Source organism: Imperialibacter sp. EC-SDR9 (assembly GCF_902498805.1).
Lineage (GTDB): Bacteria > Bacteroidota > Bacteroidia > Cytophagales > Cyclobacteriaceae > Imperialibacter.
Genome location: NZ_LR701599.1, coordinates 1 through 85,432 on the forward strand (window position 1 = coordinate 1; position 85,432 = coordinate 85,432).

The 85,432-nt window shown below is 47.9% G+C and carries 73 protein-coding genes; 33 read left to right on the top strand and 40 right to left on the bottom strand.

Annotation, left to right across the window (positions count from 1 at the left end; all coding sequences use genetic code 11):
- The first annotated feature begins 178 nt into the window (after positions 1-178).
- Both GC130_RS20550 and GC130_RS29110 read left to right on the top strand, forming a co-directional pair.
- Complete coding sequence (locus GC130_RS20550; protein ID WP_152000235.1) at positions 179-472, top strand: GIY-YIG nuclease family protein; 294 nt, start codon at positions 179-181, stop codon at positions 470-472.
- A 242-nt stretch (positions 473-714) separates the two neighbouring features.
- Positions 715-846 carry a hypothetical protein gene (locus GC130_RS29110; protein WP_255471535.1) on the top strand — a complete coding sequence of 44 codons (132 nt, stop codon included), beginning with the start codon at positions 715-717 and terminating at the stop codon, positions 844-846.
- Positions 847-1,428: 582 nt separating this feature from the next.
- On the opposite strand, the gene GC130_RS20555 is transcribed toward GC130_RS29110, so the two are convergent.
- From GC130_RS20555 to GC130_RS28940, 4 genes are all read right to left on the bottom strand, one after another.
- Positions 1,429-1,905: a hypothetical protein gene (locus GC130_RS20555; RefSeq protein ID WP_152000236.1), complete on the bottom strand. Its 477-nt coding sequence runs from the start codon at positions 1,903-1,905 to the stop codon at positions 1,429-1,431.
- Positions 1,902-2,381, bottom strand: coding sequence for a hypothetical protein (locus GC130_RS20560; RefSeq protein WP_152000237.1), 480 nt, complete (start codon positions 2,379-2,381; stop codon positions 1,902-1,904). Before GC130_RS20560 ends, GC130_RS20555 begins: the two co-directional genes overlap by 4 nt.
- A 219-nt stretch (positions 2,382-2,600) precedes the next feature.
- Complete coding sequence (locus GC130_RS20565; RefSeq protein ID WP_152000238.1) at positions 2,601-3,554, bottom strand: hypothetical protein; 954 nt, start codon at positions 3,552-3,554, stop codon at positions 2,601-2,603.
- Positions 3,555-3,636: 82 nt separating this feature from the next.
- Entirely contained in the window at positions 3,637-3,783 is a 147-nt protein-coding gene (locus tag GC130_RS28940) for a hypothetical protein (RefSeq protein ID WP_226940563.1), read from the bottom strand.
- A gap of 286 nt (positions 3,784-4,069) precedes the next feature.
- On the opposite strand from GC130_RS28940, the gene GC130_RS20570 reads away from it, so the two are divergent.
- Entirely contained in the window at positions 4,070-7,348 is a 3,279-nt protein-coding gene (locus tag GC130_RS20570; RefSeq protein ID WP_152000239.1) for a glycosyl hydrolase, read from the top strand.
- Positions 7,349-7,454: 106 nt separating this feature from the next.
- Here GC130_RS20570 and GC130_RS20575 read toward each other — a convergent pair whose 3' ends face one another.
- Entirely contained in the window at positions 7,455-7,664 is a 210-nt protein-coding gene (locus tag GC130_RS20575; RefSeq protein ID WP_152000240.1) for a hypothetical protein, read from the bottom strand.
- A 402-nt stretch (positions 7,665-8,066) separates the two neighbouring features.
- Here GC130_RS20575 and GC130_RS20580 point away from each other — a divergent pair, with 402 nt between their 5' ends.
- Both GC130_RS20580 and GC130_RS20585 read left to right on the top strand, forming a co-directional pair.
- A complete protein-coding gene (locus GC130_RS20580) occupies positions 8,067-9,410 on the top strand; it encodes a Gfo/Idh/MocA family protein (RefSeq protein WP_152000241.1) in 1,344 nt (447 codons plus the stop codon).
- 31 nt (positions 9,411-9,441) lie between these two features.
- The gene (locus GC130_RS20585) at positions 9,442-10,317 is read left to right on the top strand and encodes a sugar phosphate isomerase/epimerase (RefSeq protein WP_226940564.1); all 876 of its coding nucleotides are present in this window, start codon (positions 9,442-9,444) and stop codon (positions 10,315-10,317) included.
- 251 nt (positions 10,318-10,568) lie between these two features.
- On the opposite strand, the gene GC130_RS20590 is transcribed toward GC130_RS20585, so the two are convergent.
- The gene (locus GC130_RS20590) at positions 10,569-12,182 is read right to left on the bottom strand and encodes a lipopolysaccharide assembly protein LapB (protein ID WP_152000243.1); all 1,614 of its coding nucleotides are present in this window, start codon (positions 12,180-12,182) and stop codon (positions 10,569-10,571) included.
- A gap of 113 nt (positions 12,183-12,295) precedes the next feature.
- Complete coding sequence (locus GC130_RS20595; RefSeq protein WP_152000244.1) at positions 12,296-12,634, bottom strand: hypothetical protein; 339 nt, start codon at positions 12,632-12,634, stop codon at positions 12,296-12,298.
- A 188-nt stretch (positions 12,635-12,822) separates the two neighbouring features.
- Here GC130_RS20595 and GC130_RS20600 point away from each other — a divergent pair, with 188 nt between their 5' ends.
- Positions 12,823-14,013, top strand: coding sequence for an exo-alpha-sialidase (locus tag GC130_RS20600; RefSeq protein WP_152000245.1), 1,191 nt, complete (start codon positions 12,823-12,825; stop codon positions 14,011-14,013).
- A 173-nt stretch (positions 14,014-14,186) separates the two neighbouring features.
- On the opposite strand, the gene GC130_RS20605 is transcribed toward GC130_RS20600, so the two are convergent.
- Positions 14,187-15,776, bottom strand: coding sequence for an L-serine ammonia-lyase, iron-sulfur-dependent, subunit alpha (locus tag GC130_RS20605; RefSeq protein WP_152000246.1), 1,590 nt, complete (start codon positions 15,774-15,776; stop codon positions 14,187-14,189).
- A 79-nt stretch (positions 15,777-15,855) separates the two neighbouring features.
- Between GC130_RS20605 and GC130_RS20610 the strand changes: the two genes are divergently transcribed.
- The gene (locus tag GC130_RS20610) at positions 15,856-16,719 is read left to right on the top strand and encodes a sulfite exporter TauE/SafE family protein (RefSeq protein WP_152000247.1); all 864 of its coding nucleotides are present in this window, start codon (positions 15,856-15,858) and stop codon (positions 16,717-16,719) included.
- Between the two features lie 11 nt (positions 16,720-16,730).
- The gene (locus GC130_RS20615; RefSeq protein ID WP_152000248.1) at positions 16,731-17,693 is read left to right on the top strand and encodes an ornithine cyclodeaminase family protein; all 963 of its coding nucleotides are present in this window, start codon (positions 16,731-16,733) and stop codon (positions 17,691-17,693) included.
- A 95-nt stretch (positions 17,694-17,788) separates the two neighbouring features.
- Here GC130_RS20615 and GC130_RS20620 read toward each other — a convergent pair whose 3' ends face one another.
- A complete protein-coding gene (locus tag GC130_RS20620; RefSeq protein ID WP_152000249.1) occupies positions 17,789-18,190 on the bottom strand; it encodes a hypothetical protein in 402 nt (133 codons plus the stop codon).
- Between the two features lie 191 nt (positions 18,191-18,381).
- Between GC130_RS20620 and GC130_RS20625 the strand changes: the two genes are divergently transcribed.
- Positions 18,382-18,999: a hypothetical protein gene (locus tag GC130_RS20625; protein ID WP_152000250.1), complete on the top strand. Its 618-nt coding sequence runs from the start codon at positions 18,382-18,384 to the stop codon at positions 18,997-18,999.
- Positions 19,000-19,009: 10 nt separating this feature from the next.
- On the opposite strand, the gene GC130_RS20630 is transcribed toward GC130_RS20625, so the two are convergent.
- From GC130_RS20630 to GC130_RS20665, 8 genes are all read right to left on the bottom strand, one after another.
- A complete protein-coding gene (locus GC130_RS20630) occupies positions 19,010-19,591 on the bottom strand; it encodes a Crp/Fnr family transcriptional regulator (RefSeq protein WP_152000251.1) in 582 nt (193 codons plus the stop codon).
- A 186-nt stretch (positions 19,592-19,777) separates the two neighbouring features.
- Positions 19,778-20,458, bottom strand: coding sequence for a hypothetical protein (locus GC130_RS20635; protein ID WP_152000252.1), 681 nt, complete (start codon positions 20,456-20,458; stop codon positions 19,778-19,780).
- A gap of 54 nt (positions 20,459-20,512) precedes the next feature.
- Positions 20,513-21,499, bottom strand: a complete 987-nt coding sequence (locus GC130_RS20640; RefSeq protein WP_152000253.1) for an alpha/beta fold hydrolase — start codon at positions 21,497-21,499, stop codon at positions 20,513-20,515.
- Between the two features lie 116 nt (positions 21,500-21,615).
- The gene (locus GC130_RS20645) at positions 21,616-22,770 is read right to left on the bottom strand and encodes a helix-turn-helix domain-containing protein (RefSeq protein ID WP_152000254.1); all 1,155 of its coding nucleotides are present in this window, start codon (positions 22,768-22,770) and stop codon (positions 21,616-21,618) included.
- Positions 22,771-22,898: 128 nt separating this feature from the next.
- On the bottom strand, positions 22,899-23,258 hold the full coding sequence (locus GC130_RS20650) for a hypothetical protein (protein WP_152000303.1): 360 nt from the start codon (positions 23,256-23,258) through the stop codon (positions 22,899-22,901).
- Between the two features lie 610 nt (positions 23,259-23,868).
- Positions 23,869-24,651 (bottom strand): hypothetical protein, encoded by a 783-nt coding sequence (locus GC130_RS20655; RefSeq protein ID WP_152000255.1) that lies wholly within the window; start codon positions 24,649-24,651, stop codon positions 23,869-23,871.
- 361 nt (positions 24,652-25,012) lie between these two features.
- Complete coding sequence (locus GC130_RS20660; RefSeq protein ID WP_152000256.1) at positions 25,013-25,567, bottom strand: hypothetical protein; 555 nt, start codon at positions 25,565-25,567, stop codon at positions 25,013-25,015.
- 37 nt (positions 25,568-25,604) lie between these two features.
- Positions 25,605-26,000 (bottom strand): hypothetical protein, encoded by a 396-nt coding sequence (locus tag GC130_RS20665; RefSeq protein ID WP_152000257.1) that lies wholly within the window; start codon positions 25,998-26,000, stop codon positions 25,605-25,607.
- Between the two features lie 457 nt (positions 26,001-26,457).
- Here GC130_RS20665 and GC130_RS20670 point away from each other — a divergent pair, with 457 nt between their 5' ends.
- Complete coding sequence (locus GC130_RS20670) at positions 26,458-27,222, top strand: cytochrome b/b6 domain-containing protein (protein ID WP_152000258.1); 765 nt, start codon at positions 26,458-26,460, stop codon at positions 27,220-27,222.
- 10 nt (positions 27,223-27,232) lie between these two features.
- Positions 27,233-27,976, top strand: coding sequence for a molybdopterin-dependent oxidoreductase (locus tag GC130_RS20675; RefSeq protein ID WP_193217931.1), 744 nt, complete (start codon positions 27,233-27,235; stop codon positions 27,974-27,976).
- 30 nt (positions 27,977-28,006) lie between these two features.
- Here the strand turns inward: GC130_RS20675 and GC130_RS20680 are convergent, their stop codons facing one another.
- From GC130_RS20680 to GC130_RS20695, 4 genes are all read right to left on the bottom strand, one after another.
- Entirely contained in the window at positions 28,007-28,378 is a 372-nt protein-coding gene (locus GC130_RS20680; RefSeq protein WP_152000260.1) for an arsenate reductase family protein, read from the bottom strand.
- A gap of 323 nt (positions 28,379-28,701) precedes the next feature.
- The gene (locus GC130_RS20685) at positions 28,702-29,931 is read right to left on the bottom strand and encodes an RNA polymerase sigma factor (RefSeq protein WP_152000261.1); all 1,230 of its coding nucleotides are present in this window, start codon (positions 29,929-29,931) and stop codon (positions 28,702-28,704) included.
- A 13-nt stretch (positions 29,932-29,944) separates the two neighbouring features.
- Positions 29,945-30,292 (bottom strand): YciI family protein, encoded by a 348-nt coding sequence (locus GC130_RS20690; protein WP_152000262.1) that lies wholly within the window; start codon positions 30,290-30,292, stop codon positions 29,945-29,947.
- Between the two features lie 95 nt (positions 30,293-30,387).
- Positions 30,388-30,762, bottom strand: a complete 375-nt coding sequence (locus GC130_RS20695; RefSeq protein ID WP_152000263.1) for a VOC family protein — start codon at positions 30,760-30,762, stop codon at positions 30,388-30,390.
- Between the two features lie 105 nt (positions 30,763-30,867).
- On the opposite strand from GC130_RS20695, the gene GC130_RS29115 reads away from it, so the two are divergent.
- From GC130_RS29115 to GC130_RS20705, 3 genes are all read left to right on the top strand, one after another.
- A complete protein-coding gene (locus GC130_RS29115; RefSeq protein WP_255471536.1) occupies positions 30,868-30,990 on the top strand; it encodes a hypothetical protein in 123 nt (40 codons plus the stop codon).
- Positions 30,991-31,109: 119 nt separating this feature from the next.
- Positions 31,110-32,111 (top strand): isoaspartyl peptidase/L-asparaginase family protein, encoded by a 1,002-nt coding sequence (locus tag GC130_RS20700; RefSeq protein ID WP_152000264.1) that lies wholly within the window; start codon positions 31,110-31,112, stop codon positions 32,109-32,111.
- A 77-nt stretch (positions 32,112-32,188) separates the two neighbouring features.
- A complete protein-coding gene (locus tag GC130_RS20705) occupies positions 32,189-34,399 on the top strand; it encodes a DUF6851 domain-containing protein (RefSeq protein ID WP_152000265.1) in 2,211 nt (736 codons plus the stop codon).
- Positions 34,400-34,418: 19 nt separating this feature from the next.
- Here GC130_RS20705 and GC130_RS20710 read toward each other — a convergent pair whose 3' ends face one another.
- Genes GC130_RS20710 through GC130_RS20745 form a run of 8 tightly spaced genes read right to left on the bottom strand, consistent with a single transcriptional unit; the run spans position 34,419 to position 41,032 of the window.
- Complete coding sequence (locus GC130_RS20710; RefSeq protein WP_152000266.1) at positions 34,419-34,952, bottom strand: 4'-phosphopantetheinyl transferase superfamily protein; 534 nt, start codon at positions 34,950-34,952, stop codon at positions 34,419-34,421.
- A complete protein-coding gene (locus tag GC130_RS20715) occupies positions 34,949-35,203 on the bottom strand; it encodes an acyl carrier protein (RefSeq protein ID WP_152000267.1) in 255 nt (84 codons plus the stop codon). The genes GC130_RS20710 and GC130_RS20715 overlap by 4 nt, the downstream gene beginning before the upstream one ends.
- Positions 35,204-35,223: 20 nt before the next feature.
- On the bottom strand, positions 35,224-36,504 hold the full coding sequence (locus tag GC130_RS20720) for a beta-ketoacyl synthase (protein ID WP_152000268.1): 1,281 nt from the start codon (positions 36,502-36,504) through the stop codon (positions 35,224-35,226).
- Positions 36,491-36,955, bottom strand: coding sequence for a 3-hydroxyacyl-ACP dehydratase FabZ family protein (locus tag GC130_RS20725; RefSeq protein ID WP_152000269.1), 465 nt, complete (start codon positions 36,953-36,955; stop codon positions 36,491-36,493). The genes GC130_RS20720 and GC130_RS20725 overlap by 14 nt, the downstream gene beginning before the upstream one ends.
- Positions 36,952-37,725: an SDR family NAD(P)-dependent oxidoreductase gene (locus GC130_RS20730; RefSeq protein WP_152000270.1), complete on the bottom strand. Its 774-nt coding sequence runs from the start codon at positions 37,723-37,725 to the stop codon at positions 36,952-36,954. The genes GC130_RS20725 and GC130_RS20730 overlap by 4 nt, the downstream gene beginning before the upstream one ends.
- Entirely contained in the window at positions 37,722-38,852 is a 1,131-nt protein-coding gene (locus GC130_RS20735) for a hypothetical protein (RefSeq protein ID WP_152000271.1), read from the bottom strand. The genes GC130_RS20730 and GC130_RS20735 overlap by 4 nt, the downstream gene beginning before the upstream one ends.
- A 3-nt stretch (positions 38,853-38,855) precedes the next feature.
- Positions 38,856-39,818: an NAD(P)-dependent oxidoreductase gene (locus GC130_RS20740; protein WP_152000272.1), complete on the bottom strand. Its 963-nt coding sequence runs from the start codon at positions 39,816-39,818 to the stop codon at positions 38,856-38,858.
- Positions 39,815-41,032: a pyridoxal phosphate-dependent aminotransferase family protein gene (locus tag GC130_RS20745; RefSeq protein WP_152000273.1), complete on the bottom strand. Its 1,218-nt coding sequence runs from the start codon at positions 41,030-41,032 to the stop codon at positions 39,815-39,817. Before GC130_RS20745 ends, GC130_RS20740 begins: the two co-directional genes overlap by 4 nt.
- A 414-nt stretch (positions 41,033-41,446) precedes the next feature.
- Here GC130_RS20745 and GC130_RS20750 point away from each other — a divergent pair, with 414 nt between their 5' ends.
- A complete protein-coding gene (locus GC130_RS20750) occupies positions 41,447-42,595 on the top strand; it encodes a hypothetical protein (protein ID WP_152000274.1) in 1,149 nt (382 codons plus the stop codon).
- A 393-nt stretch (positions 42,596-42,988) separates the two neighbouring features.
- Entirely contained in the window at positions 42,989-44,071 is a 1,083-nt protein-coding gene (locus GC130_RS20755; protein WP_193217932.1) for a VCBS repeat-containing protein, read from the top strand.
- Between the two features lie 150 nt (positions 44,072-44,221).
- Here GC130_RS20755 and GC130_RS20760 read toward each other — a convergent pair whose 3' ends face one another.
- The gene (locus GC130_RS20760) at positions 44,222-44,623 is read right to left on the bottom strand and encodes a hypothetical protein (RefSeq protein ID WP_152000276.1); all 402 of its coding nucleotides are present in this window, start codon (positions 44,621-44,623) and stop codon (positions 44,222-44,224) included.
- Between the two features lie 84 nt (positions 44,624-44,707).
- Complete coding sequence (locus tag GC130_RS20765) at positions 44,708-46,318, bottom strand: capsule assembly Wzi family protein (protein ID WP_152000277.1); 1,611 nt, start codon at positions 46,316-46,318, stop codon at positions 44,708-44,710.
- A gap of 490 nt (positions 46,319-46,808) precedes the next feature.
- Between GC130_RS20765 and GC130_RS20770 the strand changes: the two genes are divergently transcribed.
- On the top strand, positions 46,809-48,431 hold the full coding sequence (locus GC130_RS20770) for a cyclic peptide export ABC transporter (RefSeq protein WP_193217933.1): 1,623 nt from the start codon (positions 46,809-46,811) through the stop codon (positions 48,429-48,431).
- 8 nt (positions 48,432-48,439) lie between these two features.
- On the opposite strand, the gene GC130_RS20775 is transcribed toward GC130_RS20770, so the two are convergent.
- On the bottom strand, positions 48,440-50,197 hold the full coding sequence (locus tag GC130_RS20775; RefSeq protein ID WP_152000279.1) for a glycosyltransferase domain-containing protein: 1,758 nt from the start codon (positions 50,195-50,197) through the stop codon (positions 48,440-48,442).
- Positions 50,198-50,394: 197 nt separating this feature from the next.
- Here GC130_RS20775 and GC130_RS20780 point away from each other — a divergent pair, with 197 nt between their 5' ends.
- On the top strand, positions 50,395-51,273 hold the full coding sequence (locus tag GC130_RS20780) for a hypothetical protein (protein WP_152000280.1): 879 nt from the start codon (positions 50,395-50,397) through the stop codon (positions 51,271-51,273).
- On the opposite strand, the gene GC130_RS20785 is transcribed toward GC130_RS20780, so the two are convergent.
- Together GC130_RS20785 and GC130_RS20790 are read right to left on the bottom strand one after the other, a co-directional pair.
- A complete protein-coding gene (locus tag GC130_RS20785; RefSeq protein ID WP_152000281.1) occupies positions 51,270-52,121 on the bottom strand; it encodes a sulfotransferase in 852 nt (283 codons plus the stop codon). The two genes, GC130_RS20780 and GC130_RS20785, sit on opposite strands and share 4 nt — an antisense overlap.
- Entirely contained in the window at positions 52,118-53,314 is a 1,197-nt protein-coding gene (locus GC130_RS20790; RefSeq protein ID WP_152000282.1) for a glycosyltransferase family 4 protein, read from the bottom strand. The genes GC130_RS20785 and GC130_RS20790 overlap by 4 nt, the downstream gene beginning before the upstream one ends.
- Before the next feature lie 17 nt (positions 53,315-53,331).
- On the opposite strand from GC130_RS20790, the gene GC130_RS20795 reads away from it, so the two are divergent.
- The 3 genes from GC130_RS20795 (at position 53,332) to GC130_RS20805 (ending at position 56,219) form a co-directional block, all read left to right on the top strand.
- Positions 53,332-54,477, top strand: a complete 1,146-nt coding sequence (locus GC130_RS20795) for a glycosyltransferase family 1 protein (RefSeq protein ID WP_152000283.1) — start codon at positions 53,332-53,334, stop codon at positions 54,475-54,477.
- Positions 54,474-55,196, top strand: a complete 723-nt coding sequence (locus GC130_RS20800) for a hypothetical protein (RefSeq protein WP_152000284.1) — start codon at positions 54,474-54,476, stop codon at positions 55,194-55,196. Before GC130_RS20795 ends, GC130_RS20800 begins: the two co-directional genes overlap by 4 nt.
- A 69-nt stretch (positions 55,197-55,265) precedes the next feature.
- The gene (locus tag GC130_RS20805) at positions 55,266-56,219 is read left to right on the top strand and encodes a fatty acid desaturase (RefSeq protein WP_152000285.1); all 954 of its coding nucleotides are present in this window, start codon (positions 55,266-55,268) and stop codon (positions 56,217-56,219) included.
- On the opposite strand, the gene GC130_RS20810 is transcribed toward GC130_RS20805, so the two are convergent.
- The 3 genes from GC130_RS20810 to GC130_RS20820 form a co-directional block, all read right to left on the bottom strand.
- Positions 56,216-57,208 (bottom strand): alpha/beta fold hydrolase, encoded by a 993-nt coding sequence (locus GC130_RS20810; RefSeq protein WP_152000286.1) that lies wholly within the window; start codon positions 57,206-57,208, stop codon positions 56,216-56,218. The two genes, GC130_RS20805 and GC130_RS20810, sit on opposite strands and share 4 nt — an antisense overlap.
- Positions 57,209-57,210: 2 nt before the next feature.
- A complete protein-coding gene (locus GC130_RS20815; RefSeq protein WP_152000287.1) occupies positions 57,211-57,777 on the bottom strand; it encodes a hypothetical protein in 567 nt (188 codons plus the stop codon).
- A gap of 142 nt (positions 57,778-57,919) precedes the next feature.
- Positions 57,920-58,741: a LytTR family transcriptional regulator DNA-binding domain-containing protein gene (locus tag GC130_RS20820; protein ID WP_152000288.1), complete on the bottom strand. Its 822-nt coding sequence runs from the start codon at positions 58,739-58,741 to the stop codon at positions 57,920-57,922.
- A 160-nt stretch (positions 58,742-58,901) separates the two neighbouring features.
- On the opposite strand from GC130_RS20820, the gene GC130_RS20825 reads away from it, so the two are divergent.
- Together GC130_RS20825 and GC130_RS20830 are read left to right on the top strand one after the other, a co-directional pair.
- Positions 58,902-59,552 (top strand): Crp/Fnr family transcriptional regulator, encoded by a 651-nt coding sequence (locus GC130_RS20825; protein WP_152000289.1) that lies wholly within the window; start codon positions 58,902-58,904, stop codon positions 59,550-59,552.
- A gap of 81 nt (positions 59,553-59,633) precedes the next feature.
- Positions 59,634-61,046, top strand: a complete 1,413-nt coding sequence (locus tag GC130_RS20830) for a rhodanese-like domain-containing protein (RefSeq protein WP_152000290.1) — start codon at positions 59,634-59,636, stop codon at positions 61,044-61,046.
- A 182-nt stretch (positions 61,047-61,228) separates the two neighbouring features.
- Here the strand turns inward: GC130_RS20830 and GC130_RS20835 are convergent, their stop codons facing one another.
- Positions 61,229-61,981 carry a GntR family transcriptional regulator gene (locus tag GC130_RS20835; protein WP_152000291.1) on the bottom strand — a complete coding sequence of 251 codons (753 nt, stop codon included), beginning with the start codon at positions 61,979-61,981 and terminating at the stop codon, positions 61,229-61,231.
- Between the two features lie 100 nt (positions 61,982-62,081).
- On the opposite strand from GC130_RS20835, the gene GC130_RS20840 reads away from it, so the two are divergent.
- The 10 genes from GC130_RS20840 to GC130_RS20885 all read left to right on the top strand — a co-directional run bounded on the left by GC130_RS20840 (position 62,082) and on the right by GC130_RS20885 (position 84,666).
- Positions 62,082-63,308, top strand: coding sequence for an MFS transporter (locus tag GC130_RS20840; RefSeq protein WP_152000292.1), 1,227 nt, complete (start codon positions 62,082-62,084; stop codon positions 63,306-63,308).
- 70 nt (positions 63,309-63,378) lie between these two features.
- Positions 63,379-64,809 (top strand): L-fucose/L-arabinose isomerase family protein, encoded by a 1,431-nt coding sequence (locus GC130_RS20845; RefSeq protein WP_152000293.1) that lies wholly within the window; start codon positions 63,379-63,381, stop codon positions 64,807-64,809.
- A gap of 30 nt (positions 64,810-64,839) precedes the next feature.
- A complete protein-coding gene (locus GC130_RS20850) occupies positions 64,840-68,064 on the top strand; it encodes a TonB-dependent receptor (protein WP_193217934.1) in 3,225 nt (1,074 codons plus the stop codon).
- 32 nt (positions 68,065-68,096) lie between these two features.
- Positions 68,097-69,530 (top strand): RagB/SusD family nutrient uptake outer membrane protein, encoded by a 1,434-nt coding sequence (locus GC130_RS20855; RefSeq protein WP_152000295.1) that lies wholly within the window; start codon positions 68,097-68,099, stop codon positions 69,528-69,530.
- Positions 69,531-69,696: 166 nt separating this feature from the next.
- Entirely contained in the window at positions 69,697-72,237 is a 2,541-nt protein-coding gene (locus GC130_RS20860) for a hypothetical protein (protein WP_152000296.1), read from the top strand.
- Positions 72,231-73,679 carry a sulfatase gene (locus GC130_RS20865; RefSeq protein WP_152000297.1) on the top strand — a complete coding sequence of 483 codons (1,449 nt, stop codon included), beginning with the start codon at positions 72,231-72,233 and terminating at the stop codon, positions 73,677-73,679. Before GC130_RS20860 ends, GC130_RS20865 begins: the two co-directional genes overlap by 7 nt.
- A gap of 211 nt (positions 73,680-73,890) precedes the next feature.
- Complete coding sequence (locus GC130_RS20870; protein ID WP_152000298.1) at positions 73,891-76,818, top strand: glycosyl hydrolase; 2,928 nt, start codon at positions 73,891-73,893, stop codon at positions 76,816-76,818.
- 66 nt (positions 76,819-76,884) lie between these two features.
- Positions 76,885-79,812, top strand: coding sequence for a glycosyl hydrolase (locus GC130_RS20875; RefSeq protein WP_152000299.1), 2,928 nt, complete (start codon positions 76,885-76,887; stop codon positions 79,810-79,812).
- Between the two features lie 23 nt (positions 79,813-79,835).
- Positions 79,836-82,703: a glycosyl hydrolase gene (locus GC130_RS20880; protein WP_152000300.1), complete on the top strand. Its 2,868-nt coding sequence runs from the start codon at positions 79,836-79,838 to the stop codon at positions 82,701-82,703.
- Between the two features lie 4 nt (positions 82,704-82,707).
- Entirely contained in the window at positions 82,708-84,666 is a 1,959-nt protein-coding gene (locus GC130_RS20885; protein ID WP_152000301.1) for a sialate O-acetylesterase, read from the top strand.
- Positions 84,667-84,856: 190 nt separating this feature from the next.
- On the opposite strand, the gene GC130_RS20890 is transcribed toward GC130_RS20885, so the two are convergent.
- Positions 84,857-85,228 carry a VOC family protein gene (locus GC130_RS20890; protein ID WP_152000302.1) on the bottom strand — a complete coding sequence of 124 codons (372 nt, stop codon included), beginning with the start codon at positions 85,226-85,228 and terminating at the stop codon, positions 84,857-84,859.
- Positions 85,229-85,256: 28 nt separating this feature from the next.
- On the bottom strand, positions 85,257-85,432 hold a 176-nt coding region (locus tag GC130_RS20895; protein WP_304599205.1), incomplete at its 5' end, for a transposase.

Consider the following 85,432-nt stretch of genomic DNA (forward strand, 5'->3'; position numbering starts at 1 on the left):
GCTCAGACGGAGCCGCATTTTAAAAAAAAAATATAATCAAATATGAGACCTCTGCCAAGGCCGCAAGGTCTTGCTGACTCTAATATCCAACAACAACCCCAGCTTTTTTTAAATGCGTTTGCCCTGCGGAATCCCCTGACCTGGCACTGTATTTTAATTCTTTTCCTATCTTGATCTAATGGAAAAAGGAGGTGCTGTCTACATCATGACCAACGTGCATCACACAGTCTTTTACACTGGTGTCACCTCAGATTTGATTGACAGAGTCCACAAACACAAGACGAAGTTTTATCCAAAAAGCTTTACATCAAGATATAACGTTGTAAAGTTGGTCTACTTCGAGCTATTTCATTCTATTGAGGAGGCTATTGCCAGAGAAAAGGAAGTGAAAAAATTCAGAAGGGAAAAGAAGGTGGCTCTTATTGAATCGATGAACCCGGAGTGGAGGGATTTGTTTGATACACTGGAGTAGAAAGGATGGCAAACAGCTAAACTCCCCATTGCCGCCGTCATTTCGCAGCGCAGCGGAGAAATCCCCATGACCTAATGCCGAGGGTAGATACAATGCCTTTTCGGTTTTAGTTCCATCATCATGGGGATGCCGTTCCACGTCTGCTCGCTCCTTCGTCGCAATCGGCATGACGTTGGTGTGGTAACAGTCGTCATTTCGCAGCGCAGCGGAGAAATCCCCCCGATGTTTGCAGTGTTTTTAGAATGGATCATTGCCAACATCGTGATGAGACTGGCATGCGGGAGGGAAAGGTACGAGCCACAGGCGAAAAGAAGGTAGCTCTTATTGAAGCGATGAATCCGGAGTGGAGAGATTTGTTTGATACACTGGAGTAGAAAGGATGACTAACGGCTAAATTTCCCATAGCCTCCGTCACTTCGCAACGCAGTGGAGCCGATGTGGAACGGAGTCTCCCTGACCCGCAGCTGAGCTTTCCATGCTTTGGGTTACGTTACCTACGGAATTCGATACACCCAACATTGCCTTATCCAACTCATTGCCATTCTCAAGGGGATGCCTCCCTCTTTCCTCGGAATCGGCATGACGTCGGTGTGGGAATGTTAGCTGTGCTTGTACTTTGTGCGGTACTGCTACTGCTCGCACAAATCTTCCATTACAGCCGTCACTTCGCAGCGAAGCGGAGAAATCCCCCAGACTACTGCCGAGCCTGCCGTGCCTTCTGTCATTACTCACAAAATCCCCGACCTGGTATTGCTTTTACCCGACTCACGGCCATTGTCTTGAGGATCCCGNTTCCTCGGAATCGGCATGACGTCGGTGTGGGAATGTTAGCTGTGCTTGTACTTTGTGCGGTACTGCTACTGCTCGCACAAATCTTCCATTACAGCCGTCACTTCGCAGCGAAGCGGAGAAATCCCCCAGACTACTGCCGAGCCTGCCGTGCCTTCTGTCATTACTCACAAAATCCCCGACCTGGTATTGCTTTTACCCGACTCACGGCCATTGTCTTGAGGATCCCGTTCCACGTCATTTCGCTCCTTCGTCGCAATCGGGATGACGTTGGTGTGGTAAGGGTGGTGGTGCTCCCGTTTTGTGCAGTACTGCCACTGCCCGCACCAACCTACCATAGCAGCCGTCACTTCGCATCGCAGTGGATCCGAGGTGGAACGGAGTCCCCATGACCTTGGGCCATTACCCACTGGATTCGATATACCCAACACTGCCTTATCCAACTCACTGCCATTCCCAAGGGGATGCCTCCCTCGTTCCTCGGAATCGGCATGACGTCGGTGTGGGAATGTTAGCTGTGCTTGTACTTTGTGCGGTACTGCTACTGCTCGCACAAATCTTCCATTACAGCCGTCACTTCGCAGCGAAGCGGAGAAATCCCCCAGACTACTGCCGAGCCTGCCGTGCCTTCTGTCATTACTCACAAAATCCCCGACCTGGTATTGCTTTTACCCGACTCACGGCCATTGTCTTGAGGATCCCGTTCCACGTCATTTCGCTCCTTCGTCGCAATCGGGATGACGTTGGTGTGGTAAGGGTGGTGGTGCTCACGTTTTGTGCAGTACTGCCAGTGCCCGCACCAACCTACCATAGCAGCCGTCACTTCGCATCGCAGTGGATCCGAGGTGGAACGGAGTCCCCATGACCTTGGGCCATTACCCACTGGATTCGATATACCCAACACTGCCTTATCCAACTCACTGCCATTCCCAAGGGGATGCCTCCCTCGTTCCTCGGAATCGGCATGACGTCGGCGTGGAAATGTTAGCTGTGCTTGTACTTTGTGCGGTACTGCTACTGCTCGCACAAATCTTCCATTACAGCCGTCACTTCGCAACGCAGTGGAGCCGACGTGGAACGGAGTCCCCTCGATGTTTGCAGTGTTTTCAAAATGGCTCATTAACCGTCGTGATGAGACTGGAATGCGGGAGGGAAAGGTACGAGCCTCAGCTTCGCCAGTCGGCAATCGCACCAGCCTGCGTTCTGGTTAGGGACTGCTAGGACTAGCGGGGTAAACCACACCGTTGTTTAAATTCATTAATTTTGGCGGACTCCCCAACTGCCACTAAATTTTCGTGACAGAAAAATCTGGATTTATCCAAAGGTGGGGTTGGAAGGATTATTTAATCTTATATCGCTTATTCATATCGATAAACCTTGCAGTCATAAATTGCAGCAAATATTGGCCTTCCAATTCTGTCTGATACTGAGTGCGCTGATTAATTGACATTGTTTGATTCTCGTTTATCTTATGATTCATGTGATAAATTGAAAAGAGTTTTTTTCTCGCACTAACTAGCTTGACTTTGGATAGTCTCTTATTCAGTAGAATATCAAGTTCTTCAAATCCTATTGGTGAGTGATTGAATCTGAATCCCTTGGTTCCTTCTCCGACACTTACAAAATTGAAATTTAGTTTTGATTTATCGTCAAACAGCATAATCAATGAGTCTCCTTTTGCTAAGGTGATATCTTTATTTCTTGAGTTAAATGAGGCATAGATATAGCCATTATGATTCACTAAAGATAACCCTAAATACTCATGCGCAAAAGTTGTTTGATCAAGGTAAAGTTTGAAGTATTCAGATTCTTCCGAAGCTACTTTTGTGAACTGTATAGTTTTAGCATCTGTGAATTCATCTTCTAAATAGCCAACTTCAGTTTGCTCAAGCTTAGGCCTGTTTTGTTCAAGGAGCTTACAGTTTAGTACTCCGTCATCCTCAATTTTGTGCACAAAAAGAAGCTCGTCATTCAAACGAATTCTTGTCTCTTTTTTTATCAAAAATTTATCTAATCTTCCGCCGTACGGAAGATTGATGTATAAAAGCCCACTGCCATGAATTTTTGAACCTAAAATTAATAACGTTTGATTTGGTTTGAAATACTCTCCCTCATTGATCAGGATTTCCGACAGTTCAAATTGATCAGTTTCTGGGATGTTGCTACTTAATAGCTTCGAGTAATTACTTTTATTCAGGCAAATCAATTCTTGATCTTCATTTGGCCTAAGTCTTTCTATAGGCTTTTCTATATGTTTGTTGTCTTTTGATTTAAATAGCCCAAATATGTTCATTCTGAAAGTATTTTACCGCTAACAATTTGGTATGACAGATAGCCAAACTCGTTTTATATGGCTACCAATTTAATAAATACTTTCATAGAATGGGATAATCATTGGACAGGTATGCGTATTTAAAGGCTTTCAGTAAAATGATGCCTACTAACAACTTTGTAAACTGCCGCTTAACGTACAAAGCCACAATAGCAGTCGTCACTTCGCAGCGAAGCGGAGAAGTCTCCATGATGTTTGCAGTTTCTCTATCCGTCTGTCTGCCATTCCCAGGGGGATGCCTCGCTCGTTCCTCACAATCGGCATGACGTTGGCTTTGAAAGTGTAGCACTGTAGCTGTTGTAGCGCACTTTTGTAATCTCCTTCACCCCCCCCTACCACCAATCCACTTTCCCCCTTGACTCCTCAATAATTCTTGCTAAGATGCATAAGGTTACCCTTGAAGCAATATCATTTTTGCGACCTCACAGGGTCGGTATTGAAGATAAATTGAAGAACTGTCATTAACCATTGTTACCATGTTGAAAAAAGCCTTTGTCCTCGCACTTGCCCTTTTCCTCACGAGCGGGAGGTTCCTTCCCCAAGCCATTGCTCAAACCACCAATAAAGACGCCCTGGCGGAAGCCGCAGCGGGCTTAAAGCTCCGTGGCATTGGCCCGGCGCTGATGGCTGGCCGTATTGCTGATATTGCTGTGAGCACTGCCGACCGCAGTACCTGGTATGTGGCCGTGGGCTCCGGTGGCCTGTGGAAAACCACCAACCGTGGCACCTCGTGGCAGCCCGTGTTCGATGAGCAGCCTTCGTACTCCATTGGCTCGGTCACCATCGACCCCAACAACCCCGATGTGGTGTGGGTAGGCACCGGCGAAAACGTGAGTGGCCGCCACATGGGCTGGGGCAGTGGTGTGTACCGCAGCGGCGACGGCGGCAAAACCTGGAAAGCCATGGGGCTACCGGCATCAGAGCATATAGGCAAAATACTGATCGACCCCCGCAACAGCCACGTGGCTTACGTGGCAGCCGAGGGTCCCCTGTGGTCAGCTGGTGGCGACCGTGGCCTCTACAAAACTACCGACGACGGAAAGACCTGGCAGCTGGTACTGCCTATCGATGAAAACACGGGCGTGACGGATGTGGAATTTGATCCTTCCAACCCTGACGTGCTGTACGCCGCCGCCTATCAGCGCCGCCGCCATGTGTGGTCGTTGCTGGCGGGCGGGCCTAAGTCTGGCATTTACAAATCCAGCGATGGGGGTGCCTCCTGGCGCCGCATGGCCACCGGCCTTCCCAAAGGAGACATGGGCAAAATAGGCCTGGCCGTTACGCCGGCCAATCCCCAGCTGGTGTACGCCACCATTGAAGCTGCCGACAACGAAAAGGGCTTTTACCGCTCTATCGACAAAGGTGAGAGCTGGGAAAAGCGCAACAGCTATATTTCGGGAGGCACAGGCCCGCACTACTACCAGGAGATTGAGGCCTCGCCTGCGAATGCCGACCTGGTCTACCAAATGGATGTGTTCTTGCACGTGACGAGGGATGGAGGCAAAACGTTTGACTACCTGGGGACAGGCCGTGAGAAGCACAGCGACAACCATGCGCTGTGGATCGATCCTGCTGATGGAGAACACCTGCTGGCTGGCTGCGATGCGGGGTTGTACGAGTCCTACGACGAAGGCACCACCTGGCGGCATTTTCCTAACATGCCAGTGTCACAGTTCTACAAGCTCTCGCTCGACAATGCCGAGCCGTTCTATAATATCGTGGGTGGAGCGCAGGACCTGGGCTCGCTCATTGGGCCGTCCCGCACCACCAATGTGGAGGGCGTGCGCAACCAGGACTGGTATGTGCCGCTTGGCGCCGATGGCTATGACAATGCCGTGGATCCCGATGATTCGAATATTGTGTATGTGGAAATTCAGGAGGGCAGCCTGAAGCGCCTGGACCGTCGCAGCGAAGAAACACTCGACATTCAGCCCCAGCCTGCTCCAGGCGATGCCCCTGAGCGCTGGAACTGGGATGCCCCTATTCTCATCAGTCCGCACAAGGGCTCCCGCCTCTACTACGGCTCGCAGCGGGTGTGGCGCAGCGACGACCGTGGTGACTCGTGGGCGCCCATCAGTCCCGACCTGACCACCAATCGCAACCGCTACGAGCTGCAGCTCATGGGCAGGGTGTGGAGCGCCGATGCCCTTTACGACAATGGAGCCATGTCGAAATACGCCACGCTGACGTCGATAGCCGAGTCGCCCCTCAAGGAAGGTCTGCTGTACACCGGCTCCGACGACGGCCTGATACAGGTGAGCGAGGACGGCGGACAAAACTGGCGCAAGAGTGCCGCCCTGCCCAAGGTGCCTTTGCTGTCCTTTATCAACGACATAGAAGCGTCGGCTCACGAGGCCAATACCTTGTTTGCCGTGGCCGACGCCCATAAGTTTGGCGACTTCAGCCCTTACCTGTTCATCAGCACCGACCGGGGCCGCAGCTGGCGGTCTATTGCCAGCGACCTGCCCATCGGCACCATTGTGTGGGTGATCAAACAAGACCCTGTCGATCCTAATCTGCTGTTTATTGGCACAGAGTACGGCATCTATTTTTCCGTAAACAAAGGGACGAACTGGATCAGGCTGAAGAACGGCATGCCCACCATTCCGGTGCGGGACATTGAGCTGCACAAGCGTGACAATGACCTGGTGGCCGCTACTTTCGGGCGGGGCTTCTACGTGCTTGATGACTACACGCCCCTGAGAAACCTGAGCCAGGCGGTGAGCCTGAACAACGCTACCTTGTTTGCAGTGAGAGATGCCTGGTGGTATGTGCCAAGCGTGCCTATGCAGGCCAAAGGCATGCCAACGCTGGGCACTACCAGCTTCAGGGCGGCTAACCCTCCGTTTGGCGCTGTATTTACCTACTACCTGAACGATGTGCCGCAGACGATGAAAGCACAGCGCCAGGCTACTGAAAAGACCCTGAACGAAAAGAACGCCAGTGTGCCCTTCCCTGGCTGGGAAAGGCTGCTGGAGGAGTCGACCGAAAAGGCCCCTCAGGCCATGTTGCTGGTGAGCGACGAAAGCGGGCAGCCCGTCCGCTGGATCAAAGGAGCCACAGCCAAAGGCTTGCACCGGGTAAGCTGGGACCTGCGGTTTCCCGCCCCCGACCCCATCGACCTGCGACAGCCCGACTTTGTGCCACCCTGGGCAGGCGATGCACAGGGGCCTTTTGCGGCACCCGGCAAGTACAGCGTGAAGCTATATGTGTTCCACAACGGCATGATGGAAGCCAAAGGGGCGCCACAGTCTTTTACGGTGAAGCCCGTGCCTACGGCACCCAAAGGCACAGACTTTAAGATGGTGGCAGCCTTTCAGCAGAAGACCAGCGAGCTTTCCCGCCAAATATCAGGGGCTGCCAGTCAGCTGGGTGAAGCAGGGGAAAAGCTGCGCTATATGAGGGCAGCACTGATGGAAACGCCTCAGGCAAAACAGGAGCTGTTTGCCAGGCAAAATGACCTGGAGAAAGAGCTGGCTGCCCTGCGCACTCGTCTCACAGGTGACCGCATCCGAAGAGGCATGAACGAATCGACCGTGCCGTCGATCATGAGCAGAGTAGGGCAGGTGGCTTACGGTCATTGGGATACCCGGCAAACGCCCACGGTAACGCAGCAGCGAAACATCGACATTGCAGGCATTGAATTTAGCCAGTTCAAAGGAGATATGGCTGCCTACCTCAGCAAGCTATCGCAATACGAAGCAGCGCTTGAGGCGGCAGGTGCGCCCTGGACGCCGGGCAGAAAATTCGAGTAGGACAGTCGGACAGTCGGATGTTCGGATAGTCAGATGTTCGGACATTCGGACAATCGGAGTCGCAGGGCAGGCGTCGTTACGGCGAGTGGCATTTGCGGTGGAGCCGTCAGACGCCGGGGTAATGAAAGAAAGGAGACGGAAGTAACCCGCCTACGCCAATGGCTTCAAGGAGCGGCCCATCTACGCTGAAAGCTTCGGCGGGCGAGGAAGTGAGGGAGTGGAGGGCAGTGTTAGAAAGAACGCTGTTTCTCAAGCAATGCATGGATGCTCCATACCTTAAGTTTTCAAGCGCTTCAAAGCCCTGAAAGGGCGGCATAAATCAGGAGGGTGGTGAAGCCCCATCCTGAAGGTAATAGGTAATCCTGACAGGGTTAAGCCCATTTTGCAGTAGCTAAAGTTGAGTGCCAAGTACCTTTGCCCGCCAACCCAGGGTTTTGAACGGGGCTTGGTGCTGGTGTGCGCATGCACCCACCGGAACGACGGAGGGATGCTGGTAAAGCCCCCAAGCCTCTTAACAATCGCTTAAACTCGTCACCGTTTCCTCCTCTGAATTCCCAACCCGACCGCTCGTCAATTTAATCGGCTTTTTTCGTACCTTATGTAAGTGATTACCCTGGCTACTTCGTCTTACAGTAGCAGGTGAACCACATGCACAATGCAGTTTGCAAGCCTGGTTGAAACAATGAAAACTAATAGTCCTACTTAAAATAATAAATGAATGAAAATGGAACCAACTAGAAGAGAGTTTATAAAGAAAACCGCTGTGGCCGGGTCAGTGGCGTTTGCACTACCCACCATCATGCCATCAAGCGTTTTTGGTGCCAACGACCGTATCAATGCGGCTGTTTTAGGTGTGAATGGCCGTGGCAAAAGCCATATCAAAAGCTTTATGGTGCAGGACAATGTTCAGATTACGCACCTGTGTGACCCTGACATGCCCCTTCTGAAAAAGCGCCAGGCTGAGTTCAAAGAAACTTATAAGAAAGACGTACTCCTTGAGCAGGATGTTCGTAAGATCATTGACAATAAGGACATTGATGTGATTAGCATCGCCATGCCCAATCACTGGCATGCGCTGGCCACAATCTGGGCATGCCAGGCTGGCAAAGACGTGTATGTAGAAAAGCCAGGGTCCCACAATATCTGGGAAGGTCGCAAAATGGTTGAAGCAGCACACAAGTACGACAGAATTGTGCAGCACGGCGTGCAGCTGAGAAGCTCACCGGCGATTAACAAAGCCATTGACCTGATGCGCAACGGCTACCTGGGCAAGGTATATATGTCACGTGGTCTTGTGTTCCGCTGGAGACCAAGTATAGGCGATCAGGGATTCTCTCCGGTCCCCGAAGGCCTTGACTACGACCTATGGACTGGCCCGGCGGGCAAGCGTGCTTTCACCAAAAATCTTGTACACTACAACTGGCACTGGGCGTGGGACTATGGCAATGGAGACGTAGGCAACCAGGGTATTCACGAAACCGACCTTTGCATGTGGGGCTTGGACGTCGGGCTTCCTACCAAAATCACCTCTATGGGCGGTAAATTCCTTTGGGATGATGCCAAAGAGGTGCCTGAAGTACTTACATCTATCTATAATTACCCTGAAGAAGGCAAGATCATCCAGTTCGAAGTGCGCCCATGGTGTACCAACACGGAAGATGGTGCTACAGTGGGCAACATCTTCTACGGCGAAAAGGGCATCCTCGTGGTGGATGGCTACGACAAGTTCAAGACCTACATGGGTCAGGACAGAACACCGGGCGAGTCAGGCGACGATGGACAGGCTTCTGGCACAGGCATGGACCGTGGCGACGGTGGCACCGACGGACACTTCAAGAACTTTATCGAGGCTGTTCGCAAGCGTGACAGGTCTGTGCAAAACGGTCCTGTAGAAACAGCGCACCTTGCTTCAGGACTGGCGCACCTTGGTAATATTGCCTACAGACTGGACCGTGTGCTGACGTTCAATCCAAGCTCTGAAACTTTCGTTAACGACCCTGAGGCAGATAAAATGCTGAAACGTAATTACAGAAAAGGGTTCGAAGTTCCTGAGATAGTGTAAGCGAAGCATTTGAATGGAACAACCTATGAAAATGAATACGTCACGTCGTGATTTTATTCAAAAAAGTGTTATTGCCGGAGTGGGTCTGTCGTTGATAGACCCACTTATGGTAAATGCGTTCGCCAAAAAGCCGAAAATGAAGCTCGGCCTGGTTACTTACCAATGGGGGAAAGACTGGGATTTGCCCACCCTCATTGCCAACTGTGAGAAAACAGGTCTATTGGGAGTAGAGCTACGCACCGAACATGCACATGGTGTAGAAACCAGCCTTTCTGCCAGTCAGCGGGCTGAGGTGAAAAAACGCTTTGCCGATAGTTCGGTTACCTGCCTCGGTTATGGTTCAAACTTCGACTATCATCATGCGGATCAGGCAAGGGTTCGCAAGAACATCGAAGGCACCAAGGAATACCTTCAGCTATGCAAGGACATCGGATCTACCGGTATCAAGGTGAAGCCCAATGGTTTCCCTGACGGTGTGTCTAAAGAAAAGACCATTGCCCAGATAGCGGCCTCGTTCAATGAATGCGGCAAATTTGCAGCTGACCTTGGTTTGGTGGTGCGTGTGGAAGTGCATGGAGAGAAGACCCAGGAGCTGCCTAATATGAAGGCTATCTTTGAGCAGGTAACCGAAAAAAGCGTGAAGATGTGCTGGAACTGCAACGACCAGGATCTGTTGGAGCCGGGGCTGGAGGCCAACTTCAATTCTGTGAAGAAATGGTTTGGCGATACCGTGCACATCAGGGAGCTGAATGTGGGTGAATACCCCTATCAGCAGCTCATGACTATGTTCAATACCATAAAGTACGACGGCTGGCTGCTGCTTGAAGCCCGCACAGAACCTGCCGACAGGGTAGCTGCCATGAAGGAGCAGTTGCAGATATTTAATAAGATGGTCGGGAATAGCTAAGACTGATTTTTGTTCCGGCGGGTGTCTTCACACGCCGGAATAATTTGATCACCCTCCATCTGAGTTTCTCGCAGAGGACTCTGAACGAGATCAATGTTTCAAAGCGTGTGAAGACGTTCGCTATCAGTTCCCGCAGCCTACAAAAGTTTGGTTGAATAGCTTCCACTGGCTAACGAACCGAAATGCGGGGAATGGCTGCATTCCGGCGATCCTGCGAAACTTTTGTAGTCTTTTCTTTCTGCCGATACGAATTATCTAACTGCCACCTTTTGAGCCGGAGCAAACTGGGAAATAATAGCTTTCACCTCTTTGGCTTCCTCTGTTCTGCCTAATGCCTCCAGGGCAGCTACCTTCCCACGCAGGGCTTTGTTACGATTTTTTCGGTTGCTCAACGACTGGTTGAACTGCGTCAATGCCTCTTCAGGTCTGTTTTGGGCCAGTAGCCAATCGCCGTATTGCTCAAAGGAAGGGTAGGCGATAAACGGCGGACCAGAATCATAGGAGCACTCACTTTCCAGTTGGGTGGCTTGGGTGAGGTGGTCTTCTGTTAATACATTGTCACCTTTTAGCTGTGCCAGCAGCGCTTTCATTTGGTGAATCACTACCTGTGTTTTTTTCAGCCCTTCTTTGGTGGGCGCATACCTGGTGGGGCCTGCGCTGCACATGGCTATGCCTTCGTCATTTACCAATAGACTGGCTTTGCTGAGCTGGCGGTTAAGCCCGTCAATTTCCAGTTGGATCGCTGCAGCGTCTTTTTCGTCGAAGGCCAGCAAACCATTGAAAAAATGCATGGCCGACTTTTCCGAAAGCCCAAGTTGCGAGTAATCCACTTTTTGTGGCGTGAGCCCTTCCGCCCAGTACCCAGCCTCGATGCGTTGTTCGTTTTGCATGGTAATCAAATAGCTCTTCGATGCGGTGGAATCCTGGTGGTAGCCGATGATCTCAGCCAATAGATCGGCAGCTTTTTGATACTCGCCAGTCTGCAGGTAGCCGTAGTGCAGCCAGGCCATGGCATGGTAGCCTCTTTCTTTTCCGCCAAGTCCTTTTGCCTCCATACGATGCAAGCTTGCCTGATAAGAGGCGATGTTGGAGCTGACCACTTTGTTCCACATACCAAGTGCTACGTAAATGTGCGAAGGCATGTGGAGCGCATGGGAGGCATCGGGGGCAACATTTGCATATTTATCGGCCGCAGTGAGCGCAATCTGAGCGTAGGCCGGATCGTCGTTGGCGTGAATCATGTAGTGCAAAGCTCCCGGGTGGGTGGGGTTCTCAGAAATAATTCCGGCTGCCACTTCGGCGGATTTATTGAGGTTGTCCTGGTTGGTGTAGCCTGCCCACATAAGTCCGAGGGCGTAAAAAGCCGCTACTTCCTGGTTGTCGGGATTGGCTGCATACACGGTAGCCATGTGATCCGCATAGCCTTTGTTGCGCTCGTCGAGCTCACCTTCTCCGTAGAGAATTTCTACACCTTCCCAGAAATCGCTTTCCAGTTGATTTTCGGCTTTTTTTAGTCTGGCCTCTTTGGTTTCCCCAACAGCCTGAATCACCTTACGTCCTGCTTCTACGTCCTGTAAGCCCCACAGTGCCCGGTAATGCGTCATCGCCAGGCCCCAGTGGGCCATGAGCTCGTCAGGATCGGCTTCTGTAGCCTTTTGGAACGCTTCCTTGGCATCGTCATATTCGAAGCTATGCAGCAGCAAAAGCCCCTGGTCAAAAGAGTCGCTTGCCTTGTCAGATATAGAGAAACTATGCTGCAGATCGCCTAGCTGAGTGTCTTCGGATGAAGAGGATTGTTGAGTGCAGGATGCTGCGATAAGAATGAAGAGCGAGAGAGTCAGGGATGTAACGGTCGGTTTTTTCATAAGATGAAGTTAATGAAAAAACGCATGTTAAGTAAGTGGGGCGCCTGGTGCAGCTGCGGAGCGACAGGTGGCAGGCTACTTGTGCACAGAAAATACTGGCCCCAGGAAATGCGTTATTTTATTGTGCAGGCAAAATCATCTGGTTGCCAGTAGACTTTGCCATTTTTGAGTTTATCAGGCTCAATATCATCCCTAAGGGTTCCAATTGCCTTGCCTAAGCAGTTGCGGACTTCGGGTGCGACAGTGGAGCAATTGGGACAGCAGTTGTCAACATAAAAAACCGTCATTCCCTTGTATTCAGCCTGATACACGTAAAAAAACTGAACAAGCCCGTATTCCTTTATAGTTTCTATTTCTGCATCTAACCAGGCCAAATCGTCGCAGGGAATATCATCCTTACACGAAAAGGTTAAAGCAATAATAAGCATCAGGGGGAGAATATGTGATTTCATTGTTAATTTAGACGCTACATTAGCGCAAATAGTTGGGAGGGGCTCTACGACCCTCTCTAAGAGTGTCCGAAAGGTAGGAAGGGACGCTGTTCTTATTCAGCGTCTTTTTCGGGAAAGATATAGTCAAAAACGATTTACGCTCCCTTTGTAAACATTTTTTATCTTACCTCTCCCAATCACCCTATATCATGAAACACACGACCCTATACCTCCTGGCCTGCTTTTTATGGGCTCACCTGTCTCCAGCCCAAAAGCCCTCCGACTTCATCATCAGCCAGCAACTCATCTTTCCCCCGCAGTCGGAGCATACCCACGCCAGCAGCCTGGTCATTTTGCCTAATGGCGACAAGCTGGCGGTGTGGTTTCAGGGGAGCGGTGAACGCACGGCCGACGATGTTCGACTGATGGGGTCCAGGCTAAAGAAGGGCGCAAAAACCTGGATTGCACCTTTCCTCATGGCTGACACCCCCGGCTTGCCCGATTGCAATCCGGTGCTGTTTATGAACGGAAGCGGTAAGCTTTTTCTCGTATGGATAGCCGTGCAGGCCCATCGCTGGGAGAACTCCATTTTGCGGATGCGTACCTCTACCCACTACAATACCGATGGCGCCCCGGATTGGGACTGGCAGGATAATATCCTGCTCGCTCCGGGAGAAGCCTTTGCTACTGAGGTGGCCGCTAAGTTCAAAGACTTGCCGGGCAACCCGGCTGGCTGGGCGGAGTATGCGCCGTCGTATGACAAAATGATCATAGAAGCGAGCAAGGATGCGAGCAAAACGAGCGTGGGCTGGATGACCCGCATCAAGCCGCTGCAACTCGACAACGGAAAAATACTGCTACCGCTCTACTCGGACGGGTTCAATATGTCGCTGGTAGCTATTTCGGACGATGACGGTGCCTCCTGGCGGGCCAGCCTTCCGATTGTTGGTCGTGGGCCGATACAGCCTGCCCTGGCGCAGAAAGAAAACGGAGACATCGTTGCCCTGATGAGGGACAGTGGCGATGCGCCCTCAAGGGTGCACAAAAGTGTGTCAACAGATGGTGGGGAGTCGTGGAGTGCAACGGTGAAAACCGACATCCCCAACACTGCCAGCGTGGAGCTGCTCAAGCTGAAGGATGGCAAGTGGGCCTTTTTGGGCAATGACATTGACGATGGCCGTTACCGGGTGAGCCTTTACCTGTCGGACGACGAAGGCGAGACCTGGAAATGGAAGGTGCGCCTCGAAGACCATGAAAAAGGGGATGGTGGCAGTTACTCTTACCCCTGCCTGCTGCAAGACGACAAAGGGCTGCTACACATCACCTACTCCTCCCGCACCAGCGAGACGGAGAAATCGATCAAATATGTGGTGGTGGATCCTGCGAAGGTGGTGAGGTAAACTGGCATGTGTGACACATGCCAGAACGGGGTGAGCAGGCATGTGAGACACACACCAGAACGTGAGACAAACAATAGAACTGCGGTAAAGCAAGCTGCAAGGCTTGTCTGGAGTGAACACGCAAGCCTACAGCCCGACTTGCTACTCTCGCGGGAGAGCGGGAGATGATGAAATCAACAAACCTTAAAGAAAGTTTTGCTTTGAGCCTCTTCTTTCTCAGCCAGCATGGCTTCAATTTTCTTCGCAGTTTTGGTAATGGCCAGACCACCAAGGCCCGTGCACCGCAAGGTGTTGGGAATGGCATCGCCCACCTTCTTCATGGTTTCAATTACTTCATCCAATGGAATGACCTGATCATAATCGGCCAGTGCCATGTTGGCACAGGAGATAGCGGTAGAGGCAGCCATCACGTTTCGGTTCAGGCAGGGAGCTTCCACCCTGTCGGCCACCATATCGCAAATCATTCCCAGCGACGACTGCAACGTGATGGAGGCAGCCGTAAGCGATTGAGCAAGGGTGCCTTTTTTCAACACCACCAGTCCTGCGGCAGCCATGCCGGAACCAGAGCCGCATTCCGCCATACAACCACCTACCTCGGCGGCAAACGTGGCATGGGCCGAGATGAACACGCCAATGATGCCAGCGGCCAGCATTGCTTTTACCATTTCATCCTGAGACAAATTCAAGGTAGTCGCAGTGCCAATGATGGCTCCTGGCAGCGCACCGCACGAACCAGCAGTGGGCGCTGCTACGATGACACCCATTGAGCTTTTTACTTCCATCATGGCTGAGGTATAAAGCGTAACGGTATTGAGCACATCGCCTTCCACCAGGGTCTTCTTTTCCATCTGCTTTTTGAAGTTGACCGACTGCGGTCCCAGGATACGGTCTTCATAAGAGGTGCCCTTTACGCCGATTTCAATGGCATTTTGCATGATGGCAACAATGGCCCGCATTTTTTCAAACACTTCGTCATGCGAAATAGCCCCTCTGGCGCTTTCGTAGTGAACTGCCAGCTCCCATAGCGATAGGTTTTTGTCTTTGTTGTACTCCAGCATTGCTTCAGCTGTGATAAAGGGAACCTGTAGGTTCTTTCTGGCCAGCACTGGCAGTACCGGCGACAGCTGTTTTATAACGAGCGTGCTTTCAAGTTGCTGCAATTCGCCGATGATGTCCGATGAAATGAACTGATTTGACTTCACCTCTACAAAAGGCTGGTCACCGTGGTGAATATTGATCTCATCACAGTCGATTGAACCCTTCAGGAAATCAGCCACCTTATCAGGCGACTTTGTATAGACCAGGGTTTCAAAGAAATCGCCGGCCATCAACAACGGCGCACTATCAATTTCAATTACCTGAATCATGCCTCCACCGGTCGATAGTGCGGTGAGCGTATGCGTTTCTTTCGGATTTTTTAAAGTGAGCTTATAGGTGTTGGGGTGGGTGGCGCCAATTGGGTGAATGTCGATGGTGATTTTAATACCTGCTTCATCTATCGCCCGCAAGTAGTTGGGCAGTCGTTCGTCGTAGGCTTCCCATCCCAGGAAACCACCAAACAAACCCATGTCGGAGCCTTGTCCCTTGTGGGTGGTGGCCAGCGAACCGTTTGGGTCAAACTCAATATTTACCTCCGTGATGTTTTCATCCATCAAATCTCTGCACAGCCTGCCGATGCGAAGTGATGCAGCGCAGTGAGAGCTGGAAGGGCCCCGCATGACCGGGCCGATTACGTCATTGAATATGCTGGGATAACTTTCCATGGACTGTAAATTTTAAGAGATGGCTCATCAATTTAAGAAATTTGTTTCATTATTTGCAGCTCCCATCAACAGGTTATCTATGATTACAATTATCTGGACTGTTTTAGTGCTGCTGGCTATTTGGATCGCAGTTGTTCTCTTTCTCGACTATCTAAAACACCGCACACAACTGGAGGGTAACAGTTGGACAAAAACAGGATTGATAGGGTTGGTTGGTAATTTCTTTGACACACTGGGCATCGGCTCCTTTGCCATTGAAACTGCACTGCTGAAATTCACGAAGCAAACAGAGGACCGATTGTTGCCAGGAACCCTTAATGTGGGAAACGCCATTCCGACCATGGCGCAGGCAATTATCTTCATACGAATTGTGGAGGTAGAACCATGGACGCTGGTACTGATGGTGGTGGCTTCGGGTGCAGGTGCCTTGCTGGGGGCTGGAATAGTGGCGAAGTTACCTGAGAACGTTATCAGACTGACCATGGGCATTGCCCTTCTCATCACTGCGTGTTTTATGGTGGCTACTAAAATGAACTGGATAGAAGGAGGAGGAGAGGCGATTGGTCTTGCCGGGGGCAAGCTGATATTAGCGGTGGCTGCCAATTTTGTGCTGGGGGCGATTATGACAGCGGGTATCGGACTTTACGCACCGTGCATGGCCCTGGTATTTGCATTAGGCATGTCGCCCGCAGTGGCATTTCCCATCATGATGGGCTCATGTGCCTTCCTGATGCCCATGGCCTCATATCGTTTTATTAAAGCAGGTGCCTATAACAGAAAAGCTGCTTTTGCGATTGCCATGGCAGGCCTTATAGGTGTATTCATAGCGGCTTTTGTAGTGAAATCATTGGAGTTGGATACCCTGCGCTGGGTGGTGCTCGGCGTGATTCTTTATACTGCTGCGGTCATGCTTCGGGCAGGCCTTCGAAACCAGGAAAACTAAACAGTTGTCGCATGCTTGTATTGCAAAATGAGTTAATGGGCGATTTACTTTCCTTCTCGGAAGTAATAGAGGAAGTTGAGAACGCCATGATCGACTATGAAAGGCAGGAGGTGATTGTTCCTTTGCGCATGCATATCGAAAAAGGAAAGAATACAATGATCTGCATGCCGGCCTGGGGCGATCGTTATTTTGCCAACAAGCTGGTGAACGTATTCCCGGCGAATCGGGATAAAAATCTGCCCGTCAACATCGGTGCACTTGTGTTGAACGATGCTGAAACCGGGGAGGCGCTGGCGCTGATGAATGCCTCGAAGATAACCGCTCTCCGCACGGGCGCCCTGGGTGCCATTGGCATCAAGTACCTAACGCCTTCAGACACCTCAAGTTTTGGATTGATAGGATGCGGCGTGATGGGCCTTCATCTGGCGGCGATGACTTGCACGGTTAGGAAGATATCAACCGTCCATTACCTGCATCGGTCGGAGAGCGGTGCCGCCCGTTTGACCGCCTTTATGCAATCCTATTTTCCCGAAGTGGCAATTGAGGGGAGTTATTCCGCAGAAGAGTTGCTTGGCAAAACAAATGCCGTGATTGCGGCAACGCCCTCCCAGGTACCAGTATTGCCTGACGACAGCCGTCTCTTGAAAGGAAAGTGTTTTATCAGCATAGGCTCTTTTAAACCCTCCATGCAGGAGTTGCCCGATGAAGTGTTTAAGCTCGCTGGAAGGCTGTTTATGGACTCTGAAGATGCCCGGGTGGAACCGGGGGATTGTATTAATCCGGTAACGAAGGGTATCTTGAAGGAAACTGATCTGCTTACGATTGGAAAATTAATCACCAAAGAAGCAAGCGTTGATGTTCAGCAGACGACTGCTTACAAATCGGCGGGCATGGCGGTGTACGATTTGTTCGTAGCGCAGGCCATGTATGAAAGGGCAGTGCAGTCCAATAAGGGCGCCCAGGTAGCGTTTTAGTCTTTCGAGCTGGGGCAATATTCGACGCTCGCAGCCAACCTTATGGCAGCAATGGATGAAGTTGCTTGCGTGTGAGACAAACGCCAAAACTACCATTAAGCATCTTCACGAGGCCATCCGAGGTAGCAGGCCAATAAGCCCAGGGGAAGGAAAAGCACGATCAGGTACCTTCCATAGTTAGCCAGCACGTAATTGCTTGGATCCAGGGGGTCGTAGTAGATACGCACATGCTGGTCGTCGGCGCCTCTGGTGAGTGTTTCTCTTTCCTCGTCTTCGCTGATGTGATGGACCACACCTTCACCGTCGGTAAAGTCCATCAGCGTTAATAGTTCCGCCTCCGGCCCGTCGGTATTTAGCACCGTCCCCGTAATGATGGCCTCGGTGGGCGTCCAGCAGAGTTGTGCGTAGAGGTAGTTCAAAGGAACAAGAACGCTGGTTGCTACCAAAGCCACTCCCGGGATGAGAAACCAGAGTTGAAAGAGCTTAAAGTTTTTCATCGCTACAATTACTGAGGATTTTTAGCCATCAAGGGCCACTTCAGCTATCCAATATAATCCAACAAACTGTTTGGCATACTATGTCCTCTACTGCGAGGACAGAACTTTTTCTCACCACCCTCCTTCTTTCTTGACTCAAGTCAATGAACCGCACCTGCCGTTGCCAGACCTTTGAATCAAAAAAAGGAACTATGAAGAACAGAATTATTTTTTCAGTGCTATTGTGGGCTGCTTTGTCGGTCAATGCTGATGCTCAGTCGGGAGACAAAGACAGCACTTTCCGGCGACACTTTATCGGAAGTACGCTGTTTATACTGGCTACCCCAATTCTTACGCCCTCACCTGAGTACTTTCAGCTGAACTATGGCTATCGGATCACTCCAAAAGACGTGCTGTCGGTGGAGGCCATTACCTGGTTGTATGGTGGCCCTCTTGGCAGGCCCTATGGCCCCGACTACGAAAAAGAGGCGTCGGGTTTTCCTGGAAGCGTAAGGGCTTTTGGTGTAGGATTGGCCTACAAGCGGTTTCTTTGGAAACGCCTGTACGGGCAGGTGCATTCTACTGCATTCCGTCAAAACTATTTGGACGAAAACGATCAGAAAATCCAAAGCGGGTTTCAGCTTTTCAACACGCTAAGGTTTGGCTATCAGCTAAGGCTGTTTAAAAACCGTGTGTTTATTGAGCCGTCGGTGGCGGCTACCTGGTGGCCTGTGAATACTAATTTACCTGCCTCCTTTCAGGTTCAAGAAGACAAGTGGCGCAACTTCTTCCTTTTTGAACCGGGAATGCACTTTGGCATCAACTTCTAGCTGACGGACGCTATTTAATCGTGATACGTTTTCTGATTCTTGAAAGTGTTTCAGGTTTGACACCAAGGTAGCTGGCTATTTGATACTGGGGAACCCGGCTCAACAAGTCGGGTCTCTCTTCCAACAAATACATGTATCTCTCCTCAGGACTTTTTTGGGCGAAGGCTTCTACCTTGTCGGCTTTTTCGCCCATCATCCTTTCAAACTCCATACGGCACATAGTTTCAAAACGAGGAAATTTTTTGTAGAAAGCGGCCTCTTTTTCTGCGTTGTTCACTGTTACGGTAGTCTTTTCCACGCAAACGAAGAAATGCCTGGAGGGGGCTTGACTCGCAATACTGTTGAAGTCTGCCGCTGTATGCCCCTCAGTGTAAAAGTCTGTGGTAATTTCCTCCCCATCCACAATCGAAAATCTTCGGATGCACCCCTGCACAACGGAATAGCCTTCTTTTGCTATTTGTCCGGCTTTTAGCAGATAAGTGCCTTTGTCGAATGTTTTTACAGGGTACGCTTCTTCTATCGCCCGACTTTCTTCCTCTGAAAGGTTCTTTAACTTAGACACTTGAACCGTCGAAACTTTGCTATTAGTCATCTGATAAAATTAAACGTTAAACCGGAGATGCCAAGCTGTTCAATATCAAACTGCTTGCCGGACACTGCTTCGTTACTAGTGGCAAAGTTGCTGGATTTTTTTTGAAATGTTTTGTGCAGGAATTAGCACAAAAAATGGGCCAGAACACGGCTGCTAACCGGTCTGGCCCTGGAAGAATTTTAAATACTACCTATTGATTTTGATATTAGTACCGAACTCTGCATAAAACGGAATCGTGGGACTTGACTTAAAATCTTGGGTCACTACTTTCCCAATCCGAAACAAAGCATCTACACCATCAAATGATAGTCCCGTTTGCACGCCGTAGCTGAAGTTTCCGCCTGTTGCAGGTTGGTACCAGCCGTTTTTCACTTCAGGATAATTTTCTTTGAATGCATCCGAATGTTCGAAGTGGGTAACAATTGCCTTGTCGAAGCCAAATTCGGCTGCCACAAACCACTTGCTCTGATAAAAACCAAAGACGCCCTTGAACTCACTGCCGAAATTTTGCAGCACGGCCATTGGGTTTTCGTACCGACGGTAGATGCCATATACTGAAGCACTTAGGTGAAAGTTATTGAACTCACACAGGTCTGCCACGCCACCGATTTTCGTTTTGAAATCGTCGAGCACCTTGTTACCCACCGGAGTGGAGAAATCGATAGTGGCTAAAATGGGAATTGGCGATAACAATTGGCGGCTGTAGCCGACGCCATACACAAATGCATAGTCGAAACCTGCATGGGCATGCGCAATATGGCGTTGCTCTTTTCCCAAACTAGCCCAGTTAATGGTTTGGCTATGAGCGGCGTTGATGAAAAGGGCCGGAAGTATTAAAAGAAGAAATATTTTCTTGCTGAGTGTCATTCGTATGATGATTTGAAAAAAAATGAATTGAGGTTTGTTACTGTTTGAAGAGACCTACTTCAATGAATTGAGATAGTCCAGCATCGCCGGATAAGTGTTGCTCCACCCGGTGGGAAACGACAGCATATCGTGCCCGGCGCCTTCCGTTTTGAAAAGCTTCACTGAAGGGTAGGGGGCTGAGACTTTTTGTGCATGCTGGAGGCCGTATGCTTTGTTGTTGGCACTATAAATGAAAAGCACCTGCGTAGTGTACTTGTTCAAATTGGTAGTCCAGTCGGGCTTTTGTTTATCGCCAATTTCGAGATAGGCATCAAAGGTAACTGCTCCACCCCGCCATTCCTGAAGGCTGCCCTCATTCCCGATTTCGCTCGACTCTTTTGAGGTCAGCAACATGAATTTATAGTCCAGGATGGCGTGTTGGTCTGTTTTGCCTGTCACAAACTGGTCGGCATAAACGGCGTCATTGAGGCTTTCGCCTAAATATTTGAATTTGCGGGAGCGTGTGATATAGTCTTTCACGTCCTTCCAGATCAGGCCCCCGGGCTCGGCGAGTATGGCTCCGTCGATGGCTGTGGGGTACTGATTGATGTAGGCCGACGCCAGCATGGCTCCCCATGAGTGACCCAGCAGAAAAACTTTTTGATTCGGATCGGTCCGATAGTGTGAAATGATGCCGCTCAGATCGTCATACGCCACCTGCATGGTGTAGTGCGATTTAGGAAACCGCTGCGAGAGTCCTGTACCCCGCTGGTCGTAAAACACCACACGGTATCCCTGACTGGCAAACTCCCTGCAATTCAAAAGGTAGCGATAGTCACTCCCGGGGCCACCGTGCAACACTACCACCAGGGGGCCATCAGCAGGCCCAAAGGCCTCGGCATGAAATAAGGCATTATTTAAGCTAACAGAAGGCAGCGAGGGATCCAGGTCAACTGTTTTAGGGACCAAATTACCGGAGTCATTGATGTCCAGCTCATCCTGACATCCCGAAAAAATACTCACTGTGAACATGGCGCAAGCCAGAAAAAAACGATGTTTCATAAAATTGATTTTGATTTTCCCCAAAGCTGGACCTACACGCCGGTTCCATCGCCCCATCCTATAAGTTGGAACCAGAAAACTGTGTGTGTGACTATTGAGAAAAGGCTACCCTGGAGTTATGTATGGAGGTAGGTGGTTGTCCGCTTCAGGTACTCGGACGGAGCGAGACCCGTAACGCTTTTGAAATTACGGTTGAAGGAGGTTTTGGAGTTAAACCCGCAGTCGAGGGCAAGGGCAAGCAAGGTAAACTTTTTGCTTTCTGGCAGAGCAACCAGGCGTTTAAACTCCTCCACCCGCAAGGTGTTGATGTAGTCGTAAAATGTCTTCCCCTCAAAAGTATTGATGACTTGCGACAGGTAGTGAGGGTGCACGTCCAGTGCTTTGGCTAATTCTGTCAAAGTGAGTTCTGTGTTGGTGTACAGCTTTTCCTTTTCCATGATCTCGCCCAACGAGCTGTGCAACTTGGCTGCAGCCTCATCGCTCAAGCCCGATCGCTGGTATTTTGGTGCAGCTGGCTTGTTGTTTTGTCCGCTGACCGGGTTGCCCGGAGTGGCAGTGCCATGAACTGCCAATGCCGTAGCAGGGAGAAGCTTTTCGGGTGTGGGATACCCCTGTGAAAAAATGCCCACTTGCCTGATTCCGAAATAGCCAAGGAAGAAGACGAACACCACCACGGCATTAAAGATCATTACATCTTCGGCAAACAAAACAAAAAGCCAAATCAGGCCAATGCCGTATATTAAATACCGCAGCCAGGCCAGATTGATCTTTTCTGCGGAAGAGAATTGATCCTGAATCGTTTTTTTATGCTCATTCAACTTCCATAGTGAAAGGCCAACATATACCACTCCGGAAATCATTATTGAGCTGATCATCACTAACATTTCGACCTCATACCCCGATCCCTCATTTTTAAACACTTCAACCTTCTGCTCTTCTGGCAGCAAAATGAAAGGGAGAAAAAGGCCATAAAGCAGCACGAAAGGGATGAAGTGTGCTGCTTTGTATTTCGCAGGGGTATTTTGATTCGTTAATGCGCTGGTGTACAAAAACAGGAACGGGCCGTGGAGCAGCGGGAGCGGAAAGTTAAAGCCCAAAAGGAAGGGGAACGACAAAAATTGATCAGAAAAGGTCAAATAGAAAAAACACAAATGAAACCCGATGGCAGTAAGCCACGCAGCCAAAATCAAGTCTGCCTCCGATTTAGCCTTCTTTGTAATGAGTAAGACTGCCAGAAAAAAAGTCAGTATGATGCCAGCCAGGTAAAACATGTATCAGGGACGATGACGAGTCAGTTAATTCGGCAGGAAAGATAAAAGCACTTTTTTGGATAATGGACAGGACTGAGGTTTATTTTCTGCTGCGCAAACTGGGAAGGAATGGGTTTGTAGGCTGATGCTTAATCCTTCCTTGCAAACCAGGGTAAATAGATTAAAACCAATTGAATACCGATTCTCACCAGGGCCACTGTTTTAGTGCCAATGGCGGGGTTCTCCTTGAGCGCATCCCAGATGTGAATGGGTAGAAAAGCCACCATCAACAGGAAAATCCCCAATAGGGCTCTTTTTTTGAAGGTGGGAATAAATACGCCAATACCTAAGATGATTTCGACGACACCTGCCAATACGTTGACGATGGATTTGGGTAGAAAGTCAGGAATCAATGGGAGGTACATTTCAGGCGTAGTGAAATGGTTAACCCCAGAGAAAATCAGGAACAAGGCTAATACTATTCCGAGGATGGTTTTTGCTGTTTTCATTGTTGGGCGGGCGTTTATTCTGCACCTAAATTGCGAAATGATGAGTGACTTAAAAAACTGCACAGCAGAATAAATGCCTCTTGATCTGTTGCCGAACCGAAGGTTGATTTTTCCTCTACCAGGCATGCCGGACTACGGTTTTCAATCCATAAAAATTACCTATTTCCGAAAATGTGTCAGTGTTGTTAAGTGTAAGGCTTTTTACCCTTCGGCACAAGCCTTTGTGCCGGTAGCTGTTAAGCGCTTGTCTCCCTACCTCATAAGCGCTTATGAGGGGTGTGGTGAAGGCGTTAAAAGAAGTGGGACAACGCCTTGTCGGAGGTGAGTAAAGGGCTTAACAGGAGGCTGTGGTGCGCACCACTCATAGGCAGTGGTAGGCAGCATAGCTAGTGAGTGCTGGGCAGCAAAGGTAGTGAATAGTGGGCAGGCGTCGCTACGGCGAGCTTAGCCTACTGGGGAGGAGCCGTCAGACGCCGGGAAGGGAGTCCAGCCCTCTTTACTTGTAATTATCTGCTAAAACCGGGCCAGTTGGAATTCACTCAAAAGCTTGGTGCGGTAGTATTACATTAACTGTGTCAGCTTAAAAAACTGTAGTTTTTGCTTTAAATTGTTACCAGTCGTTTAGGTCAGTCTCTATCATTCTGCGTTTATTGGCCAGTTCCAATATGAACTTTACTAGATGATTAAAATTAACATGTTCATCTAGGACAATGTGTTGCATAACTAAATGATAGTTCTTCGTTGGTTGAAGCACTTCAACCGAGCACGTTGTTCCGTGAATAATACTAGGATGAAAGTTGATTGGGGCAAGTTCGTAAAAGTTTGAATCATCCAAACGTTGTAAGAGTTCTTCTATCTCTACTTTACTAAGAGTTTGAGAAAGTTTTGTGAATTTGTATCTAACAGAGTCTGAAATTGCTGCCTTTCTGTAAATGTTGTCAATTACTATGCTTGAACCCTGATAGCTGTTATTTATCGCACTGTTCAATTGTCTACGTTCCTTGTTTGTGAGACTATCTAAATAGAAATCTTCAATGGTTACTGAGTTATCGCCTTCCTTTTTAACAGTAATTTCCCAGTTAGTATATGATCCACTATATCCTGAAATTCTAATTGTTATGCTCTTTTTCCAGCTCTCATGATAGATTAATCGGATGCTTATTGAGTCATTTGCAGGCTCTCTAAACCAACTTGGTTCATCGAAATTTCGGAGATAGTTTCCGAGGCCATACAAATAGACGTTGTCCATTCGTTCGGCTGTCCAGTCAAGTTCGAGATAGTTCCTAGCGTTGGCAATAAACCTTTCAAAGTAAATCTCGTCCTTTGTTTGTCCAAAAAGAGTGCTTACGGCGAGTAATGCCAATATGGTTAACGAAGTTTTTGGAAGTATCATTTATAACTCATAATTGCTGCTCACAAAAGAATAAAGACCGGCCCGTATTCTCTTTTATGACTACCAATCTACCATATTATCTAACAATAGAAAAAGCCAGGAAACAGCTTGCTGCCATCATCAGGGGATGCCGTTCCGGCGGCGGGCTCCACATCGGCTCGCTTGTTCCTCGCTATCGACATGACGTTGATGTGGGTAGGGCGGATGTACCTATGCTTCCAGTGCGAAAGGCCGCTTAACCTCAAAGACCTCCATAGCAGCCGTCATTTCGATCCGCCAACCGGCGGAGAGAAATCCCCCTGGCCTGGCACTGGATTCAAGAGTAGCAAGTGTAACTGTGAATGGCTGTTGGTTAGCACCTTTATTTTAACAGTTGGAACGAGTCCATAAAACGACGTATAGATTCATTGTTGCTTTTGCCTGTTTCTGTAATAGTTTGCAGCATGTAGGCCCTGTTGTGTATCAGGAAAAGCCTCATCCTGATGATTGCCATCCCTTGGCCATAGTCTACTGTAATTTCTCTTCCAGGATAATCAGCCAGGTTTTTGACCTCTTCTGTTAGAAGCTTTCCTTTTACATTGTTTACAGCTCCGTCAATGGCGCCTCTGAAAAACTTATCTAAAATATCCGTTCTATCTGAATTTATCAGAGAGTCAGGGTACTCTGTAACATTCGTCATATAAAGCAGGTTGTCGTCATTTCCTTTTTTGGAAGCATCGTATATGACCATATTCATTTTCAATTGACCTATCTCTGAATCTATCATTTGTGGCGTTGCCGTTGGTTCCTCGGGGAACTCAATTTTGAATCCAAATTCTTTGTCTTCAAAAAGAAACCATTTGCCTGAGGCGAAGCTTGATAAAATAGTCAGCAATGCTACTGAGGCGATTAAATGGAGGGTATACTTCAGATTCATATTTGCTGGATAATTGCCATTGTTGTTAGTGGTTTTTTTACTCAGCTCTTTTTAACTCAAGTCTATCAATTGTCCAGAAGATATATTCACCAATCACTTTCTCATCACTTGTCCAGTCGCCTAAATTAAATTGAAAATCACCGAAGTCGCCAATTATTGGGTTAACTGATTTAATTGTTCCATAGCAATGATAAGTCCATTCTCCTTGGTTTGATTTTTCTATTCTAATTTCTCGTCCCTTGTTTCCGCCAAAAATTACGTCCCATTTCAGTGGATAGTCCAGGTGAGTCAAAGTCACATTAATTTTTTCTCTAAGTTTAAATTTATCCTCTGAATAAAAGGCGTCGTATTGTCGCCCGTTGACCTCAAATGTGACAGTTCCCTCATGGTTGTCTGTCTCATTAATTTTTGTGATTTCGACAGCTATTGTCATCGTCTTGAAGAATTTCCCACAACAAAAGAATACGAACCGACCAATATTCGTCCCTTATCGCTGCCAATCTACCATATTGTCTAACAATTGAAAAAGAAGGGAACCAGCTTACTGCCATTATCATGGGGATATCTCCCTCGTTCCTCGGTTCGATATGACGTTGGTGTGGTGAGGGCGGATGTGGCCGTTGTACAACAAAAGCACTCATAACGACGTCATTTCGCAGCGTAGCGGAGAAATCTCCCAGGATATGGCACTGCATTCAAAAGGCTTACTGCCATCACCAGGCGGCTGCCGTTCCGGTGTCCAGTGGGCTCGCTCGTCGCTTTGGCTACGCCTTCACTTTGTTGCGGCAGGCAGACAGGATCAGGATGACTCGCCATCGACATTGTCTTGCCTGCAAACATTTCCCACAAAATCGTAACTTGGTTGGCGAGTACCTTCACAACCATCAACAATGAGTGCTATTTCTGAATCAGCTTCCCGGGCAGTATCGCACCAAAGGTGGGTAAAAGCCTCGCATTGGATGGTGACATTAAGCTTTCTACTGCTGGCTTTTTCCGGCTTCGAGATACTCATGGTGCACCCTAGGCTCTATTGGGGAGAAGTAGGCAATGAGTTGACACCAGCATTGCTGGAGCTACCCATTAGCCGCAATCATCAACGGGATACCTGGGAGGAAAGCAAGGCTTTTTTTGCCACCGATGGTTCGCCTGTTAGCGCTGCCCGTACGTTCGATGAGCTCATGTTCAACCAAAATGGGTGGGGGCGAAGCCTTCATTTTCTGGCTGCCTGGCTGTTGATCGTGCCGGGAGTCATTTACCTGCTGATCGGGGTTTTTAGCGGACACTTCCGAAACCACATCTGGCCAAAAAGAAGAGAGCTGACACCTGCGTCGGTTTGGAGAGACGTGAAGGACCATCTGCGCATGCAGATGGCTCCGGCTACTGGTGGGCCTGATTATGGGCTGCTGCAGAAGCTCGCTTACATGATGGTTATATTCGTTGCACTACCGCTGGCAGTGGTCACCGGGCTCACCATGTCGCCAGCCATCACAGCGGCTTACCCTTTTCTGCTGAAAATGTTCGGCGGTTATCAGTCGGCCCGCACTATTCATTTTTTTACTTCGCTGACCCTCGAGTTGTTTCTGTTCATGCATCTGGCCATGATCATCAAAACTGGCTTCACACAGCAAATACGTTACATGACACTGGGAAAGTAATATGAGGAATATGAAGAAGACAGACATCATCACCAGAAGAAAAGCCCTTGCAGTAAGCGCCTCCGCCCTAGGCGCTCTTTTGCTACCTGGATGTTCCAAATCCTCACCGCCCACTTACGGCAGTCTACTGCGCATGGGAGATGCACTGACCTACACGGCCCAGCGAACCCTATTACCAGGACAGTCCCTGGCAAAAGAGTACAGCTTTGCCGATATATCGTCGTTTCCAGCTACCGGCACCATCAATCCGGCAGATAGCTCAAAGGAATACTACAGCGAAGAGTATGAACGCCTCAAGAGTGGGTTATTTGCCAACTGGCGATTGTCGGTGGAGGGAAGTGTGACTAATGCTGGTCAGTACTCGCTGCGGGATCTTCAGCGGTTTGCGGCAAGGACTCAGATCACCCGACACACTTGTGAAGAAGGGTGGACAGCTATTGGTGAATGGACTGGCGTACCGTTAAGCAGCGTGCTCGAGCATGCAGGCATATTGCCAGGCGCCCGTTTCATTAATTTTTATTCTTATGATGGATGGGAGGACAGCATCGATATGCTGGATGCTTTCCATCCGCAGACGATCCTGGCTTATGGCATGAATGGAAAGGCCCTTTCGGTTCCTCACGGTGCTCCGGTTCGGCTCCGGGTGGAAAAGCAGATTGGCTACAAAAGCATGAAATACCTTCAGCGAATTGTAGTGACTGACGAGTTTGTCGATCCAGGCGACACTGGATGGGCCTGGTATGTGGGTATTTGATTAGGCTGGAGTGCGATATTGTGACATACTCTACTTAACGAAATGAAGCATGTCTTGTGGGTTGCTCATCATCACTATTTTATCGCCTTTCATGACAACAGGCGCTTTTAATATCTCAGGATTGTGTACCAATAAATCCAACCAATCTTGATCCGATAATTCGTCTATCTGCCCAAATTTTTGCAAAAAGTTGGGATGTTCGGTGTTGACTAAATCCCGCACATTAATTCCCATTTTAGACGCCAATTCTGCCCAATGCGTAGGAGTTAATTTCGCATGTGACAGATCGATATCGTGAATAGGTATATTTTCGATTTGCGCATAAGCACGAATTTGCTTGCCGATGTTTTCTTCTGAATTATAAATCAGCGTTATTTCCTTATCTGAGTTAGCAAATGTCATGGCATTTATTTCTTATCAAGATAAGAATAATAAACCACTAAGTTCTTGACCAGCATCAATTGCCTGCAAGAGTTGGATATGGAGTGATCGATATGTCCAGTCAATACCTGTAATCTTCTGCATATTTAAGACGGTAAAGGTTCTTTTCCCGGCAACGGTTATTGCCAGGTACTAACCGTCGGCGACTACCCGTCGGCGACTACCCGTCCGGGACTGCCCGTCTGGGACTGCCCGTCTGCGAAATCTCTCATTCGTTCCTTCGGCGAGGCCTACAGGTCGTTTCCGATGCATGACGCCGGAGTGCGGACAGCTACTGTGAAGTTTTAACTCGACCTTGTCATCCCCGCCTTCTTCTCCTCCAAATATTCCCTCTCCAAACTATTGGTGCAAGTGCAAATGGCCTTGTCGATGGCGATGAGTGCCCTGGCAGGCTCGCCGTTTTTGGCGTAGTACTCGGCGTAGGTACCATGGAGGAGGTAGGTGCGCTGGCTCATGGCAGCAGCGTTAATGCTGTCGAGCTCCTTTTTGGCGTCGGCCAAGCGCTCCATTTGCAGGTAGGTGATGGCCCGGGAAAGCCGGATGCTGTCGGAAGGCATCAACTCAAACATCTCGTTGTAGTAGTCGATGATCTGCTGCCAGTTGGTATTCTCAAACTTGATGGCCTTGATATGTTCAGCCGCAATGCCCGCCTCCAGGTGATAAATAGACTGGTCTGAGTATAGCATGGCTTTGTTGAGAGCATCATTCCCCAGCACAATGAGGGGGAAATGCCAGGTCGAACGATCCTGGTGCTTGAGGTCTACGATTTTACCATCAACAACCTTGGAGTCGAGCCGGGAGGCGTGAAAGCAAAGCAACCCAAACAAGGCGTAAAGACTACCTGACCTGAACTGCTCCTTCACCAGCAGGAGCTTGCACAGGCGCAGGGCCTCACCGCAAAGGTCTTTGTCGATGAGCTGATTGAGCTTGGTAGAGTGGAAGCCTTCGTTGAAAATGAGATAGATGATCTGCTGCACGGCGGAGAGCCTGCCGTCGATCTCGTTGGGTTCGGGGTAGTCAAGCGTAATGCTTAGCTCCTGAATCTTTTTCCTGGCCCGCATCAGCCGTTTTTTGATGGTCTCATCTTTCTGTAGCAGGGCCACGGCTATTTCCTTCATGGAAAAACCCGAAATGGCCTTGAGGGCAAAGGCAATTTGCTCTTCTCTGGAAAACCCGGGGTGGCAGGCCACAAAGAGCATCCTCAGCTGGCTGTCCTGCACTTCGTGGTCGAGAAAGTATTCGTTGATTTCGAGGGTAGCTGCGCCGTGGACTGTTTTTTCGTGTCGCTGCCTTTGGGCATTGATTTGGCGCATCAGGTCAATGGCCCTGTTCTTCGCTGCCTGGGTAAGCCAGGCTTCCGGGTTGTCGGGCTGGGCCTCCCGCCACTTGAGTGAGGCCTGCAAAAAGGTGTCCTGAATGGCATCTTCAATCAGCTCGAGGTGGGCGAGGCCGAAGATTTTGGACAAAATGGCGACCAGCTTTCCGTACTGATGTCGGAAAAGATGGTCGACCATGCTATGGGGCTGCTTACCTGTCAAACTTCACCACCTCACGAATTTCTACTGTTCCGCCGAGGTGGTAGTCAGGATAATCCTGGGCAATCTTCACGGCCTCTTCTACGCTGTCGGCTGCGGCGGTGTAGTAGCCACCTATCAGCTCCTTGCTTTCTACAAATGGCCCATCTGATTCTATCCTGTCAGGCCCGGAGACCCGCTTGGCCGTGGCATAAAGTGCTGCGCCGCCTCGCAAAATGCCCTGTTCCTTCATTTTGTCACCCCAGGCAAACCACCTGCCCATTTGGGTTTGTATTTCTTCTGGTGAAAGGCCCAGCTCGTCGTAGCTGGCTCCTATAAATATCATCATGAATTCTTTCATCGTGTAAAAATTAAATGGTTTCTAATGTATTAAATTCTAGCGCTTTTGCCATCTAAAAGCTTCCGCTTTATCGGCCTGATTGCTTCAATATACTGCTAGTTTCTCGAATGAAAGGCCACCCTGTTTCCTTCCGTGTCGATGAACTGCGCCATGAATCCGTTGGGCCCCAGGGAGGTCTTGGGTACGATGATTTTGCCGCCAGCTTTCTCTACCCTCGATAGCGGGGTTGTCAGGTCGTCTCCACCGTTGAGGTACACCAGCGCTCCTTTGTCGGAAGGTTCGCAGCCCGGGCCGAAGGCAATGCCGCCGCCAACGCCGTTTTCCCAGTCGGCCGGAAAGAACGCCATGGTCATGCCCATTGCTTCCATCGACATGGTTTCCATTTTTGCATCCAGTACCTGCTCGTAAAATGACTTGGCCCTGTCGAAGTCTTTGGCTGGCACTTCAAACCAGTTGATTGCATTTTTCATCTTGTTAGTTGTTTTGGTGAAACATGATTTGCCCTATGACGAGGCCGGGTTTGTGAAAGGGGACAGGTGGGAGGAAAGTTTTTTGCCAATTAGAAGGTTGGAGGAGTGAGAACGAGAAGCCATGCAGGGAACATGGAGGATAAGATTTCTCCGCTCCGCTACGAAATGGCCGTTACCGACGGCTCGGTGCCAGTAATAGCCGATTTGCATATTGTTCACTATAACTAAAGAGCTGTACACGGGAGTACCACCATTCCGTAAGCAAAGGGGATGTCATATTTAAAGAAACAGGTTTAGTCTAATTGAAAATCTTACTAGTTTCGAAACATCATTACAAACCGAAGTCTATGTCCTCTAACAGAAGAGATTTTATTCGCAAGTCTGCCCTTGGAGCAGGTGTGCTGGGCGTGTCGTCGCTGGCGGCGTGTGCGAGTGAAGGTGAGCAGAAGCAGGCTGCCGGACCAGACCCGTCCACCACAGGCACAAAGCCCATTGTTATCGCCACCTGGGCGCATGGCATGCCCGCCAATGAAAAGGCCTGGGAGCTACTGAGTCAGGGCAAAAGTAGTCTGGATGCGGTAGAAGCAGGTGTGAGGGTGGTGGAGTCGGATCCGGAGGTGCAGACGGTTGGCTTGGGTGGCTTCCCCGATAGAGATGGAGTGGTGTCGCTGGATGCCTGCATCATGGACTACGACAGCCGCTGTGGTTCAGTAGCATTTTTGGAAGAGATAGAAAATCCTATTTCGGTGGCCCGCAAGGTGATGGAGGAAACACCCCATATCATGCTGGTAGGAGAGGGTGCTCAGCGATTTGCCGTGGAGCAGGGCTTCGAAAGGAAAAACCTGCTAACGGAAAAGTCGAAGGAGGCTTACGAGAAATGGCTGGAAACGGCTGAATATAAGCCGGTCATCAATATTGAAAACCACGATACCATTAGCATGCTGGCGCTGGATAGCCAGGGCCGACTAGCAGGCGCTTGCACCACCAGCGGTGCCGCCTGGAAAATGCATGGCCGTATTGGTGACTCACCGATCATTGGCGCTGGTCTCTTCCTTGACGGAGAAGTAGGAGGCGCTTGTGCTACCGGGCTTGGAGAGGCAGTGATCAGAGTCGCTGGCAGCGCCATGGTAGTGGAGCTGATGCGCAATGGCATGAGTCCGGGAGAGGCATGCAAAGCCATTGTAGAGCGTATCGCAGCCAAGCACCCATCCGTCGCTGACTTGCAGGTGGGCTTTCTGGCGCTGGATAAGTATGGTAATTATGGGTCCTATGCGATTCACAAAGGATTTAATTTCGCTGTGTACAATAACAACGGCAATACGCTGATTGACGCAGTGAGTAAGTATTAATATCATTTGACTTGTTGATAAGGTAATTTTCTATTAATCAGGCAACCTATTTTGGCACAAAAGTGTCGTTGCATAAGATGAAACACATTATTTTTTTACTGGCTATTTGGATAACAGGGGCAAGCACATTCGCCAGACAAAATGATCACTCTATTGCCCGGAAGTGGAATGAAGTGCTGCTGGAAGCCGTCAGGAATGACTTTGCCAGGCCCACTGTTCATGCCCGCAATCTTTTCCACATCTCTGCCGCCATGTACGATGCCTGGGCGGCCTATGATGAGACGGCAGAGCTGTACTTTCTGGGGCGGTATCACGGAGACTTTTATTTCCCTTACGATGGCATACAGGCGCCGGAAGACTTAAGTGCCGCTCAAGAGGAGGCCATTAGCTATGCAGCCTACAGACTGATTAGTCATCGTTTCGCCCTCTCTCCCGGAGCCCAGAATATCTTCCTGGCCGCTTACAAACAGATGCAGGCAAGGGGCTATTCACTTTCGTTTACATCCACCGACTACTCAACCGGCTCCCCGGCGGCGCTTGGTAACTATATAGCCGAAAAAGTGATTCAGTTTGGCTTGCAGGATGGCTCGAACGAGATGAATTTGTACGCCAACCAGTATTATGCTCCGCTCAACGATAAGCCGCTCAATCCATTAATGCCGGGAAATCCCAATTTGAAAGACCCCAATCGCTGGCAATCTCTTGAACTTGGGGCGTTTATCGATCAGGGCGGAAACCCTATTCCAGGAAGTAATATTCCGTTTTTGAGCCCCGAGTGGGGCAATGTCACTCCCTTTTCAATGAATGCGCTTCATTTTACCCCGCATAAAAGAGACGGTGACGAGTACCTGGTGTATCACGATCCCGGCCCACCCGTTTATTATGATGAGGATGACAAGGAGGCTATAGCAGCCTATGTATGGACATTCAGCCTGGTGGCAGCCTGGTCGTCTCACCTCGATCCATCCGATGGGGTAATGTGGGACATTTCGCCAGCTTCCCTGGGTAATATTGACTACGCTGAGCTTCCGACAAAAATGGAAGACTATCCGGCTTTTTATGATTTTACCAACGGTGGAGACGTAGGCAAAGGCTACGAGGTGAATCCAGTAACAGGCGAGCCTTACCAACCTCAAATGGTAGCCAGGGGAGATTATACGAGGGTACTGGCAGAATTCTGGGCTGATGGACCCAGCTCTGAAACACCGCCCGGGCATTGGTTTGTCATTCTCAATTATGTAAACGACCACCCACAGCTTGTGAAGAAGTTCATGGGGCAAGGAGAGGTTTTGGACGACCTCGAATGGGATATTAAAGCCTATTTTATCCTTGGAGGCACCATGCACGATGTAGCCATTGCCGCATGGGGGGTAAAAGGGTACTACGACTATATCAGGCCTGTGTCTGCTATTCGCTGGCTGTCGGGCGTTGGCCAGTCCTCCGACCCAAAATTGCCAAGGTACCACCCCGGAGGGTTTAAGTTGTATGATGGACTTATAGAGTCAGTCAAAGCTGGCGACCCACTGGCCGGGCCGAGTAGGGAAAATGTTGGCAAAATAAAATTGAAGGCATGGAAGGGGCCGCAGTATGTATACGACCCGGCCACAGTGGAGGCAGGCGTTGACTGGATCCTGGCGGACTACTGGTGGCCTTACCAGCGGCCTTCATTCGTTACGCCACCTTTTGCAGGGTACGTATCGGGGCATAGCACCTACTCACGGGCCGCCGCAGAAGTGCTGTCGCTACTGACTGGCAGTGAGTACTTTCCAGGTGGTATGGGTGAGTTTGATGCGGAGAAAAATGAGTTCCTGGTGTTTGAGGAGGGGCCTGGTGCCGATGTGGTGCTCCAATGGGCCAGGTACCAGGATGCTTCCGATCAATGCAGCCTGTCCAGGATATGGGGCGGCATTCACCCGCCTATGGATGATATCCGTGGGCGAATGATGGGCCATGAAATAGGAATTGATGCTTTTAACTTTGCCAACAGGTTTTTTGACGGGGTCACTACAGGTGTGAAAGAGCGCCAGCTGGTGAGAAATCAGGTGACGGTGTACCCGATCCCTGTCCAGCGGGGAAACGCTCTGACGCTTTCATTTAATAGCCGTATGTCGCAGGCTCGGGCCGAGCTCATTACCATGGAAGGGGCATCCGTCGCTGCCAGTGAGCTTTCGGCTACATGGGCTGGGCAAACCCTCGATCTCGACGTTGCAGGTTTGAAGCCTGGGTTTTACCTGCTGCGCATCAATTCTGGCAACGCTTCGGAGATCCACAAGGTCATTATTGAGTAAGGCGGAGGGGCTTTTGCTTTTAGCTTTCCATCCAGGCTACAATGCCCAAATGGTGGTGGTGGCTGACACTTGCTGGTGTTGTGGTGCCGTTGTGTCTTACAGTCGGCAAGCCTGCCACATCCGATAACACTTGATAGCCTGGCCCCATTTCTCTTTGAAAGGAATCTCGAAGCTCCTGAGACTGATTTGACGTATTCAGCATGAAGGTCTTCCATTTTACCGCTGCTATATTTGCGGTCGCCGCCACGGAGATGATATTGTCTTTTTTCAGGATAGAATAGCCGTTAATTTCATTCAGCCATTTTCCACGGTAGTGCAGCCTATCGTCTATTGCTTCAACATAATGTACTTCGATTTCTTTGGGAGAAAACGCCTGGTCTGATCTTTCGGCCTTAAATATTGCTTCTTTGGCAGCCCAGAGCAGCCAGTAGTGTGTTTCGTCGTCGGTGCCTTTGGGGCAACGGTCGTTGGGATGGGAAATAAAACTTATTTCCCTTTGAGAGCGTGGCTTGAGGAGTGGGTCTGTCAGGTCAACAATGTCAATCCCAATCAATCCTTTTTCATTTTTTCCAGAATCACCTCAATGGCTTCGCCAATGGTATTCATCTTGTTGATGGACTCATCGTCGATAGTGATATCGTATTTTTCCTCAATATCAAGCACAATGTCCACCACGTGGGCAGAGTTAATTTTAAGATCACCAATGAGTTGTATTTCGTCGGAGAGGTTGTCCAGTAACTCTTTTTGCATCACATAGGGTTCAATAACACCTTTGATTTCTGCTTTGATTTCATCTTTGGTCATAGGGGTGGTTGGTAAGGTTTTTAGGACGAAAACTTCCGCAAAATAATACAACTATTCACGTCCCCAAAGCCAAAGTTCGCTTTGGCAATGATGTTGAGGTTGGTTTCCACAGTGGCTGTTGGGATTTTTTCAGTCGGAATGATCTTCAGAATCTCCGGGTGAAGCTCCTCAATATTGAGGTTGCCGTGCACAAAGTTGCCATGCATTTGAAGGGCACACCCCACCAACTCGATAGAGCCTGCACCCGCAATGCAGTGCCCAATCATTGATTTGGTCGCATTCACCAAAGGGAAATCGGCTGTTTTAACATTGAGCGCTTCCACCCAATTATTAAGTTCAATGGGATCGGCCATGGTGGACGTGAGGTGACCTGAAATGAGGTCGATAGACTCAGGTGTTACCCCAGCTTCTTTGATGGCATTTTTGATGCAGGCCTGCACGGCGGTGGAGTTGGGGGCTGTCATGGACCCGCCCATTCTTTGTCCCCCCGAATTGACGTCGCCTCCAAGGATCTCCGCATAAATCCGGGCACCTCTGGCAAGAGCCGTGTCGAGTTCTTCCAGCACCAGCGCTCCACCTCCTGCGCCGGGCACAAAACCTGACGATGTGCTGCTCATGGGCCTTGAGCCAAATGTCGGGTTGTCGTTGGAGTCTCTGCAAAGCACCCGCATCGAGTCGAAAGCCCCCCAGATGTATTTGCCTTTGCCTTCGGAGCTGCCACACAGCATTCGCTTCGCTTTGCCACTTTTAATAAGCTCATAGCCCATGATGGCCGCTTCGGTGCCAGTGCTGCAGGCCGACGAGTTGGACATGACACGGTTGCCTGCTCCGAGCATGCCGTTGAGGTAGGCACTCACCCCGCTGTTCATCGACTGAGTGATGGTTTTGGTGCCCAGCTTTTTCACCTGTCCGGCATTCACCAGGTCGAAGCGGGGCCCTATGCTTTCGTCCATACTCAGTGCTCCACCTCCATAGATGATGCCTAGTTCAGGGTCAAATTTGTCATAGTCAAGCGTAAGGCCCGCATCTTTCCAGGCTTCCAGACCCGACAAACAGCCATAGATCACGCCATGATTGTCTAGCATTTTGTTCAGGAGCTGAGGGAGAAGACTGAGCTTGTACTCCTCTGATACTTCGGGTTCACCAGCGATTTGACAACCCAGGTTGTGCTCGGCCAAAGTAGGTATCCGGGTAATGCCCGACTTCATGCCTCGCAAGGCGTGTTCAAAAGCCTCTTTTCCCGTAGCATTTGGTGCCACTACGCCAAGTCCCGTGATAACTACTCGTTTATTTAAGCTCATTTTTATTCACTAGTAGGCCCGATAGATCGCCTTTACAAACAAGTTGCTGTGTGTCTCTGTTGTGGCATTCAATCCGGCATTTCAACTTACCGAATCTATAATAAATTTTGGAGGAAGTCACCTCAAGTGTTTGCTCAGGGTAGGCAGGCGAATAGAAATCGACGCAGGAAGAGGTGAAAACAGGCACCTTTCCATCCATCCCATCAGGGCTGCTGGTGCTGTTTAAGTACATGCCAAAACAAACCAGGCCAATTTGCGCCATCACTTCGGTGATGATTACCCCAGGGGTGACAGGGTTGCCAGGAAAATGACCCTGATAGAAAAATTCATCCTTTTTTAGCTTATAGGTTCCTTTAATGGAGTTTTCGTCGGCACTGAGTATTTCATCCACAAACAAAAAAGGTGGACTGTAGGGTAGTTTTTGAATAATGGCTGCAAACAGTTCGCTCATAGTAGGTGTTCGCCACCATCCACATGAATGGTGCTTCCGTTGATCCAGTTGGCTTCATCCAAAGATAACAGGTAAATGGCATTCGCTACATCTTCTGGCTGAGTCATTCTACCCATTGGGTTGTTTTTGGTTACCAATTCGATCATCTTTTCGTAGGAGGGGATCATCTTCAAAGATGGTGTAAGGGTCACACCTGCCTGTATCGTGTTCACCCTGATGCCGTGGGGGGCTAGCTCCACTGCCAGGTACCTGGTCAAAGTTTCGAGGGCTGATTTTGCCAGGGCGATGGCACCGTAGCCTTCCCATACCCGATCGTTACCCATAGAAGTCAACGTGATGATGCGGGCAGGTTTGGCAAAGAAGTTGTTTTTTAGCAGCGTGCGGGCCCAGGTAAACACATTGAGGGCCATGGCGTCTATTGTCAGCTGCAAGTCCTGGAGGTTAAGCTCAGGGCTATCGTTTGAAACAAACGGTTTCAGGTTGCCACGGGAAACAGAGTGAAGCATCAGGCTGATATTGGCATTACCCAAAGCCTTTCTGAACTGCGGCTGGTGTTCGTCGATTTTCTCCTGGCTGGTGGCATCGAAGTTGAAGGAGATTAGCTGGGCACCAGACTCCCGGATTTCACTGAATGCAGCTTCAATATCGGCCAGCACCGAGCGACGATCTCTGTGGACAATAAGCAGGTTCCAGCCACTTTTGCCTAACTTCTGTGCGGTAGCCAGCCCAATACCTGAAGAACCTCCCAGGATCAATGCCCATTTGCTCATGGCTGGACGGGTTTAATGAAACACCTTCGGCGGATGGCAAGCCGGTTGCCTTCTCCGGTGTAGTCGTTCCACAGATTAAGCACATTGAAATTTTCTTCGAGCATAGGGCCCGTCATCACGTTGGTAGCGCCAGTTTTAATAAAGTTGTCTAACATGCTCCTAAAGATAAGAACATTTGCTCCAAGCTTTTGATATTCGGGCTTCACCCCAATGAGAAACATGTCGAGGGTTTTGTTAAAATAAAAATCTTTCAGGACGTGATAAAAACCAAACGGAAAAAGTGAGCCTTTGGCCTTTTGAAAGGCCTTCGAAAAAGAAGGGAAACAAATAGCGAACCCGATGGCTTCGTCGCTCTCATTTACAACCACGCTCACATACTCCTTTCTTACCAGTCCAAAATATTGCTTCACGTAATAGTCAATCTGCTTTTGGGAGAGGGGATAATAGCCATACAAATTGGCGTACGACTCATTCAAAATTTCAAAGATACTATTGGCATAAACCAACATTTCCTTATTGGTCTTGAACTCTTTTACCTTGAATTTGAAGCGGCCTTCAACAATTTCGGCAGTTCTTTTTAGTCTTCTTGGAATCTCACTGGGTACAGCACCCCTGGCTTCCACCCAGTCACAGGCCTTTTCAAACCCCAGGGCTTCAAAATGCTCTTTGTAATAGGGGTAATTGTAGATAGTAGCCTGAGTGGCCATTTCTTCAAACCCATCAACGAGGGTGCCTTCAAAGTCAAGATCGGTAAAGCCCATTGGCCCGTGAATAGCCTTCACATTTTTTGATTTGGCCCAATTTTCAACAGCTTCGATGAGCTTCTTTGAAACATCCCTGTCGTCAATAAAGTCTACCCAGCCAAACCTAACCAGGGCCTTTTCCTGTAGCTCTGTGCCGTGGAGAATGCCCGCAACCCGTCCGACAATCTCGTCTCCGCTGTAAGCCAGAAAATAGGCAGCGGAGCAGTACTCAAATGCGGGGTTTTTGTCTTTGTTGAGTGTGCTTTCTTCAAACTGAACGAGCGGCGGCACCCAATACGGATGGTTTTTATAAAGCCTGAAGGGGAACCTTATGAACGCTTTTAAATCTTTGGAGGATTTTACTTCTCTAATTTCAATCGACATAATTTACAGAAGGCCGTTTTGTCTGTAATGCTCGGCAGATTCTTTCAACGCATCGCTCAAAGATGTGAAAATAAAATCTTTTGGCGTGATATCACCTTCTGCAATTCCCCAGTCGGCGGTGAGCTCGTTCATTTTTTCGGGGGTAAGCACAGGTTGCCCTTTGAAAATTTTGGCAAAGAACTCATTGGCATGGGCGTAGGGCATCATAACAAATGAGGGGATACGAACCGTAACAGGTTTTTTCCCAATACAGTCGCCAATACAGCTATACAGCTCGCCAGGGGCGTAGTTTTTTCCATCCGTAGCTGCAATGATGGTGCTGTCTGGTTGGGCGGGGGCGTAGTCCACCAGCAGCCTCGCCAGGTCTCTGGCAAAAATAAACGTTAGCTGCTGTGTTGGCTTCGCAAGCAGGGGAGCAATATTCATTTTGATAGCCTTAAAAAGCTTGAGGAAGGCAGCATCCCCAGGTCCGAATACGGCAGTCGGCCTGACAATCACCAATGGTAGCGACATTTCCAAAAGTTGCTCTTCAGCCAATAGCTTGCTTCGACCATAGTTTGTTACAGGCTTTAACACACCGGAGGGGCCTCTGGCGGCCAGGGAGGATACATAGACAAATTTGCCTTTTGCTGAGAGCAGCCCTTGCTTTTCAATCAGCTTTGCAAACTTTACAGTGAGCACCTGATTCGTTTCGAAGAGCTTTTTAGGATCGAAGGCCTTTGTGAGCCCTGCGTTATGGATGATGAGGTCGAAAGTGCCATAAAGTTGTTTCAACTCTTCCATTTCTTTTTGCAGCAACTCTCCGGAGTGGTAGCTGAAAACGGTAGAAGGAACCTGCAGATTTTGCAGCTGGCTGGTGTCCGACGATTTCCGCACGCCAGCCACTACCTGATGCTTTTGACTAACAGCGTATTTTACGATATGCGTTCCGATGAAGCCACTGGCTCCTATGACGAGGACTTTCAATGGGCAGCCATGTTCTTGTCCTGCAACGTTTCGATGCCAAGCTTTTTCATGGTCTTGTAGATTTTTTCGACTGCAATATCAATTTGTTCTTTGGTATGCGACGCCATCAGGCTGAAGCGAATCATGGTGTCCTCGGGGCCAACGGCCGGAGGAATAACAGGATTGACGAAAAGCCCGGCTTTGAAGAGTTCGGTAGTGAGTTCAAACGTCTTCATGAAATTTCGGACGTAGATAGGTATAATGGGCGTCTCCGTTTTTCCTATATCGATGCCATATTCTCTGAAAAGCCTGTGGGCGTGGTGTGTGTTATCCCAAAGTTTCGCTATCAACGAGTCGTCGCTTTCGAGCAAATCCAGCACGGCAAGCACAGAGGCCACCGTAGAAGCTGGCATGCTGGCACTGAAGATCAGCGCTCTGGAGTGGTGCTTCAGGTAGTTGATGGTATCGGCGTCTGACGCCACAAAACCGCCAATAGATGCCAGCGACTTACTGAAAGTACCGCCAATCAGATCGACTTCATTGTCGAGACCGAAGTGGCTGGAGGTGCCGGCACCATTTTTCCCAAGCACACCAATGGCATGGGCACAATCGGTCATGATGGTGGCTCCGTATTTGTTGGCCAGGCGCACAATTTCTGGCAGGTTGGCAATATCACCTTCCATGCTGAACACGCCATCGACAACGATGAGCTTCAATTGTGAATCGCCACACATTTGGAGCTTTTTCTCCAGTGCGTCCATGTCGTTGTGCTTGAATTTCAGTTTTCTTGCAAACGACAACCTGCTGCCTTCTATAATGGAGGCATGGTCAAACTCATCGAGAATGATGGTGTCTTCTTTGGTGGTGAGGCAGGGAATAACCCCCAGATTTACCTGAAAGCCCGTGGTGTAAACCAATACCGCTTCTTTATTCAGGAACTTCGCCAGCCTGTTCTCAAGCTCCACATGGAGATCGAGCGTTCCGTTCAAAAACCTTGAACCTGCGCAGCCGGTACCGTATTTTTTTATGGCCGCCGCTGAGGCTTCCATTACCTTGGGATGGTTGGTCAGTCCGAGGTAGCTGTTCGACCCGAACATGAGCACCTGATGACCGTCGATGGTTACTTCTGTGCCCTGCTCTGACTCAATAGGGCGGAAGAAAGGATACTGACCAAGTCTTTTTACCTTTTGAGGCTCCTGGTAAGTACTCGTACGTTTTCTCAATTTGTCATTCATAGTCTACAACAAACATTGTCACGGCTGGGCCTGTGAAGTAACACAATTAACCTACATCTTCCAATCAAAGGGTGTTGGGAGAACGAGAATAAACTGCATTTATAATCAGAAGAATGTTCATTTAAGGGTGCAGGCTCAAAGTTAGCAAAAAGTATTTACTCTTACTTTTTATAAATTTTATGTTTGTACTCGAAGGCAAGGCACTCAGCTCTGCTGCTTGAGAACAGACGCCATGTTTACCATACTTTGTCTAAGCAGAGTCGGCTTTTCAGAAGACACTTTTCAGGCAACTTTATGGACGACGCTGCGCTTTAGATTGAATTACATTTTTTGTTGAACGATAAAGCATACATTTTGATATTGTCATACTAAAATCGATTATTGAGTACGGTTATCAAACTAACATTTGGAAATATGGATTTTGACCAAAATGGGTATACGGCAAACTGGATTTCCTCTATAAAGAAAAATGAGCTGAAGGCTATTGATAAACTGGAATTGGACAGCTTATGGGGTAGTGAAGACAATTTTATCTGGAAGGCTTCGCAAGTAGTAGGCCTGCCGTCATTTTACCCTATATATCAGTATAGAGATTTTTTTACCACGAATCCGCTCCCTCTGATCCTGATGAAAGGCCATCTGCTAGTTAATAAAAGGTTTTTAGCAAAGTACTCCCCTGATGGTAGATATTATTCCGGATCAGATACAATAGATAAAGAAATTGTTCGGGTTGGTGCGCCGATGTCGCCCGGTTTCGTCATTCAGTCAAAAGAAGTTTTTATTGCCAGGATATGTGAAGCTATAACAGAGGACATAAAAAAGATTGAGTCTTTACATCCCTCACACAACCATGTGTTGTTGTGTGGTGGAAAAGATAGTCTCAATATGCTGTTGTTTCCTTGGAGCAAGCCAGTAGTGGTAGCAAGTGCCCCGCCAAACTACGAGTTGGTGCGAAATTTTATTGAAGAAAATAAAATAACGTGTGTAAAAGAGATGATTTGCTTGTCCGATACATCGTCTCGGTTTGAGGATATGGAAATTTTGGCTAATGTCTGTCGAAACAGTTTAGAGCATTGTCGATGGATCAACGATTTACAACTTCTGGCTGAAAGATACCCCAGAAGTGTTTTTTGGAAGGGACAATTAGGAGATACTTTTTTAACCCCTTCTTGGAAGAAGTACAGACACCAGAAGGTGAATTTTCTGGACAAGCTGAAGCCAGACCATTGGAAGCAGAAGGATTTTTTCAACTCACTCTGGCTCAGAGGTGCCATGTGGCAAGGTGCCCACATGTCGCAGCTTAGACTTCTGACCGGGAAACTATTTCTATCTTTCTATCACGGAGCTAATATGACATCGCTTTTGCAGCAAGTTGACTTGAGCTCCTGCGTGATGGCCGATATTCGTACCGAAATAGGAAATTTCGCCTCTGGTAAAGAAGTGGTCTATCCTGAGCTGAACCCATCCCCAGGTATTCTGAAGAGAACAGAAGGGATATCTTCGCCAGAGCGATTCCTTAGTTTAATTGAATCGTTTGTCACAATAGACCAAATTGTTGATTAGCGTCGCCAAATTATTAAACTTTTCCTTTGGCATCGACAATATTTTGGAATCAATAGCCAGGTCGCTGCGATCTTGCATTTGTATGCGTTCGCTATAAGAATACCTCCATCCTAAAAAGATATCTTAAAAGTATAGTAGGGCAACATTTATCTGGAACAGGTAGAGCAGAAGCTAATGTGTCTTTTGGTGGAGACTACCCCAAGGTGCAATAGGCAGCTCTTTTTGGATAAAAAAATATTTGAATAAAACTTCACAAGATGGTAATAGCGATGCTGGGTTTTGCTATCACACCAAAATCACGTTTTATTTTTTTTATTGAGTAGTTATTATGAATGTTATTTATTTGTATATATCTTGATGTAAATATTTTTTTTAACTAAAATGGTCAATTTTATGAAAACGAAATTCACTTTTGCTCTTTTTTTATTAATCTCTTTCATTGGCTGCAAGGACGATTTAGAGGATATTGACTCTGATGTCTATGTAGACAGTTCGGCATTTGGTACGCTTTCAGTTCCTACTAAAGCTGATAAAATATACTGGAATTATAATTCTTCAGGAGGCCAGACTAAGGTTCATGTGGCTACTGGAGGAGGAGGGTTTGATGTTACCTCTATTGATACTCCAGGGAGTGTTTCTAGTGCCACAAAGTGGTTTTTTGCTGATGCAAATGGAGATGGGTTGGCGGACAAAATCTATTGGAATCCCAACGTCAATAGTGGACAGGTTACAGTATATCTTTCGACTGGAACTGGGGGGTTCTCAACAACCTCACTTTACTCTACGGGATCACAATCTAGCAATACTAAATTTAATTTTGCTGATGTTAATGGCGATGGTATAGCTGATAAGATTTATTGGCTCTATTCAAATAATGGTGGTCGTATCGAAGTTTCCTTGGGGCAGTCAAGTGGCCTATTCTCAGCGTCAGTCGTTCCGTCCAATGGTAGCGTCAGTACTAGTACCACATTTTATTTCTCTGATGTAAATGGAGATGGACTGGCGGATAAGATTTATTGGAATCCGTCGCAATCTGGTGGACAAACACAAGTTTATTTAGCTACATCAGGAGGGAGTTTTTCCTCAATTTCAGTTAGCTCACCTGGAAGTGTCAATTCTGACACCAGATGGACTTTTGCAGATGCAAATGGTGATGGACTGGCAGACAAAATCTATTGGAATCCTAACTTTAATGGAGGGCAAGTAACAGTGTATTTGGCAACCAACTCAGGCAGTTTTTCCACAACTCCTATCTACTCCGGCGGGTCGCAGTCAAACAATACCAGCATGCAATTTGTTGACGTGTCTGGAGACGGGATAGTTGACAAAATCTATTGGCTCTATTCTAACAATGGCGGTCGAGTTGAAGTTTCACTCGGGCAGTCAAGTGGCGTATTCAGTTCTACAATTATTCCGTCTTCTGGTAGCCAGAGTTCAAATACTGTTTTTTATTTTGCAGATGTGAATGGAAACTGATTGAATGAAGCAAATGTATTCTAGGCGTTGATTTTTATGGTTAGGGTATTGGGGGCCATGTTCTAGCAAGCAAAAGGTGACGAGCTCTCGACTTTTTCGCAACATTACATTTGTGAGCGAAAACATGAAGTCTATAAAAAGTATCTACTCTTACTTTTTATAGACTTCATGTTTGTATTCGAAGGCCAGCCCTGCCGCCCCATTGCTCGAAAACTGGTGCATGTAGTCGATGCTTTCGTTGTTGTTAAACATCTCATACCGAATCTCCCAGAACCTGTCTTCTTTGTAATCGTTGTTTTCGTACCCATTATAAAGCTCAACTTTTATGGAGTTCAGTCCTTTGGCCAAGTGCGCTGCCAAATCCACGTCAAGGTTAAGGTCTGGGTTGCCGTCAAACACTTTGCTGGTATACGTTAAGGAGTCATTTATGTACACCTTCACCTGATTGTCGGCCTTATAAAACCTGATGAAATGGCCCTTTGCCGCCTGCTGGGGTTGTGAGAAAACGAGCTGAGAGATCAGGCAGAAAAAGACAAAAGAAAATGTTTTCATAATTCAAATTTATGAAAACATACAAGCATACGAAGTGCCAAACTATTTTGGAGCTGGCAAAAAGGAGTTGGTGGCGCTATTTGATTAATTATTAATGCGATACCTGAGGTTTAAAAGTGCCTGGAAATTTCTATCGTTGATCCCGTCAACGAAATAGCGGTGGTAGTGTTTTGCATACTGTAGCTGGGCTTCAACTGTAAACTGATCAAACAGCCGGTAGTACCTGGCTGAGTAGGCAAATTCAAATTCTGAAGGGTATTTCAAGGCCCCTGCATACTCTCTGAGAATGTAGTCATCGTTAAACCTTATTGCCTGTGCCGTGAGACCAAACATGCTCTTGGGGGTGAAATACTGCGCCTGGACAACATTTGTATTTGACCCCGGCCCAATGCCTGCACCAATGATTTGGCCGTTTTGGGTGTAGCCATGAGCGATGGAGTAGTGCACATAATAGGTAGGCGACGAGAAAATACTGACAATCTGGAGCTGGTTGGCGCTAAGTTTGGTGTTTTCGTAGTGGAGCTTGATGGTGTTTCCGTTGCTGAGTTCAAAAGCCTCAGTGATACCGAGCACAAAGGCGGACGAGCGATCAGGGTTGCGGCCAAATTCTTTGAAATTTCCCGGAAAATCATTTCTCGCATACTCGGTGTAGATCTCCAGCCCTAGTTCCGGACGATTCCAGCGGATGGTCGCAGATGCCATCTGGTCGTATTCATCGTTGGTGATGATGCCGTTTAGCGGGGTGTCGTATTGCCTTGAGGTATGGGCAAAAGCGGCAAAAGCATCTTTCGCTCCCATGCTACTTCTTTCCCAAAGCCTGTACATGACCCGATGGAGGCCCAGGTTCAATCCTTTAATGAAGCTCGGCGCATAGCCGCCTGTGAAGCCGGTGATATAACGGTAATTATTGTTTGGGTTGCTATCATAATAATCTGACTCTCTAAGCATACCCCAGAAAGCTTTGCCCTCCAGGCGTCCGATTTTGGTATCTATAGGCCTGTTGAAGCCGAGGTTGAATCGAGGTATGCCCGCCGCCTGCTGACTCATTAGAATAGGGTTGAAGGTGGCTGGCCCCCAGACTTCATTTTGGGTAGTGAAACCTGCTGCAATGCCCCGGTAAACGTATTTGACCTCTGACTGCCCCGGATCAATCTTGAAAAGGCTTTCGTCTCCAAACCTTTCCACCTGGTCCAGCCTTTCGTAGAAAGGATACGAATATTGACTTTTGTTGTAAATAGGTTGCGGGATATCTATGGCAGCGTTCTGACTATAATGCACAATGGGCGACAAGGTGTAGCTGAAGTATCCATTTTCGCCGGTAGGAAGTTTGCCCATCACACCGGTGGTAAACCATGAATTGAGCCCTTTCCCATTCCAAACGGCGCCGTCGTTGTAGCTTCGGGGCGCAGTAGAATTGTACAATGTGCCAAAAGTGGGATCAACCACAGAAAATTTGTCCGAACTGGTTGAAGGCACCAGGTAGTTATTCCATGGGTTCCAGCTAAGGGAGCTGTCGGGAGCGAAGTCGGTTATTACGGACGGGAACGTGCCAATGGGTTCCTTGTCGAAATCATTTTTTAAGAGCAGTAGCCTGTGGTACTCAAAATCCAGCGTACCGGGCTGGAGCACCTGGCCGAAAAGGCTGGAGGAAAATAGAATGAAAAGTGAAAAGAGGCAGATTTTTCCTTTATTCATGTGTTGTTTTGCTTAGGGTATAGCTTGGTAAAATGGAGGGTTGCTTAGGTGCAATTTGTTTGGTTACTAGACTTTTTTGGTGATTTTTTCGACAACCATGGTTTCTGAATATGTTCTCAAACGTAGCAATTTCTAAGTAATAGTGAGCGGTTGAAGTTTACGAAAGTCACCTTATTTTTTGAGGTAATCTTTTTGCCTGGGCAAATGAATTCTCTGGTTTCTCAGCTATTGCGGCCATTTTTCAAAAATGAAAGCAAGATGCAAAGTACAGCCTTTGAGTTGGAACAAGTGACCTTTTTTTATCGCTTTTGTACCGCTTTGGGGAAATTTGTGCCTTTTTTGAGGCGTCGCTCGTATGTTCCATTTCTGGTTGCATAAAGAATCTGGTGAGCTTCTGGCTGCCGGTTTTTTTGAGAAAAGGAAATTTTCTTGCCTACTTTGCTGCCTTGCTGCTGAGCAACAAGCGGCAGGTAGAACGAAAAGCCACTTAGTGAAACTAATCTACTCTTTACTTCTGACAAGCTGGAAAAAGCTGTTTTTTGCCATGTTGATGAGCATTGTGGCCGGAGGGTTGTATGCTTTGTCTATCAAGTTTCTTCACGAAATCATTACCAGCGATTCCGGGTTGATGCTGGTGTTTTACAAGCTCAATATTTCCATCATTGTCTCAACAGCCTTGTCGGTGTTTGCCGGACATTACCTTACCAAAGTGTATGAGGGCCAGGTATCTGACCTCCGTCTTTCCATATCAAAGAAAATCCTGAAGGCCGATTTTTTTCATGTAGAGCAGAACTCTCTTCAAATAATGCCTGTGCTGAATAACGACATCAATACCATTGGTGCGTTCATAAAAACGGTGCCTGATTTTTTTGTTTCAATTTCAAAAGTTGTTGCCTGTGTTGCCTATATGTTCTGGCTGTCATGGCAGCTCACGGCCTACGTGATGAGCATTTACGCCCTGGTATTCCTGGTTTCGATGATCGTTTTTCCAAGAGTACATAAGCAGGAAAGGATGATCAGAGAGCTGAAGAATGACATTTTCGAGCATATCAATGGTCTGGTGAGAGGGCTCAAGGAGCTGTCCCTCAACAAAAAGCATAAGGCTATTTACGTGCAGGATATTATGGGCCCCACCAGCCGCAAACACAGCGACAGTTTAACGATTCTTGGCACGCTGCACATATTTGTCACCAAGGTTGGAGAGCTGATTGTGATTGTTTCGCTTTCGGTGCTGCTGATTAAATACAACGACATTGTGGTGATGGACAGCGGTTTGCTGCTGGAGTTTTTGACGGTGGTCATGTTCGTTTTGCCAGCACTGATTATTACGACGACTTTTCTTAATAACATAAAAAAGGTGGAGGTTGCCCTCAATGCGATCGGCAAGCTGGGAATTGAGTATCAACCAGACAAAGAAGCAAAGCAGCAGCCGGTGAGCCCAATCGGGGCTCGCCAGGAGCCTTTGATTGCTCTTAAAGATGTGGGGTTTGAATATGGTTCGGAAAGGGAAGCAAATGGGTTTCACATCGGTCCGTTTAATCTGACGATCAACCGTGGAGAAATCGTTTACCTGAGTGGGGGAAATGGCAGCGGAAAAACGACATTGGGCAAACTGATTGTGGGACTTTATCGCCCAAGCTCAGGCAAGGTTTTATTTCAGGGGCAGGAAATAGACGATCGGAAAAACGAAGACTATCGCAACCAGTTCGCAGCGCTGTTCCCCGATTCTCATGTGTTTAGAGGGCTGCAGTACATTGATGATGGATACCTTCAACAGCATGGAGAGCGACTTATCAAGATGCTCAATATCGAGGAAATTGTAAATATCAAGGATAAATCGCTGTCTACCATACGGGTGTCGTCGGGCCAGCAGGGCAGATTGTCACTGTTGAGGTCGCTACTGGAAGACAAAGAAATTTACCTGTTCGATGAGTGGGCGGCTAATCAGGATCCGCTTTTCAAACTGAAATTTTATGGGTCAATTATCCCGGATTTGAAGAAAGAAGGAAAGACTGTCATCGTGATTACCCACGATGAGTCCTATTTCCATATGGCCGATAGAATTATCAAGCTCGAAGATGGCCACGTTGTCAGGCAGCACACCGGCAAATAGACGCATGGCTAGTTCTCATCTCTGAGATCGAAGCATTCAGGGCATGGTTTTTTCAGTCCGAAGAGAAATGATCGGTAGGGGTAGATGTTTCTCGTGTAGGGAAATTCCGATGGATAAAGTTTGTATTTGATGTTGTCCGTTTGAATCATATCGTCCATACTAGATCCAAAGGCCAAAAATGTGCAGGTCGGATTATTTTCGAACCAAACCGGACTGACGATTTTGGCCAGCATTCCACACATCATCATCACTACTGTTCCATCTTCAAATCTTTGCTCAGCAAGTTCATCGTAAAGTTCGTAGGAGTTTCGGAAAGGGACTTTCATGATTTGTGTTTCGTCCGCTTTGAGCCCCAGTTTTTGAAGCATAGTAAGGTCTTGAAACTCGTTAAGGACAAAGAACAGTTTCCTGTTTCTCAGTTCTCCAAGGATCGACGGCAGCAGCGACAGGTTATGGTGGATGGTCATCGCCGGCACAGTAAATTCGTCGGCTTGTCTGAGCTCCAGTGCCAGTGTTTTCAGCTCGGGATAGCAGGTGCCGCAGGGGATTCCAACAAAGTAGTTATGGTTTTTGGTTTGTAGAGCAGTCAGCAGGCGTTCGGCCAGTACTTCCGAGTATATCTGCTGTTTCCTGCCGTACCATTTTGCTTCGTTGTCTTTGTTAAGATACTTTCTGATAAAAGTGATTTCGCCATCGTTGAGGTGAGAAAAGCAGAACGGCTCGTTCTTTTTTAAAAGGTCTCTAAGGCGTGACGCACTTTCATGATAGGTGGGGCCAAAGTTCTTGCTGTACCTGAAAACTTGTTGCTGAGTCGACGTCCCTTTGTTGTACCGGTTGATCTGCATCAGGCTCACCAGCGACTGCATGTAGGCTGCCAATGAAACAAGAGCTGCCAGCGGCTTAAGAAGGCTCGTGGTGTTGAATGTGTATTTGCCCTTTAACTGCTGTAGACGCCTGCGAAAGTTTTCTCTCGATGCTGGGATGTGAACCACCAGTGGGTGGGTGCCTGTGGCGGTGTTGTGCAGTTGGCCCTTTTTCCACGCCAGGTCCCTGAAGATGGTTTGCTGTGATGCCAGTCCAAATGTCTTGAGCAGCTTCCGCTCGTATTGGAAGAAGAGGAAGCTGTGCCTTTTTGAAAGGAGGGGCCAGCTAACAGCGGTGGCTCGCCCGCCTGTGCAGGCAAAGAGCTGTTGCTGACCGTCGATGGCGATAGTGTACGTTGGGTTAAACAACTGAGAGCTGCAGTCTGCATAGAACCGGCTAAATAGCGACTGGTCTGACCGTATTTGTGTCAAAGCTTGTTCGTTGGTAGAGTCAATTCCGTACAAAGCCTGTATGTCGCTCAGCATTTGACGAAGATGCTTCAGTTTCCCCATGAAGGAGCCCGAATTAAGATAGTCGTAGTAAGTGGCGCCACGGGGGTAAAATTTCCAGTAGTAGTATTTGAGGGTGCGATCTCTGAAATAGAAATTAGCTTCGGCTGAAAATAGAATATCAGTGTTGAGCCTGGAAAAAAGCTCCAAAATGTCAGACTCGCCACCGATCACATCGACATCAAAAGCGTCCACAACAAGTAGGTGATCGTCGTCGGAGAGGTTAGTTGAAAGAAAAAATGTATTGAGGAGGTTCAGTTTAATAGCGTTTGTACTCCATTTCTTGCCAATTCCCAGAATTTCCAGCGGCAGGCCGAGCTTTGCACACGAATTCTTCAGGGTATTTATCCTTTCGTCAACCGTGTTTGCAAAAGTCACTACATTTAAACTCATCTTTATGAACCGTTTTGCGAACAAAGTAAATGAACTTTGAGACATTTATCGTCCATGGATACTGATCAAATCAGTCACCCTGCAATGAGTGTCGTTTCGGGACATTGTCGGAAGCCAGATGATATTTATCCTTCATTCTTTGTTTGCCCAATATCTCATACTAAACCAACTTTCAAGCAAAACAGCGTTTTCGTAAGATGATGGCTACTCTGAGAGAGATTTTGAGGTATTTAAGGCTGAACGCTTTTTGGCGCTCCAGCTTTCGCATGAGGTCGATAGTTGCCACCAAACGAAGTGAAGATCAGCCGATTTACATTTCTCTGTCTACCACCCCTGAGCGTATAGCCAAAATAGGCCCTGCCATAGCGTCGCTAATGGATCAGGCCGTGATGCCTGACAGGATATTCCTTTGCATCGCCAAAAAAAGCAGGAAGGGGCAGGCTTATAAAATTCCCGGCTTTTTATCGGGCAACCCTCTGGTGGAAATTCGTTGGGTAGAGAAAGACCTCGGGCCCGCCACCAAATGGTTTTACAGTTGCCAGACCGATGATATTGAAGAGCGTAGCAGCATCATCGTGCTGGATGATGATCAGGTGTATCCGAAGCAACTGGTGGAACACTATCTGCATTGCAGAAAGCAGTTTCCTGGAGCGGCTTTCACATTGCTGGGCTGGCCAGTGCCAACTACCGGGCGGCATACCGACAGAAAGTGTGTGAGTGCGGGGAAAGTTAGAATCCTGGGTGCCGACGATAGGATTGAAGTGACTGAGAGCCCCCGGCAGGTGCATTGCATGCAGGGAGCCTCCAGCTATATGATTACAAAGGGGATGCTTAAACCCACGGCCGATTACTTCGAGAAATATAAGGCAACCAATTTTGCCGACGACATCCTGATCAGCGGGCTTTTGGCAGACAGCCAGGTGCCTGTGTATGTGCTGCCGGGCCCATTTCGGTTTATTCGACTTCATTCTTTGCGGATGATGAGGGCACCCAGCTTGTACAATAACACCAATCGGAGTAGTGATTATAACGATCAGCTTTACAGGCTGTTCGAAAAAAGCTGGCCTGCTGTTTAGTAAATGTACGGGCTTAACCGGTTCGATCGGTTAACAGTGATTCTCAGGCCAAGGCAAAAAACTACCCGAATAAATTTAGCGACATGCGTGACGCTGGTGCTGTAGGTTCTAGGACTGACCCAGCCATTGTTTTTCCCGGCTACTTTTATGTTCTTCACAAGGTGCCTCTCCCTGATGAAATCTTTGCTCAGCACCTTCATTGTGTATAGAAACAAGCGATCCCGTATGTCTCGTTGAGACACCTCCGGATATACGACGCTTGCATGCTTTGCCTTGTTTTCTGCTTCCGCCACAATTTTCGATACCCACTCAGGATTTGATTTCTTGTCTTGCTTGTTGTCCCACTTGATTTCTAGCCGGATGTCGAGGTGTCTCATTAACCGTTTCCATTCGTCAGGCCCGTTCTCGATATTGATATGAATAAACCTCGGGTTGGCCTGGAAAAAGTGTAGTACTCTTTTCCGGTAAATGAGCCAGTCAATCAATATTTGGCGGTAGATCGTTTTGCCCATGATTAGCCTGGAAAGGCGAACGATTGCCTTGTCATCCGACATGTGCCGCTCGTCGATATGGCTGAACCAGTTGAACATGCTGAGAATCCAGCGGGAAGGCTCCCTATCCAGCAGAACTATTTTTGCATCAGGAAACCAGGCGGTGAGGTGACGAAAATTGTGGAGGCTGCCATCCAGAAAGTAGTCGAATTTCGAAAAAAATGCTTCGTCTGGCTCAGCCAGGTGAGAATACACCCCGAAGTGCGGCGTATGGGTGACACGCAGCCCTTTCTCCTTCAATGCATTGGTAATGCTGGTGGTGCCCATTTTAGACGAGCCGATGAAAAACACTTTCATAGATTATCGGCTACTGGTTTTTGAAAAAGCTCGAAATAGGCTTGTGCCATGCTGTCCCAGGTGAACATCTCCTTCTCGGTATTGTTTTTGAACAACTGGCCAAGTTTTTTGAGTTCTTCTTTGTCGGCCAGCAGTTTGTTAACTGGCTTGCTCCATGCTTCTCCGTCGCCGGAGGGCAGCAGCAAGCCATTGAAGGTGTCTTTTACTGCAGATGGAATGCCGTCTACTCTTGCTGCCAGGCAAACCAGCCCGCTGACGGCCGCTTCCAAAGCTACGAGGCCAAATCCTTCGTAATCACCGTCAATATGCAAGTTGGGCATCACAAACAAATCGGCATGCAAAAGCAGCTGATCCAGTTCAGCTTGGGGTAATTTTCCTGTAAATAACACTTTGTCTCTATAGACAGGCTCTTTCATGAGCTTATCCAGTTCAAGGGCTTCCAGGCCAAAGCCAAAAAGATGAGCGAGTTTCTTGAAAACCGATGCCGGAAGTACTTTAGAAAACCACAATATGAGCTTAATGTTCTTCTCTCTGGGCCCAACAATGACATAAAAGACGGGCGTTTGTATTTGTGGGAGCACATTTTTTATGAACCAAACAAAGCCCTTCCGTTTAATTGGTCGGCCAATCGATACTATCAAAGATTTGTTGTTGATGGCCACTCCACATCGGTCCCTGAACAGAGAGTAGATGGCTTCATTTTTTTGTGGGCTTGGCAGTGGCTCAAATCCATTGGGGATATAATGCGTCCTGGCTGAAGGGATGCCTGCCTTGATGCATTCAAGCCTTGTCTCGTCGCTCACGGCAATAATCCAGGTAAATTTTGACAGGTATTTTCGCAGCCATAACTGGTATAAGGTCGACTTGAAGATAACATCGAGGCCATGGACTGTGGCAGCCATTTTTTTTCGGGTGAGCCAGAGTAGGGGAGTTAAAAACAGTGCCATGAGTCCGTCGTTGGCGTGAATGACAGCTATGCGTGGATTGCTCCAAACCTTGAATAAGCACCACGGAACAACCGAGATGAAAAATAGCGCTTTAGGGTATTTTCCACTAAAGATAATTTTGTGGACTATTGTATATGATTGCAGGTTTTTGATCAACTCATAGCTTTGCTTTTGCATGCCGCCAACGGATGGAGGATATTTGTGCGTAACAACAAGAACTTCGGAATCGCTTCGGCCTGCCAACATGTGAGGTTTGTGGAAATATGAGCAAAGTTAAGATTGTATTTTTTATTGATGTACTCAAAAAGGATTTTGATGGGGTGTCTAACACCACCAGCCAAATTGCCTACCGCCTGCCCAGGGACCAATTTGACGCCATCTTTATCACTCCGCTGCCGCCAGAAGACCCGGAGTTTCCGTTTCCTGTGTACAAGTGCCCATCGATAGACCTACCGCTTTATAAGCAATACAAACTGGCGCTACCCAAGCGAATGAAGGAATTGGAGGCAATTCTCGATGACTTCAAGCCCGATATCGTACATTGGAGCACCCCATCGGCACTAGGCTGGTATGCTGTGAACTATGCGAAAAAAAACAAGATTCCTGCGGCAACTATATACCACACGCACTTCACTTCCTATGTAGAATACTTCTTAAGGTTTGTGCCTGGTATCGATAAGATTTCGCCTCCGATAGCCCGGCGGCTGCTTTCGCTGTACAAAGACTGTTCACTTGTGCTGGCACCCACCGAAAGCATGAGTGATTACCTGAAAGTATTGAGAGTTGATGCTGGCAAAATAAACGTATGGGGCAGGGGGGTCAATCAGCACCTGTTTTCTCCCGATTTCCGGGACGATAAGTTTTTCACTCCATACGGCGTCACCAGCAAAAAGAAGATTCTTTTTGTCAGTCGGCTGGTGAGTTACAAGTCCACCGACAGCCTGATAGAGCTCTATAAGTTGCTTGACAAAGGCCATAAGCTGATTGTCACTGGTGATGGTCCCGACATGGAGAGGCTTCAAAGTAAGATGCCAGAGGCTGTGTTTACAGGAAAACTCACCGGTGAAGCACTTTCCAAAGTATTTGCCTCGGCCGATGTGTTTGTCTTTCCGTCGGTTACGGAAACGTTTGGTAACGTGATTCTTGAGGCCATGGCTTCCGGACTGCCAGTGGTGGCCGCAAGGGCTGGAGGCCCAGCTGACATCATTGAACATGGAGTTACCGGTTTTTTGGCTGAACCCGGTAACACCAAAGAAATGTATGGTCATGTAAAGTCATTGCTGTCAGATGATGAACTGCATGCAATGATCAGAGAAAAGGCGATTTACTACGCCAGCCAGCAAAACTGGGACGTACTGTGCCAGCGGCTGTTCGACTACTACACCGATTTAGCCAAAACAGCTTCATGAGCCTGACCTTTAAGATACTTCAGCTGGCTACGCCAAACATCGATTCTTACGCTGCCTATAGCATTGCCTCTGTGCGGGGCTATGCAAAAAAACATGGTTATCAGCATTTGGTGCAACGCAGCCGGTTGGTTGATGATATGCATATCAATTGGACCAAAATTGCGCTGTTACAAAACGCCCTGACGGAAAAAGACGTCGATTATGTGGTGCTGTTAGATGCGGATATTATCCTCACAGCTACCGCCCTGCACCTGGAAGACTTTGTGAAGATGGGGAATGAAGCAACGCACATACTGATGCCTGGCGATACGCCGTTGTTAGGAGGTAAAAGGCCTAACGCAGGGATGATCATTGTTAAAAACAGTCCCGAGGGCAGAGGCATTATTGACTATTGGCTGCATGCAGCCCGCCACGAAGGCAAGCACCTGGCAGATACCCACCCGAGAAATCAGCTGGTGTACTGGAATTTCGTGATGCCCAGGTTCAAACCCCTTCAGTTTATTATTCCAAGGTCATTTGCCAGGAAGTATTACCCTGTTTACGACTACCTGGGACTGCGTGGGGGATTTTTGTGGCATGTGACCCAAACTAATGAGGGCGTAAGAGAAAAGTATATGAAGAGGCTTTACGAGCAACACAGGTCAGAAATGGGCGACCTTCAGGCCACTTTAGAAGCGCTGAAAGAAGCAACGCAAGGGTTGGTTAAATTGGTTGAGTAACTAATAGCACTTTTAGGCGCAGTTAAAAAATTCATTGTTTAGTTTTAGGAAACGTTAATCGAAGTTTCATTGGAGAAGATTGCCGGTTTGAAAAACGCTCAATCATTTTACTGGGAAGAAAGCAGAGAGCCACACTTTCAGCGCAGAAAGCAAATTATGAATGAAGTGCCTGAGGTGAAGAAGCTTTTTGGTACCGACCCTCTTTTAAAGTACAAAGCGATTTTTGTACTGCTGCTGCAACTGGCTATTCCTGTATTTTTTCTACCCGAAAATCCATACCTGTTTGCCCTGCTGGTGGTGGTTGTGGGTGCCACACTTAGTCAAATTCTTTTTTTGGCTATTCACGAAATCACCCATGACCTGGCGTTTAAAAACCCAGTACTCAATAATGTTTTGGCCATCATTGTTAACTTCCCCATTGTGTTTCCCTTTAGTATGGCATTTAAGGTGTACCACGCTAAGCACCACTGGCACCAGGGCAAGGAGGGAGTTGACACAGACCTGCCGACGGACGGTGAAGCACTTCTGTTTAAGGGTTTTTTCGGTAAGCTGATTTGGCTGGTGAATCAAATCCTTTTTTATGCCATCAGACCACTCATGGTGCACCCTATCAAACCCGACAAGTGGCAAGTCATCAATCTGGTGTCTCAGTTGTTATTCGTTGTGGTGTTTTACCAACTGGCAGGTATTGCCGGTTTTGTTTATCTCATTGCCTCGCTGTTTGTAGCCGGCGGGCTTCACCCCATAGCCGGCCACTTTATAGCAGAGCACTACGTTTTCAAAGAAGGTCAGGAAACCTATTCGTACTACGGTTTCCTGAACAAGATTACTTTCAATGTAGGCTTTCATAACGAGCACCACGACTTCCCTAAAATTCCCGGTAGTCGGCTGCCAAAGTTGAAGAAACTTGCCCCCAACCATTACGACCGCCTCTATTCGCACACCTCATGGTCAAAGGTGCTTTGGCGGTTTGTTTCCGAGGAATCAATGACGCTTTACGCACGGGTCAAGCGCAACAACTAGTTGTTTCTCATGAAACTAAGTGCTGCTTCAATAAACTTTTCATTTTCGGAAACGAACGGCTCGTGCCAGGAGTCGTCGAAGACCGTCCAGTCGACTGTAGTGTTGACAAGCAGGGCTTCCGTTTCGTAGCCAATTTCTATCGGCACCACACCGTCTTTTTTGCCCCACAGAAATGCCACTGGTATGTCGATCATATCCAGTTTGCCGGAGGTGTCGTAGTTCAGCATTTCGAAGTCAAAGTAGTTTTCATACCCTTTGCCGTGGCTAAACTGTGCCAGCGTGGTGTTGGGTGTAAACAAGGCATAATTGATGAGGAATTTCTTGTTAGAAAACAGAGAAAGCTCGTTACCTCCCAGGTCCAGCATGTGGCGGTAATAGCCCACCCAGTCCAGCTCCTGGATGTTTTCCTTTGTCACGGGGTTTTCCTCGGCAAAGTCCAGCGCTTTGGCGTTGTTCTGCTCGGTAGCCTCTCTGATTACCCAGTCACGCATCACGTCCATCCACCGGTAGTTGGAGAAGGTGCCGTTGACAATGAGGGCTCCGGCCACCATTGATTGGTTGTCGTTAGTGGTTAGAAACTGCCAGGTGACCTCGACTCCGAAACTGTGGCCCATGAGGTAGATCTTTTTACCGGGGTATTGTTGCCTCAGCAGCGACACCACATAAAAGGCGTCTTCTGTGTACTGCTCATAATTGAGCGTTTTAGGGTCAACGTTGCCGGAAGCGGAACCTGCGATGCGCTGGTCCCAATAGGCCACCGCCACGTCTTTCTCCATCCCTTTCAGGTAGTACCGGTAGCACATGGCACAGTCTCCAGGCCCGCCGTGAACATAGAGGATGATCTTGCCTGAGTCGACATTTCCCCGCACCCACACAGGCATGTCGGCACCGTCATTGCGAACATAGAAAGTGTCGGTAGCCTCCGTTGCATCTTCAGTGCACGATAGAAAGAAAAGGGGAATAATGAATAAGAAAAATAGCTTTTGCATGTTTAAAAAATCAAAGGTTTAATAATTCCGAATTCAATGGCGAAGCGGGTGAGAGATGACGCATTGTAGGGAACTTGTTTCATTACGTTCAGTCGGGCATACCAACTGATGGGAATTTCCCTTTTCACCGAAAGGTCCTTGCCAATCCCGATAAAAACTGTTGGCATGAATGCTGTTCGTCCCGCCAGCGTCAGCTTTTCGAGCTCACCTGCTTCATTCACTTCGTACACCTTGCCCTCCAGGAATGAGCGAAAAAGCCCGGGACTAATGCCAGTTTCGAAGATTCTGCCTTTTTCATTTTTCCTTCTGTAGGAAACATCAGGCATAACAATGAGCCCCACGTGGTTGTGGGCGTGGCGGTAAATGGCCAGGCCCGGAGTGAAAGCCACGGCGTTGGTTACGCTGTGACCTTTCTTTGTCTGTTTGTCGACAGAGCGAAGGGTGATGGAGTAGCCGCCTTTAAGCCCATAGTGAGTAAAGGATTCTCCGAAATAGGCAACTTTCAGCTCCTGGCTTGCGGCCGACTGGAAGGTCAAAACGCAAGCCACTAAAAAAATAAACTTGTGCATAAAAAAGTAAATTGATGTGACAGTTCCCATACGGTGCGAACAAATGGATGGATGCAAAAAGGGGCGAATAATACCTGAACTATTGAAAAAACTACCTGAAGTATGGAAAAGAAGCGGTGGCTTTAGAGACTGAAATGCCGCATCAGGAATGACTGATCCATTTTTTGAAATCTGTAGCCTTGAGTTGGCTGATAACCACAGGTTCATCCATTGATGGGTGCACCTCAAGCAGCAATTTACCATTCGGTTCGCTAACAAACGACCTGCACGATTTTCTGTGAACGATGACCTGTCGGTTAGCCCTGAAAAAATCTTCCTCGCTGAGCAAGCCAAAGACCTCGTCCAGGGTATAGTTGATCGAAAGTCGGCTACCCTCAAAAGTGGTAATATAAACGACAGCACCCCTGATAAAAATATTGGCAATGTTGCCCGCTTCAACCGGCACATTTTTTCTCCCAAAGGTACCGATCACCGACTTGAGAGAACCAGTCTTTCTCCCATCATCGTGTCGGGCAACCTTAGATGCCCGGTAGAAATAGTAAATAATGTAGTAGACGTTGAACTGACCAATGACGATGATGCTGAAGGGCAGCTCATAGTCAGGAAATGATGTGGCTGAAATGGGAACTTTGTAGTATAGATGAAAGTAAATGGATGTGATGGTTACGCATACAAGAGAAGGTAATGCAAGTCCCAAAATTGTTTGCAGCAATATCCTTGAAAGTGGTCGATCGAACCAGTCATGTTTCTTTTGCAGTTGCTTCGTCACCTGCCTGACAAACAGCCACAAAAGAGATGTGAGAGAGAATGAGTAAATGGTGTCAGGCAGGAAGTTGGTTTGGTATAGAAGCTCGAACCAGCTGAGGTCAGCCCCAATGGAAAGGAATACCTGGGACACAACAAAGCTTACGCCAAGGATGACCCAAATGTCTCTTTTGAATGGAGGCAGGCAGTTGTGTACCATAGAGGGTAAAAGTCGGACAAAAATTCAACTTTTTAAAGAGCATACAGCCTGCACCATTTTGAAGACTGCCTCAATTAACATTGGCTTTGGGAACGAATCGATGACCGTTAATAGTTCTTATGAGCAATGCACTTTGGTAAATAAAGCTTTAATTTTCGACATGGAACTTACTGCCACAAAACTCTCTGCGCTTTTTCCTGATATGGAACAGGCCCTCAAAGACGCCATTTTGAAGGAGGGGATCATAAAAACTGTAAAAGAGGGAGATCTGCTGGTAAGCTCCGGCCAGTACATCAAATCAGCCATGCTGGTGATAGATGGTTTGGTGAAAGTTTCCAGAGAAGACGAGGATGGCAAGGAGTTTCTGATGTACTACCTGGAGCCAGGTTCAGCTTGTGCGCTTTCACTCTTGTGTGCCGCCCGAAGTGAAAAGAGCGCCATATCAGCCAAAGCTGTTTCTAATGCCACCATCATCACTGTTCCGTTTGTTTTAACCGAAACTTGGCAAACCAGGTACAGAACCTGGCACGAGTTTGTTGTGGCTACCTACCGAAAAAGGTTTGAGGAGCTGCTGATCACCCTCGATAGTGTTGCTTTTAAATCTATGGATGAGCGCCTGGTGTTTTACCTGAAAAGGCAAATGAAAGTGTCGGGCAAGCTGCTGGCCATTTCTCATCAGGAAATTGCCAACGACCTGAGCACTGCCAGAGAGGTGGTGTCGAGGTTGTTGAAAAAACTGGAGCAGTCGGGCGCCATTGTATTGAGCCGAAACCATATTGAAATCATTAACCTCGACAAAATTTTTGACTAGTTTTGCCAGAGTGATTATTGTCACTGAAGTCGGTCTTCCGCTGGTATACCTTTGATGAAGGAAATTGAAAAATAAACAACAATGATAGTAGAACAGATATACACAGGATGTTTGGCACAGGGTGCCTACTACATAGAGAGTGAAGGCGAAGCGGTTGTTATAGACCCATTGAGAGAAGTAGCACCTTATGTGGAGAAGGCCAAAAGAAGAGGAGCCAAAATTAAGTATGTGCTGGAAACCCATTTTCACGCTGACTTTGTTTCTGGTCACCTGGATCTCTCTAGAATAACAGGGGCGCCCATTGTTTTTGGACCGAATGCCAAGCCTAACTTTGAGGCGCATATTGCCAAAGACGGCGAAGAGTTGAAAATTGGTAAGGTAACACTTAAGGTGCTTCACACGCCCGGCCACACCATGGAGAGCACCACCTATTTACTGATTGATGAAGAGGGTAAAGAAAATGCTGTCTTCTCCGGCGACACGCTGTTCATTGGCGATGTGGGAAGGCCTGATTTGGCTGCCAAGTCGCACCTGAGCGTGGAAGACCTGGCGGGGCATCTTTTTGACTCGCTGCGAAGTAAGATTATGACATTGCCCGATGACGTCATCGTGTACCCCGGACATGGAGCAGGCTCAGCTTGCGGAAAAAACATGAGCAAGGAAACCACCGATACGCTTGGCCATCAAAAAGAAACCAACTATGCCCTAAGAGCCAATATGACAAGGGATGAGTTCATCAAAGAAGTAACAGACGGATTGGCGCCTCCACCGGTGTACTTTCCGGAAAACGTGATGATGAATAAGATGGGATACGAAAGTGTGGACAAAGTACTGAGTCGTGGACTTCAAAAGCTTTCTGCTGAAGGCTTCGAAGCAGCAGCCAACGAAACGGAGGCGTTGGTGCTTGACACCCGTGACCCAAATGTTTTCTCAAAAGGATTCATTCCTAACTCTATCAATATAGGTATCGACGGTAGCTTTGCCCCCTGGGTAGGCGCATTGATCCTGGATATTAAGCAGCCGATATTGATTGTTGCGGAACCTGGCCGGGAAGAAGAGGTAGTAACGAGGCTGGCAAGAGTAGGATACGACAATACGATCGGTTATCTGGAAGGCGGTTTTGCTACATGGCAGCAAGCTGGAAAGGAAATTGATATCATTGATAATGTGTCGGCCGCTGATTTTTCAACTATGTACAGTAAAGAGAAGTTGGAAGTGATCGATGTGCGCAAGCCGAGTGAATTTGCCGCAGAGCACGTGGAAGATGCTAAAAACCTGGCGTTAGACTTTATCAATGATCATATGGCTGACTTTGACAAGGAAAAGCCGCTGTACCTGTACTGCGCCGGCGGCTATCGCTCCATGATTGCAAGCTCTATTCTGAAAGCCAGAGGCTGGGACAATGTCATCAATATTGAGGGAGGCTGGAAAGCAATAGAACAAACCAGTGTGCCGAGAACAGACTACGTTTGCCCTACCACGTTGCAGAAGTAGGAGAGGTGTTAAAAGCAAAGTTATGAGGCTCTCTCAAAAGCCCAGATCAGGTGTCAGGTTGAGCTCGTCGAAACCTTGTTGTTAAACGTTCTCAAGCATTTCGACAGGCTCAATGTGACATTTTCTTCTTAATTAGGGCTTTTGAGACGCCCTCGTTGCTTTTTTTAGCTCTTCAAGGATACCTAGTCTAGCTCGTGCTTCGTGTTGATAGAGAATTTATATCTATCACCCCTGTATAGCGACCTTTCAATCTCAACAATTTTTCCGTCTTCGGAGAAGATAGCTCCATCAAGCATAAAGGCTGCCAGCGGCACTGTGTTCTCGAAGTAATTCTGTGGATCACCGGGAGACAGAATGACGGCCCCCATTGTTCTGTGAGCATTGCCCAGTTTAAGTTTATACTGATCTTCGTAAATGGCAATCAGCGGGTCTTTAAGCTCAATAAGGTGAATTTTTGGACAGGCAACCAGGGAAATGTATCTGGTCTCATCTTTCATTAGCGTATCATCGGCATATCTCAGGCGGTGGACCTTCAACACCGGGCCGTCGATCTTCATATGTCTGTTATCGATTTTAGATGACAGGCCACTCTCAAGGATTGTCTTTTCAAGAATAATATCTTTTGGCTTGAACCCCTCTTTGATCAGGTTGCCGTCGAAGCTGTTCTTCATGGCATCGAACGAACCAAGCACTCTGGTTACGTGCCTGTCTTCTGTTTTATTCAACACATAAGTACCTCTTCCTTTTATTCTGGTAGCCCATCCCTGTAATTCTACTTCGTGCAAACTCTTGCGGGCCGTAGTATTGCTCACGTTGTGCTCTTTGATTAATTCATTCTCTGAAGGCACCTTATCGCCAGGTAAAAGCTCGCCTGACTCTATTTTTTGAATGATTTCTTTGCTGATTAAAATGTACTTGGGGACTGGCCTTTTCATTACGCTAAGTTTGGCGGACAGCTAATTTGAAATTTTTTTTTGTCATATTAAAATTTACTTACTACATTAGGTTCTTTAACTTAGTGCGTTAAGGAACCCTATGAAAACTACAACAAAGTATTGGTGGGTCGTATTCCTGCTACTAATAGCTACGTCTTTAAGCTTCCTTGACAGGCAGGTGCTGTCCATTGTCATTATTAAAATAAAGGAAGATTTATTTATATCCGATGTCGAGTACGGATTCATCAACTCGGGTTTTCTGGCAAGCTATGCCATTATGTTTACCCTCGGCGGTGTACTTATAGATAAATACGGTAGCCGACTGGGTCTGGCCGTTTCGGTCGGGTTTTGGTCTTTTGCCACCGTACTGCACAGTTTTGCTGGCAGTGTATTCCAATTTGCTACCTTCCGGTTTTTGCTGGGCATAGGAGAGGGAGGATGTTTCCCTGGTGCGGTTAGGGCGGTTATTGAATGGGTGCCTAAAACAAAACATTCCCTTGCGAACGGCATTGCCATCGGTGGATCTGCGCTTGGTGCTGTTATTGCTCCACCACTGTGTGCATACTTTTTAGGGTTTTGGGACTGGCGCTACATATTCATAATGACTGGCGCTTTCGGGTTTGTTTGGTTAGTAGCCTGGCTTATCATTACAAAAAAGAATGAACTGGCAGAGGCCCCGTCAAAAAGTGAGGTAGCTGAAAATAGAAGCTTCAGCTTCATTAAAGTGCTCAAATCCAGGGAGGCATTGATTTTCATGGCTATGCGCTTTGTGCTTGACCCCATTCTCTATTTCTACATGTTTTGGATTCCCAAGTACCTGAACGAAAGTCACGGCCTTGCTGTAGACAAGATCGGCCAGTTGCTGTGGATTCCTTTTTTAGCGTTGGGCGTTGCGAATGTGACTGGCGGATGGGTATCGGACTTCATCTTTCAAAAGACGGCAAAAGAAGCATTTTCACGCCAGGTCGTCATGGGCTTTGCCGCCCTTATGACGCTGCCAGTAGCAGCCATAGGGCTTTTGGATTCCTATGTAGTTATCTTGGTGTTGGTTGGGCTGGCTTTCTTTGCCCATGGATTATGGATCACCAATTACATTACTTCGATTGGGGATGTGTTTGGTAAAACGGCTTCATCCACAGTTGTGGGGCTGTCAGGGAGTGCCGGCGCTTTGTCCTCACTGGTACTTAATCCTGTGATCGGACTTATTATTTCTACATACTCTTACGACTCAGTATGGATTTATTGCGGGCTTATGTATCCCGTTGTATTTATAGGTTATATGATTTTCACAGCAAAGAAAAAGTCAGCGGCTTTTACTGCCGCATAATTTTTTTTTCAATTTTTAAATAGTGCGTTAAGTTAAAGTTATTAAGCGTTAAGAATTTTAAGACATTATTATGACAAGAATAGGGGTTTTCGGAGTAGGCTATGATAAATACTGGTCTCAGTTTGACGGACTGCTTGATGAATTGATGAGAAAGCAAGAAGTATTTATTGACAAAATAAAGTCTACGGAAGTCGAGGTGGTGGATTTAGGCTTGGTTGATAACCCGGAAAAAGCCTATTGTATGGTTGATAAGATAGGCCAGGCAAATTTGGATCTGATCTTCTGTGATATGCTGACCTATGCCACTTCGGGGACTTTCGGGATAATTATCAAGACCATTAATATTCCAATTGTGCTTGTGGCACTACAGCCATTGAAAGCGCTCGACTATTCAAAAGCATCCACCTATATGCAGTTGGTGAACGACGACATTTGTTCATTACCGGAGTTTGCAGGTGTGGCGGTTAGGATGGGGAAGAAGGTACCCGACATGATTATTGGTACTTTATTCGACGACCCTGAAGTGGATGCTGAGATTGAGGAGTATTGTCGGATTGCGAAGGTGTTGCACGACCTGAAAAGAGCCCATTTGGGACACATCGGTCATCCTATCAACGCCATGTTGGACATGCATTCTGATGCGACCATGCTGACGTCTTTTTTTGGTAGTCACATCGTGCAATGTGAGGCCAACCAACTAATGAAAAGCTACGATGAGGTAACTGAAAAAGAGATTGTTGCTTGCGAAAAGCAAATCCTTGATTTCTTCGACACACCAGATCCTGTTTCGGATCCTATTTCAATGAAGCTCAAGCCTGAAGACCTAAGGATTGCCGCAAAGGTTTGTGTGGCACTGGAAAAATTTGTGGTGTCAAATAAGCTTGACGGTCTGGCTTACTATTATGACGGGCCAGATGATAGTGAGCTTAGGAAGGTCTTTTCTAATCTGATCGTTGGAAATTCTTTACTAACTGCTAAGCACATTCCCATGTGTGGCGAGTCGGATTTAAAAACACTCATTGCCCTTCTTATTTTCGACCGCCTTTCGATAGGCGGGAGTTTCGCTGAGTTCCATCCGGTAGATTTCAAAGAGGGTTTTGTACTCGTAGGTCACGACGGGCCGCACAACATCTCCATTGCCGACGGAAAGCCAGTTTTACGCAGCCTGAAAAAATACCACGGCAAGCCTGGTCATGGGGCGGGAGTGGAGTTCAAAATCAAAGAGGGGCCCATTACCATGCTGTCGATCAACTCGACCTATGATGGCAAATTCAAATTCATCATTGCAGAAGGTCAGTCAGTGTCCGGCCCGATCCCCCCAACAGGCAATACGAACACCCGGGGATTCTTTGAACCTGATGTGAAAACGTTTTTAACAAGATGGATCAAGGAAGGCCCAACACACCACTTTGCGCTGGGTGTTGGTCACCACGCATCAACGCTACAGAAGATAGCAAATTACTTAAACATTGAATCGCAAGTTATCGCCAGCGATAAATAATAAAAGTTAAATAAACACATACTTATGACTATGAAAAACTACTTAGAGAATCTGGTTTTGATTAAGAAAGGAGTTTGTGAAAAGTACCTTTGCATGTTTGTTTTCGCACTGGCACTTCTCGCAGGATTTCCAACGCTTGCTCAAAATCAAAATGGTGCTTCCGGCGCTTTTAGTGTGTCGGGAGTTGTTGTTGGCTCCGATGGGATGGCCATTCCGGGAGTAAGCATTCTTGTAAAAGGTACCAGCTCAGGTACTATCTCTGACGCAGAGGGTAAATACACGGTGAATGTTGATGATTCAAATGCTGTATTACTTTTCTCGTTTATTGGATACCAATCTCAGGAGGTGTCGGTAGGCTCACGGAGAGTGATTGACGTGACCATGGAAGACGACTTCAAGGTACTTGGAGAAGTTGTGGTGACAGGTTACGGAACACAAAAGAAACAGGATATTACCGGCTCTATTGCTCGGGTAGATGGCAAGGATATGATGCTACCATCCACGTCCAGCTTTGATCAGATGATTCAGGGAAGAGTGTCCGGTGTGCAAATCTCGCAAACGTCGGGAGCTCCCGGAGGAAACGTCAACGTATTGATACGTGGTGTAAGCTCTATTACGGGAGGAAATCAGCCGCTTTATGTTGTTGATGGTTACCCGATATCTACTGGTGGAAGCTCTGATTTCTCTTCTTACGGTGGCGGTACTTATTCGTCAGCTGGTATAGCTAATAACACCCAAAGTAGAATTAACCCGCTTGCGTCAATAAATCCGGCAGATATTGAATCGATAGAAGTGCTGAAGGATGCTTCTGCAACGGCTATTTATGGTTCAAGAGGTGCTAATGGTGTTGTGATTATTACCACAAAAAGAGGAGCTGTAGGCAAACCTACCATCAGCTTCGATATGTCTTACGGCCTGCAGCAGGTGGCCAACAAGCTGGATATGATGAATTCTGCACAGTACGCTGAATTTGTAGCTGACGGCAGGGACAATGCAAGAGTTTATGCTGGGGGATTAGCGACAGACCCAAATGAAGTGAGGGCTGGCGCTCATTTTGTGCGGCCTGAGTTTAGAAACCCATCATCCATCACCACTAATACTGATTGGCAGGATGTGATTTACAGAACTGCCCCGGTAGCCAACTATCAGTTATCAGCAACCGGCGGCTCAAACAATGTTAACTATTTCATCTCTGGCGGCTACTACGATCAAAAGGGAGTGGTTGAAACCTCAGATTACAAGAGGTTTAACCTCCGCTCAAATGTTGACGTCAATCTGACGGAGAGAGTCAAAGTTGGAACTTCGCTTTCAGGCTCGCACGGCTTTGGTAACTTTCCTAACACTGAGGGACACTACGGAACTGGTGGCGTGATTTCTCAGGCACTGGCTGCTGGCCCAACAATACCAGTTTATGATGCTGATGGCAACCCTTACAACAGCCAGGCAGACGTAACCGATGGACTGGGATGGCTTCAGAACCCATTGAACCTTCTTGCAGGCTTTTCAGACAACAGAAAGGTGACGGATATATACAGTAACAATTTTATTGAAGTGACAATAGCTGATGGTCTTACTTTCAAAACCACGGCGGGCATCCAGTACAGTACCAACGATGCCAAGATCTGGAGATCATCGCTTATTCCAAACTTCACCTCGCTCAACTATCCTTCCAATGCAGGTGCAACCAAGACGGAAACGATGAACTGGTTGAACGAAAATACATTGAATTACAAGCATATTTTCAATCAGAAGCACAGCCTCGACGTGTTGATAGGTTTTACCGAGCAAAAGGAGAGCTGGGACAGGCTGTCTGTTGGTGCGTCTGATTTCCCGACAGATAACGTAACCTTTGTTTCAGGAGGTATTGTCAACGCCGGAACTCATGTCATTTCTGAGTGGTCAATGGTTTCTCTTTTGTCGAGGGTGAATTACTCTTACGACGGCAAATACTTGTTTACAGGAACTGTTCGTAGAGACGGTAGTTCTCGCTTTGGTGCCAACAACAAATGGGGTACGTTTCCATCACTTTCTGTGGGTTATGTGATTTCCGAAGAGGACTTTATGCAATCGGTTAACTTCATCAGCAGCTTGAAGGTGAGAATGAGTTATGGACTTTCTGGAAATAACCAGATTGGAAACTACTCGCACATCGGACTTCTTTCCACTTCAAGGTACGTTCAAAACAACAGCCTGGTGGCAGGTTTGGTGCCCAGTAGTTTGTCAAACACTGACCTTACCTGGGAGAAATCGAAGCAGACAAACTTCGGTGTCGACCTGAGCATGTTTGATGACCGTGTTTCGGTAACCGCCGAGTTTTACAAAAACCTTAAGACTGATTTGTTGCTTGGAGTTCAGTTGCCCGCAGCGTCAGGTTTTACCTCCTCTACACAGAATATTGGTGATATCGAGAACAAGGGTATAGAGTTGGCTATTCAGACTGTCAACATTAAGCAAAGCAAATTTGAATGGAGAACTGGTGTTACGTTCAGTAAAAACAAAAACAACGTATTGAGATTGGCTACAGAAGGTGGCCGGATTACCAACTCATCATACCAGATTACCCAGGAAGGTTATCCGATTGCCAGCTTCTTTATGCAAAATGCAATAGGCGTGTACAAAACGAATGAAGAAGTGACTGGCACACCTGTTATTCACCCCAATGTTCAGGCTGGTGATTTGATTTTTGAGGACGTGGATGGCAATGGCACCATTAACTCGAATGACAGAAAGATTGTTGGAGATCCATGGCCTGATTTTGTTTGGGGATTTAACAACAACTTTACCTATGGAAATTGGGGACTTGGTATAACCCTCAACGGTTCTCAGGGAGCTGAAACCTTTTTCCAGGCGGGAACTATTATTTTGAATAACGCTGGTGTGCAAAACCAACTTACCCTCGGTGATAAAAGGTGGAAGTCTGAAACTGACCCGGGAGATGGCTATCAGGGCAGAGCAATCAGGAACAACTATGCCAATGGGTTCGGTACATCGTCTCACTTCTTGTTTGATGCCTCATACCTCAGGATCAAAAATGTGAATCTTTCCTATAGGTTGCCAAAGGCGGCTATTTCAAAGCTGGCCTTGTCGAATGCATCGTTTTACCTGAACATTAGCAACCTGTACACCTTCACAGACTACCCAGGCTACGATCCTGAATCAAGTACTGCTGGTAACAATGTGGTCAATTCAGGGGTGGATTATCTGACGTATCCGCTTGCTCGCACTTATACCCTCGGTGTAAACGTGACATTCTAAATACCGGAGAACAACCCTTTAAAAAAAGAATCATGAAAAAGACAATAGCAATATTTACTGTACTTATTCTCTCCCTGAGTTCTTGCAACGATTTTCTGGAACTAGAGCCGGAATACGTTGTCAGCGAGACTGGATTTTATAAAACAGCGAAAGACTTCGACACCGGTTTAATTGGCGCATACTCGGGCCTTCAAGACCTGCATAGCTTGTCGTTGCTGTACATCACAGAGCTGACCACCGACAATGCGGAAATACAATGGAGTTCCCCAACGACGGCAGAATCGGAATGCGACGAGATGAACATGACACTTGCCAACTCGTTTGTGGGAGAAGTTTGGAGCGATAGTTTTACGGCCATTTCAAGGGCCAATACTATACTGTCAAAGCTGGATGGTGTTGACATAAGCGAGGCGTTAAAATCTCAGTATAGAGGAGAGGCTCTTTTTCTCAGGGCCTACAATTACTTCAATTTGGTAAGGCTGTTTGGAGACCTTCCCTTGATCACCGTTTCGTTCAAAAGCCCAAAAGAGATAGCGGATTTTGACATGGGCAGAAAGCCGGCGAGTGAGATCTATAACTTGATTGTATCTGACTTAACTGCTTCGGCAGGTTTTCTGAAAGACGTTTCGGGGCTGAGCAAGTCGAGGGCTTCTGAAGGTGCTGCTTCAACGCTCCTTGGCAAGGTGTACCTTACTATGGGAGAATATCAGTTGGCCGCTTCCGTGCTCGAAGATGTGATGGGCATGGGGTATACGCTTGAGGACGACTACGCCGCTCTGTTCTCGCCAGGGAATGACGAGCTTGGGGAGTCTATTTTCGAAGTGAAATACATGTCGGGCAATGTAGGAGAAGGTAACAGGTTTTCATCTGTGTTTTTCCCCGCCCTTTTCAACCTGGGCATGTTTCCCGGCAATATGCAGGGCAACGGCCGAATTAACCCAACTTCAGATGTAGCCAGTGCTTACGAGACGGGAGATGCCAGAAGACCTGTTTCTATCGCCGATTCTGTGAGACTACTTGACGGTACTTATGGAGATTACCTTGCTGGGTTGAAGTTCGTCGATTTTACTACCGGGATACTTGGGGATGGAGGTGTAAACTACACGTCGCTGCGCTATGCTGATGTACTGTTGATGTATGCTGAGGCACTTAACGAGCTTTCAAGAACTGACGATGCTCACGAGTATCTCAATATGGTGAGAGAAAGAGCTGACCTGGATGCTTTGGCAGGTCTTTCGAAAGCCGACTTTTCTCTGGCTCTGGAGAGAGAGAGAAGAGTTGAGTTCTTTAATGAAGGACATAGATGGTTTGATCTTTTGCGCACAGGCAGGTTACAGACAGTAATGAACGCCCACTTTGCAGCAAAGGGACAAAGTTTTACAGTTGAAAATTATGAGTTGTTGATGCCAATTCCACAAAGAGAATTGGACATTGATGTGAATCTTGCCCAAAATGATGGGTATTAGCAAAGTAGGTAGGTAGGGTGAAGTCGTTCCAAAGACCTATGATGAGCTTAGCTTCCTTTTTGCGTGGCAAAAGTCTCATCATAGCTTTGGTCCGACCCTACAAGCCCTGATAAGCAATTCAAGAGAGCTAGCTTCAGTCAAGCAATCGTAAAATAAATTTCAGAAGATGAGTCGTTTAGTTGTGTTGGCCCTGGTGGGTTATATAATGGTTTCTTGTGGCGGAAGTCACGAGCAATCTCAAATGCTGGCGGATAGCAAAAACCTTGGAGTAAAACGTTTCAATAATATTACCCTGGAGCTATCACTCAAGCCCTTCAAAAAGAATGACAAGCAATATGTTGAAGATGCTTGTAAAGAAATATTTGCTGGCTGGGGCTCATTGGTAAGGCATGCCGACACAGTGTCGCTCATGCTTTGGACCGCCGACGGTTCGGAGATACTTGATTATAGCGGAAGCCTGGATCAGCGGCTCGAGTGGGCCAGATACATCGGCAACCCAAACGCTGAGCACGAAGTCAACTCTGAGCCCGAAAATGAGAATCTTTCAGTTCACCAGCGGGCTTTTACCTATTTGGATGACACACCTGACTTTAACTATGGCGACCTGAAATACATAGTAAGCACGCTGAAGCGTGTGGGTGAAACAATGACCGGTAAACCGGTTCGTGTAGGGGCCACTTTTGATCCCGGGCCTGAATTTGCCAAGTCACCCTTCAAATATGAGAAGCACCCTGAGATATGCATGGGCTCTACCATGGGCTCAAAGACATTTGTGGTCTGCTATTCCACGCTAAATGAAGATAGCGATAGTTATGCCGGATTCCCCAATGGGATCAAGCAGGACACACCTTTTGGCACCTTCTTCGGCAGCCAATCGCAACACTTTTTAACCGATCTGGGCTTCGACTACCTGTGGCTTTCAAACGGCTTCGGCTTTGGTATGGAAACCTGGAGCGCCACGGGAGCCTTATTCGATGGAGAGAAATTCTATCCTGAAAAGTTCAGCGATGTACAGGAAAAGATAGTCAATTTCTGGACACTATTCAGAGAGCAATGCCCGGATTTCCGCATTGAAACAAGGGGCACCAACCTGTCCACAGGCATTGACCTGGCAGCCGATGGTGTCGACCTCAAAAGTATTTACAACGGCGGCTTTAATCTGCTGCCTCCACCAAATTCACCCTGGGCTGCTTTAAACGGCGATTTTGGTTTGGAGCTCGCCGGCTACATGTCACGTATAGCTGAGCTTCCCGACGACCGCTACCTGTTCAGGTACTACACTCACGACCCATGGTGGGTGAACAGCCCCTGGCTGGATCGCTATGGCAGAGAAGCGCACGATATTTACCTGCCGATGTCAATTTCCACTATCAACAGCAAGGGTGAGGCCATGCTGCCAACCCATCTTAATTTCCTGACCATTGACGACTCGTATGGCAATATGCCTGTGCAGGTACCGGATGAGGTGACCCCGCACATTCTACAGGCCAGAAGAAACGCTCCCGATCAGGCGGGGCCCGTGGTTTGGGTGTATCCTTTTGACGAATACCATGAATGGGCCTCTGTGCAGCCCGAAAGGTTGCCAGAGATCTACTATGGTGATTGGTTTATTCGCCAGGCTATCAATGAAGGCTTTCCTATGAACACGGTTGTGTCTACCGGAAACTTCAGCCAGATCAGAAAAGATGGAAAACCAACTTTTGATGAATCCGTGCTGGTGACAATTGTCCCCGACGCAGGCAGTGAATTGGAGCAACAGTTAATGGCCTTTGTGAAAGCAGGGGGGCAGATGATGATTTACGGCCCGGTGGGAAATGGAAGCAAGGAATTCCTCGACTTTATGAATATAAAGACTGAAGAGCCACTTTCAGGTGAATTTGCGGTGCAAATGGCTATCAACGGAGATAAAATAGAAGCTAAGTCGCCTATGGTAATGCAACATCCTGCTGATCTGTCTGGCGGAGGGATAGAAACGATGGTCGCTGCCAAGGATAATTCTACAAAGGTACTGGCACAGGTAGTTCAGAATGGACAAAAGCGTGACGCTGTGGTATACAGGCAAAACCCGGATTGGAAGGGAGGAGCAATCTGCTATGTCCGTGGCACCAATTCTGTGTCATACAAAGGCGGTCACTTGTTGACTCCGGATGATTCGGAGAAATGGTTTTCAGGGCCCTCTTTGATGCGATTTGGTCTGGGTAAATTGGGTTACTCAATCGCCTACGACAAAAGTAGCGGAGGCATAAAGGACCCTATCAACTGCATTTCAAGGCACAACAATTCCTTCTTCTTCTCGGGCTACCTCCCTAATCTGACGGTGGAACAAGCATTCAAGTTTCCTCAAGGTGCCCCCATCATCATTGGTTGGGAAACAGAACTGAAAAATGGAGCATCTACCTATAGGTTTCCAAAGTCATTTTTCGAAGAGAGCAGATTCTTCGTGGAGCAGGAAGATGGCGTGATTTCGTGCTTTGACATTCCCCTGGCGACGAAAGGCACTAAGCGTCGAATTCAATTGACTGGTTTGAAAAATGCGAAGGTTCGGTTTTATCCGCCCACAGGGGTTGAAGGCGAATCGGTGAAAGTGGTTTTGAACTCCAGTTACCCATTTGGTAAAGGAGAGTTGGAAGGGCAGAGCGAAGAAAAGCTTGGTGGAGATTACTATCTGTATGAAAATGTAACTGGTCAAATGGTTGTGTCATGGTAAAAAACAATTTATACAAATATTACTTAGCGCTACTGGAAACAATAGCTGGCCTGCTTGTAGCCGTTGGGCTGTTACTGCTTTTCACTTTCGCAGTGAGTGGTTGTACTCAAACGAGAAAAAGGGATGAAGCTGCTAAGCGCCCGAGCGTTATTGTTATTCTCACTGATCAGCACAACCCGAATGCGATAAGTGCCCATGGCAATAAGTACTTGAGCACACCAAATCTCGACTACCTGGTCAACAATGGAATAAGTTTCTCGAATTCATATTGCACAACGCCTGTTTGTGGCCCGTCCCGCAGCAGTCTTATCACCGGTTTGATGCCTCATAACACCGGCGTCGATTACAACGGTGATTCAATGAAGGACGGAGTCAAAAACCTGGGTGAAATCCTTAGCACCGAAGGATACGAAACGGTGTGGGCAGGCAAATGGCATATCCCCGGCTCTTATCCTCAACGGAAAGATATCGACACGCTGGCGGGGTTCAAGGTTATCGACTTTTATGAAAATGATAAGCCCTGGGATTTGGGTGCCGATACCGACGGGCCTTTGGCGGACGCTACGGCAGAATATATCCAGCAATACAACGGAGAGAAACCATTGCTGATGTACGTGCAGTTTCACAATCCCCACGACATCTGCCATTTTCCAAGGAAGCCGGAGAACTACCCCAATGTTGGGCCGGATGTAGAACTCCCACCGCTGCCTGCTAATCATGAGATCGATCCGAATGAGCCTGAAATGATAGCGAACAGCAGATTCCGTGACCACTACGGCGACGAACTCTTGCTTTCGCAAGACAATGACGAAACCCGCTGGAGAAACTACCTGTGGTACTATTATCGCAACACCGAAATGGTGGATACCGAAATAGGAAAGGTGCTTGATGCACTGAGAGCCAAGGGAATGGATGAAAACACCATCATTGTCGTCAGCAGCGATCACGGCGATGGCATGACGGAGAAGAAATGGGCAGCTAAGTTGTCGTTGTACGACGGGCCTGCCAAAGTGCCGTTTGTGGTGTACTACAAAGACAAAGTGAAGGCAACTGGTGTTGACAATCAGCTGGTAGTGTCAGGTGCCGATGTGGTGCCAACCATTCTCGACTATATCGGTGTAACCAGCAATATAGCATTCGATGGAGTCAGCCGCAGACCCTATATAGATTCAAATAAATATGACTCTGCCGACTTTGTAGTGACAGAGCTGGCTGTCGATCCATTTGATAAATCACTCACCGGCCGAATGATCCGCAACGGCCGCTATAAATACAATTATTATTCGAAGGGAGAGCGAAATGAGGAGCTCTTTGATATGGTAAGCGATCCGCTGGAAATGAATAATCTGGCAGGGGATGAGGAGTATTTGGCTGTGAAGGCGCAATTGAAGGGCCAGCTAAGGGAGAGACTAGCGGAAACAAAAGATCCCTTTCAGCTATGATCCGGTAGCAATGGATAATGGCGTCTTTTAAAGAGTAAACTACTAGCTCCTGATCGTGAGCCTTTCGTTGGTAGCCAGTACTAATTCAACCGCCGGCGGAAGTGGGACCAAAAGTGCGCTGGTGGTTGAATGGACATACAGATACAGTTTGTCTTTAAAGAAATCACGGCTTCCTAAACAGAGTCGGTTTGAATTATACACATACACTACTATGAAAACACGCTTTTCGACATTTATTGCCCTCGGATTATTCGTTTACCTGCAATGCAATTTTGCCGTTGGGCAAAGTGCATCTGCTTATGAGCAGGTCAAGTCATCGTTTCAATCTCCACCGCAAGGCGCCCGACCCAAGGTTTACTGGTGGTGGCTCAACGGAAACGTGGACAGCGTTAGGGTGAAAGAAGAAATAGCTGCCATGGACAGGGCTGGGCTTTCTGGTTTCGATCTCTTTGAAACGGGTGTACCTCCGGTAGACACAATGGTTGAAGCAGGCCCGGCATTTCTAAGCAAGGAGTCCCTCAAGGTTATCAAGGTGGCGTTGGATGAAGCTAAGAAAAGGAATATGGACGTGGGCTTTAACATGGCCAGCAGCTGGAATGCTGGTGGCACGTGGGTAACTCCCGAAAATTCCGCTAAGTCCATTTATGATTCGAGAATAGAGGTAAAGGGCAAGTTGGGGGGCAATATAAAGCTCCCGTTCCCTCAGATTTCAAAAATCGATGCAGCTGGAAAAACGAGGGTAATCCAGTACCAGCGAAATGGGAAGCCAGTGTTTTACCAGGAAGTGGCCGTAGTGGCGATACCGTTGAAAAATGGAAAGCCTGACTGGGATCCGGCAAAGATCGTTGATGTCTCCAGCCAGTTTGATCCGGAAAGTGAAAAATTGAACTGGACACTGACAGGCGACTGGGAGGTGCACCGCTACATCTGCTCCAACTCAGGCGAGCAGTTGAAGCGACCAAGTAAGTACTCCTCCGGTCCTATTATCGACCATTTCGACGCACAGGCCACCGAAGCGCATTTTCTTCATATTATCAATGTGCTGACAGGGGAAATGGGCGACTTGAGGAACACTGCCCTGAAAAGTCTCTACCTGGCTAGCTATGAGGCCACCGGCTTTACATGGACGACCACGTTGCCAGATGTTTTCAAGACACTCACCGGCTACGAAATAAATACATTCCTGCCCGTGCTCCTTAATCAGTCGTCCTTCGGGAAAGGAGTCGTTGAAAAGTTTATGAAAGATTATCAACGGACATTGTCGGAGTTGATGATCACCAATTTTTATAAGAAAGCGAGGGAAGTAGCCAACGCACATGGTCTGAAAATCAACTCTGAAGCAGGAGGGCCTGGTATGCCAATGCATAATGTTCCCGCTGAGCCTCTCAAGGCGCTCGGTGCACTCGACCTTCCCCGTGGTGAATTTTGGATCAACTACAATGCTTACAATGACCAGGGAGTAGATTTTCTGCGGGTCGTGAAGGAAGTGTCCTCCGCTTCCCATATCTACGGCAGGGGCATCGTGGAAGAGGAAGCCTTCACCTCATCTTTGAACTGGCAGGAGGGGCCGTTCGATATGAAGCCAACCGGCGACCGGGCTTTCTGCGAGGGCATGAACAGGGTGGTGATTCACGGGTTTAGCCACAACCCTTCAGGCATCGGTTATCCAGGCATCGTTTATCATGCAGGCACACATTTCAACGATAAAAGGATATGGCACCCGAAAATACGGCCTTTCACTGACTATCTGGCCAGGGTTTCTGCGGTGTTCCAGCAGACGGATTTTGTAGCCGATGTGCTTTACTACTACGGAGATGCGGTACCGAACTATGCAGGGCCAAAAAATGGCCGCTTCATGGCTGGTCTGGGCTACGACTATGATGTCATCAATACTGAGATTCTTTTACAGCTGAAAGTGAAGGGTGGAAAGCTTGTATTGCCTACGGGTGGTCAGTACAACCTATTGGCGCTGGAGGATGAAGGAGACATTAACCCCGCAGTGTTGCTGAAAATAGACGAGCTGGTGAGTGCTGGAGCTACTATCACCGGAGCCAAACCGAAAAAAGTATCGGACAGGCCAGGCGGAACACCAGCCATGGCTGCTATGATTGATAAAGTTTGGAATCAAAATTCAAAGGCGAAAGTAGTGGCCGGAAAGCAGCCATCCGAAGTGTTGCAGGCCAACAACATTGGCCCTGATATCAACTATTCGGATATAGCGCTCAATACGCTCGACTACATTCACTACAACAAGAATGGCCTGGACTTTTACTTCGTGAGAAACACCACTGATGAATGGGTGTCAAGGGAGATCGGCTTCAGGCAGCAGGCCAGGGTGCCGGAGATATGGGATCCTATCAACGGTTCAATTTCCTCGGCAACCATCTACAATCAGAGCGGGCAATATATTCAACTGCCAGTTTCGCTTCCACCCATGGGATCAACTTTTGTGGTCTTTAAGCCGGGAAAACCAGATCAGAAGTTCTCAAAAATAGCAGGGAGTCAACAGCATCCACCCATGCTCAACTACACGCCCGAAGGAGTGTTTGTGATGGAAACGGGTGCCTTTGAAGTAAAAAAGCAAGACCAGTCTTCATCTCTTGTTAATAATGTACATGTTAAAAACTTAACCGGAGCCTGGGAAGTATTCTTTTCTCCGGAATGGGGTGGGCCTGAAAGGAGGCTGTTCCCGGAGCTGAGCTCCTGGACAGACTCTGAGGAAGAGAGCATAAAATACTATTCGGGGATGGCCAGGTACAAAAAGCCATTCTATCATGACGTTAATGCAACGCTCATGAAAGACCAGCGGGTGTTTCTCGACCTTGGCGACCTTTCAAAAGTAGGTGAAGTGTGGCTCAACGGAGAACCGCTGGGAATCACCTGGGTAAAGCCCTACCGGTTCGATATTACCGACAAACTTAAAGCAGGCAACAACCTCGTGGAGGTAGAAATTGCCAACGTTTGGGCCAATCGCATCATAGGAGATGCCCGGACGGAGGGAAAGGACTACACTTATTCCAACGTGCTAACAACGACAGTAGTAGGGTTTGGCAGGCAGCGATTTTCCTGGGAAGAAGCCCCGTTGGTAGAATCAGGCTTGCTGGGGCCCGTGCGATTGATTACTGTGAGTCCGCTATAACAGGTAAAAAATGAAGCAGTTGATTGAAATACTTACCCGATTCAGGAATCTAACATACGCTATATCATGAAGACACTCTTTTCTCTACTTATTGCTGTTGGAGCTTTGATTTGCCTTTCTTTCGATCAGGCCATTGCCCAAAACGCACCATCTTATGACCAACTAAAGGAAGGGTTCAAGTCGCCGCCTCCCGGGGCCAGGCCAAAAGTGTACTTCTGGTGGCTAAATGGCAATGTCGACACCGTTCGGGTCAAGGAAGAAATTGCAGCGATGGACCGGGGAGGCATTTCTGGCTTCGATATTTTTGAGATTGGCGTTCGTCAAACTGACGACATGGTGGCACCCGGCCCGGCTTTTTTGAGCGACGAGTCACTCAAGTCAATACGAGTAGCCTTGCTGGAGGCCAAAAAACGCAATATGGATGTTGGTCTGAATTTGGCCAGCAGCTGGAATGCGGGCGGCGCCTGGACTACACCGGAGAATTCGGCTAAGTCGATATATTTTTCAAGCCTTGATGTAAAAGGGAAGTCGGGTGGAACTGTAAAACTCCCGTTCCCTGAGGTACCTGCAAAAGATGCGAGAGGCAGGGCAAAAGCCATTGAATTTCAGAAGAACGGCAGACCTGTTTTTTACACCGAGGTGGCTATAGTGGGTATTCCGATGGAAAATGGACAGCCCGTTTGGGATCCGGCAAAGTTCGTTGATTTGACGTCAAAGTTTGATGCCAAAAGTGACAAGCTGACCTGGGATTTGTCGGGTGACTGGCTGGTGCACCGCTACATCTGCTCCAATTCTGGCGAGCAATTGAAGCTGCCCAGCAAGAATTCTGTTGGCCCTATCATCGACCACTTTGATGCACAGGCCACCGAAGCCCATTTCATGTACATCATTGGCCGCATTCAGGAAGCTATGGGCAATGACCTGACCAAGACAGCCCTGAAAAGCCTTTACCTGGCGAGCTACGAAGCGACAGGCTTTGTTTGGACAACCACACTGCCGGAGGTTTTCAAGGAACTCAACGGATATGAGATCAATAAATACCTGCCGGTACTTTTCAATGAGGAAAACTTCAGCGAAGAGGTGGTGAGCAAGTTCAAAAAGGATCGCCAGCGCACTTTGTCAGAATTAATGATCACCAATTTTTATAAAAAGGCGAAAGAGATATCAAACAAGTATGGATTGAAGATCAATTCTGAATCGGGTGGCCCGGGCTTGCCTTTGCACAACGTGCCGGTTGAACCACTTAAATCGCTGGGAGCTTTGGACTTGCCGAGAGGGGAGTATTGGATTCATCACGACCGGTTCAATGAGCAGGGAATTGATATTTTGAGAATGGTGAAAGAAGTTTCGGCCGCATCGCACATTTATGGGCGGGGTATTGTGGAAGAAGAGGCTTTTACCTCCTTCAAACACTGGCAGGAAGGGCCGTTCGATATGAAGCCCTCCGGCGACAGGGCTTTTGCAGAAGGAATGAACAGGGTTGTGGTGCACGGCTTTAGCCATAACCCGGCGGGCTACGGTTACCCGGGCATTGTGTATCATGCAGGCACGCACTTCAACGATAGAAGGGTGTGGTTCTCCAAAGTCAGGCCTTTCAACGACTACCTTGGCCGCATTTCATTTGTGTTGCAGCAGACCGACTTCTTTGCAGACGTGCTGTACTACTATGGCGACGCTATCCCCAATTATGCAGGGCACAAAAACAGCCGTTTTATGGTTGCCCCTGGCTATGACTATGAGCTCACCAACACCGAAATACTATTACAGGCATCGGTCAAAAATGGAAAAGTGGTGCTGCCAACCGGTGCTGCGTTTAGTGTGTTGGCACTGGAGGACGAGGGAGAGATCAATCCCCAGGTACTACAAAAGATTGACGAGCTGGTTCGTGCCGGAGCCAGGGTGACTGGTGCTAAGCCTAAGAAAGTATCCGACATTCCTGGCCGCACTGAGGCGATGAATGCTACCCTTAATAAACTTTGGGGTGCCGGGAGTCAAAGAGTACTCAACCAGCAGCCAGTGACCGTGCTGGAGACGCTTGGTTTAGGGCCAGACATAGATTATGTGGACAGAACGGCTAACACGCTCGACTATATTCACTATAACAAAGCGGGGCTGGATTTCTACTTTGTAAGAAATACCACCGATCAATGGGTGTCGAGAGAGATAGGGTTCAGACAGCAGGGCAAAGTGCCCGAGATTTGGGATCCGGTATCTGGCTCGGTGTTGCCCGTTACCATTTATCGGCAAGATGGGAGCTACATCAAGCTGCCATTGTCGTTGGCGCCCTACGGTTCAGCGTTCATCACCTTCAAACAAGGAAAAAGCACGGCCAAATTTGACCAATTGAATAGCCGGGGACTTTTCCCTCCCTTACTGGATTACACAGCCAACGGTATTTTGCTGATGGAGGATGGCTTATTCGAGGCTACCAAAGCAGGGCAGTCTACCCCGGTAACAAATATCACGAAGCATCAACCGATCAGCGGGGCCTGGGAAGTGTTTTTCTCACAGGAATGGGGAGGTCCTGAGCGGATAATATATCCCGAATTAGTCTCGTGGACTGAATCCGACATCGAAGGTGTCAAATACTATTCTGGCAATGCAAAATATAAGAAGACCTTTCAGTACGACATCAACGCATCATCTATGAAAAACCAACGAGTGTTGCTTGATCTGGGCGACCTGTCAAAAATAGGGGAGGTATGGTTGAATGGTACATCACTCGGCATTGCGTGGACAAAGCCTTACAGGTTCGATGTAACTGATCTTTTGAAACCAGCCGACAATGTGCTGGAGATAGAAATTGCCAACACCTGGTCGAACAGGATCACTGGGGATGCGCAGACCGAAGGCAAGGACTACACCTTCACAAATGTTGAAATTACCGACGTATATGGCCTAAACAAGATCAAAACTCCATGGGTGGATGTGCCACTAATCAAGTCGGGCTTGCTGGGCCCTGTCCAATTGATCACTGTCAGTCCGAAAGAGTAACCACTTACCAAAAGTAAACCATCATGAAAAATATAGTACATATTATCACGGCCTCGCTACTTGTGGGGTTGCTGGGGCTCTTTGCGTGTGAAACGCCAAAAACTGATGACGGGCTCACGGAATTAAGAGAGGGTTTTCAGAATCCGCCAGTCAAAGCCAGGGCCAAAGTGTACTGGTGGTGGCTCAATGGCTATGTTGACTCGGTAAGGCTAAAAACCGAACTGAGAGCCATCAAAGACGCTGGCCTTGGTGGTGTGGATATTTTTGAGATTGGCTTGCGGCGTGCCAGCGACGAAAAGGGGATCATACCTGCCGGGCCTCCGTTTATGGGAGAAGAATCACTTCATTTGATAAAAATGGCCCTTGATGAAGCGAAGAAGCTTGATTTGGAAGTGGGGCTCGGAGTAGCCAGTAGCTGGAATGCAGGAGGAACCTGGGTGGAACCAAAACATGCTTCGAAAACACTTTATGCATCCAAAATATTATTGAAGGGTGGAAAAGAAGTGAAAATGAAACTTCCCTTCCCGGAAATAACCCCTGATAGAAACGGGAAGCCTAGGAAGATTGACTACCTGTCTGGCGGAAGACCAGTGTACAGTGAGGAAATCGCAGTGGTAGCTGTTCCAAAAGGGGCAAAAAACCTTGGTGACACCTCTCGCATTTTTGATTTATCAGCCCAATTTGATGCTGCCACGGAACTCCTTTCGTGGGATGCCCCTGAGGGAGAGTGGGATATCTACCGATACATTTGTTCCAATTCAGGCGAACGGTTGATTGTGCCGTCTCCCAATTCTGATGGCCCCATTATCGATCATTTCGACTCAGCCGCTACCCGCATGCACATGATGTATTTCATCAACAAACTGAAGCCTCTCGTGGGAGATTTTAAGCAAAGTGCACTCAAAAACCTCTACCTGGCCAGCTACGAAGCGAAAGAGTTTGCCTGGACGCCGACATTGCCCGAGATGTTTAAGAAGCTGCATGGGTATGAGATCAATAAGTTTATTCCTGCTATTTACGACGAGCAGCTATACGAGGAGAAGGTAAATGATGACTTTCAATTCGACTTCAGAAAGACATTTTCGGAACTAATGATTCAAAATCATTACGCCAAATCAAAAGAGATTTGTAATGCCCACGGACTTGAGATCATATCAGAGTCGGGTGGCCCTGGCCACATGCACCACATTCCGGTGGAAACACTGAAGGCGCTGGGGGCATTGGACGTGCCCCGTGGCGAGTTCTGGTACAACCGGGAGTATTACAAAGAAGACAGCGTGGTAGATTATATCTGGCTGGTCAAAGAAATTGCAGCTGCCTCTCACATCTATCAGCGAAATATTGTTGAGGAAGAAGCTTTTACCAGCTATTGGGACTGGCAGGAGAGCCCGAAGGACTTGAAAGTTATAGCGGATCGGGCGTTTTGTGAAGGCATGAACCGACTGGTGATCCATGGGTTTACTCACAATCCATCTGAGTTTGGTCGCCCCGGCATTGTTTATCTGGCGGGCACTCACTATAACGACAAACGGGTTTGGTGGCCCATGGCCAAAGCCTTTAATGATTATCTGGCTCGAAACTCTTACATTTTGCAGCAAGCCAAATTTGTAGCCGATGTCTTGTATTACTATGGCGACGACGTGCCCAACCTGGTGCCACCCAAGAATACAAGGTTTACAGCAGGGCTTGGCTACGACTATGAAGTAATCAATACCGATAAGCTGAGCGAATTGATTGTTGAAAATGGTGAATTTGTACTGCCGGGCGTTGGCAGATACAAAGTACTGGCACTTGGCAATAATACGGAAATGAGCCCTGCTGCGCTGACCAAAATGAGAGATTTGGCTGCTTCGAGAGCGGTGATCGTGGGAGGAAAGCCCACCCGGGCCAATGGTTTGGCTCGTCAGCCTGAGGCAACTCAACAAATTGTGAGTGGATCAGGCGATTTGTGGACGGGCGGAACGGAGAGTGGCAAGATAAGGTCAAGTCAATCGCCGGAGGAAGCCCTTAGAGGATTAGGGTTAGTGCCGGATTTCAGCTATCCCGATCAGGCCAGTGGAAAGCTGGATTTCATCCACTACGCCAAAGGCGATGCAGATTTTTACCTCATCCGCAATACGACAGATAGCTGGGTGTCGGAAAGCCTGACTTTTCGCCAGAAGAACAAGGCGCCTGAGTTATGGGATCCTAAAACAGGAGAAATGATGCCTATTCCGATTTTCGAAGAGAAAGGCAACACAACACTGTTGCCACTGTCGATTGCGCCATATGGGAGCTGCTTCGTGGTGTTCACCAACCAGCCGGCGAAACCTAAAGGAAGCATCGAAAATACCGACATTGTGTATACGCCGCATGGTTTCTACTCAAGGTCGGCAGGTGGGCAGGCAAAGGCGACAACCATCGAAGGAGAATGGAACGTTTCCTTCAGCGAGGAGTGGGGAGCACCCGCTACAGCTGTTTTCCCCGATCTTACTTCTTGGACGCAATCAGAGGTTGATGGCATTAGGTACTACTCCGGAATCGGTACGTATGATAAGACGTTCGAGTTTGCAGGATCAGGTGGTGAGGCGAACCGAGTGTACCTTGACCTGGGTGACCTTGCCGAAATGGCGGAGGTAACACTGAATGATCAGCCAGCAGGCATTGTGTGGACGAAGCCTTATCGGCTTGATGTTACTGACATGATCAAAGAGGGGGCGAATACGCTAAGTGTACGGGTGGCAAATACCTGGTCCAACAGATTAACAGGTGATGCCATCACCGGGGAACAGTTTACGAATACGAATATCACCAATGCCAACAAAAACCTGACGCCGTGGAAGGATGTGCCGCTGAAAAAGTCTGGTTTACTCGGCCCTGTTCAGGTAGTTACCATTGGTCTTTCAAAATGAAAGTATGAATGAATGCCATCGCCATGGGATCATAGTAGCGGTTTGCCTTGCTGCTTGCATGGTTTTAGCAGGCCAGGCAATGGCTCAGCTGAGTTGTGCTCAGCTGTTATCTGACAATATGGTGTTGCAAAGAGGTGTTGAAATGACTATTTGGGGCACTTCCGCCGCTGGCGAAAAGATCAGTGTAAAACTGGATGGCTCGATGTCGTCTGCATTCGCCGACGAAAATGGGAAATGGCAGGTAAAGTTACCTGCTCATGAGGCTGGTGGGCCCTATCAACTGGAAGTGGAAGGGTTGGATGAAAAACTGGCGTTTACCAATGTGCTTGTCGGCGATGTCTGGTTTGCTTCAGGTCAGTCGAATATGGAGCATCCTATGGCTGGCTGGCAGTGGATTCCACGTTCGGAAGTAAAAGATTACGAGAAAGAGATAGCAGACATCAACTATCCCAATGTCCGCCTCTTTAACGTGCCAAAAATGCCCATGCCCGTAGCAGCAGCCGACTTTGAAGCATCAGCCTGGGCCGTGCCAACGGTAGAATCAGTAGCCCGCTTTTCTTCCACGGCATGGTTTTTTGCTAAAAAGCTGAATAAGGAGTTAAATATTCCCATTGGTGTTATCCATAGTTCATGGGGAGGCACACCTATCAGGTCGTGGATGAGCCCGGAGTCAATGGTAATATTTAAGGACTCCATTGACATACCTCCAGTGGCGACCGCTTTTGATAGAGACGAGTGGATGGGAAAAGTGACGGAGTCTATGACGAACAATCTGGCCAGAAGGATGGCGATTAGCTTTCCCAGGGCCGGTGAAGTCGAAGCGTATGCCAGCGTGGGTTACGATGCAAGCTCCTGGAGCTCCATCAACCCGTTGGACACTGACATTGTATTCGGAAATGTAGTTTGGTTGAGGAAAGGGATTCAAGTTCCTGAAAAGTTGGTTGGACATCCATTGAGACTCTCTTTGGGGTTTTTAGGCAGGGAAAGCCGTATTTTTCTCAATGGAGTGGAACTTGACCTTTTTTCGTACCCTCAACCAGTTTTGGTCGATATACCAGCGGATTTGGTCAACGCTGGCGAAAATGTATTGACAGTTCGTCTTGCCCAACCTTTCGGTACGCCGAAGTTTTTTGGTGAGGAAAGGAGCTTCTTTATTGAGAATAGCAACCGCTCGTTTTCCATCAACCTTGCCAGGAAATGGCTTTTGAAGAATGATTTTGATGATGACTTTGGGCCAGTTAAAAACTTTCACAATTCTCCTTCTAGTCTGTTCAACGGCATGGTGGCACCAGCTACGCCGTATGGGATAAAGGGATTTATTTGGTATCAGGGCGAATCAAATGCCAGTCGGCCAGAGTTGTATGCGCAGATGTTCCCCGAATTGATTCGCAATTGGAGAACACACTGGGGTCTTGGCGACCTCCCGTTCTTGTTCGTACAGCTAAGTAACCTCGAGTTGACCCATGAGTTTCATAAAACGAATAGCTCCTGGTCGAACCTCAGGGCCGCACAGCAAAGCACGCTTGCACTGCCTAACACAGGGATGGTTGTTTCGCTCGACATAGGAAATCCATATAATATCCATCCGGCCAACAAACAGGATTTTGGCTACAGACTTGCTCTACAGGCGTTAGATATTGCTTACGATAAACAGGCAGTAGCCAATGGCCCCTCGTATAAATCCTATTCGGTAAACGGAAACACCGTGATACTTCAATTTAATGGAGCCGTTGAACTGAAGAAAAATATGGTTGGCCTTGGGGCGAGTTTTGAAGTAGCAGGTGAAGACGGAAAGTTTGTGAAAGTGATGGGTAAAGTGAAAGGGAGCAATCTGCACATTTCATCAAGCGAGGTCATCCAACCGAAGGCAATCCGATTCGACTGGAGCAACAACCCGGAGTATTATATTATTAATAAGGCCGGACTTCCTGCTTCTCCGTTTGTGCTTGAGTTGAATAAGTAAGCGCTCTAAACCCAGGCTGTCAGGTGGTAATGATTGGACGGGAAGACTACAAAAGGTTGGAGTAAATGCTGCTGCTAGCTACTAATGGAGACTTCTAAGAGTGTCTGACGCTTCTGCATTTTACTAAACTTTTGTAGTCTGAAAGGAGTCGTGCCACCAGCTACTGTTGTGGGCACGACTTTTTTATTGATCAATTTATCAGCATCATATAAGCCCCCGCCGGATCCTGAATAAGGCAATAGGAAGTCTCCTCTCCATATTTTCGTTTTTCACCTATGACTTTGCCGCCGAGCTCCTCACATTTCGCCAGGCTGGCATCCAGGTCTTCTACTTTCACATAAATCAGCCAGTAGGGAGGTAGATAGGCATTGCCACCTACCTTGTTGCAGACACCGCCGAGGAAATTCCCTTCCTTATCTTTCATCACATAGTCGTTGTAGCCGCCCATGTCCAGGCCCTGCTTTTCCCAACCAACCACTTCTTTGTAGAATTCGCTAACACCTTCGTGGTCTTCCACAGTCAGGTCAAAGTGCACGATATGTCCGATTTTTTGCTCTTGCATGATTGTTTCTATTAACCTGAGTTCGATTTTAAAAAGCGGCTAATTGGCTTGTTTTGACGGGTTGATATTTGATTGCGGGCTTTTTGGGGAAGAAGGAGTAGGCAATCAATCCTGAAATAAGGTTGGTGATGAAGTTTTCGAAAGACCTATGTCTGGAATGTTCGACTTGACAGATGTTCTTGAGTTCATCGTTTACAGTTTCTA

Excerpts from the sequence above, each read along its gene's own strand:
- GC130_RS20830 (WP_152000290.1), top strand. The coding sequence starts at position 59,634 with ATGATAGTAGAACAGATATACACAGGATGTTTGGCACAGGGTGCCTAC.
- GC130_RS20880 (WP_152000300.1), top strand. The coding sequence starts at position 79,836 with ATGAAAAATATAGTACATATTATCACGGCCTCGCTACTTGTGGGGTTG.
- GC130_RS20685 (WP_152000261.1), bottom strand. The coding sequence starts at position 29,931 with ATGGTCGACCATCTTTTCCGACATCAGTACGGAAAGCTGGTCGCCATT.
- GC130_RS20870 (WP_152000298.1), top strand. The coding sequence starts at position 73,891 with ATGAAAACACGCTTTTCGACATTTATTGCCCTCGGATTATTCGTTTAC.
- GC130_RS20820 (WP_152000288.1), bottom strand. The coding sequence starts at position 58,741 with ATGGTACACAACTGCCTGCCTCCATTCAAAAGAGACATTTGGGTCATC.
- GC130_RS20640 (WP_152000253.1), bottom strand. The coding sequence starts at position 21,499 with ATGAAACATCGTTTTTTTCTGGCTTGCGCCATGTTCACAGTGAGTATT.
- GC130_RS20860 (WP_152000296.1), top strand. The coding sequence starts at position 69,697 with ATGAGTCGTTTAGTTGTGTTGGCCCTGGTGGGTTATATAATGGTTTCT.
- GC130_RS20755 (WP_193217932.1), top strand. The coding sequence starts at position 42,989 with ATGAAAACGAAATTCACTTTTGCTCTTTTTTTATTAATCTCTTTCATT.
- GC130_RS20570 (WP_152000239.1), top strand. The coding sequence starts at position 4,070 with ATGTTGAAAAAAGCCTTTGTCCTCGCACTTGCCCTTTTCCTCACGAGC.
- GC130_RS20600 (WP_152000245.1), top strand. The coding sequence starts at position 12,823 with ATGAAACACACGACCCTATACCTCCTGGCCTGCTTTTTATGGGCTCAC.
- GC130_RS20675 (WP_193217931.1), top strand. The coding sequence starts at position 27,233 with ATGAAGAAGACAGACATCATCACCAGAAGAAAAGCCCTTGCAGTAAGC.
- GC130_RS20625 (WP_152000250.1), top strand. The coding sequence starts at position 18,382 with ATGAAGAACAGAATTATTTTTTCAGTGCTATTGTGGGCTGCTTTGTCG.
- GC130_RS20745 (WP_152000273.1), bottom strand. The coding sequence starts at position 41,032 with ATGAATGACAAATTGAGAAAACGTACGAGTACTTACCAGGAGCCTCAA.
- GC130_RS20855 (WP_152000295.1), top strand. The coding sequence starts at position 68,097 with ATGAAAAAGACAATAGCAATATTTACTGTACTTATTCTCTCCCTGAGT.
- GC130_RS20890 (WP_152000302.1), bottom strand. The coding sequence starts at position 85,228 with ATGCAAGAGCAAAAAATCGGACATATCGTGCACTTTGACCTGACTGTG.
- GC130_RS20850 (WP_193217934.1), top strand. The coding sequence starts at position 64,840 with ATGAAAAACTACTTAGAGAATCTGGTTTTGATTAAGAAAGGAGTTTGT.
- GC130_RS20590 (WP_152000243.1), bottom strand. The coding sequence starts at position 12,182 with ATGAAAAAACCGACCGTTACATCCCTGACTCTCTCGCTCTTCATTCTT.
- GC130_RS20790 (WP_152000282.1), bottom strand. The coding sequence starts at position 53,314 with ATGTTGGCAGGCCGAAGCGATTCCGAAGTTCTTGTTGTTACGCACAAA.
- GC130_RS20720 (WP_152000268.1), bottom strand. The coding sequence starts at position 36,504 with ATGAGCTTAAATAAACGAGTAGTTATCACGGGACTTGGCGTAGTGGCA.
- GC130_RS20580 (WP_152000241.1), top strand. The coding sequence starts at position 8,067 with ATGAAAATGGAACCAACTAGAAGAGAGTTTATAAAGAAAACCGCTGTG.
- GC130_RS20875 (WP_152000299.1), top strand. The coding sequence starts at position 76,885 with ATGAAGACACTCTTTTCTCTACTTATTGCTGTTGGAGCTTTGATTTGC.
- GC130_RS20575 (WP_152000240.1), bottom strand. The coding sequence starts at position 7,664 with ATGCCGCCCTTTCAGGGCTTTGAAGCGCTTGAAAACTTAAGGTATGGA.
- GC130_RS20765 (WP_152000277.1), bottom strand. The coding sequence starts at position 46,318 with ATGAATAAAGGAAAAATCTGCCTCTTTTCACTTTTCATTCTATTTTCC.
- GC130_RS20785 (WP_152000281.1), bottom strand. The coding sequence starts at position 52,121 with ATGAAAGTGTTTTTCATCGGCTCGTCTAAAATGGGCACCACCAGCATT.
- GC130_RS20865 (WP_152000297.1), top strand. The coding sequence starts at position 72,231 with ATGGTAAAAAACAATTTATACAAATATTACTTAGCGCTACTGGAAACA.
- GC130_RS20650 (WP_152000303.1), bottom strand. The coding sequence starts at position 23,258 with ATGAAAACAGCAAAAACCATCCTCGGAATAGTATTAGCCTTGTTCCTG.
- GC130_RS20560 (WP_152000237.1), bottom strand. The coding sequence starts at position 2,381 with ATGAGCCATTTTGAAAACACTGCAAACATCGAGGGGACTCCGTTCCAC.
- GC130_RS20800 (WP_152000284.1), top strand. The coding sequence starts at position 54,474 with ATGAGCCTGACCTTTAAGATACTTCAGCTGGCTACGCCAAACATCGAT.
- GC130_RS20705 (WP_152000265.1), top strand. The coding sequence starts at position 32,189 with ATGAAACACATTATTTTTTTACTGGCTATTTGGATAACAGGGGCAAGC.
- GC130_RS20810 (WP_152000286.1), bottom strand. The coding sequence starts at position 57,208 with ATGCAAAAGCTATTTTTCTTATTCATTATTCCCCTTTTCTTTCTATCG.
- GC130_RS20885 (WP_152000301.1), top strand. The coding sequence starts at position 82,708 with ATGAATGAATGCCATCGCCATGGGATCATAGTAGCGGTTTGCCTTGCT.
- GC130_RS20610 (WP_152000247.1), top strand. The coding sequence starts at position 15,856 with ATGATTACAATTATCTGGACTGTTTTAGTGCTGCTGGCTATTTGGATC.
- GC130_RS20630 (WP_152000251.1), bottom strand. The coding sequence starts at position 19,591 with ATGACTAATAGCAAAGTTTCGACGGTTCAAGTGTCTAAGTTAAAGAAC.
- GC130_RS20700 (WP_152000264.1), top strand. The coding sequence starts at position 31,110 with ATGTCCTCTAACAGAAGAGATTTTATTCGCAAGTCTGCCCTTGGAGCA.
- GC130_RS20670 (WP_152000258.1), top strand. The coding sequence starts at position 26,458 with ATGAGTGCTATTTCTGAATCAGCTTCCCGGGCAGTATCGCACCAAAGG.
- GC130_RS20725 (WP_152000269.1), bottom strand. The coding sequence starts at position 36,955 with ATGAGCGAACTGTTTGCAGCCATTATTCAAAAACTACCCTACAGTCCA.
- GC130_RS20595 (WP_152000244.1), bottom strand. The coding sequence starts at position 12,634 with ATGAAATCACATATTCTCCCCCTGATGCTTATTATTGCTTTAACCTTT.
- GC130_RS20845 (WP_152000293.1), top strand. The coding sequence starts at position 63,379 with ATGACAAGAATAGGGGTTTTCGGAGTAGGCTATGATAAATACTGGTCT.
- GC130_RS20585 (WP_226940564.1), top strand. The coding sequence starts at position 9,442 with ATGAATACGTCACGTCGTGATTTTATTCAAAAAAGTGTTATTGCCGGA.
- GC130_RS20775 (WP_152000279.1), bottom strand. The coding sequence starts at position 50,197 with ATGAGTTTAAATGTAGTGACTTTTGCAAACACGGTTGACGAAAGGATA.
- GC130_RS20645 (WP_152000254.1), bottom strand. The coding sequence starts at position 22,770 with ATGTTTTACCTGGCTGGCATCATACTGACTTTTTTTCTGGCAGTCTTA.
- GC130_RS28940 (WP_226940563.1), bottom strand. The coding sequence starts at position 3,783 with ATGGAGACTTCTCCGCTTCGCTGCGAAGTGACGACTGCTATTGTGGCT.
- GC130_RS29110 (WP_255471535.1), top strand. The coding sequence starts at position 715 with ATGGATCATTGCCAACATCGTGATGAGACTGGCATGCGGGAGGGAAAG.
- GC130_RS20735 (WP_152000271.1), bottom strand. The coding sequence starts at position 38,852 with ATGTCGATTGAAATTAGAGAAGTAAAATCCTCCAAAGATTTAAAAGCG.
- GC130_RS20835 (WP_152000291.1), bottom strand. The coding sequence starts at position 61,981 with ATGAAAAGGCCAGTCCCCAAGTACATTTTAATCAGCAAAGAAATCATT.
- GC130_RS20780 (WP_152000280.1), top strand. The coding sequence starts at position 50,395 with ATGATGGCTACTCTGAGAGAGATTTTGAGGTATTTAAGGCTGAACGCT.
- GC130_RS20660 (WP_152000256.1), bottom strand. The coding sequence starts at position 25,567 with ATGAATCTGAAGTATACCCTCCATTTAATCGCCTCAGTAGCATTGCTG.
- GC130_RS20605 (WP_152000246.1), bottom strand. The coding sequence starts at position 15,776 with ATGGAAAGTTATCCCAGCATATTCAATGACGTAATCGGCCCGGTCATG.
- GC130_RS20655 (WP_152000255.1), bottom strand. The coding sequence starts at position 24,651 with ATGATACTTCCAAAAACTTCGTTAACCATATTGGCATTACTCGCCGTA.
- GC130_RS20680 (WP_152000260.1), bottom strand. The coding sequence starts at position 28,378 with ATGACATTTGCTAACTCAGATAAGGAAATAACGCTGATTTATAATTCA.
- GC130_RS20565 (WP_152000238.1), bottom strand. The coding sequence starts at position 3,554 with ATGAACATATTTGGGCTATTTAAATCAAAAGACAACAAACATATAGAA.
- GC130_RS20840 (WP_152000292.1), top strand. The coding sequence starts at position 62,082 with ATGAAAACTACAACAAAGTATTGGTGGGTCGTATTCCTGCTACTAATA.
- GC130_RS20750 (WP_152000274.1), top strand. The coding sequence starts at position 41,447 with ATGGATTTTGACCAAAATGGGTATACGGCAAACTGGATTTCCTCTATA.
- GC130_RS20715 (WP_152000267.1), bottom strand. The coding sequence starts at position 35,203 with ATGACCAAAGATGAAATCAAAGCAGAAATCAAAGGTGTTATTGAACCC.
- GC130_RS20615 (WP_152000248.1), top strand. The coding sequence starts at position 16,731 with ATGCTTGTATTGCAAAATGAGTTAATGGGCGATTTACTTTCCTTCTCG.
- GC130_RS20825 (WP_152000289.1), top strand. The coding sequence starts at position 58,902 with ATGGAACTTACTGCCACAAAACTCTCTGCGCTTTTTCCTGATATGGAA.
- GC130_RS20620 (WP_152000249.1), bottom strand. The coding sequence starts at position 18,190 with ATGAAAAACTTTAAGCTCTTTCAACTCTGGTTTCTCATCCCGGGAGTG.
- GC130_RS20795 (WP_152000283.1), top strand. The coding sequence starts at position 53,332 with ATGAGCAAAGTTAAGATTGTATTTTTTATTGATGTACTCAAAAAGGAT.
- GC130_RS20635 (WP_152000252.1), bottom strand. The coding sequence starts at position 20,458 with ATGACACTCAGCAAGAAAATATTTCTTCTTTTAATACTTCCGGCCCTT.
- GC130_RS20690 (WP_152000262.1), bottom strand. The coding sequence starts at position 30,292 with ATGAAAGAATTCATGATGATATTTATAGGAGCCAGCTACGACGAGCTG.
- GC130_RS20730 (WP_152000270.1), bottom strand. The coding sequence starts at position 37,725 with ATGAGCAAATGGGCATTGATCCTGGGAGGTTCTTCAGGTATTGGGCTG.
- GC130_RS20550 (WP_152000235.1), top strand. The coding sequence starts at position 179 with ATGGAAAAAGGAGGTGCTGTCTACATCATGACCAACGTGCATCACACA.
- GC130_RS20760 (WP_152000276.1), bottom strand. The coding sequence starts at position 44,623 with ATGAAAACATTTTCTTTTGTCTTTTTCTGCCTGATCTCTCAGCTCGTT.
- GC130_RS20695 (WP_152000263.1), bottom strand. The coding sequence starts at position 30,762 with ATGAAAAATGCAATCAACTGGTTTGAAGTGCCAGCCAAAGACTTCGAC.
- GC130_RS20815 (WP_152000287.1), bottom strand. The coding sequence starts at position 57,777 with ATGCACAAGTTTATTTTTTTAGTGGCTTGCGTTTTGACCTTCCAGTCG.
- GC130_RS20665 (WP_152000257.1), bottom strand. The coding sequence starts at position 26,000 with ATGACAATAGCTGTCGAAATCACAAAAATTAATGAGACAGACAACCAT.